The 110,783-nt window shown below is 66.8% G+C and carries 115 protein-coding genes and 2 tRNA genes (1 of these 117 running past the window's edge); 53 read left to right on the forward strand and 64 right to left on the reverse strand.

Annotated elements, in window-relative coordinates; all coding sequences use genetic code 11:
• Positions 1-1,357: molybdopterin oxidoreductase family protein (locus C441_RS10230; RefSeq protein WP_007275014.1), on the reverse strand; the 1,357-nt coding region annotated here is incomplete at its 3' end.
• 95 nt (positions 1,358-1,452) lie between these two features.
• Between C441_RS10230 and C441_RS10235 the strand changes: the two genes are divergently transcribed.
• The gene (locus C441_RS10235; protein ID WP_007275015.1) at positions 1,453-4,302 is read left to right on the forward strand and encodes a cation-translocating P-type ATPase; all 2,850 of its coding nucleotides are present in this window, start codon (positions 1,453-1,455) and stop codon (positions 4,300-4,302) included.
• On the opposite strand, the gene C441_RS10240 is transcribed toward C441_RS10235, so the two are convergent.
• The gene (locus C441_RS10240) at positions 4,277-4,993 is read right to left on the reverse strand and encodes a TVP38/TMEM64 family protein (RefSeq protein ID WP_007275016.1); all 717 of its coding nucleotides are present in this window, start codon (positions 4,991-4,993) and stop codon (positions 4,277-4,279) included. The genes C441_RS10235 and C441_RS10240 overlap by 26 nt on opposite strands.
• A 153-nt stretch (positions 4,994-5,146) precedes the next feature.
• Here C441_RS10240 and C441_RS10245 point away from each other — a divergent pair, with 153 nt between their 5' ends.
• On the forward strand, positions 5,147-5,587 hold the full coding sequence (locus C441_RS10245) for a universal stress protein (protein ID WP_007275017.1): 441 nt from the start codon (positions 5,147-5,149) through the stop codon (positions 5,585-5,587).
• A gap of 88 nt (positions 5,588-5,675) precedes the next feature.
• On the opposite strand, the gene C441_RS10250 is transcribed toward C441_RS10245, so the two are convergent.
• Complete coding sequence (locus tag C441_RS10250; RefSeq protein ID WP_049920542.1) at positions 5,676-6,101, reverse strand: universal stress protein; 426 nt, start codon at positions 6,099-6,101, stop codon at positions 5,676-5,678.
• Between the two features lie 168 nt (positions 6,102-6,269).
• Between C441_RS10250 and C441_RS10255 the strand changes: the two genes are divergently transcribed.
• From C441_RS10255 to C441_RS10275, 5 genes are all read left to right on the forward strand, one after another.
• On the forward strand, positions 6,270-6,740 hold the full coding sequence (locus tag C441_RS10255) for an HTH domain-containing protein (protein WP_007275019.1): 471 nt from the start codon (positions 6,270-6,272) through the stop codon (positions 6,738-6,740).
• Positions 6,741-6,906: 166 nt separating this feature from the next.
• A complete protein-coding gene (locus C441_RS10260) occupies positions 6,907-7,893 on the forward strand; it encodes a class I SAM-dependent methyltransferase (RefSeq protein ID WP_007275020.1) in 987 nt (328 codons plus the stop codon).
• A 92-nt stretch (positions 7,894-7,985) separates the two neighbouring features.
• Positions 7,986-8,058 (forward strand) — tRNA-Thr (locus C441_RS10265).
• 254 nt (positions 8,059-8,312) lie between these two features.
• Entirely contained in the window at positions 8,313-8,675 is a 363-nt protein-coding gene (locus C441_RS10270) for a hypothetical protein (RefSeq protein ID WP_007275021.1), read from the forward strand.
• Entirely contained in the window at positions 8,672-10,285 is a 1,614-nt protein-coding gene (locus C441_RS10275; protein ID WP_007275022.1) for a DUF7845 domain-containing protein, read from the forward strand. The genes C441_RS10270 and C441_RS10275 overlap by 4 nt, the downstream gene beginning before the upstream one ends.
• Before the next feature lie 396 nt (positions 10,286-10,681).
• Here C441_RS10275 and C441_RS10280 read toward each other — a convergent pair whose 3' ends face one another.
• Both C441_RS10280 and C441_RS10285 read right to left on the reverse strand, forming a co-directional pair.
• Positions 10,682-10,999, reverse strand: coding sequence for a hypothetical protein (locus C441_RS10280; RefSeq protein ID WP_152420723.1), 318 nt, complete (start codon positions 10,997-10,999; stop codon positions 10,682-10,684).
• Positions 11,000-11,229: 230 nt separating this feature from the next.
• Positions 11,230-11,790, reverse strand: coding sequence for a hypothetical protein (locus C441_RS10285; RefSeq protein ID WP_007275024.1), 561 nt, complete (start codon positions 11,788-11,790; stop codon positions 11,230-11,232).
• Between the two features lie 427 nt (positions 11,791-12,217).
• Between C441_RS10285 and C441_RS19530 the strand changes: the two genes are divergently transcribed.
• The 3 genes from C441_RS19530 to C441_RS10295 all read left to right on the forward strand — a co-directional run bounded on the left by C441_RS19530 (position 12,218) and on the right by C441_RS10295 (position 13,437).
• Complete coding sequence (locus C441_RS19530; RefSeq protein WP_007275025.1) at positions 12,218-12,622, forward strand: hypothetical protein; 405 nt, start codon at positions 12,218-12,220, stop codon at positions 12,620-12,622.
• Positions 12,623-12,952: 330 nt separating this feature from the next.
• Entirely contained in the window at positions 12,953-13,243 is a 291-nt protein-coding gene (locus C441_RS10290; protein WP_007275026.1) for a hypothetical protein, read from the forward strand.
• On the forward strand, positions 13,240-13,437 hold the full coding sequence (locus C441_RS10295) for a hypothetical protein (RefSeq protein WP_007275027.1): 198 nt from the start codon (positions 13,240-13,242) through the stop codon (positions 13,435-13,437). Before C441_RS10290 ends, C441_RS10295 begins: the two co-directional genes overlap by 4 nt.
• Here C441_RS10295 and C441_RS10300 read toward each other — a convergent pair.
• Positions 13,434-14,690, reverse strand: coding sequence for a site-specific integrase (locus tag C441_RS10300; RefSeq protein WP_007275028.1), 1,257 nt, complete (start codon positions 14,688-14,690; stop codon positions 13,434-13,436). The two genes, C441_RS10295 and C441_RS10300, sit on opposite strands and share 4 nt — an antisense overlap.
• A 321-nt stretch (positions 14,691-15,011) precedes the next feature.
• Between C441_RS10300 and C441_RS20690 the strand changes: the two genes are divergently transcribed.
• Positions 15,012-15,386 (forward strand): cyclophilin-like fold protein, encoded by a 375-nt coding sequence (locus C441_RS20690; RefSeq protein ID WP_007275029.1) that lies wholly within the window; start codon positions 15,012-15,014, stop codon positions 15,384-15,386.
• Here the strand turns inward: C441_RS20690 and C441_RS10305 are convergent.
• Both C441_RS10305 and C441_RS10310 read right to left on the reverse strand, forming a co-directional pair.
• The gene (locus C441_RS10305) at positions 15,316-17,493 is read right to left on the reverse strand and encodes an amino acid permease (protein WP_007275030.1); all 2,178 of its coding nucleotides are present in this window, start codon (positions 17,491-17,493) and stop codon (positions 15,316-15,318) included. The genes C441_RS20690 and C441_RS10305 overlap by 71 nt on opposite strands.
• Positions 17,490-17,912: an NAD-binding protein gene (locus C441_RS10310; protein ID WP_007275031.1), complete on the reverse strand. Its 423-nt coding sequence runs from the start codon at positions 17,910-17,912 to the stop codon at positions 17,490-17,492. The genes C441_RS10305 and C441_RS10310 overlap by 4 nt, the downstream gene beginning before the upstream one ends.
• A gap of 243 nt (positions 17,913-18,155) precedes the next feature.
• Between C441_RS10310 and C441_RS10315 the strand changes: the two genes are divergently transcribed.
• Positions 18,156-18,635, forward strand: a complete 480-nt coding sequence (locus tag C441_RS10315; RefSeq protein WP_007275032.1) for an Lrp/AsnC family transcriptional regulator — start codon at positions 18,156-18,158, stop codon at positions 18,633-18,635.
• A 59-nt stretch (positions 18,636-18,694) separates the two neighbouring features.
• Here the strand turns inward: C441_RS10315 and C441_RS10320 are convergent, their stop codons facing one another.
• From C441_RS10320 to C441_RS10330, 3 genes are all read right to left on the reverse strand, one after another.
• On the reverse strand, positions 18,695-19,132 hold the full coding sequence (locus C441_RS10320; RefSeq protein ID WP_007275033.1) for a Rieske (2Fe-2S) protein: 438 nt from the start codon (positions 19,130-19,132) through the stop codon (positions 18,695-18,697).
• 318 nt (positions 19,133-19,450) lie between these two features.
• The gene (locus C441_RS10325; protein WP_007275034.1) at positions 19,451-19,660 is read right to left on the reverse strand and encodes a DUF7542 family protein; all 210 of its coding nucleotides are present in this window, start codon (positions 19,658-19,660) and stop codon (positions 19,451-19,453) included.
• Positions 19,661-19,748: 88 nt separating this feature from the next.
• On the reverse strand, positions 19,749-20,324 hold the full coding sequence (locus tag C441_RS10330; protein ID WP_049920543.1) for a DoxX family protein: 576 nt from the start codon (positions 20,322-20,324) through the stop codon (positions 19,749-19,751).
• 116 nt (positions 20,325-20,440) lie between these two features.
• Between C441_RS10330 and dph5 the strand changes: the two genes are divergently transcribed.
• Positions 20,441-21,250 (forward strand): diphthine synthase, encoded by an 810-nt coding sequence (gene dph5 / locus C441_RS10335; RefSeq protein ID WP_007275036.1) that lies wholly within the window; start codon positions 20,441-20,443, stop codon positions 21,248-21,250.
• A gap of 20 nt (positions 21,251-21,270) precedes the next feature.
• On the opposite strand, the gene artA is transcribed toward dph5, so the two are convergent.
• Both artA and C441_RS10345 read right to left on the reverse strand, forming a co-directional pair.
• Entirely contained in the window at positions 21,271-22,182 is a 912-nt protein-coding gene (gene artA, locus C441_RS10340; protein ID WP_007275037.1) for an archaeosortase A, read from the reverse strand.
• Between the two features lie 153 nt (positions 22,183-22,335).
• Positions 22,336-23,115 (reverse strand): VOC family protein, encoded by a 780-nt coding sequence (locus tag C441_RS10345; RefSeq protein WP_004064251.1) that lies wholly within the window; start codon positions 23,113-23,115, stop codon positions 22,336-22,338.
• 135 nt (positions 23,116-23,250) lie between these two features.
• Between C441_RS10345 and C441_RS10350 the strand changes: the two genes are divergently transcribed.
• Positions 23,251-24,693, forward strand: coding sequence for an MATE family efflux transporter (locus tag C441_RS10350; RefSeq protein WP_007275038.1), 1,443 nt, complete (start codon positions 23,251-23,253; stop codon positions 24,691-24,693).
• Between the two features lie 7 nt (positions 24,694-24,700).
• On the opposite strand, the gene C441_RS10355 is transcribed toward C441_RS10350, so the two are convergent.
• Both C441_RS10355 and C441_RS10360 read right to left on the reverse strand, forming a co-directional pair.
• Positions 24,701-25,177 (reverse strand): TIGR04206 family protein, encoded by a 477-nt coding sequence (locus C441_RS10355; RefSeq protein WP_007275039.1) that lies wholly within the window; start codon positions 25,175-25,177, stop codon positions 24,701-24,703.
• Positions 25,174-26,283, reverse strand: coding sequence for an OBG GTPase family GTP-binding protein (locus tag C441_RS10360; RefSeq protein ID WP_004971103.1), 1,110 nt, complete (start codon positions 26,281-26,283; stop codon positions 25,174-25,176). Before C441_RS10360 ends, C441_RS10355 begins: the two co-directional genes overlap by 4 nt.
• A gap of 156 nt (positions 26,284-26,439) precedes the next feature.
• On the opposite strand from C441_RS10360, the gene C441_RS10365 reads away from it, so the two are divergent.
• From C441_RS10365 to C441_RS10390, 6 genes are all read left to right on the forward strand, one after another.
• A complete protein-coding gene (locus tag C441_RS10365; RefSeq protein WP_007275040.1) occupies positions 26,440-26,643 on the forward strand; it encodes a VNG_1110C family protein in 204 nt (67 codons plus the stop codon).
• 45 nt (positions 26,644-26,688) lie between these two features.
• Positions 26,689-27,054, forward strand: coding sequence for a DUF7541 family protein (locus C441_RS10370; RefSeq protein WP_007275041.1), 366 nt, complete (start codon positions 26,689-26,691; stop codon positions 27,052-27,054).
• Positions 27,055-27,154: 100 nt separating this feature from the next.
• The gene (locus tag C441_RS10375; RefSeq protein WP_007275042.1) at positions 27,155-27,514 is read left to right on the forward strand and encodes a DUF6684 family protein; all 360 of its coding nucleotides are present in this window, start codon (positions 27,155-27,157) and stop codon (positions 27,512-27,514) included.
• 98 nt (positions 27,515-27,612) lie between these two features.
• Positions 27,613-29,376 (forward strand): cbb3-type cytochrome c oxidase subunit I, encoded by a 1,764-nt coding sequence (locus C441_RS10380; RefSeq protein ID WP_007275043.1) that lies wholly within the window; start codon positions 27,613-27,615, stop codon positions 29,374-29,376.
• Positions 29,377-29,790: 414 nt separating this feature from the next.
• Positions 29,791-30,045 carry a DUF7520 family protein gene (locus tag C441_RS10385; protein ID WP_007275044.1) on the forward strand — a complete coding sequence of 85 codons (255 nt, stop codon included), beginning with the start codon at positions 29,791-29,793 and terminating at the stop codon, positions 30,043-30,045.
• A 54-nt stretch (positions 30,046-30,099) separates the two neighbouring features.
• Complete coding sequence (locus tag C441_RS10390) at positions 30,100-30,504, forward strand: universal stress protein (protein WP_007275045.1); 405 nt, start codon at positions 30,100-30,102, stop codon at positions 30,502-30,504.
• Here the strand turns inward: C441_RS10390 and C441_RS10395 are convergent.
• From C441_RS10395 to C441_RS10420, 6 genes are all read right to left on the reverse strand, one after another.
• Positions 30,501-31,181, reverse strand: coding sequence for a thioredoxin family protein (locus C441_RS10395; RefSeq protein ID WP_007275046.1), 681 nt, complete (start codon positions 31,179-31,181; stop codon positions 30,501-30,503). The genes C441_RS10390 and C441_RS10395 overlap by 4 nt on opposite strands.
• 2 nt (positions 31,182-31,183) lie before the next feature.
• Positions 31,184-31,927, reverse strand: coding sequence for an ABC transporter ATP-binding protein (locus tag C441_RS10400; protein ID WP_007275047.1), 744 nt, complete (start codon positions 31,925-31,927; stop codon positions 31,184-31,186).
• Entirely contained in the window at positions 31,924-32,682 is a 759-nt protein-coding gene (locus C441_RS10405) for an ABC transporter ATP-binding protein (protein ID WP_007275048.1), read from the reverse strand. Before C441_RS10405 ends, C441_RS10400 begins: the two co-directional genes overlap by 4 nt.
• Positions 32,679-33,860: a branched-chain amino acid ABC transporter permease gene (locus C441_RS10410; protein WP_007275049.1), complete on the reverse strand. Its 1,182-nt coding sequence runs from the start codon at positions 33,858-33,860 to the stop codon at positions 32,679-32,681. The genes C441_RS10405 and C441_RS10410 overlap by 4 nt, the downstream gene beginning before the upstream one ends.
• Entirely contained in the window at positions 33,857-34,825 is a 969-nt protein-coding gene (locus tag C441_RS10415) for a branched-chain amino acid ABC transporter permease (protein WP_049918225.1), read from the reverse strand. The genes C441_RS10410 and C441_RS10415 overlap by 4 nt, the downstream gene beginning before the upstream one ends.
• A 122-nt stretch (positions 34,826-34,947) precedes the next feature.
• Positions 34,948-36,291, reverse strand: coding sequence for a substrate-binding protein (locus tag C441_RS10420; protein WP_007275050.1), 1,344 nt, complete (start codon positions 36,289-36,291; stop codon positions 34,948-34,950).
• A 564-nt stretch (positions 36,292-36,855) separates the two neighbouring features.
• Here C441_RS10420 and C441_RS10425 point away from each other — a divergent pair.
• Positions 36,856-37,464 carry a hypothetical protein gene (locus tag C441_RS10425; RefSeq protein WP_007275051.1) on the forward strand — a complete coding sequence of 203 codons (609 nt, stop codon included), beginning with the start codon at positions 36,856-36,858 and terminating at the stop codon, positions 37,462-37,464.
• Positions 37,465-37,547: 83 nt separating this feature from the next.
• Here C441_RS10425 and C441_RS10430 read toward each other — a convergent pair whose 3' ends face one another.
• Positions 37,548-39,170, reverse strand: a complete 1,623-nt coding sequence (locus C441_RS10430) for a long-chain-fatty-acid--CoA ligase (protein ID WP_007275052.1) — start codon at positions 39,168-39,170, stop codon at positions 37,548-37,550.
• Between the two features lie 176 nt (positions 39,171-39,346).
• Here C441_RS10430 and C441_RS10435 point away from each other — a divergent pair, with 176 nt between their 5' ends.
• Positions 39,347-39,592 carry a hypothetical protein gene (locus tag C441_RS10435; RefSeq protein WP_004971120.1) on the forward strand — a complete coding sequence of 82 codons (246 nt, stop codon included), beginning with the start codon at positions 39,347-39,349 and terminating at the stop codon, positions 39,590-39,592.
• Positions 39,593-39,621: 29 nt separating this feature from the next.
• Here C441_RS10435 and acs read toward each other — a convergent pair whose 3' ends face one another.
• A complete protein-coding gene (gene acs / locus C441_RS10440) occupies positions 39,622-41,610 on the reverse strand; it encodes an acetate--CoA ligase (protein ID WP_007275053.1) in 1,989 nt (662 codons plus the stop codon).
• A gap of 186 nt (positions 41,611-41,796) precedes the next feature.
• The gene (locus C441_RS10445) at positions 41,797-43,497 is read right to left on the reverse strand and encodes a methylmalonyl-CoA mutase family protein (RefSeq protein WP_007275054.1); all 1,701 of its coding nucleotides are present in this window, start codon (positions 43,495-43,497) and stop codon (positions 41,797-41,799) included.
• Between the two features lie 228 nt (positions 43,498-43,725).
• Here C441_RS10445 and C441_RS10450 point away from each other — a divergent pair, with 228 nt between their 5' ends.
• Genes C441_RS10450 through C441_RS10460 form a run of 3 tightly spaced genes read left to right on the forward strand, consistent with a single transcriptional unit; the run spans position 43,726 to position 47,343 of the window.
• Positions 43,726-45,651 (forward strand): NosD domain-containing protein, encoded by a 1,926-nt coding sequence (locus tag C441_RS10450; protein WP_007275055.1) that lies wholly within the window; start codon positions 43,726-43,728, stop codon positions 45,649-45,651.
• Positions 45,644-46,525, forward strand: coding sequence for an ABC transporter ATP-binding protein (locus C441_RS10455; protein ID WP_007275056.1), 882 nt, complete (start codon positions 45,644-45,646; stop codon positions 46,523-46,525). The genes C441_RS10450 and C441_RS10455 overlap by 8 nt, the downstream gene beginning before the upstream one ends.
• On the forward strand, positions 46,522-47,343 hold the full coding sequence (locus C441_RS10460; RefSeq protein ID WP_007275057.1) for an ABC transporter permease: 822 nt from the start codon (positions 46,522-46,524) through the stop codon (positions 47,341-47,343). Before C441_RS10455 ends, C441_RS10460 begins: the two co-directional genes overlap by 4 nt.
• 37 nt (positions 47,344-47,380) lie before the next feature.
• On the opposite strand, the gene C441_RS10465 is transcribed toward C441_RS10460, so the two are convergent.
• Positions 47,381-48,025 carry an FAD-dependent oxidoreductase gene (locus C441_RS10465; protein WP_007275058.1) on the reverse strand — a complete coding sequence of 215 codons (645 nt, stop codon included), beginning with the start codon at positions 48,023-48,025 and terminating at the stop codon, positions 47,381-47,383.
• Positions 48,026-48,331: 306 nt separating this feature from the next.
• On the opposite strand from C441_RS10465, the gene C441_RS10470 reads away from it, so the two are divergent.
• Positions 48,332-50,092: a 2-oxoacid:acceptor oxidoreductase subunit alpha gene (locus C441_RS10470; RefSeq protein ID WP_004044050.1), complete on the forward strand. Its 1,761-nt coding sequence runs from the start codon at positions 48,332-48,334 to the stop codon at positions 50,090-50,092.
• Complete coding sequence (locus C441_RS10475; RefSeq protein WP_007275059.1) at positions 50,089-50,952, forward strand: 2-oxoacid:ferredoxin oxidoreductase subunit beta; 864 nt, start codon at positions 50,089-50,091, stop codon at positions 50,950-50,952. The genes C441_RS10470 and C441_RS10475 overlap by 4 nt, the downstream gene beginning before the upstream one ends.
• 33 nt (positions 50,953-50,985) lie before the next feature.
• On the opposite strand, the gene C441_RS10480 is transcribed toward C441_RS10475, so the two are convergent.
• Positions 50,986-51,696: a DUF6517 family protein gene (locus C441_RS10480; RefSeq protein ID WP_007275060.1), complete on the reverse strand. Its 711-nt coding sequence runs from the start codon at positions 51,694-51,696 to the stop codon at positions 50,986-50,988.
• A 158-nt stretch (positions 51,697-51,854) separates the two neighbouring features.
• Complete coding sequence (locus tag C441_RS10485; protein ID WP_049920544.1) at positions 51,855-52,052, reverse strand: hypothetical protein; 198 nt, start codon at positions 52,050-52,052, stop codon at positions 51,855-51,857.
• A gap of 226 nt (positions 52,053-52,278) precedes the next feature.
• On the opposite strand from C441_RS10485, the gene C441_RS10490 reads away from it, so the two are divergent.
• Both C441_RS10490 and C441_RS10495 read left to right on the forward strand, forming a co-directional pair.
• Positions 52,279-53,061 carry an aldo/keto reductase gene (locus tag C441_RS10490; RefSeq protein WP_007275062.1) on the forward strand — a complete coding sequence of 261 codons (783 nt, stop codon included), beginning with the start codon at positions 52,279-52,281 and terminating at the stop codon, positions 53,059-53,061.
• Positions 53,062-53,148: 87 nt separating this feature from the next.
• Complete coding sequence (locus C441_RS10495) at positions 53,149-53,340, forward strand: DUF7333 family protein (RefSeq protein WP_007275063.1); 192 nt, start codon at positions 53,149-53,151, stop codon at positions 53,338-53,340.
• A gap of 38 nt (positions 53,341-53,378) precedes the next feature.
• On the opposite strand, the gene C441_RS10500 is transcribed toward C441_RS10495, so the two are convergent.
• The 3 genes from C441_RS10500 to C441_RS10510 all read right to left on the reverse strand — a co-directional run bounded on the left by C441_RS10500 (position 53,379) and on the right by C441_RS10510 (position 56,577).
• Positions 53,379-54,518, reverse strand: coding sequence for a DUF373 family protein (locus C441_RS10500; RefSeq protein WP_004971132.1), 1,140 nt, complete (start codon positions 54,516-54,518; stop codon positions 53,379-53,381).
• 43 nt (positions 54,519-54,561) lie between these two features.
• Positions 54,562-55,563: a signal peptide peptidase SppA gene (sppA, locus tag C441_RS10505; RefSeq protein ID WP_007275064.1), complete on the reverse strand. Its 1,002-nt coding sequence runs from the start codon at positions 55,561-55,563 to the stop codon at positions 54,562-54,564.
• A 90-nt stretch (positions 55,564-55,653) separates the two neighbouring features.
• Positions 55,654-56,577 carry a coiled-coil protein gene (locus tag C441_RS10510; protein ID WP_004064289.1) on the reverse strand — a complete coding sequence of 308 codons (924 nt, stop codon included), beginning with the start codon at positions 56,575-56,577 and terminating at the stop codon, positions 55,654-55,656.
• Between the two features lie 299 nt (positions 56,578-56,876).
• Between C441_RS10510 and C441_RS10515 the strand changes: the two genes are divergently transcribed.
• Positions 56,877-57,302: a DUF371 domain-containing protein gene (locus C441_RS10515; protein ID WP_007275065.1), complete on the forward strand. Its 426-nt coding sequence runs from the start codon at positions 56,877-56,879 to the stop codon at positions 57,300-57,302.
• 72 nt (positions 57,303-57,374) lie between these two features.
• Positions 57,375-58,181, forward strand: coding sequence for an endonuclease III domain-containing protein (locus tag C441_RS10520; RefSeq protein WP_007275066.1), 807 nt, complete (start codon positions 57,375-57,377; stop codon positions 58,179-58,181).
• On the opposite strand, the gene C441_RS10525 is transcribed toward C441_RS10520, so the two are convergent.
• The 4 genes from C441_RS10525 to C441_RS10540 all read right to left on the reverse strand — a co-directional run bounded on the left by C441_RS10525 (position 58,182) and on the right by C441_RS10540 (position 61,574).
• Complete coding sequence (locus C441_RS10525) at positions 58,182-58,613, reverse strand: DUF7332 family protein (RefSeq protein ID WP_007275067.1); 432 nt, start codon at positions 58,611-58,613, stop codon at positions 58,182-58,184.
• Between the two features lie 109 nt (positions 58,614-58,722).
• Positions 58,723-59,106 (reverse strand): methylglyoxal synthase, encoded by a 384-nt coding sequence (locus C441_RS10530; RefSeq protein WP_004971138.1) that lies wholly within the window; start codon positions 59,104-59,106, stop codon positions 58,723-58,725.
• Between the two features lie 63 nt (positions 59,107-59,169).
• The gene (locus C441_RS10535; protein ID WP_007275068.1) at positions 59,170-59,580 is read right to left on the reverse strand and encodes a type IV pilin N-terminal domain-containing protein; all 411 of its coding nucleotides are present in this window, start codon (positions 59,578-59,580) and stop codon (positions 59,170-59,172) included.
• A gap of 71 nt (positions 59,581-59,651) precedes the next feature.
• Positions 59,652-61,574: a beta-CASP ribonuclease aCPSF1 gene (locus C441_RS10540; RefSeq protein WP_004971141.1), complete on the reverse strand. Its 1,923-nt coding sequence runs from the start codon at positions 61,572-61,574 to the stop codon at positions 59,652-59,654.
• 248 nt (positions 61,575-61,822) lie between these two features.
• Between C441_RS10540 and C441_RS10545 the strand changes: the two genes are divergently transcribed.
• Positions 61,823-62,302, forward strand: a complete 480-nt coding sequence (locus C441_RS10545; RefSeq protein ID WP_004971142.1) for a hypothetical protein — start codon at positions 61,823-61,825, stop codon at positions 62,300-62,302.
• A gap of 39 nt (positions 62,303-62,341) precedes the next feature.
• Here the strand turns inward: C441_RS10545 and C441_RS10550 are convergent, their stop codons facing one another.
• Positions 62,342-62,833: an HTH domain-containing protein gene (locus C441_RS10550; protein ID WP_049920545.1), complete on the reverse strand. Its 492-nt coding sequence runs from the start codon at positions 62,831-62,833 to the stop codon at positions 62,342-62,344.
• Between the two features lie 163 nt (positions 62,834-62,996).
• On the opposite strand from C441_RS10550, the gene proS reads away from it, so the two are divergent.
• The 3 genes from proS to C441_RS10565 all read left to right on the forward strand — a co-directional run bounded on the left by proS (position 62,997) and on the right by C441_RS10565 (position 70,248).
• Positions 62,997-64,463 carry a proline--tRNA ligase gene (gene proS / locus C441_RS10555; protein WP_007275070.1) on the forward strand — a complete coding sequence of 489 codons (1,467 nt, stop codon included), beginning with the start codon at positions 62,997-62,999 and terminating at the stop codon, positions 64,461-64,463.
• Positions 64,464-64,623: 160 nt separating this feature from the next.
• Positions 64,624-69,159 (forward strand): glutamate synthase large subunit, encoded by a 4,536-nt coding sequence (gene gltB / locus C441_RS10560; protein WP_007275071.1) that lies wholly within the window; start codon positions 64,624-64,626, stop codon positions 69,157-69,159.
• Between the two features lie 99 nt (positions 69,160-69,258).
• Positions 69,259-70,248, forward strand: a complete 990-nt coding sequence (locus C441_RS10565; protein ID WP_007275072.1) for an NAD-dependent epimerase/dehydratase family protein — start codon at positions 69,259-69,261, stop codon at positions 70,246-70,248.
• A gap of 46 nt (positions 70,249-70,294) precedes the next feature.
• On the opposite strand, the gene C441_RS10570 is transcribed toward C441_RS10565, so the two are convergent.
• Positions 70,295-70,987, reverse strand: coding sequence for an HD domain-containing protein (locus tag C441_RS10570; RefSeq protein ID WP_007275073.1), 693 nt, complete (start codon positions 70,985-70,987; stop codon positions 70,295-70,297).
• Positions 70,988-71,181: 194 nt separating this feature from the next.
• On the opposite strand from C441_RS10570, the gene C441_RS10575 reads away from it, so the two are divergent.
• A complete protein-coding gene (locus C441_RS10575) occupies positions 71,182-71,901 on the forward strand; it encodes an alanyl-tRNA editing protein (protein ID WP_007275074.1) in 720 nt (239 codons plus the stop codon).
• A 46-nt stretch (positions 71,902-71,947) separates the two neighbouring features.
• Here the strand turns inward: C441_RS10575 and C441_RS10580 are convergent, their stop codons facing one another.
• From C441_RS10580 to C441_RS10615, 8 genes are all read right to left on the reverse strand, one after another.
• The gene (locus tag C441_RS10580) at positions 71,948-72,706 is read right to left on the reverse strand and encodes an FkbM family methyltransferase (protein WP_007275075.1); all 759 of its coding nucleotides are present in this window, start codon (positions 72,704-72,706) and stop codon (positions 71,948-71,950) included.
• A gap of 217 nt (positions 72,707-72,923) precedes the next feature.
• Positions 72,924-73,027 (reverse strand) — tRNA-Gln (locus C441_RS10585).
• A gap of 75 nt (positions 73,028-73,102) precedes the next feature.
• Positions 73,103-73,555 (reverse strand): metal-dependent transcriptional regulator, encoded by a 453-nt coding sequence (locus tag C441_RS10590; protein ID WP_007275076.1) that lies wholly within the window; start codon positions 73,553-73,555, stop codon positions 73,103-73,105.
• Positions 73,556-73,559: 4 nt separating this feature from the next.
• A complete protein-coding gene (locus C441_RS10595; RefSeq protein ID WP_007275077.1) occupies positions 73,560-74,051 on the reverse strand; it encodes a hypothetical protein in 492 nt (163 codons plus the stop codon).
• A gap of 167 nt (positions 74,052-74,218) precedes the next feature.
• On the reverse strand, positions 74,219-75,427 hold the full coding sequence (gene sufD, locus C441_RS10600; protein WP_007275078.1) for a Fe-S cluster assembly protein SufD: 1,209 nt from the start codon (positions 75,425-75,427) through the stop codon (positions 74,219-74,221).
• 3 nt (positions 75,428-75,430) lie between these two features.
• Positions 75,431-76,861, reverse strand: a complete 1,431-nt coding sequence (gene sufB / locus C441_RS10605; protein WP_007275079.1) for a Fe-S cluster assembly protein SufB — start codon at positions 76,859-76,861, stop codon at positions 75,431-75,433.
• Positions 76,862-76,873: 12 nt separating this feature from the next.
• The gene (locus tag C441_RS10610) at positions 76,874-77,779 is read right to left on the reverse strand and encodes an ABC transporter ATP-binding protein (RefSeq protein ID WP_007275080.1); all 906 of its coding nucleotides are present in this window, start codon (positions 77,777-77,779) and stop codon (positions 76,874-76,876) included.
• Positions 77,780-77,997: 218 nt separating this feature from the next.
• Complete coding sequence (locus C441_RS10615) at positions 77,998-80,700, reverse strand: DNA-directed DNA polymerase (protein WP_007275081.1); 2,703 nt, start codon at positions 80,698-80,700, stop codon at positions 77,998-78,000.
• Positions 80,701-80,805: 105 nt separating this feature from the next.
• On the opposite strand from C441_RS10615, the gene C441_RS10620 reads away from it, so the two are divergent.
• The 3 genes from C441_RS10620 to C441_RS10630 are packed head-to-tail and all read left to right on the forward strand — an operon-like array spanning position 80,806 to position 82,092.
• A complete protein-coding gene (locus tag C441_RS10620) occupies positions 80,806-80,991 on the forward strand; it encodes a DUF7331 family protein (protein WP_004971156.1) in 186 nt (61 codons plus the stop codon).
• A 48-nt stretch (positions 80,992-81,039) separates the two neighbouring features.
• Positions 81,040-81,636, forward strand: coding sequence for a DUF7322 domain-containing protein (locus C441_RS10625; protein ID WP_007275082.1), 597 nt, complete (start codon positions 81,040-81,042; stop codon positions 81,634-81,636).
• A 27-nt stretch (positions 81,637-81,663) separates the two neighbouring features.
• Positions 81,664-82,092, forward strand: coding sequence for a DUF7346 family protein (locus tag C441_RS10630; protein ID WP_007275083.1), 429 nt, complete (start codon positions 81,664-81,666; stop codon positions 82,090-82,092).
• Between the two features lie 24 nt (positions 82,093-82,116).
• Here C441_RS10630 and rad50 read toward each other — a convergent pair whose 3' ends face one another.
• From rad50 to C441_RS10650, 4 genes are read right to left on the reverse strand one after another with little or no spacing between them, the layout of a single operon-like run.
• Entirely contained in the window at positions 82,117-84,798 is a 2,682-nt protein-coding gene (gene rad50, locus C441_RS10635) for a DNA double-strand break repair ATPase Rad50 (protein WP_007275084.1), read from the reverse strand.
• Complete coding sequence (gene mre11 / locus C441_RS10640) at positions 84,795-86,105, reverse strand: DNA double-strand break repair protein Mre11 (RefSeq protein ID WP_049920546.1); 1,311 nt, start codon at positions 86,103-86,105, stop codon at positions 84,795-84,797. The genes rad50 and mre11 overlap by 4 nt, the downstream gene beginning before the upstream one ends.
• On the reverse strand, positions 86,102-86,509 hold the full coding sequence (locus C441_RS19915) for a hypothetical protein (protein WP_049920547.1): 408 nt from the start codon (positions 86,507-86,509) through the stop codon (positions 86,102-86,104). Before C441_RS19915 ends, mre11 begins: the two co-directional genes overlap by 4 nt.
• Positions 86,510-86,535: 26 nt before the next feature.
• Entirely contained in the window at positions 86,536-86,805 is a 270-nt protein-coding gene (locus tag C441_RS10650; RefSeq protein WP_004044086.1) for a helix-turn-helix domain-containing protein, read from the reverse strand.
• A gap of 171 nt (positions 86,806-86,976) precedes the next feature.
• Between C441_RS10650 and pan1 the strand changes: the two genes are divergently transcribed.
• Entirely contained in the window at positions 86,977-88,194 is a 1,218-nt protein-coding gene (pan1, locus tag C441_RS10655) for a proteasome-activating nucleotidase Pan1 (protein ID WP_004971162.1), read from the forward strand.
• A gap of 87 nt (positions 88,195-88,281) precedes the next feature.
• On the opposite strand, the gene C441_RS20525 is transcribed toward pan1, so the two are convergent.
• Complete coding sequence (locus C441_RS20525) at positions 88,282-88,416, reverse strand: hypothetical protein (protein WP_275039889.1); 135 nt, start codon at positions 88,414-88,416, stop codon at positions 88,282-88,284.
• Positions 88,417-88,509: 93 nt separating this feature from the next.
• Positions 88,510-89,247, reverse strand: a complete 738-nt coding sequence (locus C441_RS10660; RefSeq protein ID WP_007275087.1) for a DUF998 domain-containing protein — start codon at positions 89,245-89,247, stop codon at positions 88,510-88,512.
• 144 nt (positions 89,248-89,391) lie between these two features.
• Between C441_RS10660 and nth the strand changes: the two genes are divergently transcribed.
• Positions 89,392-90,075 carry an endonuclease III gene (gene nth / locus C441_RS10665; RefSeq protein WP_007275088.1) on the forward strand — a complete coding sequence of 228 codons (684 nt, stop codon included), beginning with the start codon at positions 89,392-89,394 and terminating at the stop codon, positions 90,073-90,075.
• Positions 90,076-90,079: 4 nt separating this feature from the next.
• Here nth and C441_RS10670 read toward each other — a convergent pair whose 3' ends face one another.
• Positions 90,080-90,562, reverse strand: coding sequence for a DUF7321 family protein (locus tag C441_RS10670; protein ID WP_004971168.1), 483 nt, complete (start codon positions 90,560-90,562; stop codon positions 90,080-90,082).
• Positions 90,563-90,805: 243 nt separating this feature from the next.
• On the opposite strand from C441_RS10670, the gene C441_RS10675 reads away from it, so the two are divergent.
• The 8 genes from C441_RS10675 to C441_RS10710 all read left to right on the forward strand — a co-directional run bounded on the left by C441_RS10675 (position 90,806) and on the right by C441_RS10710 (position 95,608).
• Positions 90,806-91,636 carry a DUF7319 domain-containing protein gene (locus tag C441_RS10675; RefSeq protein WP_007275089.1) on the forward strand — a complete coding sequence of 277 codons (831 nt, stop codon included), beginning with the start codon at positions 90,806-90,808 and terminating at the stop codon, positions 91,634-91,636.
• Positions 91,637-91,721: 85 nt separating this feature from the next.
• On the forward strand, positions 91,722-92,360 hold the full coding sequence (locus C441_RS10680; RefSeq protein ID WP_007275090.1) for a halocyanin domain-containing protein: 639 nt from the start codon (positions 91,722-91,724) through the stop codon (positions 92,358-92,360).
• Positions 92,360-92,749 (forward strand): DUF7318 family protein, encoded by a 390-nt coding sequence (locus tag C441_RS10685; protein ID WP_007275091.1) that lies wholly within the window; start codon positions 92,360-92,362, stop codon positions 92,747-92,749. The genes C441_RS10680 and C441_RS10685 overlap by 1 nt, the downstream gene beginning before the upstream one ends.
• Positions 92,750-92,752: 3 nt before the next feature.
• Positions 92,753-93,547, forward strand: a complete 795-nt coding sequence (locus tag C441_RS10690; RefSeq protein ID WP_004044094.1) for a cytochrome b — start codon at positions 92,753-92,755, stop codon at positions 93,545-93,547.
• A 10-nt stretch (positions 93,548-93,557) separates the two neighbouring features.
• Positions 93,558-94,322, forward strand: coding sequence for a cytochrome bc complex cytochrome b subunit (locus C441_RS10695; RefSeq protein WP_004971172.1), 765 nt, complete (start codon positions 93,558-93,560; stop codon positions 94,320-94,322).
• 39 nt (positions 94,323-94,361) lie between these two features.
• Positions 94,362-94,751 carry a DUF7315 family membrane protein gene (locus C441_RS10700; protein WP_007275092.1) on the forward strand — a complete coding sequence of 130 codons (390 nt, stop codon included), beginning with the start codon at positions 94,362-94,364 and terminating at the stop codon, positions 94,749-94,751.
• Positions 94,744-95,025, forward strand: coding sequence for a DUF7314 family protein (locus C441_RS10705; RefSeq protein WP_004971174.1), 282 nt, complete (start codon positions 94,744-94,746; stop codon positions 95,023-95,025). The genes C441_RS10700 and C441_RS10705 overlap by 8 nt, the downstream gene beginning before the upstream one ends.
• Positions 95,026-95,164: 139 nt before the next feature.
• Entirely contained in the window at positions 95,165-95,608 is a 444-nt protein-coding gene (locus C441_RS10710) for a DUF7313 family protein (protein WP_007275093.1), read from the forward strand.
• A 111-nt stretch (positions 95,609-95,719) separates the two neighbouring features.
• Here C441_RS10710 and C441_RS10715 read toward each other — a convergent pair whose 3' ends face one another.
• Positions 95,720-96,445: an NAD(+)/NADH kinase gene (locus tag C441_RS10715; RefSeq protein WP_007275094.1), complete on the reverse strand. Its 726-nt coding sequence runs from the start codon at positions 96,443-96,445 to the stop codon at positions 95,720-95,722.
• 124 nt (positions 96,446-96,569) lie between these two features.
• Positions 96,570-97,877: a M28 family peptidase gene (locus C441_RS10720; protein ID WP_007275095.1), complete on the reverse strand. Its 1,308-nt coding sequence runs from the start codon at positions 97,875-97,877 to the stop codon at positions 96,570-96,572.
• Positions 97,878-98,078: 201 nt separating this feature from the next.
• Here C441_RS10720 and C441_RS10725 point away from each other — a divergent pair, with 201 nt between their 5' ends.
• Positions 98,079-99,245, forward strand: coding sequence for a thiolase domain-containing protein (locus C441_RS10725; protein WP_007275096.1), 1,167 nt, complete (start codon positions 98,079-98,081; stop codon positions 99,243-99,245).
• On the forward strand, positions 99,242-99,622 hold the full coding sequence (locus tag C441_RS10730) for a Zn-ribbon domain-containing OB-fold protein (RefSeq protein WP_007275097.1): 381 nt from the start codon (positions 99,242-99,244) through the stop codon (positions 99,620-99,622). Before C441_RS10725 ends, C441_RS10730 begins: the two co-directional genes overlap by 4 nt.
• A gap of 14 nt (positions 99,623-99,636) precedes the next feature.
• On the opposite strand, the gene C441_RS19920 is transcribed toward C441_RS10730, so the two are convergent.
• The 7 genes from C441_RS19920 to C441_RS10760 all read right to left on the reverse strand — a co-directional run bounded on the left by C441_RS19920 (position 99,637) and on the right by C441_RS10760 (position 105,290).
• Positions 99,637-99,780, reverse strand: a complete 144-nt coding sequence (locus tag C441_RS19920; RefSeq protein ID WP_007275098.1) for a hypothetical protein — start codon at positions 99,778-99,780, stop codon at positions 99,637-99,639.
• A gap of 39 nt (positions 99,781-99,819) precedes the next feature.
• Positions 99,820-100,746, reverse strand: coding sequence for an alpha/beta fold hydrolase (locus C441_RS10735; protein WP_007275099.1), 927 nt, complete (start codon positions 100,744-100,746; stop codon positions 99,820-99,822).
• A gap of 92 nt (positions 100,747-100,838) precedes the next feature.
• Positions 100,839-101,951 (reverse strand): methylmalonyl Co-A mutase-associated GTPase MeaB, encoded by a 1,113-nt coding sequence (meaB, locus tag C441_RS10740; protein WP_007275100.1) that lies wholly within the window; start codon positions 101,949-101,951, stop codon positions 100,839-100,841.
• A 2-nt stretch (positions 101,952-101,953) separates the two neighbouring features.
• On the reverse strand, positions 101,954-102,373 hold the full coding sequence (locus tag C441_RS10745) for a cobalamin B12-binding domain-containing protein (protein ID WP_007275101.1): 420 nt from the start codon (positions 102,371-102,373) through the stop codon (positions 101,954-101,956).
• 57 nt (positions 102,374-102,430) lie between these two features.
• Positions 102,431-104,257 carry a S9 family peptidase gene (locus C441_RS10750; protein WP_007275102.1) on the reverse strand — a complete coding sequence of 609 codons (1,827 nt, stop codon included), beginning with the start codon at positions 104,255-104,257 and terminating at the stop codon, positions 102,431-102,433.
• Positions 104,258-104,296: 39 nt separating this feature from the next.
• Positions 104,297-105,019: a hypothetical protein gene (locus C441_RS10755; protein ID WP_007275103.1), complete on the reverse strand. Its 723-nt coding sequence runs from the start codon at positions 105,017-105,019 to the stop codon at positions 104,297-104,299.
• A 13-nt stretch (positions 105,020-105,032) separates the two neighbouring features.
• A complete protein-coding gene (locus C441_RS10760; protein ID WP_004971185.1) occupies positions 105,033-105,290 on the reverse strand; it encodes an MTH865 family protein in 258 nt (85 codons plus the stop codon).
• A 151-nt stretch (positions 105,291-105,441) separates the two neighbouring features.
• Between C441_RS10760 and C441_RS10765 the strand changes: the two genes are divergently transcribed.
• Complete coding sequence (locus C441_RS10765; protein ID WP_007275104.1) at positions 105,442-106,488, forward strand: M42 family metallopeptidase; 1,047 nt, start codon at positions 105,442-105,444, stop codon at positions 106,486-106,488.
• Between the two features lie 156 nt (positions 106,489-106,644).
• A complete protein-coding gene (locus C441_RS10770; RefSeq protein ID WP_007275105.1) occupies positions 106,645-107,268 on the forward strand; it encodes a halocyanin domain-containing protein in 624 nt (207 codons plus the stop codon).
• 96 nt (positions 107,269-107,364) lie between these two features.
• Here the strand turns inward: C441_RS10770 and C441_RS10775 are convergent, their stop codons facing one another.
• From C441_RS10775 to C441_RS10790, 4 genes are all read right to left on the reverse strand, one after another.
• Positions 107,365-108,423, reverse strand: a complete 1,059-nt coding sequence (locus C441_RS10775; RefSeq protein ID WP_007275106.1) for a glycosyltransferase family 4 protein — start codon at positions 108,421-108,423, stop codon at positions 107,365-107,367.
• Between the two features lie 103 nt (positions 108,424-108,526).
• Positions 108,527-109,168 carry a DUF420 domain-containing protein gene (locus tag C441_RS10780; protein ID WP_007275107.1) on the reverse strand — a complete coding sequence of 214 codons (642 nt, stop codon included), beginning with the start codon at positions 109,166-109,168 and terminating at the stop codon, positions 108,527-108,529.
• 92 nt (positions 109,169-109,260) lie between these two features.
• Positions 109,261-110,307: an NAD(P)-dependent glycerol-1-phosphate dehydrogenase gene (locus C441_RS10785; protein ID WP_007275108.1), complete on the reverse strand. Its 1,047-nt coding sequence runs from the start codon at positions 110,305-110,307 to the stop codon at positions 109,261-109,263.
• A gap of 133 nt (positions 110,308-110,440) precedes the next feature.
• Positions 110,441-110,783 carry the 3' portion of a LysE family translocator gene (locus tag C441_RS10790; protein ID WP_007275109.1) on the reverse strand. 305 nt of this gene lie beyond the right edge of the window, so the window shows 343 of its 648 coding nt (coding positions 306-648); the start codon falls outside the window, past its right edge; its stop codon occupies positions 110,441-110,443.

A 110,783-nucleotide genomic window follows, 5' to 3' on the forward strand; every position in this document is an offset into this window, starting at 1 on the left:
TGACCTGCCGGTCGGTGTTCGTCACCGTCCCCGACTTCTCGGCCCAGACGCTCCCGGGAAGCACCACGTCCGCGAACTCGACCGTCTCGGTCGGGAACACGTCGTGGACGACGCAGAAGTCGAGCGCCTCGAACGCCTCGCGGACGCGGTTCGCGTTCGGCTCGGTCACGGCGGGGTTCTCGCCGAAGACGTAGGCCGCCCGCACCTCGTCGCCGAAGCGGTGGGTCGCTTCGACCTCCGTGAGCCCCGGCAGGGCGGGCGGTTCGAACCCCCACACGTCGGCGACGGCGGCGCGGGCGTCGTCATCGGTGACGGGGCGATACCCCGGCAGGACGTTCGGGAGCGCGCCCACGTCGCCCGCGCCCTGCACGTTGTTCTGCCCGCGGAGCGGGTTGACGCCGGTGCCCGCCTCGCCGACGTTGCCGGTCAGCAGTGGGAGGTTGATGAGCGCCTGCACGTTGTCGGTGCCGCAGTGGTGCTGGCTCATCCCCATCCCGGTGAAGACGGCCGCGCGGCCGGCCTCGCCGTAGGCTCTCGCGGCGGCCCTGAGGTCCGCCGGGTCGACGCCCGCTCGCTCGGCCTCCGCGTCGATATCGAGCGCGGAGAGGGACTCGCAGAGCGCCTCGAACCCCGTGGTGCGCTCGGCGACGAACGCCTCGTCGACCAGCCCCTCCTCGACGACGACGGCGGCCATCGCGTTGAGAAGTGGGATGTCGAACCCCGGCTTCACCGGGAGGTGGATGTCCGCCGCCTTCGTCGTCTGGTTCTCGCGGGGGTCGACGTGAATCATCGTCGTCCCCGACTTGAGCGCCGGAAGCAGGTACGACCGGAAGATGACCGGGTGCTGTTCGGCGGGGTTCGCGCCGGTCACGAGGAACACGTCGGCCTCGCCGAGGTCCGAAAGCGAGTTCGTCATCGCCCCCGCGCCGAAGCGGTCGCCCATCGCCGCCACCGTCGAGGCGTGACAGAGCCGCGCGCAGTTGTCGATGTTGTTCGTCCCGAGCGCCCGCGCCGTCTTCTGAAGCAGGTAGTTCTCCTCGTTCGTGCAGTTCGACGACGCGAAGAAGAACGCCGAGTCCGGGCCGTGGTCTGCGACGACGCGGGAGAACTCGCGTTCGATGCGGTCGAACGCCTCGTCCCACGTCGCCTCGACGAGCCGGCCGTTCACTCGCACCAGCGGGGTGGTCAGGCGCTCGTCGTGGTCGACCACGTCCCACGCCGCGGCCCCCTTCGGACAGAGTTCGCCCCGCCTGTTGACCGGGCCGTTCCACCCCGCGGCGCTCCCGCGGTCGGCGTCGTAGCGGATGCCACAGCCGACGCCGCAGTACGGACAGACGCTCTCGCTCGATGTCGCCACCCGTTTAGACACGCTGACACACCACACACATGGTCGAACGTGCGACCCGAACGGTATTCATCGTACCGCCGACTGCGGCGGGGTGAAAATCGCCGGTGGACATACGTCGGCTCGTGTCGTTCAGTCGAACCGTGCACGAGCAGGCAACCGCGCATCGGGAGGCCGAGGGAGCGAGCGGACGCGAGGGCGTCCCGTGGCACGCGCTCGACGGCGAGGCGGCGCTGGAGCGACTCGGGTCGAGCCGCGACGGACTCGACGGCGACGACGCGGCCCGCCGACTCGACGAGGAGGGTCCGAACGAACTCGCCGACGAGGAGGGCGTCTCGCCGCTTTCGCTCCTCGTCTCGCAGTTCACCGGGCCGCTCATCCTCCTGCTTTTCGTCGCCGCGGGCCTCTCGCTCGCCGTCGGCCTCCTGCCCGGCCGCGAACCGGGGTACACCGACGCGGCGCTCATCCTGCTCATCCTCTTCGGAAACGGCCTGTTCGGCTTCGTACAGGACTACCGCGCCGAGCAGGCGCTCGCGGCGCTTCGGGAGATGGCGACGCCGGAGGCGACGGTCCGACGCGGCGGCTCGATTCGGGCGGTCCCCGCGACCGAAGTCGTCCCGGGCGACGTGGTCGTCCTCGAAGCGGGCGACGCCGTCCCCGCCGACGCCCGCATCCTCACCGCGGCCGACTGCCGCGCCGACGAGTCGACGCTGACCGGCGAGAGCGTCCCGGTCGACAAGGCGGCCGAGGCGGTCGACGCCGACGCGGCGCTGGCCGACCGGAGAAGCGTCCTCCACGCCGGGACCACGGTCGTCAGAGGCCGCGCGGAGGCCGTCGTCGTCGCCACCGCGATGGACACCGAACTCGGGGCCATCGCCGACCAGCTCGGGCAAGCCCGCCAGCGCGAGACGCCGTTCGAAATCGAGGTCGACCGCCTCGGCCGCCGCATCGGCGTCGGCATCGTCGCGCTCATCCTGCTCATCGCGGCGGTCCAGCTGTTCCTCACCGCCACCGACCCGGTGGTCGTCCTCCTCGTCGCCGTCACGCTCGCCGTCGCGGCCGTCCCCGAGGGCCTCCCGGCTGTCGTCACCCTCACCCTCGCGCTGGGGTCGCGGACGCTCATGGAGCGCAACGCGCTCGTCCGCAACCTCGCGGTCGTCGAGAGTCTCGGTGCGGTCGACTACATCGTCACCGACAAGACGGGGACGCTGACCGAAAACCGCATGACCGTCACCCGCGCGTGGCTCCCGAACGACCGGACGGTCGAACTGGGCGGCGGGTCGGCGCCGGCCGTCACCGCGTCTGCGTCCGAAAACGGCGGCGCGTCGGCCGCGGCCGACTCGGAAGCCGCGACCGCCACGAAACCGGACCCCGACCCGGACTCGGACCCGGCGCTCGCGGCGCTCCTGTCCTGCGGTGCCCGCTGTAACGACACCAAAGAACTCGACGGCGGCGACCACCGCGGCGACCCCACCGAAGTCGCGCTCGTGAGCGCCGCCGCCGACGCGGGCCTCGACGGCTCGCGCGACCCCAACGACAGGCTCCGCGAGGTCCCGTTCACCTCCGAGCGAAAGCGGATGTCGGTCGTCGTGGACGAGTTCGACGCGCCCGGCGACGGCCCCGTCGCGCTCGTGAAGGGCGCGCCCGAGGAAATCGTCGCGCGGTGCGACCGCGTCCTCGTCGACGGGGGAATCGAACCACTCACCGACGAGCGCCGCGAGCGTGTCGAAGCGACCGTGACCGCCTTCGCCGACGACGCGCTCCGCGTGCTCGGGTTCGCCTACGCGCCCGGCGCAGACCTCGACGCCGACGACGAGACGCTCGAATCGGGACTCGTCTTCCTCGGGCTCCAGGGCATGACCGACCCGGCGCGCGAGGGCGTCGCCGAGGCGGTCGCCGACTGCCTCGACGCCGGCGTGCGGGTGACGATGGCGACCGGCGACACCCCGCGGACGGCCCGCGCCATCGCCCGCGAGGTCGGCATCGACGCCGACTCGGTCGTCACGGGGACCGAGGTTGCCGCGATGGACAACGAGGAACTCGGCCGGGTCGTCGAGGAGACCAACGTGTTCGCCCGCGTCGCGCCGGAGCACAAGGTCCGCATCCTCCGGGCGCTTCAGGACGCGGGCTACACGGTGGCGATGACCGGCGACGGCGTCAACGACGCGCCGGCGCTCGGCAACGCCGACGTGGGCATCGCCATGGGCGACCGCGGGACGCAGGTCGCACAGGGCGCGTCGGACGTGGTGTTGCGGGACGACAACTTCGTCACCATCCGCGACGCCATCGCGGAGGGCCGCGGCATCTTCGACAACATCCGCAAGTTCGTCAACTACCTGCTGTCGGCGAACGCCGGCGAGGTGCTCGTCGTCTTCCTCGGGACGCTCCTCGGGGCGGCGCTGTTCCCTGGGACGTTCGCGTCCGAGTCGGCGCTCGTCATCACGCCCGTCGCGCTCCTGTGGCTCAATCTCGTCACCGACGGCTTCCCCGCGCTCGCGCTCGGCGCGGACCCCAAGTCGGACGACGTGATGCACAGGCCGCCGCGGCCGCGCGACGAGGGCGTCCTCGACCGCCGGACCATGGCCTCGATTCTCGGCATCGGCGTCGCGCTCACCGCGACCGGGCTGGGCGTGTTCTTCTACGCGCTCGACCGCTCCAGCGACCTCGTCGTCGCCCAGACGGTGCTGTTCACGTTCCTCGTCACCGCCGAGTTGGTCCGCACGCAGTCGGTGCGGCTCCGCTACCGACTGTCGCCGCTTTCGAACCCGTGGCTCCTCGGCGCGGTCGGGCTGTCGCTCGCGCTCCACCTCGTCCTCCTGTACACGCCGGTCGCCGACCTCTTCGGCGTCGTCCCGCTCGGCCTCACGGAGTGGGGCTGGGTCGCGGGCGCGTTCGTCCCGTTCCTCGCGGCGAACCTGTGTCTGGTGTGGCTCAACGACCGGCTGTTCGCTCCGTGAGCGACCCGAGCGCGCCCATGAGTCGGTCGCGGTAGAGGTAGCCGAGGACCGAGGCGGCGAGCAACGCGCCCACGAACACCGCGGTGAGTTCGGCGTTGCCGTCGGCGGCGGCCGCGCCCGCGAGGTTCACGAGCAGGAAGCCGGGGAGCCGACCCACCGCCGCGACGAGAACTATCCTGCGGACCGGGATGTCGGTGAGACCGGCGGCGAAGCAGACGGCGTCGTCGGGGAGGCCGGGAACGAGAAAGACGAGAAAGAGGACGGCCAGCCCGTGGGTCTCCATCGCGTCGTCGAACACGGAGAGCGCGTCGGGCGTGACGACCCGCTCGACGTACGGGCGGCCCAACGCGCGAGCGAGGCCGACCGCGAGCGCCGTCCCGAGGACGATACCGACCATGCTGTAGACCGTCCCCCAGAGCGCGCCGAACAGGTAGCCGCTGGCGAACCCGAGCGCCTGCCCGGGGATGGGCGCGACGATGACCTGCGCGATTTGCACGCCGACAAAGGCGAGGGGCGCGAGCGCTCCGAACCCGAGGAGCCACGCCCGAAGCGCCGTCGGGTCGGCGAGAAACGGGAATCGGTCGACGAGCGTCGTTCCGACGAGCGCGACGACGGCCACGACGACGACGGCGAGCGCGAGCGTCCGCCACCGGTCGCGCCGCGATTCGAACAGTTCGGGGACGGATAACACGGGTGGCTACTCGCACGCCGCGGGGAAAAGCCCGGCGCGACCCGCGACCCCGCCGGGACGCCGACGACACCAGCGGAACCGACAGAATCGACGGCGACACCCGCCGCTTCCGCGAGAGCGCTTTTGTGCCAAGAAACCGTATAGATAATCGTTATGGAAACGATTCTCGTCGCCGTCGACGGCTCCCCGCTGTCGAAGCGCGCGTTCGAACAGGCCCTCGCGCACGCCGACTCGACGGTCGTCGCCCTGCACGTCATCAACCCGACCGACCCCGGCTACAGCGCCCCGTTCGACGCGGACATCAGCACGGAACCCCTCCACGGCTCCGAGGAGTGGTACGAGCGAGCACAGGAGCTCGCGGACGGCATCTTCGAGGAACTCGCGGCGCTGGCCGACGGGAGCGAGGTGGCACTCAGGACCGAGACGCTCCGCGGCGACCCCGCGCGGACCATCGTCGACTTCGCGCGCCGAGAGGGCGTCGACGCGGTCTACCTCGGTGGTCACGGCCGCGCCGGCGAGACGGACCTGCTTTTCGGGAGCGTCGCCGAGTTGGTCGCCGGGCGCGCGCCGATGAGCGTGATGGTCGTCCGCTGACGGCCGCCGCTCGCGGCCCGGTCGGTCGCTCCGCAGTCGTCCGGTCGGTCGCTCCGCAGTCGTCCGGTCGGCCGCCGTTCCTGCCGACTCACTCGTCGTCAGCCGGCGGCACGCACAGCACCGGGACGTCCGAGAGCCTGACGACTCGCTCTGCGACGCTTCCAAGCAGGTATCGCTCCAGCCCGCTCGTCCCGTGGGTCCCCATCACCACGAGGTCGATGTCGCGCTCTTCGCCGTAGTCGATGATGGTCTCGTGCGGCAGGCCGACGCGAATCTCCGTCTCGACGGGCACGTCGCGGTCGGCGGCACGCGCGGCGATGTCGCCGACCGCCGCCTCCCCGCGCGTCTGCGAATCGTCGTCGTCGACGGGCGCATCCGCGTGGCCGGTTCGAACGTCGACGACGTAGAGGACGTGCAGGGAGGCCCCGTAGGTCGCCGCGAGGTCGACCGCGTACTCGGCCGCGCGGGTCGCGTGGGCGCTACCGTCGGTGGGGACGAGGATGTGGTCGAACATGTCGTCACAGACGCGCGCCGAGCGAATAAAACCGAACCCGGCCTGCCGCGTCGCCCGTCCCCACACAGTCGCGTCGCGCTCGCTCGCGTTCCCGATTCCCGGCCGTCGGGAAGGATACGCTCGCCTTATGCCCGAATCGGGCGTACTCTCTATCGGGTGGTGAGGAGCATGCAAACCGACGGTGAACGGAGGGTAGAACTGTGGATTCGGCCGATTCGAGACGGCTTCGGTGAGGAACACCAAGCGCTGATCGTCCGACTCGAACGACTCACCGACGGGGGGTTCGTCGACGACGTGTGCGTCCGGACCTGGGGGCGGAACGTGGACGTGGAGTCCGACCTCGCACCGACGAAGCGAGACGCCGTCGTCCGCGAGCGACTCGCCGAGTGCCGCCACTGGGCGCGAACGGAAGGGGTCGCGCTCCCGACGCTCGACGAGCGGGCGACGGTCGGCTCCGGTCGAATGGGCCCCGAACACGATGCAGTCGTCCTCCCGCGGACGCTGGGCATCGTCTTCCGAGGCGACGAAATCGAGGCCGTCTTCCCCCACGAACGAGCCGATGGGGCTCGGACGTTCGCCGACTGGGTCGAGACCGCGGAGTCGTTCCTCGGCATCGACCACGAACACGTCGAGGTGTGATTCGAGTCCGAATCGCCGCCCCGAACACACGGCGAATCGGGGAAAACTGGATTTTTCGAACGTCGAACGCCGCGAGCGGCGCGCCCGCCCGAGAGGCGACACGCCGCGTCCGCGGAGCCCTGCGGCGAAGCGTCACCCTTACTCGGGACCGCGCAGTGGTGGAGATATGAACGTCCCCTGCGTCCGCGTGCCCCGCGAGTCGGGCGAGGCGGCGCGCCGACGCCTCGCCGACGCCGGCCTGCTCGACCACGACCACGAGATTACCGTCGCCGAGGGGACGCTCTACATCCCCGTCGTCGACGCCGACGCCGTCCCCGACGACTTGGCGGTCGTCGACTACGAACCGCCCGCCCGCGACACGCAGACCACGCCCGCCGACCTGCTCGGCTTCGAACCCTCCTACGAGCGCCTCGGCGACATCGTCATCCTCGACGAGGACGACCCCGACCGCGCCCGCGACATCGCCGACGCCATCGTCGCCTCCGACCTCAAGGCCGAGACGGTCGTCAACCGCGCCTCGAAGGTCAAAGGCGAACTCCGCGTCCGCGACTGGGACGTGCTCGTCGGCGAGTCGACCGAGACGGTCCACCGCGAGTACGGCCACGAGTTCCGCCTCGACATCGACACCGTCTACTTCTCGCCGCGGCTGGCGACCGAGCGCCACCGCGTCGTCGAGGAGATTCGCGAGGGCGAGCACGTCTTCGATATGTTCGCCGGGGTCGGTCCGTTCGCGGTCCCCGCCGCCGCCGCGGGCGCGGAGGTCGTCGCCTGCGACCTCAACGAGGCGGCCGTCGCGTACCTCCGCGAGAACGCCGCGCGGAACGACGTGGCCGACCGACTCACCGCGATTCACGGCGACGTGCGCGAGGTCGCCGCCGACTACGAGGGCTGGGCCGACCGCCTCATCATGAACCTCCCGCACAGCGCCGGCGACTTCCTCGACACCGCCGTCCGCCTCGCGAGCGACGACTGCGTGATTCACCTCTACGACATCCAACACGAGGACGACCCGTTCGGGCCGGGGCTGGCCGCCGTCCGCGCCGCCGCCGAACCGACCTACGAGGTCGCGGTCGTGAACGAACACGTCGTCCGGTCGTACGCCCCCCACGAGTACAACGTCTGTCTCGACGTTCGCCTGACGAAGCGGGCGTGAGGGGGCTGGTGCCGACCGACAGACACCGGGTTGATTCGCAAGTCTTAATTACGTAACCGGGGTACGAAAGAATGCGTTCGAAAGCCCACCGCGCCGGTGTAGCTCAGCTGGCAGAGCGATTCCTTCGTAAGGAATAGGCCGAGGGTTCAAATCCCTCCACCGGCTCTTCTCTTGCTGTCCACATCCCCACTATAAGAACCGAGAGCCACCCGTAGCGGTGGCCGTCTCGCGGGGGTGGTCCGCGTGAACTCTGGAGCTACGCCGAACTCCAGAGAGACGCCCGAGACCGGCGTCTGTCCCGTCTGCGGTCTCGAACTCCGAGAGTCAGAGATCCCGACCGGCTACCGGGATCCCGTCTGTCTCGCGTGCTGGGGAGAGATAGAGAACCGTCTCCACGTCTTCTGGAACGGAGGTAGCCAATGAGCGGAGAGACGCCCGTCGGCACTCTCCCCGGTCGCCCGCTCCGTCTCGGCGAACTCGACCGTCTCGAAGCCCATCAGAAGATAGACGCTGCCGCGCCCCTTGGAGGGTGGAGTCCCCGCCCTTCGTGGGATGCCGAGACCGTCGCCACGAAGATCCTACTCGCGTTCCCGAACGGCGGGCTCTACGTTCTCGCCCTGGAGCCCGACGGATCCGCGTGGCGGTCGGTCGGGTCGGTGAACCGCGTGGCGAGTTCGCCCGAAGAGTTCTTCGACCGGATTCACGAGCTGGCCGACTCCGCGCCGGTTCCGGACGTTCCCGATGGCTACCACGAGTTTGAAACGGAGGTGGAGATCTCGTGAAGGCCACCCGAACCGGGCCACACGAGTACGCCGCGAACTACCTCTACAACGAGAAGGGTCTCGCCCCCTTCTTCGCGTGCGACTCCCGCGTGAAGGACGGTGGCGGGTCCGTCGTCGGAGAGTTCCGAGACGACGGAGAGCGGTACGTAGCCCGTCTCTCCTACAAAGACTCGAACCTTGTACACCCCGGCGGGGCGACACCCGCCGGAACCGAGTTCCGTATCGAAACGATTCGAGAGTACGAGCTGAAGGTAGCCCGCCACCCCGAAGAGGATCCCGTCGGCGAACAGGACTTCTATTCCCTTCTCTCCCCGCGCTGGCCCGGCATGAAGGGTGAGAAGAACAACGGGGAGGTGAAAGAGATCCCAGTTCCCGAGGAGTTCGGCGAAGGTGTGAACGTGCGAATCCAGGGGAGTAATATCGAGTTCGAGCGCTACGAGCGCCTACTCCGACTCGCGTTTGACGCCGTAGGCGTGCACGCGGGCTACTTCTCGGAACTCCACCCCTCCAGTAACATCCAAGACGCGGAGCGCTACGTACGGGTCCACACGGACGAGAGTGGCCCCGTGCACAGTCGTACCGGTCCTATCACGTCTCTCGGCCACTTACTCGAACACGACCGACAGGGACGCCGAAAACTCGACCAGAGAGACGACGATCTCCACGGACGGAACCGCCCCGGCTTCTACCACACCGCTACGCTGGATTCCCGACGGATCCGTGAAGCGTGGCCGCACCACGAACTCCCGAAGGAGGTGAAGCACTACTACGCGAAGGAGTGGAAGAGACCGAAGAGCCACCCCCTCGCACACCCGAAGGTCGGAGCTTCCTATCAGGTCTCCTATTGGGATGAAACCCTCTACGTCTCCGACTTAGACCGTCTGAACGAAGAGCTCGAAGAGACGGTTCGCTCGGTGCTAATGGAAGCCGGAATAGATATCGCCCCCCTCCGGGGGAACGGTCCCTACGTTCCGGACGCCTACTGGGAACCGACCGTAGAAGAGAACGTAGAGAGAGTGACGGAGCTGGATCTCACTCAGATTCGCCACGAACAGGAAAGCGTCGTCATTCGATACTTGGCCGACGGTGGATTCTCCCCCGTCGAATGGGAGAGCCTTCAGACGCTCGTGGCCGACGGTGGGGTAGTCTCCCCTCAGGATATCGCCGAAGAGCACGGCCGCCACGTCGATTCCGTACGCCGTGCGCTACGCCGGATAGATGAACTCGTGGAGCGCGAGTACGGAAAGGTCGGGCTTCGCTCCGACTACATCGCCGAACTCGTTCACGACGCCGTAGTGGACGCTCAGGAGAAGGTCCGAACTGCCATGTCTACCGGCGCGAAGGCGGTAGAGGCAGCGAAGCGCGGTCTCGGTGAGACGATGGCCCGGTGGGTCGCCTGGTGTGAGCGCTACGGCGTAGATATCTCGAACCGCCTGAACGCCCTGGAGATCGACCTCGGCGAGCTCGACCCGCACCGAGATCCCGACCCGTCGTATCTCGTACGTCTCGGTCTCCAGGTGTGGACGGACGCCGGTCAGGATCCCGCGCGGTATCGCTCCGCGCGGATCCGCTACAACGGACGTGTAGTCCCGGCGTTCAAACTGCTTTAGGCGGGCCACGGTGAGTGGCAACACTATCGAACACCTCCTTTTACCGGCATAATTTTCCTCGTCTTCGACGAGAGAGCGGCCTACCCCGGCGCGCGAGCGGTGGCCTTCGGCAGTAGCCTCGGCCACCGCCTGAGGGGAACCGACTCCTACCGTCGCGGTTCCCCTTAGGGGTGTGGCTAAGGCCACATCATCAAAACACACCGCACCCTCGCGGCGCACTGCGCCGCGCGCGAAAAAATTCGGCCCCCACCCCCTGCCGGGACATTGGGCTTCGTCGCCCGCGCCGGGTGCTCGGTTCGAGCGAACCGCCCGCCGATTCTTAATCGGAGTCTTAACTAACACTCCGACGGCGGGATTGGAGAATTGTTAGTTAAGGTTCGCCCACGGGTGAGAGAACTACGCTTCTCTCCCCCGCACGGCCTCGTAGAGAGCGAACGCGATGACGAAGGTAATCGGCGTTCCGAGGAGGATACCGAGGCGCGGATCGAATCCGAGGTTCCCCGGTGCGTTCGCCGCTCCCGTGAGGAGTTCGTACGCCTTCGTCACCGTGGAGATCGCGCCCATGATACCGCCGGTAAACGAACTCCCTGGCTGCCGGTCTCCCTCTATGTCTTTCAGATCCTCGCCGGTCTCGCGCACGTCCTTGTGTAAGCCGGGCTCCGCGTGCACGCCCGCTTGGTCTCCAACACCGAACGCGCCGAACGCGACGAACATGGTACTAACACACACCAGCAGCAGCGCCATTTCCTTCGCTCGGGTCACGAAACCACCCCCCCGTGCATGAACCGGAGTCGCGCCGAGACCCTACACGTACGTCGTATATAATAGTACGCCGTCAATATCATTAATACTGGTTTGAACGCTGCTATTGCTCGAAATCGGGAAGAAGAGACGAAAGTTCCCGAGTTGTGTATTAGCGCGGAAAATCGAAGGTGGTTCATCCTCTACTGGATGCCGCCACCGCCGTGGAAGCCCCCACCGAGGCTACCGATTAGGTAGCTGATCATGATGGCTGCCGCGCCGATGATGAAGGCGACTTTCGAGAGGTTCACGACACTAACCGCCGTGTCGTTCAGTCCGTCACTCGCGTTGGCGAGCTGCGGATCTTCCGGTGCGGGCATGGCCGCCTGCGTCTCGGAGTACACGAGGAGACCGACCGAGAGCATGATAAGCCCAGTCATGAGACCGAGCACTTCCATGCCTGCCGCGAGATCCACGGAGTGAGAACCCACTTCGAGGGTCGGAGCGTTCGAGTTACGCGCCCGTCGGTGGTACTCGAAGAGCGCGTAGTCCTTCACGTAGCGTGCCACGCCACCGAGACCGTCGTCGGCAGCGTGCCGACGGAGATCCCACGCGAACTGCTTCCCGAAAAGGAAGCCGAGCATGGAGCGTTCTCGGACGTGGCCGCCCGCGAGTTCGATACGTTCTTTCGTTTCTTGGAGCGCACCTGGTCGGAACCCCGCGAGAGATTCCGTCGAACGCTCCATGTGTACGTTCGTCGCCATGGCGACGTTATCAGAGAAGCGACGTATTAGAGTAAAGCCACCTAACTGGCTCCCTTTTATTTAACTGTTCACGGGAAATAGAGCGTTCCTAATACCGAAACCAGTCATCCTCAATAAAACTATCGGTGAATCAACATTTTTGGAGTCGGTCGGCTAATATCATATCTACCGTGAGTGTGGGTTTTCTCTGACACCCACCCTTCTGGAACGTCAGTATATAAGCAACCGACGGTTTCGGGGGCTCAGCGTTGGTTTCTCGCAGTAGAATCCCACGCTCATTTGAGAACGTAGCACACCCACGCACAAATCTTACTGAAAGTAGCGAATCACTTATCTAGAATCCCGAAGATGTAGCTGATAGCACGGAGCGCCTTCGGAAGAAGGACCGGCGGTGAAGACGCCGATCCCGTGCTACCAGAGGTAGCAAATGTCCGATTCGACCACTGGGGATATAGCCCCTACGGAAAGGCGAACCGCCTTCGAGACGGTGGCCCGGCGAGAGTTCTACGCCGAGCTCGAAGCGAACGCGAGTGAGATCTACGATGCGAGTGTAGATCTCGGAGACGCGCTTCTCGCGGGAGAACCAATCTCTCTGGATCTAATCCAGAAACTGCGGGAAGCTCTATTTCATGCGAGCGTAGAGCTCGAAGAGAACTTCGCGCCCTTAGCCGGTCACTCGAAAGCACCACTTCACGTCGAACTCTACCACGGCCTTCATTCGGAGGGTAGAGCGTCTGAGTGGCGGGAACTCGAACCGCGCGAGAGTCGGCGCGCACGTGCCCTACTCTCTCGAACTGCCGAAGAACTCGAAGAAATGGAGGCTAATAGATAGCCGTCATGCGATTTCGAGCACGAGAATCCGGCGGTAATATTCAGGCGCTAATACCTACTGGCTGGATTCGATAAAAGTGTTCCCGCGAAGGTATTTCCGCCATAGAAGCAACCTACGAGACATGAACTGACGGCTCAAGGATGAAGAGAATCGCTCGGGGTGCTGAAAACACCCCGAACAGAACGCGACTCCACGTGTGGAAGGAATCGCCTTGTGGCGTTCCTTTCTTCGATAGCCGGGATAATAACTCTCCCGGTGAGCGACCGCTGTATTCGGCGCGTGGGGTCGGGGGAAGCCCGCTGCCCGGAAGATCGGGATTGACACTCCCCGATGAAAACGACCCACGAAACCGAACACGCACCGACCGAGATCGTCCCGCCATGGAAGCGCGCGGACGTGCTCGAAGAGCTCCACGTCGAACGCGGCTGGCCTGCCCGTGATATCGCCCGCCGGTTCGACGTAGAGACCCGTAAGGTAGCGCGCGAACTGGAGCGCCGCGAGATCTACACGGAGACGGCCCGCCCGCCGATGCGGGGTATCGCCGGGAAGGTCTGGAGGGAATCCCTCCAGAACGCCGAGATTCGCGCGCTGGCCGACTCCGGCCATGGGAGGGACCGATGACCCTCGGAACCTCCGAACCGACGGGACGCGAGTACGTACGCCACCACAAGGACGACCTCGTGAAGATTCTCCGTCACGGGAGTAATCCGGAGATCCGGGCGTACGCCTACGCGATTCTGCTTCGCTACGGAACCGAACGCGATATCGAAGAGATACGCCGCGAGTTCGAGACGGTAATCGGGGGAGAGCGCTAATGCTCTCCGTCGAACTCTACGAGAGCCTGCCGGAACTGTTCGGCGTCGTCGGCGAGATCGGGACGGTCTTCGAGAACTGTGAGGAGATCCTGAGCCTGTTGGACTTCATCCACGAGACCGGGGTCGTCTCGGATGAGTCGCATAACCGACTTTCGGAGGGAGAGCTCTCGGTCTCGAATAGTCTGCGCCGCTCCGGGATCCACCGCTTGGTGACACCACACGCAGAACTCTTCTTCGCGGGGAGTCTCGCGCCCGCATCGGGGACATTCGAGCGGCGCGATAGGGTCCGGTTCCTCTTCGCTCACGTCGAGACCGTGAGCACGGGCGAGCTCGGTATCGGAGGCGTCACTGAAAACCGAGACGTACCGAGCGGCCACGCGACTCCCTCGCTTCCATCCGTGGTGCGCTTCGAGCGTAGCCTGATTCACGCCCCGGCTCGCCAGGTAGCTGGCGGAGCTCTTCCGGAAGTTCGTGAGCGTCACGGGCTTCTCTACGTCCGCGTTCTTCGCGGCGCGACGGAGGATCTTGGTGAAGCCGTTGTAGCTGAGTTCGTCTCCCTCGTGGAGTTTGCTCCAGAGGGGAGCGGTAGCGTTCTTCCGGTCGGGGTGATTCTGAAGCCACTGCTTGAGGTACGGCGGGCTCGTGAAGAGCGTAACCGTCCGCTGGCCGGTCTTCCCCTGGACGGTAATCTGAAGCCCGTGGCGGTGGTCCGTCACGTCGCCTACTTGGAGCGCCTGAAGTTCTCCGCTCCGAGCGCCGGAGTCCCACGCGACGGCGATGAGCGCCGCGTCTCGGCTGTTGTGTGTCGTCTCGATCATGGGGAGTACGTCGTCTTCCCAGTGGAGCATATTCGCGGGCTTCGGAGCGGGGTCGTAGTTCTTCGAGGTTCCGCTCGGAACCCATCCAACCGATTCGGGGATCTCGTCTCCTTCGGTCGTACGGCGAGCACACACGCGAAGAGCGATTCGGTAGTCTCGGTTCGTCTCTTCGTTCTCGTAGGTGCGGTTAATCCATCGGACGATCTCCTTAGCTGCTTCTTCGGTTTGGAGAGCGTCCGCGAGACCGCCTACTTCTTCGCCGATGCGTGTGCAGTGGCGGAGAAGCTTCTCGTGGCGGTGGTTGCTGTACGTAGAACTGAGAAGGTACATCTCGTCGGAGAAGGCGATAAGTACGTCTCGGTCTTCGTCGGTGAGTTCCTCGGAGTCGCGGATTCGAGCACGGAGAGCCTCCAGCGCGTTCGATTTGTCACGCATGAGGCTACCAGTGTGCCACCTACTAATGTAGTTAGGGATGTGGACAGTCAGTATATCTCCCTCCACCGGCTCTTTCTGTCGAACGAAGTGAGACGAAGAGCCCTGCGTGGAGGGATTTGAAGCAGGGAGCAAATCGAAGATTTGCGACCGAGGTTCACAATCCCCTCCACCGGCTTACTTTTTCAGCGAACTAACTCGTCGAGCATCTCGTGTACCTCGCGCTACGTCCGTTTGGTTCGGATTACAAACTGGGGTCACTTCGACTCGGGCGCTCCGACGCCGTCGCTCGGGAATACAAGGAGCACCCTCGGGAGTTACCCGATGAGTGGCTGTACGGCTCGGCCGCACCGTCATAGCGGTTCCGACGACGGCGTCGACCCCGAGGTCGGCGACATCACCTACTACGCGCCGTGGGGGAACCTCGCGATATTCTATCGGGAGTTCGGCTACGCGTCCGGACTCGTCAAACTCGGGCACATCGAGGTTCGGGAACCGAACGACTCGAAGACCTGGACGGAGAGACCACCGTCAGCATCGAACTCGCGGATGGGCCACCGTCCTGACGCCGGTCTCTCCGACCGAACCCGACGCCGCGGCCCCGCCGACCCAAACGCCGTGGCGTCGGCTAGAACGTCAGCCGTTCGAGCAGTCGCTGTGCGAATCCCGGTCGGCGCGAGTCGTGCGGATAGACCGTAATCGTCGTACACCGCGGACTCGGGGCGGTCGGTCGGCCGGCGAAGCGGACGTTCCGAAGCCCGCGGTCGGGGGCGCGACGGACCACCACGTCGGGGCGGGCCGGTCGCCCGCCGTCCGTTCTGAGCGGCGTGGTACGAACCGGGACCGAAAGCAACGCCGAGAGTTCGGTCTGATACTCGCCGACCGTCCGTTCGTGCTGTTCGGTCATCTCCGGGTTCGGCGGGTGTTGGAGCAACAGTTCACTCGCGTTGGCGGCGGCGACGGCCGCCGCGACGCTGACCGCCCGCGGTGGGTACGGCCCGCCGTCCCCGGAGAGAACCACCCGTTCCGGGCTGTCGTAGCCGAGGTTATCGACCAAGAGCACGTCGCAGGGCGCGTGGCGAACGACCCAGTCGATAGGGTCGCCGAACAGCCGCGAGCGGAGCCGAAGCGGCTCGTGTTCGGCCACGACGGCGTCGACCCCGCGGCCGCGCGCGAAGTTGACCACCGCGTGTTTCGTGTCGTGGCTCACGATTTCGTCGGCCTCGACGGCGACGTCCAGTTCCGCCGCGAGCGCCTCGATTCGCGCCTCGTACGAGCGGTCCGCGGGCGACTGCGCCGTGACGGCTTCGGTGAGCGGGACCTGGTCGGGCACCTCCTCGAAGCGGACGACGACGACGCGGCCGTCGTCGGGGCGAACGAGATCCGCGGCGACGGCGACGAGCGACCGCTCGCGCCTGTCGTCGAGGTCCTTCGTGAGCGCGACGAGCACCTCGCGGGGAGGCTCGTCCATCGCCGATTCCGTTCGGCTGAGGGCGCTCTGTCCGACTTGTCGGCGAACGGCGTCCGTGACGACGCCCTCGCGGCTCACCCGCGGCCGGGCGTAGAGCACGTACCAGACGACGCTCCCGAGCGTGATGGCGACGGCCCCGAGCAGGGCGGTCGAGCCCATCTGCGTCAACAGGAGCGCCGCGGTGACGGCGCCGAACGCCTGGAGCCACGGGTACAGCGGCGAGGTGAACTCGGGGTCGTACTCCGCGTTCCCCTCGCGGAAGGCGACGACGGCCACGTTGATGAGGCCGAACACCAGAATCTGGAATGCGCTGGCGAGTTTCGCGATATCGAGAATCGGGACGAACGCGATGAGCACCAACAGCACGGCACCGGTGAGCGTAATCGAGGCGACGGGCGTTCCGAACCGCTCGCTCACCGCCGAAAAGGACGGCGGCGCGAGCTTGTCCCGGCTCATGGCGAAGGGGTACCGCGACGAGGAGAGCACGCCCGCGTTGGCCGTCGAGACGAGCGCGAGGATGGCCGCGAGGATGACCACGACCACGCCGAACTGGCCCAGCGTCGCCTCGGCGGCGACCGCCATCGGCGTGAGCGACCCGGCGACGCTCCCGGGGTCGGTGACGCCGACTAGCACCGCCACGATGGCGACGTACAGGACCGTCGTGAACGCGAGCGAGCCGAGGATACCCAGCGGGATGTTCCGGCCCGGATTCTCGACCTCCTCGGCGACGCTCGCGACTTTCGTCACGCCGGCGTAGGAGACGAACACGAGGCCGGTCGCGGCGAGGAGACCGCCGAGACCGGCGTCGAAGAAGCCGGCGTAGTTTGCCTGCTGGACGCTGGGTGCGCTCCCCGCGGCGAACCAGCCGAGGGCGGCCAGCATGACGACGACGATGCCGACCTGCAGGCGCCCCGTCTGCTTCGCGCCGACGACGTTGACGAGTATCAGCACCGCCGCGACACCCAGCGCGACCGGCCGAAGCGGGAGGTCGAACAGGAGAAGCAGATACGGGACGCCGCCGACCAGCGCGAGCGCGCCCTTGAACGACAGGGAAAACCACGTGCCGACGCCGGCGACGGTCCCGAGCAACGGACCCATCCCCCGCTCGATGTAGATGTACGTCCCGCCGGCTTTCGGCATGGCGGTCGCCATCTCGGACTTCGACAGCGCGGCCGGCACGACGAGCAGGCCCGCGAGGGCGTAGGCGACTATCACCGCCGGGCCGGCGACTTCGAGCGCCAGCGCGGGCAGGATGAAGATGCCACTGCCAATCATCGCACCGATGCTTATCGCGAAGACGGACGGCAGACCGAGGTCGCGTTCCAACTCCTTCATACGGCCCCCGCGAGCGTGCCCGAGAGGACGGACGTCGCACAGACCGGCTTGTGGCCGGCGTCGGCGAACATCTCGAAGCGGTCCGGCGTGTTGACCAACACGACGACGCGTTCGACGTCGAAGCGGGCCCGGACGAGTTGGGCGATAAGCAGGTTGCGGCTGTCGGACGCCGTGGCGACGACCACCGTCGACGCGGCCGCGACGCCGGCCGCCTCCAGCGTCCGGACGTCCGCCGGGTCGCCTCGCACGCCGTCGATTTCTGACCGCTCGTGGAATTCGTCGATCACGTAGACGGCGCGACCGGCCGCCTGGAGATGTCGGGCGATGGCAGAGCCGAGGTGTCTGCCGCCCAAGACGTAGTAGATACTCTGTTTACAGTCCGTGAGCCGCTCGTCTACGACGGATGGATTCGACGTCATGTGTGTGCTGATTGTGGAGTCGGCGTTCGTCCGACCGTGTGTATCAGCTCCTCGGTGACGGAAGGCCTTAAACTAGCGCACTATTTTGACGGGTCGTCAAATAAACAGCCTATAACGATTAATCTGTCATTTCAGTTCGGGTGCCTCGTCGCCGTCGTCGATGACGGCGATAACGGCGACGACCGCACAGAGCGCGGGTATGGAACAGACTGATAATCACGCCGAGTCCAGAGTAGGTCACGTATGAAAGACGGTGAGTTAGACTCGACAGACAAGCGCATCCTCTACTATCTCCAGCAGGACGCCCGGGGAACGTCGTCCAGCGACATCGCGGAGAAACTCGGCCTCTCGTCGAGCACCGTCAGAACGCGGCTCAACAGACTCGAAGACACCGGCATCGTTCGCGGCTATCACGTCGACATCGACTACGACCTCGCGGGCTACCCGCTGTACACGAAGATAATCTGTACCGCGCCCGTGCCCGAGCGCTCCGCGTTGGCGAACCGGGCGCGCGACGTCCACGGCGTGACCGCGGTTCGAGAGATAATGACCGGCGAGCGGAACGTGTACGTGAACGCCATCGGCAAGGACCACGACGACCTCAATCGCATCAGCGAGGAACTCGACCGAGTCGGACTGGTCATCGTCGACGAACAGCTCATCCGCGACGAGTTCGTCTGCCCGTATCACGGGTTCCTCGACGAGGACGGCGCTGACCAGTAGGCGACCAGTATACCGCCGGTGGCGACGACGCGGCGGCGACCGGGCCGCCGCAGGGGCGCTCAAAACCCGATGTGCGACGTCGAACTCGGGATATCGTCGTCGTCATCGTCCTCGTCGTCCTCGCGCGCCGCGCCCGCGGAGAGATAGGTGTACTCGTCGTCGGTCAGGAAGACGCCGCCGTCGGTGACCGTGATGTCCACGTCCGGCAGGCTGGTGCCCGCCGCCTCGCCGTTTTCGCACGCGCCGGAACAGGCGTCGAACATCGACCCGTGTTTCGGACAGATAATCTCGCCGTCGCGCATCGCCGCGCCGGTCCCCCGGTCGAACCGCTGGTTCTCGTGGGTGCAGGTGTTCGGCCACGCTTCGATACCCGGCTCGTCGTCGCACCGAACGAGAATGAGCTCCTCCGGCCGCGAATACGCGTCCTCCGCGGTGAACAGATACGACCCGTTTTCGGGGACCTCGTCCACGGCCGCGACTCGGGTTCCGTCGACCATCGGACACAGTTACCGACCGAGCGGAAAAGTAGCTACCGGCGACGCCGCGGCTGGCCCCGCGTCGAGGAGCGAACCCCGAGCCGAGGCCGCCGATTACGCCGAGGTAAACCGATTCCACACCGCGCGACAGTCGCTACAGAGGAACCCAGTGAACTCGTCTATCGCGTGCCTTCGGACCGTCGTGTCTCGTCCGCACCGTTCACACCACATACCCACTCGTTCGGGAGACTGTCGTATTGTTATGAAGCTCATAGTCGCTGACTCGACGCTCGACGCGACTCGGAGCGACAGCCCGACCCGAACCGGCGGGCGGCCGGTTCAGCGGTTCTCGTCGAGGTCCACGCCGCAGACGCCCGCCTCGTCGCCCATCTGCTCTACGCCGGACGGGAACCGTCCGAGCTCCCAGACGGGGTCGTGGCCGGTCTCGGCACGGTGGTCTTCGATTCGGAGGCGCGCGTCCGCGAGCTTCGAAAAGCGCTCTTCGAGTCCGCACGTCGGACAGGAAACCGTCGCACGAGGAGTCGACATCAGTCGAACCGAACACGGCAGTCGAGATAGTTCCGTCGGGTCCGTCCGCCGAGGACGAGTAAAAAAAGCGGTCGCTGGCGCGCGGTGGTCAGCCCATGACGAGGCCCATCCACCGGTTGCGCCGCACGAACTCCATGTTTTCGAGGTAGGCGTCGACACCGAGGATACGGCCCGCGCCGAACGCGCCGAGGCCGAACAACAGTACCGCGTAGACGATGTGGTCGTCGACGACCCAGCCGTGGGCCAGCGGCAGTCCGGCGAGGATCCCGCCTTCGAGCGCCGCCGCCCAGTAGAACAGCATCATAATCGCGCCCCAGAAGGCGCTGAATCGGACGAACGCGCCGAGGATAATCGCCAGCCCGGCCAGCGTCAGACCCCACATGTTCAGCATGTCGATGAGGGGACTGCCGGCCATCGAGCCCCACAGGCCCATCAGGGGGTTCCCCTCGGGGATTCCGTTGGCGAGAAAACCCGCCGCGGTCCAGTTGTTCGAGGGGTCCGCATCCAGGTAGGTTACGAGCTTCGTGACGCCGCCTTGGAACAGCGTCCACCCCATCACCACTCTGAGCAGGAACAGCGAGTAGCCGACCCAGCGCTCCGAGTAGTCGAACCGCACCGGCCGCCCGAACAGTTCCGTCTCTAGTGTACGGCTATCGGTTGACATACGGAGGTAATATTTTCCGTCAAACTACAATAGTGTGTTGGGTAATCTCACGCAATGGGGTCGGCCGTCTCACCGGAGGTCACGCCGCTTATCACCGCCCGCGACAGAACACGGGCATGCTCACGTTCATCGGACTCGGCCTGTACGACGAGCGCTCCGTCACCGTCGAGGGGCGCGAGGCGCTCGCGGACGCCGACTGCGCGTTCGCGGAGTTCTACACGAGTCACCTCGTCGGCGCGACCGTCGAGGAACTCGAAGCCTACCACGACATCGACATCGAGGTCCGCGACCGCGCCGGCGTCGAACAGGACCCCGGGCCGATACTCGACGCCGCGGAAGACGAACACGTCGCGTTTCTCACCGCCGGCGACACGATGATTTCGACCACCCACGTCGACCTCCGCCTCCGCGCGGAAGACCGCGGCATCGAGACGCGACTCGTTCACGGCGTGACCGCCCAGTCCGCCGCCAGCGGCCTGACCGGACTCCAGAACTACCGCTTCGGAAAGGCCGTCACGCTCCCGTTTCCGTACGTCCACGGCGGCGACCCGGTGCCGAAAAGCGTCGTCGACTCGCTCGAAGCGAACCGCGACCTCGGACTGCACACGCTCGTCTACCTCGACATCAAGGTCGACTGGGAGGGCCGCCGCGGCGTCGAGGTCGACGGCGACCAGTACATGACCGCCGACTACGCGGCGGAGTTGTTCGCCGAACACTGGGGCGGCGACGCCCTCGGCGTGGCCGTCTGCCGGGCGGGGAGTCCGGACCCCGTCGTCGCCGCCGACCGCCTCTCGGCGCTCGCCGAGCGCGACTTCGGCGACCCGCTCCACATGCTCGTCATCCCCGGCGAGATCCACCACGTCGAGGCCGACGCGCTCTCGGCGCTCGGCGGCGCGCCCGAGGAACTGTTCGACGACGAAAACTGAACGCGACTCCGACGGCGGTCTCAGTCGAGCCCTAACTCGCTTCTGAGGTCGTACTCGTCGCCGGTCACCATGTAGAGCACGTCCTCGATGACGGTGAGGAGCTCCGGCACCTCGTGGACGACGAGGTAGGTGATTCCCACGAGCGCGACGACCGCGAGCCCTTGGCTGATGATGCGGTCGGAGATGAAAAACGACACCATGTACGGGTCGGACGACCCGAAGAGGAACAGAATCTCGTCGACGAACAGGTGGAAGTACTGGTTGCCGACCGAGATGGCGATGAACGTCGTCCGAAGCAGGTTCAGCGCGTAGATGATGGGGACGGCGATGGCGAGCCCGCGGAGCTTCCGGCGCATCGGGGCGTCGACGGCGGCGATGAGGCCGGCGAAGATGGCGATGCTCCCGAGGCCGGTGCAGGCGAGGACGACCGAGATTTCGATTCGGTGGGAGCCCTGCATCCAGAGGAACGTGTTCAGGTACCCCTGGTCACCGACAATCATCTGCGGCGCGTAGCCGAGCGACTCGATGAGAAAGCGCGTCTGCGCCGCGACGGTCTCCATGAGGACGCCGCGAGGCGCGGGAACGGTCGCCCCGAGGAGCGTAAACGCGGGAATCGTCTCGAACGGGAGATAGACCACGCCCATGGCGGCGACGGCGCGCGAGAGGACGAACAGCGTGTCGCGGCCGTTGTAGAGGAGCCAGCCGGCGTACAGCGACGCCGGGACGGCCGCGATGGTCAATAGGCCCTCGATGTAGCTCTTGTGGACGAGCGTGAAGTGCGGGATGAGCTGGAGCCAGAAGAGCGCGAACAACACCCACGCGGCAGTCATCACCCGTCGCCCGAGCTCGCGGTCCCGCCCGTGTGCGACCGCGCCGGCGACGAAGGTTCCGATGGCCACCCACGCGAGGGCGTCGGAGAGGAGACCGGGCATACGTATTGGATGTGGTGGACCGATTAAATCCCTTGTCGTTCCGTACGCCGACTTCCGGTGCGTGCCGGCGGCCTGAACTCGCGGCACCGCGGCTGTGGGGTCAGTCGACGGCGATAAGAAACCGAGACGTCGGGGCGTCGGAACCGAGGCCGGCTATTCCGGCGACTCGAAGTCGGCCGGGATGACCTCGATTTCGTGACCGTCGGGGTCTTTCGTGAACGCGAACATGTCGTCGCAGGACTCGGGGTCGCGGTAGTCTTCGGCCTCGCGCTCCATGAGCGTCTCCCAGTAGTCGTGGAGGTCGTCGGCGCTGACGGCGAGGTGGCCCCACGCGTCGCCCATCTCGTAGCTCCGGCCGTCGTAGTTGTAGGTGAGTTCGACGGCCATCGCCTCTTCGGCCGCGCCCTCGGGCTTCATGAAGTAGTTCGCGAACGTGTCGGACTCCCAGCGGCCGGTGTGCTCGTAGCCGAACTTGCGAGTCCAGAAGCCGAGCGCCTCGTCGGCGTCCTCGACGCGAATCATGGTGTGGTCGAGGCTCCACTTCGCGCCGTGGTCGCGCTTGACGATTTCGACCTCGTGGCCGTCGGGGTCCTTGACGAACGCGTAGCGGCCGCCGCAGGACTCGGGGTCGCGGTAGTCCTCGACGCCCTCGTCCATGAGCTGTTGGTAGGAGGATTCGAGTTCGTCCTCGGGGACGCGGACCGCGATGTGGCCCCACGCGTCGCCCATCTCGTAGGTGTTGTCGCCGTGGTTGTAGGTGAGTTCGAGGACCGCGCCCTCCTCGTGGAGGTCCTCGGGACCGAGGTAGACGTTGGTGAACGTGTCGGCCTCCCAGCGACCCTTCTCCTCGTAGCCGAGGTGGGTCGTGTACCAGTCGAGCGACTCCTCGAGGTCTTCGACGCGAATCATCACGTGGTCGAGGGTTCCGGACATACCCGAGTGATGTGTCGCGCCGGCGAAAAACGTACCGAACGCGGAACCGACCGTCGATGGTTATCACGCGCCGTCTACCGGTGTTTTCGGTCCGTTGCGTGGTGCATAAGTACTCCCCGAAGGTACGATTCAGCAGTGTTTCCGGTCCCCAACCCCGTCCGCCTCCTCATCCTCGGTATCGGGCTGGCGCTCGCCCGGCTCGGTCTCCTCGACCGCGAGCGCGCCGTCCGCATCGCCGACCTCTCGTGGCCCCGCGTCGTCACCGGCATCGCCCGGATGTCGAAAAACGCCGTCGACGTGGCGATGGTGGGTCTCGCCTCCGGGACCGTCGCAATCACCGGCGTCGGGTTCGCCGGGCCGTACTGGGGACTCGCCTTCGCGCTCGGCGGCGGCATCGCGGGCGGGACCATCGCGCTCGTCTCACAGCGCTTCGGCGCGGACGCGATGGACGAACTGGGGCTCGCGGTCCGGTCGAGCGCGCTCTTGACCGTCGTCGCCACGCTCCCGGTCACGGCCGTCTTCTGGCTGTTCCCCACCGAACTCATCTCCGTGCTGAGTAGCGACCAAGGCGCAATCGAACTCGGGGCGGCCTACCTCCGAATCGTCGGGCTCGGCGTCCCGTTCGCCGGGCTGAACCTCATCGGGAGTCGCGTCCTCGTCGGCACCGACGACGCGTACACCGCGATGATTCTCCGCGCGACCGGGGCGGTCATCAACATCGTCCTCAACGCGGTGCTCATCTTCGGGCTCGACCTCGGCGTCGAGGGCGCGGCGCTCGGGACCGTCCTCTCGAACGTCGTCGTCACCGGCGCGTTCGCGGTCGGCCTCGCGCGGGGGTCGCTCCCCGGCGTCGGCGCGTTCCCCGTCACCATCGACCCCTTCGGGTCGTTCGTCGACCCCGGGACGCTCGTCGACCTCGTTAAAATCGGCCTGCCCGTGATGGGTCGCGGGCTCGTCTGGACGGTCGCGGAGTTCCCGATGCTCGCCATCCTCGACAGCTTCGGCCCCGACGTGGTCGCGGCGTTCGTCATCGCCCGCCGAATCTGGGGGCTGATGAACACCCCCGGCTGGGGCTTCGGGCTGGCGTCGTCGAGCCTCGTCGGGCAGGCGCTCGGCAAGGACGACGAGCGAACCGCCGAGGCCTACGGCAACGAGGTCATTCGGTTCGCCGTCGCCACGTACATCGTCTCGGCGGCGCTCGTGGCGATATTCGCCCGCCCAATCGTCCTCGGGTTCGTCGATAACCCGGCGGACCCGGCGGTCCCTATCGCCGTCAACCTCGTCTACGTCGCCTGTCTCGCCGTCATCTTACAGGGCGTCTCCGGCGGCTCCGCGGGGCCGCTCGACGCCAGCGGCGACACGCGTTGGACGTTCGGAAGCCAGTTCGTCGGGATGTTCCTCGGGTCGATTCCGCTCACCTACATCGGCTCCGTCACCTCGCTCGGCCTCACCGGGCTCTACCTGGCGTTCCTCGCCGAGACGACCATCCCGGCGGTGCTGAACTACTACCGCTTCAAGACCGGGACGTGGAAGGCGGTGAGTCGGAACTACCGGCCGAAGGCGGCCGCGGACGACTGAGCCGGAGTCACCGGGCGTCGCGCTCGCCCGCGCGTGACCAATACAGGAACCCCGCCACGGCCCACAAGAGGACGGTCCCGACCGGCCACGCGGTTCGACCGGGTTGGACCGAAAAGCCGCGGGCGACCTCCAACTGGGTCACGCCGGCGAGGAGGAGTCCGGCCGCGGTGAGTCGAACGTCCTCGCGGCCGAACAGGACGCCCGAGAGCGCGCTTCCGAGCGCGACGAGGTAACAGGCGACGCCGACCGGCCAGACGAGGATGTAGTCCGGCAGTCCCATGGTAAAGCGCAGGAAGAAGTCGGTGATGGTCGTCACGCTCCCGGTCGCGGGACCGACGAGTCCCCACGGGAACAGGAGCGTGGCGCTCCCGGCGGTGAACGTCTGGACGGACCACGGAACGAGAGCGAGGACGGAGACGAGGAGTAGGTTGCGGCGGCGCGCGGACGACCGCGGAGCCGACCGGGCCGCCGGGTCGGTCGTCACCGCTGGGCGATGATGCGGAGCACGTCCTCGTCGGCGAGGACGTGGTCGCGACCGACCTGCTGGTCGTCGTGTTTCGCGCTCGGGCCGGAGACGCGGGCGAACCGGAACCGCTCGTCGAGCTTGGCACCGAGTTCGTGGATGGCGTCGTCGATGGTGTCGCCCTCGCGGAGGACGAGCGGCTCGTCGTAGTCGACGCCGCGGCCGGGTTTGTCCATGTAGATGCGGATGAGCCCGAGGGCGTCCCAAATCTCCTCTTTGAGCGCGTCGAGGCCCTTCTCGGCCTCGGCGCTGATGAACGTCACCTCGTCGGGGTCGAGACCGACCTCGCGGAGGTTCTCTTCGACCGTCGGGAGGTAGTCCTTGTCGATGAGGTCGGCCTTGTTGACGGCGACGATAGACGGCAGGTACACCCGGTTTTTCATGATGCCGTCGACGAGTTCGTCGATGGTCGTCTCGCCGCGGAGCGTCACCTCGGCGTTGACGAAGCCGTGCTCGCGGAGGATGCCCTTGATGGTCTCCTCTTCGAGGTCGACGCTGTCGCTTTTGGTCACGTTGATGCCGCCTTTGCCCTTCTTGTTGATAGAGAGGTTCGGCGGCGACGTGTCGAGCCGAATCTTGTTGTTGTAGAGCTCCCGTTGCAGTCGCTCGTAGCGCTCTATCTCGAACACCGAGAGCATGAACACGACGAGGTCGGCGGTGCGGACGACAGAAAGGACCTCCTTGCCGCCGCCGCGACCGCCCGCGGCCCCTTCGATGAGGCCGGGCACGTCGAGTATCTGGATGTTCGCGCCCTTGTACTTCAGCATCCCCGGGTTGACGTTGAGCGTCGTGAACTCGTACTCGCCCGTCTCGCTGTCGGCGTTGGTGAGCGCGTTGATGAGCGTCGATTTGCCGACGCTCGGGAAGCCGACGAGCGCGACCGTGGCGTCGCCGGTCTTCTCGACGGCGTACCCTTGGCCGCCGCCGGCCGAACTCTGGTTTTCGAGTTTCTCTTTCAGTTCCGCGAGTTTCGCCTTCAGCCGGCCGATGTGCGCCTCGGTCGACTTGTTGTACGGCGTGTTAGATATCTCCTCGCGGATATCTTCGATCTCCTCCTCCAGTCCCATCGTCAACAGTTCCGCCGCGTCCGTCGAAAAACCCTTTCCTTCCGCGCGGCGGGTCAGCCGCACCGACGCGTCGGATATCGTGGTCGTCTCGCGTGCGCGAAGAGACGAGTTTCGGCACGGTTATACACGACCCCTTCGACCGCCCGATGAACACCGATGCCCGACCCCCGAACGCTCCGCGACAGCACGCAAATCGTGCTCCCCTGCGACCTCTTGGAGAGCGTGCGCGACGACCTCGAATCGGAGTTCGTCGTCTCGGTCCACCGAGCGAACGGCGAGACGTGCCGGATCATCGGCAGTCCGGTCGAGATTCGCGCGGTCAGCGACTTCCTCGCCCGACAGGGCATCTCCCTCCGCTAGTCGCGGTTCCGAAGGGCTTGTTACCACACAGTCCAACGGACGCGTATGGACGAAGCGCCGGGACTCTCCGACCAGTACCGCACGGCCAGTCCGTGGCCCGTGTTCATCGCGCTCGGAATCCCCATCTCCGAGTTGGGCCTGTTGTTCGACCTGTTTCCCCTCGCCGTCGGCGGACTGCTCCTGTTCGGCGGGAGCGTCGTCGGCATCCTCAAGGAGTCCGGATACGTCACCTCGACGATTCGCGCAGTCACCGCGCTTGCGGTCATCTTCCTCGCGTTCGGTGCGGGGCTCGCGTTCACCGACATCGCCCTCGTGACCCGGGGCTACGCGGTCATCGCCGCCGCGATTCTGCTGGCGGTCGGCGGCGTCGTCTTCGAACTGTTCGTCCGCGAACAGCGACAGACGTTCTGACCGCCGCGGACGCCGCTGACGACCCCGCGGCCGCTCCCACTCGCCCCGACCGGACGAGAAACCAACAATCTATTTGAACGGCGTCCCCGACTGTCCCGATATGGCAACCAAGACGTTCGACAAGGACACCATCCTCGACCTCACGGTCAACATGGTCCCGCTGGCCATCATCCTGTTTTTCGTGGTGGCGTTCACCTTTGTCAATCCGTTTGGGTTCGAATCGCTCACTTCGGGGCTCCAGTACACGCTCCTCATCGCGCCGTTCGTGCTCCTCGCGGCGCTCACCTACCTCTCGGGGAAGGCCATCGCGGGCTCCGAGAAGGAAGGCACCGTCTACGCGCCCGGACAGGCGACGGTCCCCGGCGCGAAGCCGCTTCACGAAGAAGAAGGCGAGGAGGCGGCCGAACTCGAAGAATCGCCGGATGACGACGCCGTCGAGGCCGCGGACGAGACGGCTTAAAGCACCTCGAATCGCAGGGCGGTCCCGAATCTTTCATTACCCTGCACTACTCAGGCACTTCCATGGAGGTTAACGGACAGTTAGCACTGACGGTGCTCATGGGGGTCTTCCTCATCGCCGTCGCCGCGTGGCTCGCGCGGGTCGAAGACTGGCGGTCGTACACCCCGCTCGCGGGCGGAGGCACGGTCGGTGGTACCGCAGAGCAGTACGTCTCGGAGGAGAAACCATCCGGGGTCATCCGTTGGTTGACGACGGTCGACCACAAGGACATCGGGATGCTCTACGGCGCGTACGCGCTCATCGCGTTCGCCGTGGGGGGTCTCATGGTCGTCCTGATGCGGATTGAACTGGCGGACCCGTCGATGACGCTTATCTCGAACACGTTCTACAACTCGTTGCTCACAAGCCACGGGATTACGATGCTGTTCCTGTTCGGGACGCCCATCATCGCCGCGTTCTCGAACTACTTTATCCCGCTTCTCATCGGCGCGGACGACATGGCGTTCCCGCGTATCAACGCCATCGCGTTCTGGCTCCTGCCGCCGGCGGCGCTCCTCATCTGGGCCGGGTTCTTCCCCATCCCGGACGTCATCCCGGCGCAGACGGCTTGGACGATGTACACGCCGCTTTCGGCCGGTGTCGGGTCCGGCAACCAGGTGAACGCCGGCGTCGACCTGATGCTCCTCGGCCTGCACCTCTCGGGTGTCTCGGCCACGATGGGCGCGATCAACTTCATCGCGACCATCTTCACGGAGCGTGACGAGAAGGTGTCGTGGGCGAACCTCGACATCTTCTCGTGGACGATTCTGACCCAGTCCGGACTCATCCTCTTCGCGTTCCCGCTTCTCGGGAGCGCCATCGCGATGCTGCTTCTCGACCGGAACTTCGGCACGATGTTCTTCTCGGTCGACGGCGGCGCGATTCTGTGGCAACACCTGTTTTGGTTCTTCGGCCACCCCGAAGTGTACATCCTCGTGTTGCCCCCGATGGGTATCGTGAGCCTCGTGCTCCCGCGCTTCGCGGGCCGGCGGCTCTTCGGGTTCAAGTTCGTCGTCTACTCCACGCTCGCCATCGGCGTCCTCTCGTTCGGCGTCTGGGCGCACCACATGTTCGCGACGGGTATCGACCCACGGCTCCGCGCCTCGTTCATGGCCGTCTCGCTGGCCATCGCGATACCGAGCGCGGTCAAGACGTTCAACTGGATCACGACGATGTGGAACGGGAAGATTCGCCTCACGACGCCGATGCTGTTCTGTATCGGCTTCGTCTCGAACTTCATCATCGGCGGCGTGACGGGCGTCTTCCTCGCGTCGATTCCGGTGGACCTCGTGCTCCACGACACCTACTACGTCGTCGGGCACTTCCACTACATCGTTATGGGTGCCATCGCCTTCGCCGGCTTCGCCGGGCTCTACTACTGGTTCCCCATCTACACCGGACGGATGTACCAGGTCACGCTCGGTAAGTGGCACTTCTGGCTCTCGATGGTCGGGACGAACCTGACGTTCTTCGCGATGATTCTGCTCGGCTACGGCGGCATGCCGCGTCGCTACGCGACCTACCTGCCGCAGTTCGCGACGCTCCACCAGGTCGCCACGGTCGGCGCGCTCATCCTGCTCGTCGGCCAGATAATCTTCGTCTGGAACTTCGCCCAGTCGTGGCTCGAAGGCCGCGAGGTCGAAGACGGCGACCCGTGGGACCTCGCCGACGACGATCTCACCACCGCCGAGTGGACCTGGTTCGAGCGCAAACTGGAGACGGCCGTCACCGACGGCGGCGAAGACGAGACCGAACTCGCCACCGACGGCGGGCAGGCGGTCGACGACGCGGACGCGGACGCGGACTCCGCTGACGACGCGTAACCGACGCCGCTCGCTCGCGGTGCGGTCGCGATTCATTTTTCGGACGCTGGTCTTCGAGAGCGAACGCGCCCGACGCCGGTGACTGTCCGTCCGCGCCGCCGGCGTCGCGTGGCGCGTGTCGTGGTGTCCGCTCGTCAGCGCCGCCGCTCACGAGTAACGGAGGTCACGGCGAATCGAAGCGGCCGCTGTCAGTGGTGGCGACGCCGAAAAACGGGAGCGCTCAGACGACGAGGAGGATGCCCGTCGCGAACATCAGTATCGCGATGGCCCCGAGCACGAGTCCGAGGATATCGGTATCCGACATACTCGAAGCTTGGTGCGTGCGGTCAAAGGTGCATCGGTACGCGGACGCCGACTCCCCGAGCGACGAGGCGAACGGAAACTCCTAACAGCGTCCGCATCCGACCGCAAACCGTGAGTTCGAACGTCGGCGGTCACCGCTTCGTCCTCGGACTGTACGCCGCCCTCGTCGCCGTCGGTGGGGCCGCGGGCTACCTCACGGGCACCTTCGTCTCAGAGCTCAGCGCGCCCCGGTTCCTCTTTTTGGTGCCGTTCCCGCCGACGCCCCTCGGCTTTGCGGCCTACGGCGCGCTGACTATCGCGCTCGTCCTCGGCGTCCCGCTCGGGCTCGTCGTCTACGTCTCGGCGGGACTCGACGACGACGCCTGATTCAGCATCATCGTTCAGCACAAATACTAAGACCGGTGACCGGGACGTGGTAGTATGTACCACGTGGTAATCGGTATCGATGACGACACGGAGCACGCGCTCGCGTGCGTCGAAGAGGTCGCGAAACTCCCCGGCGAACCCGGCGAAAAGGAGGTGACGCTCATTCACAGCTTCACCGACAACCCGACCGGGGCGTCGGCGACGCAGATTCAGTCGGTGCGGGAGGCGTCCGAGTTCCTCGAAGACCGCGGTGTCGAGTACGACGTCAACGAGTCGTCGGGCGACCCCGCGGAGGTCATCCTCGAATTCGCCGAAGAGGAGGACGCGGACCTCATCGTCACCGCCGGGCGGAAGCGCTCGCCCGCGGGCAAGGCGCTGTTCGGAAGCGTCACGCAGACGGTGATTCTGAACTCTGACCGGCCCGTCATGGTGACGGGCTCGACGAAGCGGAAACGTTAGTACACCCGGTCGACGACGGCCGCGACCTCGTCGGGGGTCTGACGGCCGGACGCTCGTTCTCGCAGTTCGCCGTCACGGACACACAGGAGCGTCGGCGCCGCGTCGACCTCGAATCGCCGACAGAACTCGTCGGCCGCTTCGCCGTCGACGCCCGCGGTCGCGACTCCGTCGGGAACGCGGTCGAGGATGGCGTCGAGGTCCGCTTTCATCGCGTCGCAAGGGTCACAGAAGCGCCGCCACACGAGGACGACGGCGTCCGGGTTCGCGGCGAGGTACGACTCGAAGGAGTCGTCGTCGAGTTCGTCGAGCGCGCTCGGCACCGGCGACGACGAGGTCATCTCGACGAGCAGACCCGCCATGACGAAAAGCAGGTCACGCTCGACCGGCACGTCGAGGAACGACTTCGCCGCGAGATAGGCGACCACGTCGGCTCTGGTGACGTCGAACTCGTCGAGTCGCGCCTCGACGTTCTCGGGCGCGACGCCGAAGAGGTCCGAGACGGTCTGGTGGAACTCTTCGGTAGAGACCGCGCCGTAGATGTCGTGGTAGACGGCGAGCGTCTTCTCGAAGTCCTCCGTGGTCGAGAGCGTCCCGTCGGGCGCTTCGTCGACCGCGCCGGCTTCGATGAGCGTTTCGAGCGCCGTCTCGGGGTCGGCGTCGATGTCGGTTGCGGCCATCGTCAGACCCCCAGATACCGCTCGCGCGTCTCGTCGTCCTCGCGGAGCTCCTCGGCGCTCCCGTCGAAGACGATGCCCCCCTGGTCGATGACGTACGCGCGGTCGGCGAGCTTGATGGCCGCCGCGGCGTTCTGCTCGACGAGGAGGATGGTCGTGCCCGCCTCGCTGATGCGTTCGACCGCGTCCTCCACGTCCTCGATAATCTTCGGCGCGAGCCCCTCGTAGGGCTCGTCGAGGAGGAGCAGGTCCGTGTTCTGCTTCAGGGCGCGCGCGATGGCGAGCATCTGCTGTTCGCCGCCGGAGAGCGTCCCCGCGCGCTGGTCTCGCCGCTCGTCGAGACGGGGGAACTGGTTGTAGACCTCCTCGGTCGACATCCCCTTGTGGCCGAACGACAGCGACCGACCCCACGTGTTCGACTTGTTGTTGACGACCTCCGCGAGGTGGAGGTTCTCGGCGACAGAGAGGTTCGGGAAGATGCGCCGCTCCTCGGGCACCAGCGAGATGCCCCGGACCGACACGTCTTCGGCGGGGACGCCGGTGATGTCGTCGTCCTTGAACCGGATGTTGCCCTTCCGCACGTCGGGCGGCGTCGCGCCGGCGATACACCGGAGCGTGGTGGTCTTGCCCGCGCCGTTGCGGCCGAGGAGCGCGCATATCTCGCCTTCCTCGACGCTCATCGAGAGGTTCCGAATGATGTGGCTCTCGCCGTAGTAGGCGTCGATGGCGTCGATTTCGAGGAGGCTCACAGCTCGACACCTCCGAGGTACGCCTCTTGGACGGCTTCGTTGCCCCGAATCTCGTCGGGGGTGCCCTCGGCGATGATGCCGCCGCGGCTGAGGACGACGATGCGGTCAGAGATGCTGAAGACGATTTCCATGTCGTGTTCGACGAGGACGAACGTGAGCCCGAGGTCGCGTTTGACCTGCTCGATGAGTTCGACCGTCGACTTCGTCTCCTCGGGAGACATGCCGGCGGTCGGTTCGTCCATGAGAAGCAGGTCGGGGTCGCTCGCGAGCGCGATGCCGATTTCGAGGCGGCGCTTGTCGCCGTACGGGAGGTCGGTGGCGACGGTATTCGCGCGGTCCAACAGGCCGACCGAGTCCAGCGTGTCGCGGGCGACGTCGTGGACGTCGGTGAGGCTGTCGCGGTGTTTCAGGAACTCGAAGCCGAACGCGCCGCGTTCGGATGCGAGCGCCGCGATTTCCGCGTTCTCCCGGACGGTCAGGTCGGGGAAGATGGAGGCGGTCTGGAACGACTTCGAGACGCCGCGTTGGACCACCTCGTGCGGTTCGAGGCCGACGATTGACTCGCCTTTGAACCTGATGTCGCCGCTGGTCGGGTCGAGCCGTCGCGTGATGAGGTTGATGAGCGTGGACTTCCCCGCGCCGTTCGGCCCGATGATGGAGACGCGTTCGTCCTCCTCGACGGTGAGATTCACGTCGTCGGTGGCGACGAGGCCGCCGAACTCCTTGACGAGGTTCTCGGTTTCGAGGAGCGTCATCGACCGTCACCCCCGTTTCCGGAGCGCGAGCGGAGTCGCTTCGCCGCCTCCGAACCGAGGTCGACCGCGAGTTCGCGGAGGCGGGTCAGGATGCCCCACAGGCCGTCGGGGACGACCCAGACGACCACGACGAAGACGAGGCCCAAGAGGAGGTGCCAGTAGAACCCGAAGTCCCTGATGAGCACGATATCCGTGAAGGGAATCGTCAGGGCCTGGATAGTGCTGACGATGTTCTCGATGTAGAGGTACAGCCCCACGCCGAGAACCGGCCCGAACATCGAGCCCGCGCCGCCGAGCACCGTCATGACGACGATGTCGCCGGACTCCGTCCAGAACAGCGACTGGAGCGGGACGTACGCCCCGTGGATGGTAAAGAGGCTCCCGGCGACGCCCGCGAACGCCCCCGAGATGATGAACGCCATGAGCTTGTAGCGCCAGACGTTGAGGCCGACGAACTCGGCGCGCTGTTCGTTCTCGCGGATGGCGCGGAACACCATCCCGTACGGCGAGTTGAGGATGCGGTAGGCGGCCGCGACCGCGCCGACGAAGAAGACGCCGACGAAGGCGTACAGCCACGTCCCGAGGAGCATCCCGCCGACAGAGGGCACGTCCGCTTCGAGGTGGATGACGCCGAGGAAACTGCCGACATCGACGCCGGTCAGGCCGTTTTCGCCGTTGGTCAGGAACGCCAGCGGCGACGCGGCCATGTAGTAGAACATCTGGGCGAACGCCAGCGTCAGGATGGAGAAGTAGATGCCGCCGCGGCGAAGCGACAGGAAGCCGAGCACCCACGCGAGTAACACGGCGAAAAGCGTCCCCGAGACGACCATCACGATTGGGTCGCCGCTGACGTTCTTGGCGACGATACCCGCGGCGTACGCCGCGCCGCCCCAGAAGGCGGCGTGGCCGAACGAGAGCAGTCCGGTGTAGCCGAGAAGCAGGTCGAAGCCGATGGCGAAGATGCCCCAGATGAGGATGAGCGTCGCGAGGCTCTGGTAGCCCTGTAGAATCCCCGAGACGACGGGCGCGCGGGCGAAGAGGTACGGGAACACCGCGACGAGGACGGCCGTGATACCGACGACCGTCCCCTCGCGGCCGCGGAGCTTCTCCCAGCGGCCGAAGAGCGAGCCGCCGACGAGCGCGTCCTTCGCGCTCGGGTTGGCGTCTTTTTCGCTCATGGCACAACCTCCTCGTCCCCGAGCAGACCCTGCGGCCGCGCCAGGAGGACGATGGCCGCGATGGCGTACAGGCCGACCTGCGACCACGCGGGCGCGAAGGCGACGAGCGCGGCGGTCGTGAGGCCGAAGACGATGCCGCCGACGACCGCGCCGGCGATGCTTCCGACCCCGCCGATGACGACGGTCAGGAACGCCGGGACGAGGATGTTCGTCCCGATGGTCGGGTTGACGACGTTCAGCGGGCCGCCGACGACGCCCGCCACCCCGGCGAGCGCCGCGCCGATACCGAAGACGACGATGTACGGCCGCGTGATTTTGATGCCGAGGAGTCGGACCATCTCGGCGTCGCGGGTGCCGGCGCGGACGACGAGACCGAAGTCGGTGTACTCGACGAGCAGGTACACGAGCGCCACGAGGACGGCCGTGATGCCGATGACCCAGAGCCGCCACTGCGGGAAGTTACCGACGATGGGCAGTGCAATCGGCCCCGAGACTGGAATGCCGGCGAACGAGCCGACAGAGAGGATTCGCTCGGGCTGTTCGAACGGCAGGCTGTTGCTCCCGAACAGGACGCGGAACAGCTCCTGGACGACGATTGCGAGGCCGAACGTGACGAGAATCTGGTCGGTGTCGGGGCGGTCGTAGAACGCCCGCGCGAGGTACCGCTCCATCAGCAGGCCGACGCCGAAGACGAAAAGCGGCACGAAAAGCAGGGCGGCGAAAAAGCCGATGTCGAGCCCGAAGCTCGAAAAGCCCCACTCCGCCAGCTTCCCGTTCGAAAGCGGCACGTTCAGCGCGACGAACAGCCCCGCGTAGGTGCCGACGAGATACAGCGCGCCGTGCGCGAAGTTGACGAACTTGAGCGTGCCGAGGATGATTGAGAGACCGACCGCCAAGAGGACGTAGATGGCCCCCTGCTGTAGTCCGTTGAGCAGGATGACGAGCACGTCCGACAGGAGGCTCATCGACCACCACCCCTCCACCGGCTATTCGAGGAGTGAACTACCATGGGTATGCTAATCTTACTCATTTACGTGTGCGTGGTTGTCTGCGATTAACTTTCATTAAGATAACGGTGGGAGAGTGGCTACTCGTAGGACCCGAGTTCGCACTCGGCGGCCGGGCCGGCGTCGCACGCGTAGCCGAGGTCGTCGCGGCTGGTGACGTTGACGATGTTGAAGTACGTCCCCTCGCTCTGCTCGGAGGCGGAAAGGCCCTGGACGACCGGCACGTCGCGCTGTGCTTGGTGGTCACAGCCGCGCATCGTCTCCGCGCCCATGCCGATGTTGTCGTACTCGTAGTCTTCGAGCTGTCTGATGACCTCCGGCGGGTAGAACGTCCCCGCGCGCTCGACGGCGGCGGCGTACTGGAGCGTCTGGGCGTACGCCAACTGGGCGGGACCCGAGGGCGTCCGGTCGTACTCGTCGCTGAACGCCTGCGTGAACTCCTGCGACGGCGTGTTGTCTATCTGAGAGTCCCACGCGACGGTGCCGTAGATGCCCTCTATCGCGCCGCCCGCCGCCTCCGCCATCGGGCGGTTGTACAGCGGGACGATGATCTCCATCTCCTCGTCGATACCGGCGTCGATGGCCTGTTGCATGGAGTTCGCGCCGTCGAGCCCGTAGTGGTTCAAGATGAGGACGTCCGCGTCCGAGTTCTGTGCGCCCGAGAGGTACGTCGAGTAGTCGGACGTGCCCAGCGGGGTCGCAACGGAGTCCACCTGCTCCCAGCCGGCGACGTCCGTCATGAACTGCTCCATCGACGCCTGCTGGGTCTGACCCCAGCTGTAGTCGGCGTAGAGCTGGTAGAACTTCAGGTCCTCGCCGTAGGCGTCGCGGACGACCGGCGCGAGCGCCTGTCCCGTCATGTAGGCGTTGAACATCTCCCGGAAGGAGTAGCGGACGCAGTCCGACCCGGTGGTGTCGTTCGAGTGCGTCAGACAGCACATGAACATGACCTTCTCGTTTTGACACAGCCCCTGGACCGCGATGGCGACCGCGGAGGACGACCCGCCCGAAATCATGATGGCGTCGTCGCGCTGAATCATCCCCGAGGCGGACTGCCGCGCCTGGTCCGCGTCCGTGGCCGTGTCGCCGTCCACGTGGTCGATGGTGTAGCCGAGGACGCCGTCGCCGGAGAGGTCGTCGAACTGCGAGTCGACCCAGCCGCCGCCCTCGTTGAGGTGCTTCACCGCGAGCTGATAGGCTCGAAGCTCGTCTTCGCCCTCCGAGGCGTACGGTCCCGACTGCGGGACGTTGAATCCGAACGTGGCCGTGTCGCCCTCGATTGGGAAGTTGCCCAGCGCCGGATACTCGTCACCGCCGTCGCCGCCACCGCCGTCGCCGCCGCCGCCATCGCCACCGTCGCCGCCGTCGTCACCGCCGCCACCGTCGCCGTCACCACCACCAGTACACCCCGCCAGCCCTGCCAAGCCAGCGGTTCCAACAGCACCAGTCGCCTTCAACACGTCTCGTCGATTGAGCGGCTTGCTATCCCGTGCCATAAACACATCGGCGGATACATCGTTAATAATAGTTATGTATTGATTCCCTAATATCCGTATAATCAATCATTATAGAATAGTGTCGTATACGGTACAATATAAGGGGTACATCGAACGGCGACCGCCGACCGACACCCGCAGTGGCCCCTCCGCGTCGCGGGACGTGCCACCGTCGCAAAATACGGGCCGGTGTCGGACTAGCTCGCCGCAGTCGTCCGAGCGGTACGACCGTCGAGAGCGACGAGTCCACCGTGCAGTCCGTCTCGTCTCGAAACACGTCGCACCAGTCTCACCGCGTCAGCGACCGCGCGAGCGGGCCGAACGGCCGGCGGACAACTATCAGAATACTAGATATATATCCCCGGATACCGCCGTTTCAACGCGCTTTCAGCGCGTCGGCTGACCAGTTAATCTCGTGCCGTCGTGAATGTCGGATTTATAACTAACCCGGCAAAGCGCAAATAACGCGTCAGCCACGCCCGTGGCACCACTATGACAAACGACACGAACGACGGATTCAGACCGACGAGACGCTCCGTGCTCCGACTCGGCGCGATGTCGGCGCTCGGCATCGGTATCGGCATCCCCGCGGTTTCCGGCTCCGTAGCCGCGACCATGTGTCCCAAGACGCCCGGCTACTGGGCGAACAACCCGGACTACAGCAGTCCCACCGACAACTGGGCGGTCCTCGGCCCGGATGGCGACACAAACTACACCCTCCGGGGCGTCACCATGACCCACGACGAGTGGCGCGAGTTCCTCGTCGCGCCCACGAAGGGCGACAAGGCGAACATCATGGGGAAACACTACCTCGCCATCGTCCTCAACCTCCGGAACAGACCGGGGGACGACCCGGGCTGTACGAGCGACGGCGCGACCATTCAGTACGGCGACTACGCGGGCTACACCATCGAGGAAGTCAAAGACATGGCCGGCGCGTGGCTCGGTAACTCCGCGTGGTCGAACGGCGGCAAGCAGACGAGTTGGTACGTCAGCGTCGGCGGCGACATGGTCGACGGCGAACCGCTCAAAGACGCCCTCGACGCGTTCAACAACAACCCCGGGTCGCTCGGCCTCGACTGCCCCTGCAACGACCGCTGAACCGCGTCCTCCTCGAAACGAGAGGCCGCGGCCGCGGTTAAGCGCCCGCTATCCGCCGAAACGCGAGCTTAACGCGGTCGTTCCTATCCTTCCCCGACCATCCGCCCTTCGTCTTCCCACTCGCGCTCGCGCAGTTCGTACTTCTGAATCTTCCCGGTCGCGGTCTTCGGGAGTTCGGCGACGAACTCGACTTCCTTCGGCACCTTGTACGTCGCGATGCGCTCCCGACAGAACGCGATGAGCGCCTCGGCGGTGACGCCCGGCGCGTCGGGGTCGCCGCTCGTCGGCACGACGAACGCCTTCGGCGACTCGCCCCACTCGTCGGAGGGTACGGGGATGACCGCCACGTCGGCGACCGCGTCGTGGTCGAACAGCGTGTCCTCCAGTTCGATGCTGGAGATGTTCTCGCCGCCGGAGATGATGATGTCCTTCTTGCGGTCCTGGATGCTGATGAAGCCGTTCTCGTCGACGACCGCGAGGTCGCCCATGTGGTAGTAGCCCTCCAGCCGCGCCGAGAAGGCCTCTTCCGTCTCCTCGGGTTTGTTCCAGTACTTCTCCATCACCTGATTGCCCGCGACGACGATTTCGCCGACGGACTGGTCGTCTCTCGGCACGTCGTCGCCGTCCTCGTCGACGACGCGGACGTCGGTGCCGAGGTAGCCGATGCCCTGTTTCTTCTTCACGCCGAAGCGGTCGTCGCCGTCCGTCAGGTAGCGCCCGGCCTCCGAGGTCGTGATGAGCGGGCCGGTCTCGGTGGCCCCGTAGACGTGCATGAGCCGCCAGCCGAACTCGTCTTCGACGGTCCGAATCGTCGCCTCCGGCGGGGCCGCGCCCGCGGTCGCCGCCCGGACGGGACTCGCGCCCGTCGTCTCGATGCCCCCCTCCTCGCGGTAGTGTTTCATCAGGATGTTCAGCACCGTCGGCGCGGCGCAGAGATACGACACGTCCTCGTCGCGGATGGCGTCCAACACGGCCTCCGCCTCCACCCCGCGGGTGCAGACGTGCTTCGCGCCGTGGCCGGTAATCGCGTAGATGTGGCCCCAGCCGTTGACGTGGAACATCGGGAGCGTCCAGAGGTAGACGTCGTCGTCGGCGATGTCCTGGTGCATCGAGATGAGATAGGCGTGAATCGTCTCGGCGCGGTGGGTACGGCAGACGCCCTTCGGGTCGCCGGTCGTCCCCGACGTGTAGTTGATGGTAACGATGTCGTCTTCGTCCATCTCGGGGCGCTCGTAGTCGGTCGACTCCGCGACCAACTCGTCGAAGTCGAGCCACTCGCCGTCGGTCGATTCTGCGGCCTTCTCCGGGTCGTTCGTGATGAAAATCTCGGTCGGAATCTCGTCGCGGACCTCGTCTATCTTCTCGGCGAAGGCGTAGTCGGCGTAGACGGCCGTCACGTCCGCGTCGTTCAGCATGTACTCGAAGTCGGCCGGGACGAGCCGGTAGTTCAGCGGCATGTGGACGGCCCCCAACTGCATCGACCCGTAGGCGGCTTCGAGGTGGTAGTGCGTGTTGGGGTCGAGCACCGCGACCCGGTCGCCCTTCTCGACGCCGCGGGACTGGAGCGCCGCCGAGAAGCCGTCGGCGCGCTCCCCGAGTTCGTCGTACGTAAAGCGCTCGCCGGTCGTGGCCACGACCGCCTCCTCGTCCCCGTAGTACCGCCGCGCGCGGTCGAGGAACTCCGTCACCAGGAGTGGTTTCTTCATACGCGGTATCCTTCACTAACGTTCAAAATAAATGTGCGGGCCGGTCTCGGTCGAGCCGAGATTGAGAATAATTGCCACACGGGGGCACAATAGCCCACGACTCGCGCCGCGAGATACTATATTACTACACAAACTATGCAGGAAAATACCTTGGTCGTGGGGTTCGTAGCGCGCGTATGGCGCTTTCAGACTACACCGGACGCTCGCCGACGGGCCGGGACGAGACCATCGTCCGCGTCGTTCCCCATCGGCTGTGGCGGCCGGGCGACGAGCGAATCGAACCGTGTACCTACAGCGGCGAGCAGATTCGGCTCTCCGAGAAGCATCTCCTCGCCGTGGTCGAACGCGACGGCGTCCGCGAGCGGCGCTACTTCCGCGACGAGCAGTCGCTGTCGGCGTGGATGAAAGAGAATCCGCGATAGGAGCGGTCCGACGGCGGCGGAAGCGGTGGTTACTCGCCTTCGACCTGCCGCTGAATCGACTCGACGACTTCGGGGTTCCGAAGCGTCGTCGTGTCGCCGAGCTCCTCGCCGTTCGCTATCTCTTCGAGGAGCCGACGCATAATCTTGCCAGACCGCGTCTTCGGCAGTTCGGGCGTGAACACGACCATCTCGGGGCGAGCGATGGGACCGATGGCGTCCTCGACGCCCTCGATGATGCGCGCCCGCATCTCGTCGTCTTCGTCCTGTCCCTCCTCGGTGATGACGTAGGCGTAGACGGCCTCGCCTTTCACCTCGTGGTTGCCGCCGACGACAGCGGCCTCGGCGACGCCCTCGACGCCGACGATGGCCGACTCTATCTCCATCGTCCCGAGGCGGTGGCCCGAGACGTTGATGACGTCGTCGACGCGCCCGAGGATGGTGATGTAGTCGTCGCCGTCGATCTTCGCGCCGTCTTCGGGGAAGTAGACCCAGTCGTCGGGGTCGTCGCTGTCCACGTCGGAGTACTCCTGCCAGTACTCCTGGATGAAGCGCTCGTCGTTCTTGTAGAGCGTCCGGAGCATCCCCGGCCACGGCCTGTTCACGGTGAGATAGCCCGCCCGACCGGCGTCGACCTGCTTCCCGCTCGTGTCGACGATTTGGGCGTCGATGCCCGGGAGCGGCGGCCCGGCGGAGCCGGGTTTCATCTTCTTGACGCCCGGCAGGGTCGTTATCATCATCCCGCCGGTCTCGGTCTGCCACCACGTGTCCACGACCGGACAGTCCTCGTTACCGATGTGCTTGTAGTACCACTTCCACGCGCGCGGGTTGATGGGCTCGCCGACCGTCCCGAGTAGACGGAGGCTCGACAGGTCGTGCTGTTCGGGGAATCGGCTTCCCCACTTCATGAACGCGCGAATCGCCGTCGGCGCGGTGTAGAAGATGTCGACCGCGTACTTCTCGATGATGTCCCACAGGCGGTCGCGGTTGGGGAAGTCGGGCGTCCCCTCGTACATCACCGTCGTCGTCCCGAGCGCCATCGGGCCGTAGACGATGTACGAGTGACCCGTAATCCAGCCGATGTCGGCCGAACACCAGTAGGTGTCTTCCTTCTCGATGTCGAGGACGGCGTGAGAGGTCCACGCGGCGTACGCGAGGTAGCCGCCGGTGGTGTGTTTGACGCCTTTCGGCTGGCCCGTCGTCCCCGAGGTGTACATCAGGAACAGCATGTCCTCGGCGTCGCGCTCGACCGGGTCGATGCGCTCGCCGGCGTGCTCGTCGAGGAGGTCGTCCCAGTCGTGCTGGTTACCCTTGAGGTCGTGACCGAAGCCGTCGTCGCCGAGGCGGTCGACGACGACCGCCGCGTCGACGCCGTGGTCGACGCCGTCGAGGCCTTCGTTGGCCTTGTCGAGGTGGTCGAGCGGGTCGCCGCGGCGGTAGTAGCCGTCGCAAGTGACGAGGAATCGGGAGTCAGCGGAGTTCATCCGGGTCGCCAGCGCGTCGGCGGAGAAGCCGCCGAAGACGACCGAGTGCGGCGCGCCGATGCGGGCGCAGGCCAGCATGGCGATGGGGAGCTCCGGAATCATCGGCATGTAGAGCGTCACCACGTCGTCTTCCTCGACGCCGAGGTCGCGCAGGGCCGCCGCGAACTCGTTGACCTCGCGGTAGAGGTCCTGATAGGTGTAGGTCCGCGTCTCGCCGTGTTCACCCTCCCACTTGATGGCGACGCGGTTCTTGTCGCCGTTTTCGACGTGGCGGTCAACGCAGTTGTACGAGACGTTGAGCTTGCCGCCCGTGAACCACTTGTAAAACGGTGGATTCGAGTCGTCCAGCACCTCGTCGTACTCTTCGTCCCAGTCGAGCATCTCGGCGGCCCGCTCCCAGCAGTCGGGCCAGTTCTCCTCGAACTCGTCGTAAACGGCCGGGTCGGAGACGTTCGCTTGCGCGACGAACTCCTCGGAGGGTTCGAACTCCTCTTGCTCGACCAGCCGTGCCTCCAGTTCGGTGTCTCCGTCTGCCATAGTACGTGTTACCTACACCAATCCTCCATGATAAATCTATGTAGTCACACAGTCCGGACGGACGAGACCGCCCCGGGCGGTCGCCGGGCTGTCGGTCGGTTACGAACCCCCATCGACGCGCGTATTCATCAGCGAAAAGTCATGTCATCCCCAGTGCTTCGGGGGGCTCGTCGCGGCGACGACCCCTCACATCACGCCGATGCTCTCGCGGTAGGTACCGTACTCCTCGGCGAACACGTCCATGATTTCGCCCATCGTGACGTACTCCTTGACGGCGTCGACGAGCACCGGCATGACGTTGTCGCCGTCGCGGACCGTCTCGCGGAGGTCGGAGAGCGCGGCTTCGACCGCCGCGTCGTCGCGGTCGTCCTTGACCGATTCGAGCCGCGCGAGCTGTCGGTCCTGCACCTCGTCTTCGACGTGGAGCAGGTCGGGGCGGGTGTCCCCCTCGGTGTCGTACTTGTTGACGCCGACGACGACCTCCTCGCCGTCTTCGACCCGCGACTGGTACTCGTAGGACGCCTCGCCAATCTCGCGGTGGTAGTAGCCCTCGTCGATGCCGGCGAGGACGCCGTCGCGGACCGAGCCGTCGCCCATCTCTCGAATCTCCTCGATGTAGGCCATCGCCTCGGCCTCGATTTCGTCGGTCAGCGTCTCCACGAAGAAGCTCCCGCCGAGGGGGTCGATGACGTCGGCCGCGCCCGACTCCTCGGCGATTATCTGCTGAGTACGGAGCGCGACGGTGACGGCCTCCTCCGAGGGGAGCGCCAGCGCCTCGTCGAAGCTGTTGGTGTGAAGCGACTGCGTGCCGCCGAGGACGCCCGCGAGCGCCTGAATCGTCACGCGGACGATGTTGTTGAGCGGCTGTTGGGCCGTCAGCGACTGCCCCGCGGTCTGGGTGTGGAACTTCAACTGCGTCGAGCGCTCGTCCCCGGCGTCGTACCACTCCGACATCACGTCGTGGTAGATGCGGCGGGCGGCGCGGAACTTCGCCACCTCCTCGAAGATGGAGTTGTGGGAGTTGAAGAAAAACGACAGTTGCGGGGCGAATTCGTCCACGTCGAGGCCGCGGTCCACCGCGTCTTCGACGTAGGCGAAGCCGTCGGCGAGGGTGAAGGCGAGCTCCTGTACTGCCGTCGACCCGGCCTCGCGGATGTGGTAGCCCGACACCGAGATGGGCCGGATGCGCGGGGTCTCCTCGGCGGCGAACTCGACGGTGTCGGTGACGAGTTTGAGCGACGGCTCCGGCGGGATGACCCACTCCTTCTGCGCGATGAACTCCTTGAGCATGTCGTTCTGGAAGGTGCCGCCGATTCGGTCGCGGGGGACGCCGCGGTTGTCCGCGAGCGCGACGTACATGGCGAAGACGACCGGCGCGGAGGGGTTGATGGTAAAGGAGGTCGTCACCTCGCCGATGTCGATGCCGTCGAACAGCACCTCCATGTCGCGGAGGGTGTCGACCGCGACGCCCTCCTTTCCGACCTCGCCGTCCGAAAGCGGGTCGTCGGAGTCCTTGCCCATGAGCGAGGGCATATCGAACGCCGTCGAGAGGCCGGTCTGGCCGTTCTCGATGAGGTAGTGGAAGCGCTCGTTGGTCTCCGTGGCCGTGCCGAAGCCGGCGAACTGCCGCATGGTCCACGTCCGCCCGCGGAACATCGTGGGATACACCCCGCGCGTGTACGGGGACTCGCCGGGGAAGCCGAGGTCCGACTCGTAGTCGAGGTCGGCCACGTCGGCGGGGGTGTAGAGGTCGCCTACCTCGTGGTTGGAGACGGTGGCGAACCGGTCTTTGCGCTCGCCGCCCTTCTCCACGAACGGGTCGCGGGTCTCCGACTCCCACTCGTCGCGCGCCTCGCGGATAGACGCCAAATCGTCCTCGTCGTACATGTCCCTCAATCCGTATGGATGATGATTAAGGATTCGGGTCGACGAGGACGGTGGGCCCGCGGTCGGTTCGCCACCGGCCACGAGACTTCGACGGGCAGACCATCGCGCATATCATCCCCGGCTCACCTAGCCCTCGCTATGTACGACCGCGCGACAGCCACGGCGCGTCTCGACGCGGCGGCTCAGCCCGCCGCAGGCCCCGAACCCGTCGGAGCCGAGCGCTGACCGATGGCGCTTCTCACGCCCGAGACGACCCGCTGGGTCGCCGCCGCGACGGCGCTCGTGTTCGTCCTCGCCAGCGTCTCCTTCGTCGTCCCCGCGTCCGGGTCCGTCTCGCCGGTCCCCTTCGACGACACGGTCAAGACCGGCGGCACGTCGGTCGACGTTCGCACGGCCGAGGTCGAGGGGTTCGAGGTGCCGCTCGCACAGGTCCACTTCTCGCGGTACCGCTACATCATCGGCTACTACGACGTTCGCACGGCCGCCGCCGACGTGTCCACGCCCGAGAGCGCCCGCCAGTTCGGCGACCCGCTCGCGGTCTTCGTCACCGACTACGCGACCGTCTCGCCCGACCTCGACGGCGACGGCTACCTCCGGACCGAACACAACCGCACCCCCGGCTGGGCGAGGGCGTCCGAGGCGTCGTTCGTCGTCGACTCCGGCGCGCGAGTCCCGTCCGGCCCCATCGCCGTCCCGTTTTCCGACGCCGACGCGGCCCGCTCGTTCGCGGACGCCCACGGCGGCGACGTCGTCGACTGGGCGACGCTCCGCGACCGCGCCGGCGACCCGCTTTCGTCCCGGCTCGCCGCCTTCGAGTCGTCGGTCGCGGCCCACCACGAGTGGGCGAACCGGACCGCCGCCGCGAGCGACGCGCTGTTCGACAGGCCCGTCTCGACCGTCGTCGGCGAGGACGCGCCGACCGTCGGAGCCGCCGTCGAATCGGCCCCCGCGAACACGACGGTCTACGTCCCCGCAGGCACTTACTCGGTCGACGCGGTCGAGCTGAACCGCTCGGTGACGCTCCGCGGTGCCGGGAGCGACACGCGACTCGTCGGCGACGGAAACGGGAGCGTCGTCCACCTCCGCGCCGACCGGAGCGCGGTCGGTGACCTCTCGGTCTCCGGCGTCGGCGAGGTGGGGACGCGACGGGTCCGCGCCGAAAACGAGTCCGTCGACTGGGACACCCGCGTCGAACTCGCCTACGGCCGCGGCGACGCCGGCGTCGTCCTCGACGGCGCGAACGGGTCGGCGGTCCGCGGCGTGAAAATCGACACGCCCGCGAGCGGCGTCATCGCCCGCGAGAGCGCCGACAGCGTCGTCGACGGCGTGACCGTCCGCGGGGCCGACGAGCCCGCCGACGGCTTCATGGGCGTCGTCCTCATCGGCTCGCGGTCGGTCGTGCAGGACTCGACGTTCATCGACGGCCGCGACGGCGTCTACACCCACCGCGCCGACGGGAGCGTCGTCCGCGACAACCGCATGGAAGACGGCCGCTACGGCGTCCACCAGATGTACACCTCCGACGCGCTCGTCGCCGACAACGTCGTCCGCGGGGACCGCATCGGCGTCGTCCTCATGACCCGGCCCGTCGGCAACCTCGTGGTCGGAAACGACGTGCGCGAGTCGGACTTCGGCTTCATGCCCGCCGGGAGCGACACCTACGTCGCGGACAACGTGTTCGCCGACAACGACTACGGCATGGACGTGAGCGGCGACCGACAGGTGTACGTCCGAAACGTCGTCGCCGGAAACGGGGTCGGCGTCCGCGGGAGTTCGACGTTCCCGACGAACGTCGTCGTCCGGAACGACATCGTCGACAACGGCGTGCGCGTCGAGTCGTCGCTCGGCCCGATGCGGACGTGGACCGCCGGCGGCGAGGGCAACTACTGGGGCGACCTCCCGCTCGAAGACGCCGACGACGACGGGGTCTACGACCGGGCGTACCAGCCCTCCGGGGCGGTCGACGCCGAACTCGGCCGCGAACCCGGCGCGCTCGCGCTCTCGGAGTCGCCCGCGATGCGCGCGCTCCGCCGCGCCCGCGACGCGGTGTCCGGCCTCCGCGGGTCCGGCGTGGTCGACGCCGCGCCCCGGACCGAGCCGGTCCAACCGGAGACGCTCGCCAGCCTGAACGCGACGGAGGAGACCGATGACTGACCACGAACCGACGGAGCCAGCGACTGACGAATCCATCACGATGCCGAACCGCGAACCCGCGACGACCGCCGAGACGGCTTCCGACGAATCGACGGGCGAGAACACCGATGCCGACGCCAGCGCGGACCCTCACCCTGAACCAGACCCGAACGCCGAGGGCGACCGGCCGGCCATCGCCGCGGCCGACCTCAGCCACGCCTTCGGCGACGTGGACGTCCTCGACGGCGTCTCACTGTCGGTCGCGTCCGGCGAAATCGTCGCGCTCGTCGGCCCCAACGGGTCGGGGAAGTCCACCCTTCTGCGGTTTCTCGCGCGCGTTCGCGCGCCCGACGAGGGAACCGTCACGGTGGCCTCGACAGATGCCGGCGGACGCGCCCGCGTGGGCTATCTCCCGCAACAGCCCGGCTTCCGCGCCGGCTTCTCCGCGGCCGACGCGCTCGAATTCTACGCGCAGTTCGTCGACGAAGACGTGAACGTGGCCGAGGTGTTGGAGCGCGTCGGCCTCGCGGACGCCGCGGACCGCCGGGTGGGCGCGCTCTCCGGCGGGATGACGCGCCTGCTCGGTCTCGGGCGGGCGCTCGTCGGCGACCCGGCCGTGGTCGTCCTCGACGAGCCGGCGAGCGGCCTCGACCCCGGCATGGTCGAGCGGCTGTTCGACATCGTCTCCGCCCTCGCCGACGCGGGCGTCGCGGTCGTCCTCTCGTCGCACAACCTCGGTCCCGTCGAGCGGACCGCAGACCGCGTGGTCGTCCTCGACGGCGGGCGGTTCGTCGCCGACGACGACCCGCGGGCGGTGGTCGAATCCGTCGGCGCGGCGGACCTCCAGACCGCCTTCGGCGACCTCGTGGCGACCGAGGGGGTGACGGGCAGATGAGCGGCGGCGACCTCGACGGCGTCGGTGACCTGTTCGCCATCGCGGCGCGCGAGCTTCGGACGGTCGTCAGAACGCCGGCGGTCGTCGCGCTCTCGGTCGTCTTCGGGCTGACCGTCGTCGCGGTCGCGGCCGCGGGGTCCGGCGCGCGCGGCGGCTACGTCCCACTGGTGCTCGACTTGCTCCCGTTCGTGGAGGCGCTCGTCCCGCTTCTCGCCGTCGCGCTCTGTTACCGCGCGGTGCTCTCGGACCGCGAGTCGGGCGAACTCGACGTGCTCCGCACCTTCGACGTGTCCCGGTCGGCCTACGTCGGCGGCGTCTACCTCGGCCGCGGACTCGCGCTCGTGTTCGTCGTCTTCGGGTCGCTCCTCGCCGCGGGGGCGACCGTCCCGGTGCTCTCGCCGCCGGACCCGACGTTCCTCGCGCTGAACGAGGCCGCCGACTCGCCGGTCGCGTTCCTCCGCTTTGCCGTCCTCGCGGTGCTTTTCGCCCTCGCGGTCGCGGCCGTCGCGCTCGCCGTCTCGGCCGCCGCGCGGACCGCCCGGCAGGCGATTGCGCTCGCCGTCGGCCTGGTCGTCGCCTTCGTCGTCGGCATCGACGCCGCCGCCATCGCCGGGCTGGCCTCGGGAACCCTCGGTATCGACGCGGTGCCGCTCGCGCTCGCGGCGAGTCCGAACGGGGCGTTCCGGTCGCTCGTCCTCGGCGTCGCCGTCGAGACCGGCGGGGCGGGGTCGCCGACCGCGGCGCTCGCGGGGCTCGTCGGCTGGGTGGTCGTCGCGCTCGCGGTCGCGGTGCTGACGGCGTGGCGACCGGTAGAATAGTGTTCCGGGCGGCGCAGGCGGCGCGCGCGCGAAGCGGTTACCCGAAGTTCTCGACTTTCGCCGCGTCGGCGTCGCCGCCGGCGGCCTCGACGGCGTCGGTCGCGCGCGAGACGAAGTCGGCGAAGCCGTAGACGAACACCTGTTCGCCGTCGTCGCCGGTAAGCGCGTCGGCGACGGCGTCTGCGAGGTCGGCGTCCTCACCGGTGACGACGACGCTCGCGCCGTCGTCGCGGAGCGCGGAGAGCCGGTCTTCGTGCGCGGGTGCGTCGTCGAGATAGACCACGGCGGCCTCGTTGCCGTCGGCGACCGCGGCCTCGGCGATGCCGACCGCGGGGCCGACGCCGGGACCGCCCGCGAGGACGACCACGCGCGACTCGCCGTCGTAGTAGCTCCGACCGAACGGCCCGGAGACCTCGACGTCGTCGCCGGCGGCGAGCGAGTCGAGGTGCTGGCTGAACGGGCCGGCCTCCTCGGGATCGATGCCGACGGTCACCTCGAACGTGTCGCCGACGCCGGGCGACGAGAGCGTGTAGAACCGCGCGTACGACTCGCCGTCGACCTCGGCGGAGAGCTTGACGAACTGGCCCGGTTCGGCCTCGAAGCCGTCGGGCGTCTCGAACTCGATGGCGACCGTGCCGGGGCCGACGTCGCGGGCCGCGGCGACGGTGACGATTGCGTCCATGCGACCGGGTTGGTCGCAGGCTCACAAGGGCCTTGCCTTCCCGGACGCGCGCGCCGGAGACCGGACGCGAATCGTGCGAGTCTCTCGCACGGTGTAAACCGGAAATAATTGTCACGAGAGGTCGAAATACACCATGATTGGACGTACGTTCAGTAAAATGCCGTCTACACACCGTTTGGATAGACAACCTCAATTCAATAGCGATATATGAATTTGTTCGTGCGATTTCTATCGATTATCAGTACCGACGTTTAACACCAATTTTCAGAAGGCTTTTGACCCGGCTATGGGTAGATTTCACCCAGCATGCCTGCGGACTTCAACTGGGCCATCGGCGGCGAGGCTGGCGATGGCATCGACTCCACGGGGAAGATTTTCGCTCAGGCACTCTCCCGGGCTGGACGCCACGTGTTCACCTCTAAGGACTTCGCTTCGCGAATCCGGGGCGGATACACCGCGTACAAGGTTCGGACTGCCATCGACCCCGTGCAGAGCGTCGTCGACAGACTCGACGTGCTCATCGCGCTCACACAACGAACAATCGACGAGAACCTCGACGAACTACACGAGGGCTCCGTCATCATCTACGACGGCGACCGCTCCACCATGGCGGACGTCGAAATCCCCGAGGGAATGGTCGGGCTGGACATCCCCCTCAAGGCGCTCGCCGAGGAGGCGGGCGGCGCAATCATGCGCAACGTCGTCGCGCTCGGCGCGGCGTGCGCCGTCGCGGACTTCCCCATTGAGAACCTCGACAGCGCGCTCCAGAAGCGCTTCGGCGGGAAGGGCGAGGCCATCGTCGAGAACAACAAGAAGGCGGCTCGCGCGGGCCTCGAATACGTCCACGACGAGTACGACCACGAGTTCGACTACGACCTCGAAACGACCGACGAGGACTACGTGCTCATCAACGGCGACCAGGCCATCGGCATGGGCGCCATCGCCGCCGGCTGTCGCTTCTACGCCGGCTACCCCATCACGCCCGCGACCGACGTGATGGAGTACCTCACCGGCCGCATCGAACGCTACGGCGGCCACGTCGTGCAGGCGGAAGACGAGCTCGCGGCCATCAACCTCGCGCTCGGTGCGGCGCGCGCCGGCGCGCGGTCGATGACCGCCACGTCCGGGCCGGGTATCGACCTGATGACCGAGACGTTCGGTCTCGTCGCCACCTCCGAGACGCCGCTCGTCATCGTCGACGTGATGCGCTCGGGTCCCTCGACGGGGATGCCGACCAAGCAGGAACAGGGCGACCTCAACATGATGCTGTACGGCGGCCACGGCGAGATTCCGCGGTTCGTCGTCGCGCCGACGAGCATCGACGAGTGCTTCTGGAAGACCGTCGAGGCGTTCAACTTCGCCGAGAAGTACCAGGTTCCGGTGTACGTCGCCGCCGACCTCGCGATGGCGGTCACGGAACAGACGTTCTCCCCCGAGACGTTCGACATGGACGAAGTCGAAATCGACCGCGGCAAGGTCGTCGACGACGACTCCATCGACGAGTGGCTCGACGAGGAAGGTCGCTTCCAGCCGCACGCGCTCACCGACGACGGCGTCAGCCCGCGCGCGTTCCCCGGCACGGAACAGGGCGCGCACATGTCGACGGGTCTCGAACACGACGAGCTCGGTCGACGGACCGAAGACCGGTCGATGCGCGTCGAGCAGGTCGACAAGCGCGACCGGAAGGTCGAGACCGCAAAGCAGACCGAGGACTTCTCGCCGCGCGAGTTCGGCGACGCCGACTCGGACACGCTCATCCTCTCGTGGGGCTCCAACGAGGGCGCGCTCGTCGAGGCGCTCGACTTCCTCGAAGAGGACGGCATCGACGTTCGGTTCCTGTCGGTTCCGTACATGTTCCCGCGGCCGGACCTCACCGAGGAAATCGAGGCGGCGGACGAGGTCATCGTCGTCGAGTGTAACGCGACGGGGCAGTTCGCCAACGTCGTCGAGCACGACACATTGACCCGTGTCAAGCGCATCAACAAGTACGACGGCGTCCGCTTCAAGGCGGACGAACTCGCAGACGAAATCAAAGCCACCCTCGACGCAGAGGAGGTCTCAGCATGAGCTCAAACGTCCGCTTCACCGACTTCAAGTCAGACAAACAACCGACCTGGTGTCCCGGCTGTGGGGACTTCGGGACGATGAACGGCATCATGAAAGCCCTCGCCAACTCCGGCACCGACCCCGACAACACGTTCATGGTCGCCGGTATCGGCTGTTCCGGGAAAATCGGGACGTACATGCACTCGTACGCCATCCACGGCGTCCACGGGCGCTCGCTCCCGGTCGCCGCCGGCGTCAAGCTGGCGAACCCCGACCTGACCGTCGTCGCCGCCGGCGGCGACGGTGACGGCTACTCCATCGGCGCGGGCCACTTCATCCACGCCGTCCGCCGCAACGTGGACATGGCCTACACCGTCATGGACAACCGCATCTACGGCCTCACCAAGGGACAGGCCTCGCCGACCTCGCGCGAGGACTTCGAGACCTCGACGACGCCCGAAGGGCCCCAACAGCCCCCGGTCAACCCGCTCGCGCTGTCGCTCGCGGCCGGCGGCACGTTCATCGCGCAGTCGTTCGCGACGGACCACAAGCGTCACGCGGAAATCGTCCAGGAGGCCATCGAACACGACGGCTTCGGCTTCGTGAACGTGTTCAGTCCGTGTGTCACGTTCAACGACGTTGACACCTACGACTACTTCCGCGACAACCTCGTGGACCTCGCGGACACCGACCACGACCCGACCGACTACGACGCGGCCAAAGAGAAGATTCTCGACTCGTCGAAGGAGTACGAGGGTATCATCTACAAGGACGAAAGCTCCGTCTCCTACGAGGAGAAGTTCGGCGTCGACAAGGACATGTCGGACATCCCGTCGGGCGCGCCCGACGACGCGATGGACCTCGTCCGCGAGTTCTACTAACGCCGAACTCGCCGACGACGCCGCGCCGACCGCTCACCGAACTTCGACCGTTCTTTCGACCGTTCCCGGATGCTCGACAGCGCCCGCGAGCGCCGCGACCGCGTCGGTCTCGTCCACGTCGGCCCCGTGGACCGCGAGGACGACCACCACGTCCCCGTCGTGTTCGACCGTCGCGAGGTGGAGTCGCACCTCGGCCGACCCGCCCTCGTAGGCGACCATCTCGCCGTCGACGGCGGTCTCGCCGGCCTCGACCTCGACCGTCCCCGCGTAGGTGACGAGTTCCGTCTCCGACCCGAGCATCGTGACGTTCCGCGCGCCGACCTCGCGGACGCCGTTGACCTCGGGGACGTTTCCGAGCGCCTGCGCGTCGGCCAGCACGTCGAGACCGGCCGCGACGAGTTCGCGGTTGCCGAGGTTCGAAAGCGGGTTGACCGACTGCCCGGCGACCTCGGCGTTCGGCGACGAGACGACCGCGAGGGCCGTGATATCGTCGTCGTCGGTCGTCTTCGAGTAGCCGGACACCCAGACCTCCGCGCCGACGGAGCGAGAGGCGGGCCCGACGCCCACGTCGTACGAAAGCGGGACGACCGTGCTGTTGCCGTGGACGTAGCCGTGCGCCTCGTAGGCCGACGCGGGAATCGTCGCGGGCTGGGCCGCGAACGTGGTCGAATCGCCGAGCCCACCGAGGCAACCGGCGAGGGCGACGACGAGTGCGAGCGCGAGGGCTGTGCGTAGTTGAGGCATGCGACCTAGAGGCGCGCAGAGAGCATGACAGTCTCGCCGCCGCGAAAAAGAGCCGAGCGACCGGCCGAGTCGGTCCGAGTGGGACCAAGCGGGGCCGGGCGACCGAGGTGACCGAACCGCCGTCGAGTCTCCCGGCGGGTCCCCCGGCGACTCGCTCGTTACTCCACCGTCTCGATGCGGAGCTGGTAGCGCGTCCCGCAGTCGAGACACCGCGCGTCGTCGGACTCGATGAGCTCCGTCACCAACACCTCGCCGAACTCGCAGTTCGGACACTCGTAGACGAGCGAGTCACCCGCGATGCGGTGTGCGAACGCGTTCGTGTTCTCTTCTGTCAACGGCTCTGATGCGGACGACATTCCTGACCACCGTACAGATATGCTACCACGTGACACATAAACTATCCGCCGCCGAGCGTCGGTTGGCGTCGAATGACGAACGTCCGAGCCTCCGTGTGACATACACTCAGGCCGTGAAAGCCGGAAATTCGTCCGCCCTTTCGGAACGCCTTTTCAACTCGCGGCCCACTGCTCACCCATGACGGAGAACCCCGCCTCAGTAGACGACACACCGCGAGCGAACGGGATGCCGATGCTCGGCCTCGGAACGTGGCAGAACACGGACGCCGACGAGTGTCGCAACGCGGTGCAGACGGCGCTGGAGATGGGCTACCGCCACATCGACACCGCCCAAGCGTACGGGAACGAGTCCGAGGTCGGCGCGGGCATCGCCGCCGCCGACGTCGACCGCGACGACGTGTTCCTCGCGACGAAGGTGTGGATCGACGAGCTGTCCTACGACGACGTCATCGAGAGCACCGAAGTGAGCCTCGAAAAGCTCGGCGTCGACTACGTCGACCTCCTGTACGTCCACTGGCCGTCCCGCGAGTACGATGCCGAAGAGACGCTCGCGGCCTTCGACGAACTCGTCGACCGGGGGCTGACCGAGCGCGTCGGCATCTCCAACTTCGAACCCGAACAGGTCCGTGAGGCCGTCGAACTGTCCGAATCTGGAATCTTCGCCAACCAAATCGAGATGCACCCGCTTCTCCAACAGGAGGAACTCCGCGAGGTCTGCGCCGAAGAGGACATCGAAATCGTCGCGTACTCCCCGCTGGCCCGCGGAGCGGTGTTCGACGTCGACGTGCTGTCCGATATCGCCGAGAAGCACGACGCGAGCGAGGCGCAGGTGTCCTTGGCGTGGCTCCGCGAGAAGGGCGTCACCGCGATTCCGAAGGCGACGAGCGAGGGCCACATCCGCGACAACTGGGAGTCGCTCGCGCTCGAACTCGACGACGAGGACGTGGCCGCCATCGACGCCATCGACGTCGAAGACCGCCGCGTCGACCCCGGCTTCGCGCCCTGGTAAGCGGCCGAGCCCACGGTTTCCGGTTCGACGCTCGATTCGCAGTTCGGAGCCGCAACGGATTTGTCGAACGAGTCCCGACAGAATTTCATGGAGTTCGACCTCCCCAAGACAGTCGCGTTGCTCGTCGCGCTCGTCGTCGTCGGAACCGCGGCCCTCGTCGGAATGGACGCGATGGCCACCAGTACGGTCCTGATGATGGTGACCCCCGCGATGCTCGTCTTCGGGGCCGTCTGTCTCGCCATCGGCGTCAAACACGGCGAGTACCGGGCGTCGAACTAACGACGCGGAACGAAGCGAAAACGCGGAACGGACGCCGCTCAGCTCTCGTTTTCTCGCGGCGCGTCGACCACGTCGTCCAGCGTCTCGTCGGAGACGCTCGCCGAGATGCGGACGCCCACGACGCTCACGACGACGCCGGCGACGATGAAAATCACCAGCCGCTGGACCGGCGTGAGCGCGAGTCGCCCGAGCAGTTCGAGGTTCGCTAGCTCGCCCTGTCGTTCGAGGAGGAAGCCGGCGAAGCCGCGGACGACGAGGCCGATGGCGACGACGCCGAACGGGAGGTTCATGTACGACGTGGAGACGCGCTCGCTCCCGATGAGTTCGTCCAAGAGGCGACCCGCGCTCGCGGTCAACGCGGCGAGCGCCAGCCACGGGACGCTGTGGTAGACGAACAGGAGCGACGGGACGAGCACCTCCTCGCTCCCGCCGCCGACGCCGGGCGACCGAATGGCGAGCGCGCCGAGGAACAGCCCGACGATGGCCAGTCCCGCGGCGACCGCGTAGGTGACGACCGACACCTGCCCCGAGTAGAGGGCGTCACGAACCTGGTCCGGAGCGTCCGAGAGGAACTCGTCGATGGCCAGCCCCTTGTAGAGGAGTACCGCACCCATCAGGGCGGCGAGGCCGGCCAGCGCGACCGCGGGGGTGAACTGGACGAGAAGCAACGGGACGAGCAGTAGCCCGACGCCGAGCGGGACGAGTATCGTCGAGCGAAGCTCCTCGTCGCCGAGGAACTGCTTGAGCAGGTAGTACGTCGACTCGATGTCGTGGGCCTGTCGGACGACCACGCGGTCGACCGCGTCGACCCGGAGCCTGCTCTCGACGACGGGGACGAGCCGCTCGTCTTCCGCGCTGTCGATGACGACGACCGCGGACTCGACGTCGTACCGCTCGACGAGGTCGTCGAGCTGTCGCGCGACGGCGCGGTCGGCCCCGACGGCGCTGTCGCTCGTCCCCGAGACGACCGCGATTTCGGCGTCCTCGCGCTCGTCTCTGAGTTCGCGCGTCGTCCGCAACGCCGCGAGAAGGCAGTTGACGCTCGAATCCTCGGGGTCCGCGAGCCCCACGTCCGTAACGAGCGACCTGACCGCTTCCCAGCCGACGACGGGCGTCGAGAGCCCGGTCTTTCGGCCGATGTCGTTCGCCCGGTCGACACAGAGGACGAGCGTTGTCACGTGGCAGACGAACGCGGGCGCGGGCTAAAAAGCCTCCCAGTCGTCAGAACCGAAGCGAGAAGCCGTCGTCCGCTTCGACCGACGAGGCGAGGCCCGCGCCGAAGGCGTACGCCGCCCCCTCGACGCCGCCGCGGAGCCTGTCGGTGAGTCCGACTTCGGGGGTGAACTCCCGGACCGAGACTTCGTCGCGGCCGAGGAGTTCGGCGAGTCGGTCCTCCACGTCGTCGCGGGTGCCCAGCGAGTCGACCAGCCCGAGTTCGCGGGCCTCCTCGCCGAGGTAGACGCGGGCTTCCGTGTCGCGGACGACCTCCGGGTCCATGTCGCGACCCTCGGCCACGCGCTCGACGAAGTCGTCGTAGTAGTCGTCGATGAGACCCTGCAGGTACTCGCGTTCGTCGTCGGTCGGCTCCTTGAGTGCCATCCCCGCGTCCTTGTACTTGCCCGCGGCGAACCGCTCGTAGGAGAGGCCGAGTTTGTCGGCCAACTCCGAGGCGTTGACCGACGAGCCGATGACGCCGATGGAGCCGACGACGCTCACGTCGTGGGACCACAGCTCGTCACAGCCGCTGGCAATCCAGTAGCCGCCCGAGGCGCAGGTGTCGGTGGCGTAGGCGACCGTCGGCCCGTCGAAGTCGGCGACGGCCCGACGGATGTCGTCGCTCGGCAGTACCTCCCCGCCGGGCGTGTTCAGTTTGACGAGGAGCGCGTCGACGTTCTCGTCGTCGGCCGCGGCGTCAACCTGTTCGACGATGTCGTCGGCGGGCGTGCCGCCGCCGCGGCCCGGAACCGGGCCACCGCCGCCGTCGCGGGAAATCGGCCCTTCGACGGCGACTTGGGCCACGTCGTAGTCGGGGAACGCCGAGGCGGCGAGCCTGCCGCCGACGCGGAGCGCGGCGACGACCGTCCCGATGACCAAGAGGAGCCCCGCGAGGTCGGCGAGCGTGTCGGGGACGCTGTAGAACAGGACCCAGCCGACCGCCGCCGCGACGACGGCGAGGACGACCACGATAGCCAGCCGGGCGACGCGCGTGAAGCTGTCGGTCACGGTGAATCACTCATGGCTGTCGCTCGGGCTTCGAACGGGATAAAAATGACACGTCGCAAGCGCGACGTAGAGAGAGAAAGTGACCGAAGTCTAGAGCAGACCGGACTTCTGGAGCTTCATCAGGTCCTCGGTCTCGAGGGTCTCGCCTTCCTTGAACTTCTGGTAGATCTCCTCGGCCTCGGCCTTGGCGGCCTCGCGCTCCTCGGCGCGGGAGTCCTTGCGCTGGCGCTCTTCTTTCTTGTCCAGCTCGCGGAGGCGCTTCTGGACGCGGACGAAGTCCTCGTGGTGACGGTCGGCCGCTTCCTGGGCTTCGACGAAGAGCTCGTGCATCTCGTCGGCCTTGTCGCGGATGTCGTCGGCCTCGCGGTAGGCCTCGATCATCTGGTTGTGGTGTTCCTGGGCGTCGTCGGCCAGCTCGGTCACCTTCTGGTGGTGCTGGGACGCCTCGGAGCGGACCTCTTCTGCCTCTTCGATGAGTTCTTCGAGGTCACCGCTCTCTTCGACCTTGTCCTTTTTCTGGCGAAGTTCTTCGCGCTTGTTCTCGATCTTCTCGATGAGCTCGCGCTCGTCTTCTGTCGAGAGGACTTCGGTCTGCTGGCGGAACTCGAGTTGCTCGATCTCCTCTTTGAGCTCGTCGATGTCCTTGCCGTCGTCGAGCTCGAGGTCGCTTTTCATCTCGTCGACCTCGTCGAACAGCTCGTTGGCCTTCGCGTTGAGCTCGTTGCGGCTCTGCTTGTGTTCCTGCACCTGCGAGTTCATCTCGTCGCGCTTCTCGCGGTGCTTCTGGGCTTCGTCGACCTTCTCGCGAGTCTTCGCGTTGAGGTCGTCGCGCTTGGACGCGCGCTCAGAAGCCATCTGGTTTAGTTCATTGCGGCGGTCACGGAGTTGACCGGCGAGTTTGATGAGTTCGCCTTTCGAGCCGCTCTCGAGCTTTTCGTCTGGGAGATCGATGTTTCGTGCCTCGTCGAGTTCCTGCACGTCGAACTCGCTAAGTACTTCCTGCTTCGTTACCATGCGTAATCAATCCTCGATACCATCACCACTCCGTGCGTGGCGGCTGCTCGTGGGAGTGCGACCGACCGTGGATAAGAATTCCCGATCATTCTGCGTGCGATGCCGCCGGAACGCCGGAGGCGCTCAGGTACATACACATACAGGCGACCAGTTAATAAATACTTCGGTGAAAATTCGGGTGAAAACAGTTACCACACCGCTCGTATCGACCGTATTCACCATGTTAGATGGTGTCATAGCCGTATATAAATGGGATGTGAATCGTGGGGGCTAAACCGAGTCGGGTCGGATGCCACGCCATGAGAGAAGTCATTCGCGCACGCGGCCACGAACACGTGCGCGCCGAACACGCGAGCACCTTCGAGGTGACGACGGACGACTGGCTCACCCCCGCGGGCGACTGCATCATCGGCGTCGAAGCCGACCGCACGCCCGACGACTTCGACCCGGCGTTCGTCGAGGCCTGCCAGTCCGGCGACGCGACTATCGACGTGCACGTCCGCGTGGACGCGGGCGACGACGCCCATGAACAGACCGTCCGCGCACGCGGGCACCCGGACCTCACGTTCGAGGGCGACCGCAGTATCGTCTTCCGCACGAGCGACTACGTGGACGACCGAACCGGCGCGGTCGACGCGGCCCACGCCGCGGCCGGTTTCGACCGCGACCTCGTCTCGGCGCTCGCCGACGGCGCGGAACTGACTGTCACCATCGACGTCGAATAGTCCCGCGGCGACGGACCGACGCGAGCCGATTGACGACGTGGGCTTTTCACCGCGCGGTCGTAACCTCCGGACATGCCCGACGAACCCGCAGAGAACATCAGCGGCGGCGCGAGCGGCGGCAGCCGAGAGACGGCGTTCGACCCCGCCGACCCCGAGACCGCGACGCGCGCCGAGGTCGTCGTCGACCGACTCGGCGAACGCTACTGGCGGAAGGCCTACGGCGGGCAGGGCGGCTTCGAGTGTCTCGTCCGAACCATCCTGAGCCAGAACACGAGCGACAAGGCGAGCCAGCCGGCCCACGACGAACTCATGGCGCAGTACGGCGGCGGCGACCTCGCCGAGTCGCTGGCGGCGGCCGACCGCGAGGGCATCGTCGACGCCATCCGCTCCGGCGGGCTCTACAACCAGAAGTCGAATCTCATCCAAGGCGTCGCGGAGGAGGTGCTGGCCGACTTCGGGAGCGAGGCCGACTTCGACCGCTACGTCCGCGAGGAAGACCCCGCGACGGTCCGCGACCGCCTCTTGGAGATGAAGGGCGTCGGCCCCAAGACCGCCGACTGCGTCCTCCTCTTCGCGGGCGGCCGCGGCGGCGTCTTCCCCGTCGATACGCACGTCCACCGCATCGCTCGGCGAATCGGACTCGCGCCCGCCGACGCCGACCACGAGGGCGTTCGGGCGGCGCTCGAACGCGATATCCCCGACGAGAAATGCGGCTTCGGTCACACCGCGATGATTCAGTTCGGCCGCGAGTTCTGCAAGGCACGGACGCCCGCGTGTCTCGACGGGCCCGGGGCGTGCCCGATGGCCGACGTGTGCGAGATGGTCGGCGTCGACCCGGCGGCGCAGTCCGTCACCGACCCCGCGGCCGCGGACGACTGACTAACAGGACTTCGTTTCGAGCCCGCTCACCGGCGAGCCGTCGTCCTCGTAGCTCGATTCGACGCCCGAGTCCGCGAACATCGGGAGATTCATCGAGTAGTCGTAGACGACGCTGAACCGCGAGAAGGGGTTCGAGAGGAACGCCGCGGCGGGGCCGACGCCGTCGAACGCGACGCCCGCCCGGAGTTGGACGATGGAGTCGTTACCGATGGAGCCGCTGGCTTCCATCCCGAACCCGCCCTCGCCGCCGAGATTCTCGAACACGGAGAGGAAGACCACGAGGTCGATACCCGCGCCCTCGCCGCCGATGTCGAACTGGTGGCCTTCGCCGGGGAAACACGGCGAAGTCGCGGCGGTCGCGGCGACGACCGGGGCGGTCGCGACAGTGAGAATCACGGCGAGCGTCAGGGACGCGCGAGTCGCGGCGTGCATACCGTCGCCTCCGGCGCGCTGATAATTAAGGATACGCCGCGATTCTCAGGCGTGATACCGTATCTCGAAGCGAAGCGATGGACGCGCGCGTCGCGGCCCGGTCCCGGTGTTACTCCTCGCCGTCGAGCTGTCTGATGAGTTCGTCGAGGACGGCGTCCGCGCTGGCGAGGTTGGTCGCCAGCGGCGTCTGGTGGACGTCGCAGATGCGGAGCAGGGCGCTGATGTCCGGCTCGTGCGGCTGGGCGGTCAGCGGGTCGCGGAGGAAGATGACGCCGTCGCAGGTCTCGCTGGCGATCTCCGCGCCGATTTGCATGTCGCCGCCGAGCGGCCCGGACTGCTTGCGCTCGATGTCGAGGCCCGTGGCGTCGATGAGTCGCTGGCCGGTCGTACCCGTCGCCATGAGTTCGAAGCGTTCGAGGTCGGCCTGCCGCTCCTCGGCGAAGGAGATGAGGTCCGGCTTCTTCTCGTCGTGCGCAATAAGTGCGAGACGCATGGCAACCACTCGTTCGAGAGTCCTGATTAATGTTCGCCAATCGAAGTTCGCTCCTGGGGCTGACTACGCGCTAAACCGACCGACGAGTTCGCGTCCGTCGCCACCCACGTAGACGAGTTCGACGGGGTCGCCGCTCGCGACGTCGAACGAAATCGAATCGCCCCGTTCGACGGGTCCGTCTGCTCCCGACAGCGACGCCCACGACTGTTCGGTGTCACCGGCGACCACAAGCATCTCACCTGCCGAAAACGAGTCGCCGCCGGCGTGTGCTATCGTCGCCGTTCCGTCGCTGACGCCGAACTGAAATGACACAGACGGGGTGGGACTCACCTGTTCGCCCGTGCTGAGTACGAAGGTTCCCAACATCCCCGCGAGTACCACCGCTCCGACGATGACGAAGATAACTCCGACGAGGACGATAGCGATGATAACGGGGACGCCTTTCTCCTCGGGTTTGCGATTGAAACTGGTCATCGAGGTTCTATCGACTCGCTAGAACTCATACTAGACTGACAGGGTGGGTGCCGAACGGGAACCGCAGTCGGTTACTTGAAGCGGAACGTTTCGAGGTTTTTCGGCGCGAACGTCCGCATGTTGTAGTCGTGGTAGAGCGCCGACGAGAGGTCCTGCACGGAGCGCTCGTCACCGTGGACGCACAGCACCTTCTCCGGGCGCGGGTTCATCGTCTTGACGAAGTTTTCGAGGCCCTGCCGGTCGGCGTGACCGGAGAAGCCGTCGACCGTCTCGACGTCCATCTTGAGCTTCAGCGTGTCCGACCGGCCCATGCCGTCGCGGCCGTTGACCGGAATCTCGTCCCAGCCGTTCTGGATGCGGCGGCCGAGCGTCCCCTGCGCCTGGTAGCCGACGAAGACCAGCCGGGACTTCGGATCGGGGCCGACGTGGCGGAGCCACGACATGATGGGGCCGCCGGTGACCATCCCGGAGGTCGAGAGGATGATGGCCTGCTCGCCGTCGGCGACGTCCTGGCGCTCCTCTTCGCCGCCGTCGATGTGGTTGAACTCCTCGGCGAGGAACGGGTTTTCGTCCTCGTGGAAGATGCGGTCGCGGAGGTCGTCGCGGAGGTACTCGGGGTAGGTCGTGTGGATGGCCGTCGCCTCCCAAATCATCCCGTCGAGGTGGACGGGCATCTCCGGAATCTTGCCCGAGCGCATCGCCTCTTCGAGGACGAGCATAATCTCCTGCGAGCGACCGACGGCGAACGCTGGGATGACGACCTTGCCGCCGCGGTCGTACGTCTCGTTTATGACCTCGATGAGCCGCTTTTCGGAGTCCTGCTGGTCGGTCTGGTAGTCGTTGCGGCCACCGTAGGTCGATTCGAGGACGAGCGTCTCCACGCGCGGGAAGTCGTTGACCGCGCCGTTGAACAGGCGGGTGTCCTCGTAGTGGATGTCGCCGGAGAACGCGACGTTGTAGAGGCCGTCGCCGATGTGGAAGTGCGAGACGGCGGAGCCGAGGATGTGACCCGCGTTGTGGAAGGTGAGCTTCACGTCGGGCGCGATGTCGGTCACGTCGCCGTACTCCAGCGGGATGGTGTGCTTGATGGCCTCGCGGACCATCTCGGACTCGTACGGCGGGGTGCGGCCTTCCTTCGAGGCGACGTCGAGGTAGTCGAGCGTGAGCAGGCCCATGAGGTCGCGGGTCGGCTCGGTCGTGTAGATGGGGCCGTCGTAGCCGTACTTGAACAGAAGCGGGATGAGCGCCGAGTGGTCGAGGTGAGCGTGGGTGAGGACGACCGCGTCGAGCGAGTTCGCGCCCGACCCGAGCGCCTCGGGGACCTGCAGATACGGCACGTCGTCGGAGCCGGGCTTGTCGCCGCAGTCGACGAGGATGCGGGTCTCGGGCGTCGAGACGATAAAGGAGGCGCGGCCGACCTCGCGGCAACAACCGAGGGTCGTGATGCGGACCCACTCGTCGTCCGAGAGCTGTTCGCGGTGAATCTGTCGGCCGGTGCGTTCGAGGATGCGACGGCGGTCCTCGCGTTCCTGCTTGAGGAAGTTGCGGACGTTCGAGACCGTCGAGGACTCGATGGGCGGGGTGCGGACGACTTCGGGCGTCCAGCCGACTTTCTGCGTGATTTCGCGGAGCGTCGAGCCGTGACGGCCGATGACCATGCCCGGTTTCTCGGCCTCGATGACGACTTCGCCGGTGTCGATGTGGAAGTCGAGGTCGGTGACGCCGGCGTCCTCGGGGATGACGCTCAGAATCTTTGGCTCGGCCTCTCGGGGGTCGGACAGCACGTCCGGGTCCGGCCGAACCGTGATTCGCTTTCGGAGCTTACTCGCGAGTTTTCGGATGAGGTCGCCGTTCTGAGCGAACTTCTTCGGGTCGCGCGTGTAGACGACGAGTTCGGGACCCTCGTACTTGACGTCGGAAACCGAGATGTCGCGGGGGAGTTCGTTCGTAATCTCTGCCTTCAGATTCTCGAGTTGTTTATCTACGGAGCTCATAGTTACGAGCGACCCGTCCGGTCCTGCGCCGGCAGGTCTCGGGAACCCCTACCTCAGGAGCGTCGACGCGAGCCGGTCCACGTGTACGAGTGCCAGTCTCGGCCGACTGCGGAGAGAGCATAGTGAACTGAATACGGTTGTATCTCGACTGCGGGAAGAGGCAGGGAAAACCCGCTTACCCGACAGTACCATGTCGCCAGTATAAAACCCTTCGCAAAGCCGAAGCGTCTCGGGGTCGTTCGACGACTATGGACCTCACACCGGCGGCCGTCTCGGCGGAACACGACTGGGTTCGAGAGCGCGCCGACGTGGTCGTCCCGCTCATCAACGAGACGCGGCGGCGACTGGGCGAGCAGTTCGACACCCGCGTCGGCGAAGTCGACGACGCGGCCTACCGCGAGGCGGTCGACGCGGTGTTCGCCGACGGCGAGGTCGGCGTCAACGTCGCGGCCTACGTCCGCATCCTCAAGCAGTTAGACGTGCAGGACGACTATCCGGGGTTCGTCGTCGACGAGGTGCTCGGCCGCGAACTCGCGGCGACCATCGCCGGCGGCGAGCCGCTCCGACTCCTCGCGCAGGCCACGTTCCACTTCGCGGACGTGGCCGTCCACACCGACGGTCCCGCCGGGCGCGACGACCTCGACGCCGCGCTCGCCGCCGGCTTTCAGACGCGCCTGCCGGGCTGGTCGTGGCGCGAGGGAGACTCACCGTTCGACAGCCGGCGCTGACGGTGAAACAGTATCACGGAAAAACGAGGTTCGGACCGCTTACCACTCGATTCGAACGGGTTCCGACGACCGCTCGCGTTCGGTTGCCGAATCGAGGTCGCGGAGCCGTTCGCGGAACGCGCCGACGCACTCCTCGCACGCGGTCACGTGCGCGAGCACGCCGTCTTCGTACTCGGCCATGACCGCTCGCGGGACCCGCCGCGTCAGTCGCTCCGGGCCCATCCGACCGACGCCGCGCACGCCCAGGTCGCCTAACCCCGTCAGCCGTTCGCCGCGCGTCGCCGCCCACCGCGCGTACGACGCGAGCCGGTCGCGGGCGCGACGCTCGCGCGGGCTCAACTCCCCGCTGAAGTCTACGAACCGGTCCCACGTCTCGACCGTGTACTCCGAGACGAGGCCGCGCTCGACGGTTTCGTCCAGTCGCTCGATGACCGGTGTGAACTCCGCGCGCCGCCCGCTCGGAACCCACAGTTCGATTCGGACCTCCTCCTCACGGGGAGTCGGCCGCGTTCTACCCACAATTGTGTCCATTGTTAGCACGCCAACCACCACGTTCTGGTAGGACAGCCGGCGATATGTATCTATGCGTCCGCCGGAACCGCCGACCGTCGCCGGCGAGAGACGGTCCGCGGGGCGGGGCGACGCGCCGGCACCTTCGGGGCGTTTAAGGGTTCGCTACGGCTACCGATGGGCAATGAGCGACGAGCAGGAACTCGGTATCACCGAGTCGAAGCAGTACAACACCGGCGAGTGGTACGCCGAGGTCGTCCAGAAGGCGGGCCTCGCGAACTACGGCCCGGAGGGCATGAGCGGCTTCATCGTGACTCGCCCGCGCGGCTACGCGCTGTGGGAGTCCATCCAGAACTACCTCGACGGCGAGTTCAAGAAGACGGGCGTCCAGAACGCGTACTTCCCGCTGTTTATCCCCGAGAGCTACCTCGAACGCGAGAAGGACATCGTCGAGGGGTTCGACCCCGAAGTCGCGTGGGTCACCCACGGCGGCCACGAGGAACTCGAAGAGCGCCTCGCTGTCCGCCCGACCTCTGAGTCTATCATCGCGCCCTACATGGCCCGGTGGGTCCGCAGTCACCGCGACCTCCCGCTTCGCGTGAACCAGTGGGCCTCCGTCGTGCGCTGGGAGGCCACCGAGACGAAGCCGTTCTTCCGCACCAAGGAGTTCCTCTGGCAGGAGGGTCACACGGCCCACGAGACCCGCGACGGCGCGTGGGACGAGACGATGACTCGCCTCTCGCAGTACCAGTCGCTCTACGAGGACGTGCTCGCAATCCCCGTGCTCCGCGGCGCGAAGCCGGAACACGACAAGTTCCCCGGCGCGGACACGACGACGACCGTCGAGGCGCTCATGCCCGACGGCAAGTCCGTGCAGGCCGGCACCTCCCACTACCTCGGAACCTCCTTCGCCGAGGCGTTCGACCTCACCTACACGACCGAAGACGAGGACGAAGAGCCCGCCCACACGACCTCGTGGGGACTCTCGTGGCGTTCGCTCGGTGCGCTCATCATGACGCACTCGGACGACCAGGGACTCGTCCTGCCTCCGACCATCGCGCCCGAGCAGGTCGTCATCGTCCCCATCTGGCAGGCCGACACGCAGGAGAAGGTCCTCGAGTACGCCGAGGACATCGCCGACGAGCTCGAAGACGCCGGCGTCCGCGTCGAACTCGACGCCCGCGACGAGCGCAACCCCGGGTTCAAGTTCAACGAGTGGGAGCTCAAGGGCGTCCCCGTCCGCTTCGAAATCGGCCCGAACGAGGTCGACGACGACGTCGTCACCGCCGTCCACCGACCCGACGGCGAGTCGGTCGAACTCGACCGCGAGAACATCGCCGAGGCCGTCCAAGAGCAGTTCGACGAGGTGTACGCGAAGCTCTACGCCGCCGCCGAGGAGAACCTCGAAGAGAACGTCCGCGAGGCGTCCGCCCGCAACGAGATTCTCGGCACCATCGGCCAGCACGGCGGCTACGTGAAAGCGCCGTGGTGCGGCGACGAGGACTGCGAGGACGAGATTAAAGACCAGATCGCCGCCGAAATCGTCATGGTTCCCCTGAACGACGAGGACGCGGAGATTCACGACGGCGAGGACTGCGCGGTCTGCGGCGACGACGCCGAGGAGACCGCGTACTTCGCGAAGTCCTACTGAAACGACTCCCGCCGAGTTCCACACGGTTGTTCATATTTTTCGTCGTCCGTCGAATCACCATTAGTCGACATACTATGTCTGCATACATCCTTATATGACATTGTAACACCCTTATGGTTTCAGGAAAAGTTGCTTATGGTGGTAGCCGCATCATTGGCGTATGACCAAGCCACACATAGACGCACCCTCCGCTCAGGGCGGGTTAGCCGACCCGACCGACGAGCGGTCGAACTGCGGCGTTGGGGCCGTCGTAGACCTCGAAAACGGCGCCTCGCACCGAGTCGTTGCAGACAGCCTCGAACTCCTGGAGAACCTCGAGCACCGCGGCACCACGGGCGCTGAGGAAAACACCGGGGACGGGGCGGGTATCCTGTTCCAACGACCCGACGAGTTCTTCGACTCCGTTCTCGAATCCGAGCTTCCGGACCTCTACGCGGCCGGTTCGGTGTTCATGCCGACCGACGACGAAGTCCGCGAGCGCGTTTCGGCGGTTGTCGAGGAGTCGCTGGCCGACCGCGGACTGTCCGTGTTCGACTGGCGCGACGTGCCGACCGACAACGCAGAGCTCGGCGCGACCGCGCTCGAATCGGAGCCCGACGTCTGGCAACTGTTCGTCGAGCCGGCCGACGAGATGACCGAAGACGAGTTCGACCGCGCGCTGTACCTCGGGCGTCGAGCCGCCGAGAAGGCGGTCGACGACCTCGCCATCGAGGGCGCGGGACGATTCTACGTCTGCTCGCTCGACCGGAAGACCATCGTCTACAAGGGACTGCTCACGGCCGAACAGCTCCCGAACTACTACCCCGACCTCGGCGACGAGCGGATGACGACCGAACTCGCGCTCGTTCACGCGCGGTTCTCCACTAACACGCTCGGCGCGTGGCACCTCGCCCATCCGTACCGTCAGGTCATCCACAACGGCGAGATAAACACCATCCGCGGCAACGTCAACTGGATGCGCGCCCGCGAGACGGACCTCCAGCACGAGGCCTTCGGCGACGACATCGAGACGCTCATGCCCATCACGAAGGCCGACCAGTCCGACACCGCGAGCGTGGACAACGTGGTCGAACTGCTCCTCAAGAGCGACCGCGAACTCCCGCACGTCCTGCGGATGCTCATCCCCGAGGCGTACCGCAACGACGACGCGATGGACAAAGCGCGCCGCGACTGGTACGACTTCCACGCCTCGCTGGTCGAGCCGTGGGACGGCCCCGCGCTCGTCGCCGCGACCGACGGCGACCGCATCGCCGCCGTCCTCGACCGCAACGGCCTTCGTCCGTGCCGCTACGAGGTGACGACCGACGGCCGCCTCATCGTCGCCAGCGAGGTCGGCGCGCTCGACACCGACCCCGCGGAGCTCGAATCCCGCGGTCGGCTCCAGCCCGGCGAGATTTTCATGGCCGACCCCAAGGAGGGTCGCGTCATCCCCGACGCCGAGGTGTTCGACTCCCTCACCGACGAGAAGTACGGCGAGTGGGTCGACGAACAACAGCGCCACCTCGACGACATCGCCGGCGAGGTGGACTCCACCTCGCGCGGACAGGTCGAGTCGCTCCGCGCGACGCAGGCCGCGTTCGGCTACACGCACGACCAGCTCAACCACATGATAGAGCCGATGGCCCGCGACGGCAAGGACCCCGTCGGCTCGATGGGCGACGACACGCCGCTTTCGGTGCTGTCTGACCTCAACCGCCCGCTTTTCACCTACTTCAAACAGCTGTTCGCGCAGGTGTCGAACCCGCCTATCGACTACATCCGCGAGAAGCTCGTGACGAGTCTGGAGTCGCGTCTCGGCTTCCAGCGGAATCTGCTCGACGAGTCGGCCGACCACGCGCGCCAGCTCGTCCTCGACTCGCCGGTCCTCACGGACGCCGAGACGGCGGCCATCAAGGACCTCGACGACGACATGCGGAGCGCCGTCGTCGACACCACCTACGAGAAGGGCGGCGACATCCGGGAGGCCATCGAGGCCGTCCGCGAGGAGGCCAAGGAGGTCATCGAAGACGGCGCGGACATCGTCGTCCTCTCCGACCGCGCGGTCGGCCCCGACCGCGTCGCCATCCCGAGCCTGCTCGCGACGGGCGCGGTCCACCACAGCCTCGTCCGCAACGGCCTGCGGAACCACGCCGGCCTCGTCGTCGAGTCCGGCGACCCCCGCGAGGTCCACCACCTCGCCACGCTCGTCGGCTACGGCGCGGGCGCGGTGAACCCCTACCTCGCCTACCAGACCATCGAGGACATCGTCGCCGGCCCCGACGGGGCCGACGAGGGCGAGGCCATCGACGCGTACGTCCACGCGCTCGAAGACGGCCTGCTCAAGACGATGGCGAAGATGGGCATCTCGACGGTCGAGAGCTACCGCGGCGCGCAGATTTTCGAAGCCGTCGGCCTCGACTCCGACTTCGTCGCCGAGTACTTCGAGGGCACCGAAATCCGCACCGAGGGTATCGGCCTCGACGTCATCGAGGGGGACCTGTTGACCCGCCACGCCGCCGCCTTCGGCGCGGATCCGAAGCTCGAACGGCAGGGCGAGTACGAGAACCGCTCGGCCGGCATCCACCACGGCTGGAACCCCCAGACCGTCGGCACGCTCCAGCAGTCCGTCCGCACCGGCGACTACGAGAAGTACCAGGAGTTCGCCGAACTGGTCAACGACCAGTCGAAACAGCTGAAGGCGCTCCGCGGCCTGCTCGAATTCGACTCCGACCGCGAGCCCGTGGACATCGACGAGGTCGAGTCCGTCGAGGACATCGTCAAGCGCTTCTCGACGGCCGCGATGTCGCTGGGCAGTCTCTCGCCGGAGGCCCACGAGAACAACTCCATCGCGATGAACCGCATCGGCGGCAAGTCCAACTCCGGCGAGGGCGGCGAGCCGCCGGAGCGCTTCGGCACCGAAAAGGAGTGTAACGTCAAGCAGGTCGCCTCCGGCCGATTCGGCGTCACCTCGCAGTACCTCTCGTCGGCCGACGAGATTCAGATTAAGATGGCCCAGGGGTCGAAGCCCGGCGAGGGCGGCCACCTCCCCGGCAAGAAGGTAAACGAGATGATCGCCCACGTCCGCTATGCGACGCCGGGCGTCGGCCTCATCTCGCCGCCGCCGCTCCACGACATCTACTCCATCGAGGACCTCAAACAGCTCATCTTCGACCTGAAGTCGGCCAACCCCGACGCCGACATCAACGTCAAGCTCGTCTCCGAGGCCGGCATCGGCACCATCGCCGCCGGCGTCTCGAAGGCGAAAGCCGACGTGGTCCACATTTCGGGCTACGACGGCGGCACCGGCGCGTCGCCGAAGACTTCCATCAAGAACGCGGGGCTCCCGTGGGAACTCGGCCTCGCCGAGGCCAACCAGATGCTCCGCGCGACGGGGCTTCGCTCCCGCATCCGCGTCTCCGTCGACGGCGGCATGAAGACCGGCCGCGACGTGGCCGTCGCCGCCCTCCTCGGCGGCGAGGAGTACGTCTTCGGGACCGCGTCGCTCGTCACCTCCGGCTGTGTCATGGCCCGTCAGTGTCACGAGAACACCTGCCCGGTCGGCGTCGCCACGCAGGACGAGAACCTGCGTCGCCGCTTCCCCGGCGAGCCCGACCACGTCATCAACTACATGACGTTCATCGCACAGGAGCTCCGCGAGATCATGGCCGACCTCGGCTTCACCTCGCTCGACGAGATGATCGGCCGTCCGTCGCTCCTCCGGCAGGTCGAGACGAACCACGAGAAGGCGAAGCACCTCGACCTCTCGTCGGTACTGGCCGAACCCAAGACGGGCGCGCGCCGCAAGACCGAAGACCAGGTCCACGCGGACATCGAAACCCACGTCGACCACAAGCTCATCGACGAGGCCGCCGAGGCCATCGAGAACCGCGAGCCGGTCGTCATTCGCCGCGACCTCTCGAACGTCGACCGCGCGGTCGGCGCGATGCTCTCGAACCGCATCTCCAACGCCCACGGCGGCGAGGGCCTGCCGGACGACACCATCCGCTGTGAGTTCGACGGCATCGCCGGCCAGACGTTCGGCGGCTTCCTCGCTCGCGGCGTCACGATGCGTCTCACCGGGGCCGCGAACGACTACGTCGGCAAGGGCCTTTCGGGCGGCCGCGTCATCGTCGACACGCCCGCCGAGGCCAACTACGAGGCCGCCGAAAACATCCTCATCGGCAACGTCGCCCTCTACGGCGCGACGCAGGGCGAGTGCTACGTCAACGGCCTCGCCGGCGAGCGCTTCGGCGTCCGCAACTCCGGCGTGAAGGCGGTCGTCGAAGGCGTCGGCGACCACGGCTGTGAGTACATGACCGGCGGCGTCGTCGCCGTCCTCGGCGAGACGGGCCGCAACTTCGCCGCGGGCATGTCCGGCGGCGTGGCCTACGTCTACGACCCCGACGACGAGTTCGCCGCGAAGGCGAACACCGAGATGGTGACGCTCGAAGACCACCTCGACGACAAGGACGAGGCGATGCTCACCCGACTCGTCGAGAACCACCTCACGTACACCGACTCCGACCGCGCGGCCGAACTGCTCGACGACTGGCAGTCGGTCCTCGGCGACTTCGTGAAGGTGATGCCCGACGCGTACGCCGAGGTCATCGCCGAAGACGGCCGCGAGGACGTTCGGAACGAACTCCCCGCCAAGGCGGGCGCAATCGTCGACGCCGGAGCCGACAGGGTCGGCGCGGCGACGACCAGCGACGACTGAAACGGAGACCGTCCGTCTCGAACCGCGACCGGCGAGCGGGTCCCGGCACCCGCAACCGATTCTCTCACGTTTTTCACCGCGCGCGCCTTCGACCGAGACATGGACAACGCACTCGTCATCGGCGGCACCCGGTTCATCGGTCGCCACCTCGTCTCGGAACTCCTCGATAACGGCTACGCGGTGACCATCTTCAACCGCGGGAACCACGACAACCCCTTCGAGGACGACCCGCGCGTCCAGCACGTGCAGGGCGACCGAACGGACGACGAGGCGCTCCGAACCGCGAAGTTGACCGTCGAACCCGACGCGGTGTTCGACTGCGTGGCGTACAAGCCCGCCGAGGTCGCTTCGGCGGTCGATATCTTCGCCGACGTGGACGCCTACGTCTACATCTCCAGCGGCGCGGCCTACGGAAGCGAGGTCATCCCGAAGCGCGAAAACGAGACCGCGCTCTGCGACTGCACCGACGAGCAGGCGGCGGACGACTCGGGCGCGAGCTACGGCCCGCGAAAGGCCGAGGGCGACCGGGTCGTCTTCGAGGCGGCCTCGCGGGACATCAACGCGATGTCCGTCCGCCCGTGTATCGTCTACGGTCCCGAAGACTACACCGAGCGCCTCGACTACTGGATCGACCGCGTGCTGAACTACGACCGCGTCGTCGTCCCCGGCGACGGGACGAACGTCTGGCACCGCGCCTACGTCGAGGACGTGGCGAGCGCGATGCGCGTCGTCGCCGAGGAGGGCGAGGCCGGCGAGGCCTACAACGTCGGCGACAGACGGCTCGTGACGCTCGAAGAGATGGTCGAAGTCATCGCCGACGCCGCGGGCACCGACGTCGAGGTCGTCCACGCGGGCGAGCGCGAACTCGCCGCGGCCGACCTCTCGATGGACGACTTCATCCTCTACCGCGACTACCCGCACGTCCTCTCGACGGACAAACTCGCCAGCCTCGGCTGGGGGTCCACTCCCGTCGAGGAGGCGATGCGCCGGTCGGTCGCCGACCACCGCGAGAGCGACCGCGACGGCTCCGAACACGACCCCGGCCGCGACGCCGAACAGCGCGTGCTCTCGATTCTCGACACGCTCTGAGGCGGGGTGATTCGCTCGAAAAACCGAGGCGGCGGTCGCGACGAACTCAGCCGCTGAACTGGCCGTCGTGGTCCATCTCGGGGACCTCGTCTTCGAGCCACTCGCGGAACCACTTGACGCGTTTGAGCCGCTGGTGGGCGAAGCTCTGGGCCGTGTCGGTTTCGAGTCGCGCGGAGGCGTCGCGGCCGCGTTCGAAGACGCGCTCGACCATCTCGGCGGCGTCCATGTGGGTCCGGGCCTCGTAGCCCATCCGCAGGAGCATCAGCGCGGTGCCGTTCGCGCCGATTTTGTCGAGGATGTCGGCCTCGATGAGACAGCGCGTCTCCAGCGACACGTCCGTCAGCGACCCCTGATACGAGTGGTCGGAGACGACCTGGCACACCTGGTCGACGAACGACTCGGGGTAGTCGCCGTGGCTACTGAGGAACTCGCGGGCGACGCGAGCGCCCTCCTCGGCGTGGACGTCCTGGTCGGCTTCGAGTTTCGAGATATCGTGAAAGAGGGCGGCCACGCGAACGACGTTCACGTCCGCGCCCTCGCGGTCGGCGATGCGCGTCGCGAGGTCGACGACGTTGAGGATGTGGTTGAACCGGTACTCCGCGGAGTGCCACGGGTACCAGCGCATCCGCCCGCCGTCGTCTTCGTTTTCGACGCTCGCAGAGAGATAATCCGAGACGAAGCGCTTCATGTCTTCGAACTCCGCGTCGGAGACGGCCGACTCTTTGATTTCAACGCCCACGGCAGAACCTCCGTCGGTGTTGGCACGTGCGTATTCTCATTACACAGAATGAGGGTCGTTCCACTCTTAGGCGTTACGACACCCTGAGTCGCGGGAACCGTGCTCTCGGGCGAACAGACCGGGTCTCGTGGCCGGTGGTGTGAACCCGTGCCACATCGGAGAGAGTTAACTCGCCCAGCCGCATCGTATCCGCCGTGACCGACGCACGATACCTCGACGACGCGGCGACAGACGAGTTCGAGGCGACCGTCGAGACGGTCCGCGGGAGCGACCGCGTCGTCCTCGACCGAACCTACTTCTATCCGACCGGCGGCGGCCAACCACACGACACGGGGACGCTCTCGACCGGCGGCGAGCGCTGGGACGTGACCGACGTCCGGAAACGCGACCGAATCGAACACGTCGTCGCGGGCGACGCGCCCGAACCGGGAACGACCGTCACCGGGCGGGTCGACGCGGCGCGGCGGCGCGCGCACAGTCGCTACCACACGGCTCAGCACCTCCTCTCTGCGGTCCTCCTCGACGAGTTCGACGCCGAGACGACGGGCAACCAACTGTACGCCGACCGCGCGCGCCTCGACTGCGCCTACGACCGCTTCGACGACGACGACCTCCGGACTATCGAGACGCGACTGAACGACCTCGTCGCGTCCGACCTCCCCGTCCGGTGGTACAGCCTCGACCGCGAGGAGGCCGAGGCGACGCTCGACCCCGAGCGGACCCGCCTGCACCTGCTTCCGGACTCGATTCGCGAGGTCCGAATCGTCGAAATCGGCGACGCCGAGGACCCCTTCGACCGGACCGCCTGCGCGGGGACGCACGTCGCATCGACGGGCGACATCGGCGCGGTCTCCGTCACCGGACGGACGACCCAAGGCTCGGCGCACGAGTGCGTGAACTTCGCCCTCGAATAGCCGGTCGCCGGTCGAATCGACTCCTCGACCGCGACCTCGACCGCGACTACGCGGACCGGGACGCTTCTGCCCGCGCCCGCGGCTCGCACACCCAGCCCTCGCGGACCGGGACCAGCTCGTAGCCCGCCTCCCGGAGCAACGCTTTCGCCGCCGCCTCGTCGTGGCTCCCGCGGGCGTCGTGCAGTTCGAAATACACCGTCGGCCGGTGCTCACCGAGGACCGCTTCCGCCCCTCGGAGCACGTTCAGCCCGAACCCTTCGACGTCGACTTTCAGGTGGTCCGGCGGCGGGACCGTCCCAGAATCGACGAGCGAGTCGAGCCGCCGCATCGACACCGACGCCGTGTCGACGACCCGCGCCGCCCACGCGCTCGCGTGGTCCCGCGAGAACGACCCCAGTTCGTCGTAGCTCGACAGGTGGAACGCCCGCGATTCGTCGGCTTCACCGAGGCCGCAGTCGAGCAGGTCCACCCGGTCGTCGAAGTCGTTGACCTCGACGTTCGCCCGCAACTGGTCGACGACCCCGGGATGCGGCTCGACGGCGACCACCCGCGCCGAGGGCTCGCTGGCCGCGACCGCGAGGGTGTAGGTGCCCGTGTTCGCGCCCACGTCGACGACCACGTCGCCGTCGTCGAGACCGAGCAACAGCGCCTGTAAGAGCACGTCGTTGCCGTGGCGGTTGTACAGTTCGTAGCTCCTGAAACTCGTCCGCCCGACGTGTTTCTTCGTGGCGACGAGCCGTCGCTCGTAGTTCGCCCGGACGAGCGCGTAGTGGAGGGAGTACGCGAGGTGGCGAGCGGCCGACACCGGGTGCAGGAGAGACACGTTAGTGTATTGTCATTGTGTGCCGATAAAAATCGCTCGGCGGCGAAGCGCCACGCTCTTCGCGGTAGGTCGTCGGAGAAGTGTCGAGTAGTCCCGGGCGGATTCGAACCACGAAGACTCGAATCCTCTCGTCTTCTGGGTGTCGAATCGCCTTCCGTGACAAATTCGTGGCTCACCGTTCGGTTCGCCACAGAATTAGTAGTCCCGGGCGGATTCGAACCGCCGTCAGCGGCTGTCTTCTCGGCACGCATTGAACCGTACCAATCCAAAGGCCGCTATGATTGGCCACTACACCACGGGACTTCGGTGATGTCGTCCACTCGTCGGTTGTCCGCTGGTAAATGAAAACGCTTCGGTTCCGGTCGGTCGCGTCGGCGACTAATCGGCGGCTTCCGTCTCCGTCTCGGGTTCCGCGCCGCACACGTCGAGATACTCGCAGGCGTCGGTCTCGGGGTCGAAACAGTCGGGACAGTCGGAGTTGCGGTCGATGATGGTGTCGAGTCGCTCCGCGATCATCCCGTCGATGACGGGTTCGAGCTCGCGGGCCTCCGCGCGGAACTCCTCGACGTCGAGGACGTTCGAGAGGAAGCGCTCGATGATGCAGTAGGTCTGGAGCGCGTCGCGGGCGCGGACGATGCCGTCGTCCGTGAGCGTGACGCCCTTGTACTTCTCGTGTTCGGCGAGGCCACGGGATTCGAGCTTGCCGATCATCTCGTTCGCACTCGCCGGACTCACCTCCATCATGTCCGCGAGCGCGCCGGTGGCCGCCGGGCCGTTGTCCATCTCCTGCAGCAGGTAAATCGCCTTGACGTATTGGTCTGCCGTGTTCATCGTTTCACTCGCGGTCTTCCATGATTCGCGTCACTTCTTCTACGCCCTCGGCCTCCTCGTCGCGAATCGCCGACAGCGTCGCGACGAGTTCCTCGCGGTCGATAGAGAACTGTGCCTCGCTCGCCTCGATGGCCTCGATGACGTCGTCGTAGAACTTGTAGGCGGTCTCCTCGTTACAGAGCTGGTCGTACAGCACGCCGTCGAAGTCCTCGGGCTTCGTCTGGCCGTACTGGGCCTCGACCAGCGCCTCAATCTCCTCGAAGGGGACGCTGTCGACCTCCAACCGGTCGACGACGGCTTCGAGGCGTTCGCGGTGGTCCGCGGACTCCTCGGCGGCGTGCGAAAGCAGGGCCCGAATCTCCTCGTCGAGCGCGTCTTCGTCGAGTTCCTCGTGGTGGTGGTAGGCGCGCGCCTCCACGACCTCTTCGAGGACGATACCGATCTGGAGGAGTCGTGCGAGCTGGTGGTCCGAGCTGACCTGATACCCGACGCTCACGGACTCGTCCCCCTCACCGTTCGAAGACACGGTCCCGCGACGTACATACACACCTCTCCGAGAGTAACCGACTTAAGCGGTTCCCTCGCGGGTCGGCGAGGCGGGAAGAATCGGTCGGCGAAACGGCGAAAAAACGGTCGGCGAAGCCGCGCCGCGGAGCGGTCGGACTACCGCAGGCGGGCCGCGATGAGTTCCTCGAGATCGTCGCGGAACTCGTCGACGGCAATCTCTTCGAGGACGGGGACGAAAAAGCCCTCCACGAGCATGTTACGGGCCTGTTCTTCGGGGATGGACCGAGAGACCATGTAGAAGAGGTCCTCGGTGTCGACCTGCCCGACGGAGGCGGCGTGCGACGCCTCGGTGTCGTGGTTGTTGATGATGAGCTTCGGCGACGCGTCGGCCTCGGACTGGTCCGAGAGCATCAGCGTGTTCTCGCGCTGGTAGGAGTTCGTGCTCCACGCGTCGCGGCCGACGTCCTGGACGCCCTCGTACACCGAGCGCGCCTCGTCGTCGAGGACGCCGCGGGTCACGAGGTCGGCCGTCGTGTTCTCGGCTTTGTGCCAGACGCGGGCGTTCACGTCGAGGTGCTGGTCGTCGTGACCGAAGAACGCGCCGACGATTTTCGTCTCCGACGCCTCGCCGTTGAGTTCGGTCTCGACGTCGCTCCGGGTGAGCCGCGAGCCGAGGTTCCCCTCGATCCAGTTGACCGTCGAGTAGGTGTCGGCGTCGGCGCGCTTGAGCGAGTACGTGTACGTCTCTTCGTCGAGGTTCTGCAGGGAGCCGTACTGGACGTACGAGTTCTCGCCCGCGTCGATTTCGACGAGGTTCGAGAAGTACCGCGCGTCGTCGACGCTGTCGCCGGACTCGATGGCTTCGAGGATGGTGACCGACGAGGACTTCTCGGTGACGACGAGCGTGTGGCTGAACAGCGACCGAGAGTTCATCTCGGCGCGAATCTTCACGTCCTCGGCGTCGACGCCCTCGGGGACGTAGATGAACGTGCCCGTGGTGAAAAGCGCCGCCGAGAGAGCCGTGAGGTAGTTCGTCTCGGGGTTGACGACCGAGCCGAAGCGCTCCTCGATGAGGTCGCCGTACTCGTCGAGCGCCTCCGTGAAGGGGAGGACCACGACGCCCTCGGGCGACTCGCGGGTCGTCTCGTCGGCCTGGTTCAGCGGGTCGACGAGCGACTCGAAGTCGAGCGCTTCGAGGTTCGTCCAGCGGCGACCGGGCGTCTGGATGACGTCCGGCAGTTCGAGCTCGTCGAGTGCTTCGAGGGCTTCGAGTCGGGCCTCGAGGAGCCACTCCGGCTCGTCCCGTGCGTCCGAAATCTCTCGTACCGTCTCTGCGGACAGGTTCGCGGGAAGTTGCGCACTCATTGGTTATCCGAGGCTACCCTCCATCTCGAGTTCGACGAGTCGGTTGAGTTCGACCGCGTACTCGATGGGCAGTTCCTCCGTGATGGGTTCGATGAACCCGGAGACGATCATCTGCTTCGCGTCGTCGTCGTCGAGGCCGCGCGACTGGAGGTAGAAGATGTCCTCGTCGCCGATCTTGCCGACGGTCGCCTCGTGGGCGACGTCGACCTGCGACTCGTTGATCTCCATGTACGGCATCGTGTCCGAGGTGGACTCGTTGTCGAACATGAGCGCGTCACACTCGACCGCGGTCGAGGAGTTCTTCGCGCCGTTGGCGATGTGGACGAGACCGCGGTAGTTCGTGCGGCCGCCGTCCTTCGAGATGGACTTCGACTCGATGGTCGACTTCGTCTCGGGGGCGTTGTGGTACACCTTCGCGCCGGTGTCGATGTTCTGGCCCTCGCCCGCGAAGGCGATGGTGATGTGGTTGTCGGAGGCGCCGCGGCCCTTCAGAATCGACGCCGGGTACAGCATGGTGGCCTTCGAGCCCATCGAGCCCGAAATCCACTCCATGCGGCCGCCCTTCTCGACGATGGCGCGCTTGGTGTTGAGGTTGTAGGTGTTCTTCGACCAGTTCTGCACGGTCGAATACTGGACGTGGGCGTCCTCGCCGACGAACACTTCGACGCCGCCGGAGTGGAGGTTGAACGCGGAGTACTTGGGAGCCGAACAGCCCTCGATGTAGTGGACTTCGGAGCCCTTCTCCGCGACGATGAGCGTGTGCTCGAACTGGCCCATGCCCTCGGAGTTCATGCGGAAGTACGCCTGCACCGGCATCTCGACCGTCACGTCCTCGGGGACGTAGACGAACGAGCCGCCGGACCAGATAGCGCCGTGAAGCGCCGCGAACTTGTTGTCGCTCGGGGGGACGCACTTCGTCATGAAGTACTCCTTGACGATGTCTTCGTGCTCCTGGACCGCCTGGTCCATGTTCATGAAGACGACGCCTTTCTCCTCCCAGCGCTCCTGCATGTTCTGGTAGACGACTTCGGACTCGTACTGGGCGCCGACGCCCGAGAGGGCGTTCTTCTCGGCTTCCGGGATGCCCAGCTTGTCGAAGGTGTCCTTGATGTCGTCCGGCAGGTCGCGCCAGTCGTCGACGCCGCCGCGGACTTCCACGTCGGGTCGGATGTACGGGACGATTTCGTCCACGTTGACCTCGGAGAGGTCAGGCTGGCCGGGCCAGTCGGTCGGCATCGGCATCTTCTGGTACTGCTTGAGCGCGCGAAGGCGGCGCTCGAGCATCCATTCGGGCTCGTCTTTGTCCTCCGAGATGACGCGGATGGTCTCTTCGGTGAGACCCTTCTCGGCCACGAACGCGGCCTTCTGCTCCTTCTTGAACTCGAAGCGAGCTTCCGTGTCTGTCTCTTTGAGGTGGTCTTGGTCGGAACTCATGATGTTGGGGGATTACGCGGCTTCGTACACTTCCTCACGGACCCAGTCGTAGCCCTTGTCTTCGAGTTCGGACGCGAGCGAGGCGTCGCCGCTCTTGACGACCTTGCCGTCCAGCATGATGTGGACGTGGTCCGGCTCGACGTATTCGAGGATACGCTGGTAGTGAGTGATCTGGAGGATACCCGTGCCCTGCTCGTCGCGCAGTGCGTTGATACCCTTCGAGACGTCCTGCAGGCGGTCGATGTCGAGACCGGAGTCGATCTCGTCGAGCACCGCAATCGAGGGCTCGAGAATCGCGGCCTGAAGGACCTCGTTTTGTTTCTTCTCGCCGCCGGAGAAGCCGGCGTTGAGGTAGCGTTGCATGAACTTCTCGTCCATGTCGAGGAGGTCCATCTTCTCCTTGAGGAGCTTCTGGAACTCGGCGACGCCGACTTCGCCGTCGTCGACGTTACCCTCCATCGGGGAGGTGTCGTAGCCGGCTTCCGCTTCTTCTTCCTCGTCGTCCTCGCCGAAGAGGAGCTCCTCGCGCTCGTCGATTTTCGCGTTGAGCGCGGTGCGGAGGAAGTTCGTCATGGTGACGCCCTCGATTTCCGCGGGGTACTGGAAGCCGAGGAAGATACCGAGCGCGGCGCGCTCGTTCGGCTCCAGTTCCAGAAGGTTCCACGTGCGGGCGTCGTCCGGGATTTCGACGTCGCCGAAGTCGTCGTCCTCCAGGTGAAGGAGGATTTCTCCGTCGGTTACTTCGTAGGCGGGGTGTCCGGCGATGATTTTAGAAGTCGTAGACTTGCCGGAGCCGTTGGGACCCATCAGCGCGTGGATCTCACCGGATTTGACTTCCAGGTCGACACCTCGCAGAATCTGCTCACCGTCTTCCTCCGCGACTCGTGCGTGGAGGTTCTTGATCTCGAGAGTTGCCATCGTTGGTTCGTTGCCTCGTACTCGAAGGGTAGGGAGTATCGCCCATAATGCTTGCGCATTCACCCCCGCCACCTTTTGCAGAAAGAAAATTTGTTTTCAAATCCGCAAAGAATCGGAGCGATTCGCGACACGCGTCCGGGTTTCGGACAGCCGAACACCGTTACGGTCCCGCCGACTATGTAACCAGATGTGGTTTCGTGAGTCCCCGTTGCGAACGCTCACATGAAACTGCCGAGGCCGGTCTGTTCCTGCCCGCTTTTCACCTCGTCCCACGACATCCCGAGCGCCTCGATGACGCGGGAGATGGGCCCTTCGAGCGTCTTTGTGAGCATCGTCTCCCAGTCGACTTCGAACTCCTCGGGAATCTGGTCCGCGTACTCGAAGCAGATGACGTCGGGGTCGCGCTTGAACTCCCGGTAGAGGTCGTCGACCTGCGGGTCGAACTCGCCGGCCTCCATCTCGCGGAACCACGACGGGTGGACCTTCTTGAGGTAGACCCGCTTCGGCTTCGACCCCCGACCGAAGTTCGTCCCGAGGAAGGCGTTGGCGTACTGCGCCCCGCGGACGTGTGCGGTCGGCGTCTCGTACGCCGAGAGGCGCTTGCCGATGCCGCCGGGGATGCCGGCCTGTTCGAGCGGCAGGTTCCCCGACTCGAAGTCGGTGATGATGTCGTGGAGGTAGTCTTTGATGACTTCCGTCTCCTCGCCGTGGACGATCATGTCGATGACGTCCTTCTGGACCTCTTTGGTTATCTGCGCGATGTCCGACCGTTTGTACTCGAAGCCCGTGATATCGATGTCGTCGACGTCCTTGCCCTCCTTCCAGACGATGTGGCCCGCGTAGCGCTTCTTTTTCCCCGCCTGGAAGAACCGCCGGTAGAGCTTCTCGAACTCGATTTGGAAGCGGTGTTCGTCCGCGCCCAACTCGTCGCGCGCGAAGTCGTCGTAGGCGGCGTTGATGTGCTCCTCGATGTCGAACGACTGCTCGATGGCTTCTTCTTTCGACACGTCGGGGCCGAGTTCGAGCATGACGCTGTCGGTGTCGCCGTAGGCCACGTCGTAGCCGATTTGGTTCGCGGCCTGTTCCGTGAACTCGATGACCTTCCGCCCGGTCGCCGTCACCGCCGCGCCCATCTCCTTGTCGTAGAGTCGGAAGCGGTCCCAGCCCAGCACGCCGTACAGCGAGTTCATGATGACCTTCACCGCGGCCTGCTGGCGGTCGAACTGCTCGTACTCCGACGAGCCGGGGTCGTGGGAGTTCCGTAGCGACTTCTTCTCCTCCCGCTCGGTGAGGAGTTCGTCGACCATCTCCCGAATCATGCCGTCAGGCTCCTGTTGGAAGTGCGTCCCGTTGGGCGCGCGGAACATCTCCCCGTCGTAGCGCTCGGGGTCGACCTTCGTCTCCGGCGACGCGTTGATGGTCACCATGCACATCGGATACAGCGACTTCAGGTCGAGCACCGTGACGTTCTCCTTGACGCCGGTGATGGGGTCGAACACGGCCCCGCCCTCGTAGTCCTCCGACTCCTGTTTCCCCTTCGAGGGGAGCGCGAACTCGCCGTGGACCTTGTGGAGCACGTAGATGTCGACGGTGTCGCCGGGCGTCGGCGCGTCTTCGAGCTTACAGCCGACGAACGTCCGCACCTCGTCCCAGAAGGCGATGATGTCCTGTTTCCGGTCGATTTCGACGCACAGCTCCACGTCGCGGAGGTTGTATTCGAGCAGGCGCTCGGGGTCTTCCTCCCAGAGGTCGCCGATGTCGCCCGAGTAGCGCTCCTTGCCCGCGTCGAGTTCGAGTTCGCCGACCGCGTCGAGGCGGTAGGATTCGAGTTCGGTGAACTGAGTGCGCTTGTAGGCGTACAGCAGGTCGAAGACGACGCGTCCCTTGATGTCCGGGCCGCCCCAGCCGCCGCGCCAGACCTCGCCGAGCCGCGACATGCGGTTGTAGTCGAGGTTCAGGTCGGTCGTCGGGTCGACTTCCTCCAACCGGTCGAGGAAGTACGGCGCGTCGAAATCCTCGAAGTTCCACCCGGTGAGGATGTCAGGGTCGGTCTCCTCGATGTACGCGAGGAAGGCGTCGAGCATCTCGGCCTCCGCGTCGAACGTCCGGACCTCCACGTCCGCGTCCTCGCCGAGAAAGTCGTAGTTCGGCAACGCGTCGGGGCGCTTGCCGAGGCCGTCTTCGGCGACGGCGTGCCAGACGACGTACTCGTCGCGGTGGGAGTCGTGGCTGGTCAGACAGATAATCGGCTCTTCGCCCTCCTCGGGGAAGCCGTTCCGGTCGTTGACCTCGATGTCGAAGGTGTTCACCCGGAGGTTCGCGTCGACCTCCGCGGGCGCGACCTCCTGGTGGGGAATCTGAATCGTCCCGTCGCCGTCGTCGAGGCGGCGCGCGGGGACGCAGACGCCGCTTTTGATGTCCTTGTCGATAAGCAGGCGGTTCGGAAAGAGGATGTCCGCCTCGTAGTGGTCGAACTCGTCGCGAATCTGGCCGACGTCGCGGGGGGTGCGGCCGAAAATCTTCGTCAGTTCCTCGCCGCGAATACTCTCGAACCCGTCCTCGGTGCCGGTGATTACGTCCTTGTCGAGCGCGTCGTCGTCGAGGCTGTCAGTGGGCGCGTAGAAGTACGGTCGGAACCCGAGCACGCGGACGTGCTCGGTCTCGTCGTCCGCCGTCCGACCGAAGATGTGAATCACCGGGTACTCGTCGCGGCCCGCGCCCTCGATGGTGTAGTCGACCTGCGTGACGGCCAGTTCGACCGTCCCGTCCGGGTCGGGAAACCGCACCTCGTCCGTGTCGATGACGTCGGAGACGTGCTGGCCGGCGTCGCCGGCGACGATGGCGGCCTCCTCGTCAGGCCGCGCGTCGCCCGCGCCGTCGGCGTCGTTCCCCCCGAAGTCGGTCAGACCCGTCTGCGTCATGGCAGTCGCTTCGGCGGCGCGGCTAAAAACCCCGGCGTTTCCGCGAACCGCACCCCGAATCACGGAAAGACATTTACCCATGTATGACATTCCTTGTCACACGATATGACCGACCACGCAACTCCGGAGCGGTGGGATGGCACGATCGACGGCGACGGACCGACTGGTCCGACGGGAGCCGAGACGGTCGAATCCTACGATATCGACGGTGGCGTGGTGTTCTACGACGCGGAGAACCCACTCGCGTGGGTCGAGGCCTCGCGCTCGATGCGCCTCGACGACTGCGCCTGACTCGGCCGAAACGGACACTTTTTCTCGGCACGGCGTCTCGACGCGAGCGTGACGGACGACGAGCGACGCGAGGGAACAGCCGCCGACGCGGCCGACGGGGACGACGACGCGGAGCGTCCGTCGGCGGACATGGCCTCGAAAATCGACCCGGAAAAACGGTGGGGCGACCCCGAGGCCCGCTGGGACCCGGAAACCCGCTGGGGGAACCCCGAAAAGGACCTCCCGACGATTCCCCGCGTCCGCATCCCCGGCGAAGACGCCGGCGACGGCGACGACTCCAACGGCGAGGGCGACGATGCGCCGGAGTTCTCCCCCGACGTGAACCCCGAAGTCGCCCGACTGTTCTGGGCGAGCGTGGTGCTCGCCAACGTCGGCCTCGCGGGACTCACGGTGGGACCGATGCTCGTCTACTTCCGCGGCGACACGCTCCTCGGCGGCGGCCTGTTCCTGTTCGGCGCGGTCGTGCTCGTCCGCGTCTACTCCATCTACCGGGAGTTCAAGCGAGGCGAGTGGCGAGACGACGAGGGTGACGACGGCGATGAAAGCGACGACAGCGACGGAGATGACGCGGACGACGGCGGACCGACCGAAGACGCAGGCAACGCGGACGGCCCCGCCGCGGACGCTCCCGAGCGCAACCGCTAACAGTCACTGCGCCCTTCATCGGCACATATGCGAACCGTGCGCGGGCCGGACGGCCGGACGTACCTCCTCGTCAAGCAGTCGAGCGACGCCAGCCGCGTCCGCGACCCGGAGACCGGCGAGGAGCGACACCTACCGAACGACGACCTCGAAGCCGTGAGCGGCGAGTCCCCGCTCGAAACCGCCGCGCGCGCCGTCCCCGAACCCGCCCGGCGAATCCTCGTCGCGGTCCCGACCGAGCGCGGTCTGGGCCTGCTCGTCGACCTCGTCGACCGCGGGCCGCTCCCCGTGGTCGACCTCCTCGGTGCCTACGACCTCTGCGAGAGCGACCTCCACGGCCTCTTGACCGAGTTCCGGGCCGCCGACCTCGTCGCCGAGGCCACGGTCTACGGGGAGCGCGGCTACGAGGCGACCGACGCCGCGAAAGAAGGAATCGAGCTCCTGCGGGCGAGCGAATAAGCGCCGAGGAAGGGGCGACCGCCCTCAGTCGTCCGCGAGCGCGCCCTCGATGGTCGGCGCGTCGGTCCGCTCGACCGTCGAGCGGTTCGTCGTCGGGTTCTTCTCCACGCGGACGAGGTCGTCGGCCGCGCCGACCAGCTTGTCGTCGTGGCTGACGATGAGAATCTGCTTGACGCCGCGGCTCTGCATGTCCTCGACGAGGTCGACCAGCCGCGAGACGTGGCCGTCGTCGAGGAAGACCGTCGGCTCGTCGAGGATGAGCGGCGGAAGCGGCGCCGCGCCGTCGATTCCCTCGGCGAGGAGCCGGTAGATGGCACACCGGAGGCTGAGGTTGAACAGGGCGCGCTCGCCGCCAGAGAGCTGTTCGGGTTCGAGCGCGGTGCCGTCCTTCTGGAACACCGTCAGCCCGTACTCGCCGTCGAGCCGGATTCGCGAGTAGGCGTCGTTGGCGTAGACGAGGTCGAACGTCTCGTTGAGCATCCGTTCGAGCACCTCGACGTTGCGCTGGCGAAGCTCCGCCCGGAGGTCGCCGTAGGTCGATTCGAGCGTCGAGACCTCCTCGTGGACCGATTCGAGGGCGTCCACGCGCTCGGCGAGGTGTTCGCGGCGCTCTCGGAGGGCGTCCAACTGTTCGAGTTCGGCCTCGACGCCGCCGACGCGGCTCTGGAGTTCGTCGCGGTCGTCGCGCAACTCGGGAAGCACCTCGTCTTCGACCCGTTCGAGGTACGCCGCGGCCTTCTGCTTGCGCTGTCTCGCCCCCTCGACCGCCTCCTCGTCGACCGTCTCTCGGAGTTCGTCGCGGCGCTCGCGGCGCTCTCGGAGGTGTTCGCGGCGCTCGCGGTTCACCTCGGCGAGCGTCTCGCGCTTCTCGCGGAGCCGGTCCCGCGCGTCGATTTTCTCGGCCCGCGCGTCGACCACCGACTCGACGCGATCGAGTCGGTCGCGCCGGTCGCCGAGGGCGTCGAGGTCGGATTCGAGCGATGCGACCGTCTCTGCGACTTCCTCGGCCCGCTCGGCCTGCGTCGTCGCCGCCTCGCGTTTCTCTTCGGCTTCGGCTTCGAGTTCCGCGGCCGCCTCGCGCTTCTCCGCGGCGGCCTCGCGGCGGCTCTCGACGGTCTCCTCGCGGTCGGCGATGCGTTCGTCCACGAGGTCGAGTCTGTCGCGCTGGGAACTCGCGCGGGTCTCGACTTCGACCAGCGCCTCGGCCGCCTCGACGGCCGCCGAGCGCGACTCGACCGCCGATTCGAGCGATTCGCGGTCGGCCTCCAGCGACTCGACCGCGGCCTCGCGCTCGCTGATGGCGTCGACGTGGGGCGACCCCTCGACCGGCTGTCCGCACTCGGGGCACTTGCCCGCGTCGCGGAGGCGCTCGGCCTCGGCGAGCCGCTCGCGCGCGTTCTTCAGTTCGGTCTCCGTCTCCGCGAGCGACTCGCGGGCGTCGGACCGCGCCTCCCGTCGTTCTTCGAGGAGGTCGGCGGCCTCGCCGAGTTCGACGGGTGCGTCTTCGAACCGCGCTTCGGCGTCGTCGAGCGACGACCGAAGCTCGGCGCGCGTCTCGCGGAACGATTCGAGCTCTCGCTCGGCCTCGGCGGCGGTCTCCGCGTCGGCGTCGGCGGCCTCGCGTTTCTCCGCGGCGCGCGATTCGAGGTCGTCGGCGCGCTCGGCGAGCCGCTCGGCCTGCGTCTCGAACGCCTGCGCCCGCGTCCGCGCCTCCGAGAGGTCGTCGCGGAGTTCCGCCTCGCGCTCCGACAGCGCCTCGCGCGCGTCGGCTATCGCCTCGTCGCTCGCGTCGTCGAGGTCGGCCCGAGCGAGGGCGTCGTCGATGTCCGATTCGAGTTCGTCGGCGGCGGCGTCGAGTTCGCGGATTCGCTCCGAGAGGTCGTCTCGCTTCGTCTCGTCCGCGGAGATCTTCGCGGTCAGGTCCTCGATTGTCGCCTCGATTTCGTCGAGTCGATCCCGCTTTTCGGCGTGTTCGTCGAGCGTCGCCTCGGCGGCGTCGAGCGCCGACTTCGCCTTGTCGCGCTGGTCCTCGTAGTTCGAAATATCCTCGTCGAGGGAGTCGAGTTCGGATTCGAGCGCGTTGAGCGTCGCGTGGAGGTCCGCGTCCTCCTTGGCCTCGATTTGCGACTCGACGTCTTCGAGGACGCTCCGCTTTTTCGTCAGCACGTCTTCGACCCCGAGCCGGGCGTTGCCGGCGCGCTCGCGGTACGTTTCGAGCTTCCCGAGCTGGAGGAGGTCGTCTATCATGTCCTGCCGCTGGCTCGGCGTCGCGTTGATGAGCTTGTTGACCTCGCCCTGCTGGACGTACGCGCAGTTCACGAACGCCTCGGCGTCCATCCGCAGGAGCGACGCGACGTGCCGGCGAACGTCGCGCGCGCCTTCGACGGTCCCCTCGGGACCTTCGAGGACGCACTTCGCGGTGGTCGCGCGGTCGCCGGAGACGCGAATCCGGCGGTCGATGCGGTACTCGCCGCCGTCGTGGACGAATTCGAGCGCGATTTCGGCGTCGTCCGCGCCCGTCGTCACCACGTCTTCGAGCGGCCCCGCGAGCGCCTTCGAGCCGTAGAGCGCGAAGAAACACGCTTCGAGGAGCGACGACTTGCCACTACCGTTGACGCCGTGGATGACCGTGACGCCGTCTCTGAGGTCGAGTTCGGCGTCCTCGTAGGGCTTGAAGTTCCGGATGGCGATGCGGGTGAACCTCACGCGAAATCACCCAGCGAACTGTCGCGACTCGCCGCCGGGTCCGCGGGGGCCTCCGAGTCGGTGTCGGCGGTCGTCTCCGGGTCGGTCTCGGTCGTCTCCGGGTCGGTCTCGGTCGCGTCTTCGGCGGCTTCAACGTCTTCAACGGTTTCGGAATTCTCGCCTTCGTCCTCACCTTCGGTCTCGCGCTCGGCGGCGACGAAGGCGTCGGGGTCGTCCGAGAGGAGCGATTCGACGCGCTCGCGCACCTCGTCGCGGACGTTCGAGTCGGCGACCTTGCTCGCGCGGACCGTCTCGTCCACGTCGAGGGCGGCGCTCGACAGGCCCATCTCGCGGACCCGCTCGCGCACCGCGTCGTCGGGGTCGGCGAAGGTCACGTCGGTCGCCAGGTCGGCGTCGTCGTCGATGTCGCGTTTGTCGTTGACGCGGGCGACGAGCGCGCCCTCCTCGACGGCGAACGACTCGACCGCCGCGGGCGTGACGGCGTCGCCCTCGCCCCGCAGTTCCACGATGACGACCGCGTCTTCGACGTCGAACTCGCGGACGCGCTGGCGGACGCGCTCGATGCCCTCGTCGCCGGCGAGGTCGACCTCGACGAAGGCGAACGGGCGCGTTTCGAGGGTGCGACGGCGGATGTCGACCGCGTCGGGCGCGAACTCGACGAGGTTGTAGCCGCGCGGGTCGCGCTCGGTCGCGCTCGCGCGCTCGGTCGACCCGCAATAGGTCACCCACGTCCCGTCGAGGTCGGCGGTGTCGGGGACGTGGTTGTCGCCGAGGAGGACCGCGTCGAAGTCGACGTTCGACTCGGCGAGGACGGTTTCCGTCTCCCAGTCGGCGTGCGCGAACGGCGTAAACAGACCGTGGGCGACGAGCACCGCGCGCTCGGCGTCGTGGGGTTCGAACTGGTAGTCGAGTTCGTCGCGTCGGGAGCGCGGGACGTGGTCGAGCCCGTAGAAGGCCACGTCGCCGACGACGTGGGGGTCGCGTCCGAGCCTCGTCGCCAGTCCGAGGCGCTCGAAGAGGTCGAGCCACTGGCCCCCGCGGGTCGACTCGTGGTTGCCGACGATGGCGAGGAAGGGAATCCCGGCGTCGTCGAGGCGGCGGAGCGCGGCGAGCGTCCCGAGGAGGTCGGGGAGTTCGGGACGGCGGTCGTGGTAGAGGTCGCCCGCGTGGACGACCGCGTCGACGTCGCCGTCGAGCGCGTCCGCGACGACCCGCTCGAAGGCGTCGAGGAAGTCCTGTCGGCGCTCCGGCGAGTGGTACTGCTGATACCCGATGTGGGTGTCGCCGGTGTGTATCACCCGTGTCATCTATCACCCGGTTCGCCACCGCCGCTGAAAACGGTTGTGCGACCGGAGCGGAAGTGGTCGGCGTCCCGCGGTCGCCGCTCGGCGGCGCGAGACGTCCGGTTCGACTCGTCGGTGGCGTCCGCGAGCGCGATGCGGAGTCGGTCGAGGTCCGCGATGAGCGCCCGCCCACGACGCGCGCAGTCGTGGTGTCCGCGTCGAGCGGCCTCACCGACCGCTCGGCGGAGCGTCAGTTCGCCGCCGTCGGAGAGAAAGCGGGCGGCAGAAGAAAGCGACTGGAAGGCGTCACGCGCGTCGGCGACGACCTCGGCGGGCGGGCGCGACTCGGGTCGGTCGTCGATATCGGCGTCGGCGTCGGCGAGCGCGGAGAGCGCGCGGCCGACGTCGTCGGGAGCGGGCGAAGACATGTGCCGTCGTGGCCGCGCGTTCGGATTTAAATGTTGAGCGTGTAGAGCCGCTTGCGCGCGTCGGAGAACGAAAACCGGGAGTCGACCGCGCCCTCGTCTTCCAGCCGAGAGAGCGCGTAGCGGACTGTGCGCGGGGGCAGAAGCGATTCCTCGGCGATCTGGCTCTGGGTGAGCGTGTCCTCGTAGTCGAGAATCTTCGCGACCAACTTCGCGCTCGGGGGCATGTCCCGAACCGACGCCCAGCGGTCGTCTGCGTCGGGTTCGGACTCGCGTTCGACTGCTTCCGTAGTACTCATCGTACGAGACACCAAGCGATGCTATTAGATAATATTTGCTATCCATGAATATTACTGGGGGGAATTTATGTGACGCGCGTCAGACTCGTCATCCGGGCGGCAGACGCGCCCTAGGCGGCGAATCCCTCACACACCCGAAGCCTCTTATGAACCTGCACCCTATGCCGGATGATGACCGATACTGTGGACGACGTCGATCTCCCCTACGATAAGGACTCGGCGTCGCAGCAGGAGAAGATCACCGCCCTTCAAGAGCGGCTCGAAGTTCTCGAAACGCAAAACGAGGAGATGCGCGACAAGCTCCTCGACACGAACGCCGAGAACAACAAGTATCAACAGAAGCTCGAGCGCCTTACCCACGAGAACAAGAAGCTCAAGCAGTCGCCGCTCTTCGTTGCGACGGTTCAGGAAATCACCGACGAGGGGGTCATCATCAAGCAGCACGGTAACAACCAAGAGGCCCTCACCGAAGTGACAGACGAGATGCGCGAGGAGCTCGAACCCGACGCGCGCGTCGCCGTGAACAACTCTCTCTCCATCGTCAAGCGACTCGACAAGGAGACGGACGTCCGGGCGCGCGTGATGCAGGTCGAACACAGCCCCGACGTGACCTACGAGGACATCGGCGGACTCGAAGAGCAGATGCAGGAGGTCCGCGAGACGGTCGAGATGCCGCTCGACCGCCCCGAGATGTTCGAGAAGGTCGGCATCGACCCGCCGTCGGGCGTGCTCCTCTACGGCCCGCCGGGCACCGGGAAGACGATGCTCGCCAAGGCCGTCGCCAACCAGACGAACGCCTCGTTCATCAAGATGGCCGGCTCCGAGCTGGTGCACAAGTTCATCGGCGAGGGCGCGAAGCTCGTCCGCGACCTGTTCGAGGTCGCCCGCGAGAACGAGCCCGCCGTCATCTTCATCGACGAGATCGACGCCATCGCATCGAAGCGGACGGACTCGAAGACCTCCGGCGACGCCGAGGTCCAGCGCACGATGATGCAACTCCTCGCCGAGATGGACGGCTTCGACGAGCGCGGCAACATCCGCATCATCGCGGCGACCAACCGCTTCGACATGCTCGACCCCGCGATTCTCCGCCCCGGCCGGTTCGACCGCCTCATCGAGGTGCCCAAGCCGAACGAGGACGGCCGCGAGATAATCTTCCAGATTCACACCCGGAAGATGAACGTCTCCGACGACGTGGACTTCGTCGAACTCGCCGAGATGGCCGACAACGCCTCCGGTGCCGACATCAAGGCCGTCTGTACGGAAGCCGGGATGTTCGCCATCCGCGACGACCGCACGGAGATATACATGCAGGACTTCCTCGACGCCTGGGAGAAGATTCAGCAGGAAGCCTCGGACGAGACGGAAGTCTCCCGCGCGTTCGCGTAACCGACGCGAGTCGCGTTTCGTTCCGCCCGAGTTCGGGTTTCGACTCCGTTCGAATTCACTTTTCGCGCGACGCCGACCGCAGAGTGGCTACGCGGCGAACGCGACGTACGGCAGGACAAAGAGTGCGAGGAACATCGCGGCGAGGATGAGGCCATACCCACCGAGCGTCGCGGCCGCGGTCAGCCACGATTCGCGTCGGCCGGGGAGTTCGAACGCGGACATACTCGGTCGGTCGCGGTCGTGAATCATAAATCGTCGGAATTTCCGCGACCGAGTCGGGCGCGTCACCGGGCGGAGTCGGTCGAGTCGGACGCATCACCGGGCGGGGCCGGTCGAGTCGGTCGCCTCGGCGGGTGCCGCCGCCGCGGACCCCATCAGGTAGCCGCCGAACCCGATGAACCACAGGAGCACCGGGTACGCGACGTATCGCTCGATGCCGCCCGCACCGAGGAACGCGAGCGGGTGCGGGACGCCGAGCAGACCGAACGCGAAGATGCTCGCCAAGAGCGCGAGGACGAAGCCGCCGACCACGACCGAGAGATACCGGAACGGCGTCTCGATGACCCGCGCGGCGACGACCGCCGAGAGGCCGCCGGCGAAGAACGTCAAGAGGGCGAACAGCCCGTGCATCGGGGCTTCGCTCCCGTCGAAGACGCCCACGCCGAGGACGCCCGCGCCGAGGGCGACGACCGCGGCGGTGACGACGCGGTCACCGAACGCCCGGTGGACGAAGTAGCTCGCACCGAGGACCAACAGCCCCGAAAGCACCATCGTCGCGTTGAAAATCGTCGCCGACGGCTGGAGGATGACGCTGTTGGGCGGCCTCGTCGCGCCGAGGTCGCTTATCTCCTGTACGCCCGCGTTGTAGCCGGGATAGAACGTCTCGGCGGTGATAATTCCCATGAGCGCGAGCAGGCCGAACGCGAACAGTAACGCGCCGGCGACGAACCGCTCGCGGTGGGTACTGTGGGCGCTCGGCGTCTCCGCGATTCGGTCGGACCGAGTCTCGGTCGACGGACTGCCGTCCGGTCGGGCGTCGGTGGTTGCTGTCATCGTTCTCACACCGCCCGCCTAGACGTCTGACACGCCGATAACACCGACCGCTGGCTCTTAAACCGCGAGAATCCGGAGGGTCGAGAACCCGAAGTCGTCGCCCCAACCCGAACGACTGAAACCGACCGGGTCGCACCCACAGATATGGGCACGCCACTCGAAAGCCGCGAGGCGCAGGCCGAGGAGGTCCTCGACCGACTGTACGAGGAGTACCCCGACACCACCATCTCGCTTTCCTACTCGAACCGCCTCGAACTGCTCATCGCCGTCATGCTCTCCGCGCAGTGTACCGACGAGCGCGTCAACAAGGTCACCGCGGAGCTGTTCGAGAAGTACGACGACGCCGCGGAGTACGCCGCCGCCGACCAAGAGGAGCTGGCCGACGACATCAGCTCCATCACCTACTACAACAACAAGGCGAAGTACATCCGCTCCGCGTGCGCGGACATCATCGAAAAGCACGACGGCGAGGTCCCGGACACCATGTCCGCGCTGACCGACCTCGCCGGCGTCGGCCGGAAGACCGCGAACGTCGTCCTCCAGCACGGCCACGACATCGTGGAGGGCATCGTCGTCGACACCCACGTCCAGCGGCTCTCGCGCCGGCTCGGGCTGACCGAAGAGGAGTACCCCGAGCGAATCGAAGAGGACCTGATGCCGGTCGTCCCCGAGCGCGACTGGCAACAGTTCACCCACCTGTTTATCAGCCACGGGCGGGCCGTCTGCGACGCGCGCAACCCCGACTGCGACGCGTGCGTGCTCGAAGGCGTCTGTCCCTCCTCGAAGCGCGACCACGACGTCGACCTCGCCAGCGGCGAGGCGTGGTGAGGGTTCAGCCCAACACGTAGCCGCTCAGGTAGCGGTAGATACCGAGCAACCACGCGAGAATCCAGAAGACGACGTAGCCGAAGACGCCGACGCGGAGGCGGCCGCGCCACGCGCCCATGTTCTCGTGGAGGTCGTCGAGCGACACGGTCTGGTCCGGGTCGCGGTAGAGGTTCGCCCGCCACTTGGCCTGAAAGATGCGAACGATACCCGTGAGCGCGAAGACGAGCATCGCGTACGCCTGCAGGCCGAGAATCGCGTGCAGGGCGCTGAGGCCGTTGAGTTGCTGAAAGAGCCGCGGGAGCATCCACGTGACGACCGGGACCGTGTTCAACACGAGGCCGGGGAAGATGATTTTGAGGTGGTAGACGAGCACGTCCCACGACACCGTCTCGGCGTCGATCATTATCCACGCGCCGTAGATGTAAAACGGAAAACTGGCCGTGACGGTGATCGCGGCGAGCGTGGCGAGCGTCGTCTCGTCTGCCATCGCACGGCGTTCGGACCCGGGCGGCCTAAAGGGTCCGATGCGCGGCGTTCCGTTCGAGCGCTAGACCACGGAGCGGGGGTCGAACGCCGGCCGCGACGCCCCGGATTCGAGATTTGAACCACGACTTTCGAGCACCGAACCAACTGGGCCCACGTTTCGGGGCGTCGCACGACGGGCCGCACGCGACGAGCGCGCGGTTCGGGGTCGGAACACGTTTACCGGCGTGGACCCTACTCCGGGCCGATGTCAGACTCGTCTTCCGCCCCGGCCGACGATGGCACGTCGCCGGACGCGGACGCCGACGCCGCGATGTCCGACGCGGAGCTCGCGGCCCTCCGCGAGGAGGTCGAAGCCAAGTACGACTTCGAGAACTTCGGCCCGGCCGACATGGCGAAGATGACGCCCGAGGAGTGGGACGCCGCGTTCGACCCCGACTCGTGGATCGTCGGCGAGGAGCTACTCGACCGGGTCGAACAGGAGCTCCGCTACCGCGTCGCGATTCGGGAGGTGTTCGCCGTCCTCGAACGCGTGACCGAAGACGGCGAGCCCCGGGTTCTCGCGTACTCCGACGAGGGCTACGCCGTCGTCTACCCCGACGGGAGCGTCGAGGGCGAAGGAACCGTCCTCCGCGACGTGAAACCGACCGTCGCGCTCTGTTCGATGGAGGACTTCGAGGTGAACGACGCGCCCGAGACCGTCAGGCTCCCCGAACCCGAGGAGGTCGCACAGGGGACCGGCGACTTCGGCAATCGGATGCTCCAAATCGTCGCGTTCGGCCAGTTGCTCGGCGGGGTCGCGCTCATCGGGGCGTGGCTCGTTCTCCCCGACCTCGACTCGATTATCGCGCCGCTCGCCGGGCTGGGTTTTCTCGTCATCGGCTTTTTCCTCTTTGTCGTCGTGGCCAACGCCCGGCTCTCGGACCGCTTCCGCGCCGAAGAGTACCGGGACAGACTCCGCGTCATGGGCCTCGAAGGCGGGTCGCGCCCCGAGTTCGTGCCCGAGTTCGACGGGGACGAAACCGCCGCACCGTTGATCGAGGCCCCCGAGGGAGACGCCCACAGTTCTGAGGGCTGAGCCCGACGCGAACCCTCCTCGGAAACACCCTCCGTGACGGCATAGTCGGTGGGTTTAAGCGCATCCCATCCTGACGAACGACCGTATGAAAAGGCGGGAGTTTCTCCGAACGGCTGGCGGTGCGACAGCCGCCGCGACCGCTGCCGCCGGGACCGCTGCTGCGCAGGAAGGCGGCGGTGGAGCGCAGGTTCAACCCGACTTCGGTGGCCACCTCGACGGCGTCGACGGAGGCTACGAAGACCTCCGCGGCCAAAGCGAGGTCACCATCGAGGTCGGCGCGTCCGGCAACGGCGGGAACCTTGCGTTCGCACCGGCTGGCATCTGGATCGACACCGGTACGACCGTGACGTGGGAGTGGACCGGCGAGGGCGGCGGCCACAACGTCGTCTCGAGCGAGGGCGCGTCGCTCGACTCCGGCGCGGCCGTCTCCGAGGCCGGAAGCACCTACGAGTACACCTTCGAGAGCGGTGGTATCACGAAGTACCACTGCGTGCCCCACGAGGCGCTCGGCATGCTCGGCGCGGTCGCTGTCGGCGGCGACGTGGCGACTGTGAGCACCGGCGGCGGCGGCGAGAAGGAACTGCACGAACTCGGCGTCCCGATTCAGGCACACTGGGTCGGTTCGGCGACAATTCTCGGCATCCTCGTCACCGTCATCTACACGTTCTTCATCTTGAAGTACGGCGAGTCCCCGAATACGGGTAACACCGGAGGTGGCGAGTAATGTCCTCGACCGGCAGCACGTACGGCGACATTCACCGATACGAACCGGCGCGCGAGAGCACCGCCGCGGCCATCGCAATCGTCCTCCTGACGATTATCGAGGTCGTGTTCGTGTTCCTCTTTACCTACGGCTTCGTCTCCGGCTGGGGACTGACCGACACGGGGAACATGTTCCTCGGCGGCATCCTCGCCGTCATCTTCGTTGACCTCGCGTTCATCCTCGCGCTGTACCGCAAGGAGTTCCTCCCCGACGTGATGATCGTCAAAAAGCGGCGTCGCAAGTGGGAAGACCTCTACGTCCGCGAGGAGGACGTCGACGGAGTCACCTTCAGCAGCGACGACGCGTGGGAACAGGTCAAGCGCGCGGTGTACCCCTACTACAAGCGATAAACCATGAGTCTCGAACGCAAAGACGACTACGACCACAAGGCCTGGATGAAAAAGAAGGACCTCACCCCGGTCGAGGCCACCTTCCTCACCACGCTCATCTGGCTGGATAAGCGACTCCGCATCGTCGATTATCTGGAACTTCTGGAGACCCTCTACTACCGAGTCAACCTCCAGATGCCGAAGAGCCACACCGAGCAGTACAACCTCGACAACAAGTTCTGGTACTGGTACCCCCTGTACACGCTCGGGTTGTTCTCGACGCTCGCATACGTCGTCGCGGCGATTAGCGGGGCCCTTCTCGGGTTCTACTACTCGCCCGCGACGACCGGCGACCCGACCACGGCCTACAACAGTATCGAGTTCATCATGCGCGATCTGCAGTTCGGCTTCATGCTCCGCTCCGTCCACCGCTGGGCGGCGCAGGTCATGGTCGCGGCCGTGTTCCTGCACATGCTCCGTGTCTACTTCACGGGGTCGTACAAGGAACCCCGTGAGCTGAACTGGCTCCTCGGCATCGTCCTCATCAGCCTGACGATGGTGTTCGGGTACACCGGATACCTCCTGCCGTGGGACCAGCTCGCGTTCTGGGCCGGCCAGATCGGCGTCGAGATGGCGCTGTCGGTCCCGCTCGCCGGCGAGTGGGTCGCACAGCTCCTGTTCGGCGGCTTCTCGCTGGGCCAGTCGACGCTACAGCGCATGTACATCATTCACGTGTTCCTGCTCCCGTTCGTCGTGACGACGCTCATCGCGATCCACATCGGCATCGTGTGGGTGCAGGGCATCGCGGAGCCGCACTGAGGTGACAACTATGAGCGACAACGAACCCGAAAACGAGGAGATTCGATCCGACGGCGCGGGCATCGTGGCCCCGGACGACGAGACGCCGACGTGGAGCGAGCGCAAGGCTCGCAAGACCGGCCTCTCTCGGCTTACTTACGAGTACTTCGAGCGCGCGCGCCGCGAAGACCAGGACCTCCGCACGGAGTCCGACTACGTCGAACGCGACGTGCTCGCGTTCCCCACGTGGCCCCACGAGACCGTCCGCAACCTCTCTATCGCGTCGTTCTTCGTCGGGATGATTCTGTTCCTCTCGGCGACGATGCCGCCGCACATCGGCAACCCCGCGAACCCGTCGACCACGCCGGCGGTCATCCTGCCCGACTGGTATCTCTACTGGTCGTTCGGCCTGCTCAAACTCGGCCCCCTCAACCCGGAGATCGCCATTCTGGGCGATCAGATGCTGATGGCAGACCGGACGTACGGCGTGCTGGCGAACGGCGTCGTCGTCGGCTTCATCGCCATCGTGCCCTTCCTGAACAAGGGCTCGGCCCGACGTCCCGTCGAACAGCCGTTCTGGTCCGCGGTCGGCGTCTTCGGCGTGGTGTTCGCGTTGACCATCTCGCTTCTGGCCATCAAGAACCTCATGCCCATGAACGTCGACCTGCTGTTCGACCTGACGTTCCTGCTCCCGTTCGTCTTCGGGACCATCACCTACGCGGTGCTGAAGACGATGCGCGAGGGGTACATGTACAACCTCAACCGCCGCTACTACCGGCTTCGCCCGCCGAGATAGAGCGGAACCACTACCACCCGTCCCTTCTTAGCGCCACTGATGACAGACAGCGACGCAACCGGTCGAACCGGCGAGAGCGACGGGGCGCGACGCGGACGTCGCGGCCGGCGCGACATCGTCGTCCCCATGCGGCTCTACAAGACGATTACCGTCTTTTCGACGCTCATCGCCGTCGTGAGCGTGGTCCTCGGCTTCGTCTTCCTCGACGCCGCGACGCTCCAAGTGAGCGCCCTCCGCGCGGTCGTCGCCGGCGCGCTCGGCGCGCTCGGCGTCGGCGTCGCAGACGGACTCCTCAGCACGGCGCTGGCGGTGGTCGGACTGAGCATCATCGCCTTCGGCGCGGTCGTCTACACGCTCGGAACTCGATTCCGCGCCCAAGGAATGGGAAAGTCTCAAGAGGACTCCGGCGAAGACTCGAACAATGGCTGACGAATTCATCAAGGGACTGGGTATCCTGACCGGGTCCGGACTCGCGTGGCTGGTGCTCGCGTCGTGGTACCGGACGAGCAGTTTCGAGAGCAGTAAACAGCTCATCGAGCCGCTGTCGTCCGGCGCGACCGAGGGGCTGTTCAACATCATCGGCGTCACCCTGATGGACGTGTTCCTCTGGTTCGCGCTCCTCGGCGCACTCACCTTCTGGGTGCTCATCCCCGCGGGCCACCAGATCATGTCCGCGCTCGAAGAGCGCCGCAACGCGCAGTAAGCCGACCGGGCGCGCGGTCAGTTCTCCTCTCATCTCGATTCGAGTCGCGGAAAAACCCCCCACCATAGCGGCCGCGCTCGGGGCGGCCCGCCGCGTCGGATTGGAAAAACTCTAATGAGTATCGCCCCGACGGTCCTGTATGCACCCACTACAGTTCCTCGTCCCGCTCGACCAGTTGGCGGCGGTCGAACCCATCGTCCCGCACGTGGCGCTCGTGCTCGTGCTTGCGAACTTCGTGACGCGCTTTCTCGCGCACCGGTCGCACGTTCGGCAGGCCGAGGAGGGTGGTGCGGAGGCCATCTCCCGGTACCTCCCGCACTCGTTCACGTCGGGCGGGCTCGTGCTGGCCTCGTTCCTCTATCTGCTCGTCGAGCCGCACGGCGGCATGGTGCTGAGCGTGCTGGTCGTCGGGATGTTCGTCACCGACTTCTTCGAGTTCGAAGCGCGCCAGGTCGAAGCCCGGACGGACAAGCCGCTCGAACGCCCGAACGGGTCGCTCGTCGCCGCGACGCTCGTGCTCCTGTACGCCGCGTTCCAGAGCCTGTTTTTCCTCGTCGTGGACTACTGGAACCTCATCGTCTAAGCACGCGACGCGCTCTTCTCCGCGTCGTCGCGCTCGCATCGCTCGCGAGGAACACGTATTTTCGGCGCGTCGAGCCTCGCCGCTCGGTGGCGAAGTCTCATCGACCCGCACTCACTCGACGAGAAGCGGGACGCTCCCGTCGCGGTCGACGACGACCGACTCGAACGGACGAATCTCCCGGACGACCTCGTCGTCGGCGACGAGCGAGACGCGGGCGTCGTCGCGTTCGACCGACAGTCTAATCGGGGGCTGGAGGACCCACGAGTTCGTCTGCGTCGCGTAGGGCGAGACGGGGACGACGGCGAGTCCGGCGGCCGGACCGACGACCGCCCCGCCCGCGGCGCGCGCGTAGCCGGAACTCCCGAGCGGGGTGGCGACGACGACGCCGTCGGCGCGGAACTCGTCGACGGGCGTCCAGCGCGTCGCCGCGCGCGACTCGTCGGTCGGGTCCGCCGAGAAGGGGACCGCCGTCTCCGCGTGGGCGACGCCGTACTCGGAGATGTGCGCCGGCTCGCTCGTGACGAGCATCGCGTCGAAGAGCGCGCGCGCCGGCGAGTCCTCGCCGACCGAGAGTGTCGGGTGGTCGACGACGCGGCCGCCGCCGGCGACGAACGCGGACAGTCGAGACGCCAGTTCTTCCCGCTGGGGCGACCACGGCGCGGCGCAGTCGACGGGAACGACCGGACACGACCACTCGGAGCCGAGCGCGACCGCCGAGAGCGCCGACTCGCCGACCGCGACGACGGCGTCCGCGTCGGCCGGCACCGATGCGACCGACGCATCGGCCGCTCTGACGGCGGTGGCGACCGAGTCGTCACCGACGATACCGAATCTCATCGTCGTCCACCCGCGGCGAGCCCCCGTAGCATCGTCCCGTGCTACGCCGCCGCGAATAAAAGCCCTCGTGGTTCGGTCCGGCGGTGGAAAGGAGATTCCGCGGACCGTCCGCGTCGCCGACGCCTCAGAACGGCCAGTCGCCGGTGACCTTCATGCCTTCCGCTTGGTCTTCGGCTTCGAGCGCCGCCGCGATGTCCGCGGGGTCGGCGTGGGGAATCTCGCGGTCGGCGTCGGCGAGTTCGACGGTCAGTTCCGTGAGGAGAATCGCCTGCTCGCGGAGCGTCCGCGACTCCAGTTTCTCGATGGTGTCGGCGTGGGTGTGGCCCCAGCCGCGGCCGCGGCCGTCCTTTTCACTGCCGACCATGTACGCCGGGACGCCGCGGGCGACGAACGGCCAGTGGTCGCTGTGGGGGAGCTGTTCGGGGAGCGTCGAGACGTCGTGGTCGAACCGCTCGGCGACGGCGTCGGCGGCGGCTTCGAGTTCGTCGAAGCCGTGGGTCGTGAGCTTGAGCGTCCGCCCGGCGACGACGCCGTCGTTGTTGACGACGGCTTTCACGTCGCTTCGGGCGTCGCCGAGGCGATCGGCTTCGTACGCGGAGCCGACGAGGCCGACCTCCTCCGCGCCGAAGCAGACGAAGCGGACGCGCGTGTCGAGTTCGTCCTCGCGGGCGGCGAGCGCGCGGGCGACCTCGACCACCATCGCGGTGCCCGCGCCGTTGTCCATCGCGCCCTCGGCGATGTCGTGGGCGTCGAGGTGGCTCGTGACGAGCACCTCCTCGTCGGTGTCGGGGCCGAGTTCGGCGTGGACGTTCCCGCTTTCGGCCGCGGGCGTCTCGCAGGTCACGTCGACGGTCACCTCGTCGCCGTCGAACCGACGGCGGAGGCGCGCGCCGACTTCCTTGCTGACGCCGACCGCGGGGATGTCACCGATGGGCGCGTCCGCGGTGCCGACGCTCCCCGTGGGCGGGAGTTGGCCGGGGACGTGGTTGGCGAAGACGAACGCGGCCGCGCCGGCCTCGACGGCGTAGTAGTACTTCTCGCGGCGGTGGATGAAGCGGTCGTAGTGGTCGGGGACCGTCGTGGAGACGACGACGACCTTCCCCGAGAGGTCGCGGTCGAAGTCCTCGGGCAGGCCGTAGCCGAGGTCGACCAGTTCCCCGCTCGCGGTGCCGGCGGGACTTCGCGGGAGCGCGATGCATTCTTGGGTGGTGTCGGCGGCGTAGACGGCGCTGTCGCCGCGCTCCCAGCCCTGAATCTCGAAGGGGTCGATGCGGACGTTCCGCGCGCCGACGCGGTCGAGGGCGTCTCGGGTCGCCTCCATCGCCTCGCGCTCGCCGGGTGAGCCGGTCATCCGGTTGCCGATGTCGACGAGTCGCTCCAAGTGGTTCCAGCCGACCTCGCTGGTGAACGTGTCGCCTATCCAGTCACTCATAGTGGACCGTCTCGCGGGGCCGTGGTAACCGTTGCGATGGGTCGAAACCGGGCGTCGGTCGAGGGCGAAAACCGACCGACTTCGACGGGAACCGCGGCTCGTCGCGTCGCGGCCGCGAGCGCGGGGAAGCGAGTGCCGAACCGCGACGCGGCCCGCGGGCGAGCGGCAGGTTCAAGGACCATCTATCACGTACGTTCATCCATGACCGACGTGCGAATCGCCGGGGTCGGACTGACGAAGTTCGGCAGTCACCCCGAGCGAACCGGCCGCGACCTGTTCGCGGAGGCCGCCCTCGCCGCCCGCGAGGACGCCGGCGTCTCCCGCGACGACTACGAGGAACTCTTCTACGGCAACTTCATGGGCGAACTCGCCGAGAAACAGGGCCATCAGGGGCCGGTCATGGCCGAGGCCGCCGGCCTCGACTGCCCCGCGACCCGCTACGAGCAGGCCTGCGCCTCCGCGGGCGTCGCCTTCCGGCAGGCCGTCGCGACGATTCGGAGCGGCGCGGCCGACGTGGTCCTCGCCGGCGGCATGGAGCGCATGAACAACCTCGGCACCGCCGAGGTGACCCAGTCGCTCGCCATCGCCGCGGACGAGCTGTTCGAGGTCCGCGCGGGCGTCACGTTCCCCGGCGCGTACGCGCTCATGGCCCGCGCGTACTTCGACGCCTTCGGCGGCGACAGCGAGGACCTCGCGCACATCGCGGTGAAGAACCACGCCAACGCGATGCAGAACGACTACGCGCAGTTCCACCGCGAAATCACGGTCGACGACGCGCTCGAAAGCCCCGTCGTCGCCGACCCGCTTTCCCTCTACGACGCCTGCCCCATCACCGACGGCGCGAGCGCGGTCGTCCTCGTCAGCGACGACTACGCCGAGCGCCACGGCCTCGACGCGCCCGTCTCCGTCACCGGGTCGGGACAGGGCGGCGACAAGGCCGCGCTCCAAGACAGGCCACACCTCGCGCGGACGCCCGCCGCGACGAAAGCCGCCGACGCCGCCTACGCCGACGCCGGCATCGGCCCCGACGACGTGGACGTGGCCGAGGTCCACGACTGCTTCACCATCGCCGAGGTGCTCGCGCTCGAATCGCTCGGCCTCTACGACCACGGCGAGGGCGTCGGCGCGGCCGCCCGCGGCGAGACGACCCGCGACGGCGACCTCCCGGTGAACCTCTCGGGCGGCCTCAAGGCGAAAGGCCACCCCGTCGGCGCGACGGGGACCGCCCAAGTCGTCGAGATGACGAAGCTCCTGCGCGGCGACCACGGTAACAGCGACGCCGTCCCGGACGCTCGCGTCGGCGTCACCCACAACGCGGGTGGGACCGTCGCCAGCGCGGTCGTCCACGTCCTGGAGGTGGACCGATGACCGACACCGGCTACGACGAGTGGCTGGCCGCAATCGCGGACGGCGAGGGCTACTACCTCGCGTGTCCCGACGGCCACGGCTCGCTCCCGCCGCGGCGCTCCTGTCCGCACTGCGGCGCGGCCGAGTTGACCGCGGAACCGCTCCCGGAGACCGGCGAGGTGCTCACCTTCACCGAGGTGCACGTCCCCGCGCCGGACTTCGCCGACGAAGCGCCCTACGTGACGGCTATCGCGTCGTTCGGCCCGGTCAAACTCACGGGCGTCGTCCGCGACCTGCCCGCCGACGAGGTCGACCTCGGCGCGACGGTCTCGGTCGACGTGGACGTGAACGCGACGACCGACGAGCAACTGCTCGTGTTCCGGCCCGCGAGCGAGTAGCGCCGCGCGGCCGATTACTCGTCGCTCGCCTCGATGGCCTCCAGCGGCGAGCGCCAGCCGAAGACGTACGAGCCGAGGAGCCACGCCCAGAAGCCGGCCGCGAGGAGCGCGATGGCTCCGTACAGGAACAGCGAGAACAGCGACAGGGAGTCGAGCATCGGTCTAAGGATTGAATTGAAGCCGCGGTCGCGTCGGCGTCAGTCGAGGGCGTTGCGGACGGTGTCCACGAAGGCGTTCGGGAACTCGACGTGCGGGAGCAACATCGCGTCATCGAAGACGACGAGCCGGCAGTCCGCGGCGTCCGCGAGGTCCCGACCCTGCTTCAGCGGCGTGATGTCGCTCTCGCGGCCCCAGACGAGCGTCGTCGGCACGTCGAGGGCCGACAGCGCCTCGGCGAGGTCGATGTCGGTGTTGAGGTAGCCCGAGATGAACGACGCCGGCGCGAAGCGCGCGCCCTCCTGGTGAGCCGTGCGCCACTCGTACTCCTGCCACTCCTCGCCCGCCTTCTCGGGGTCGTAGTAGCCGTGGTCGGCGTTGAAGTAGCGAATCGACGGCCGGGAGGCGACGACGTTGAACAGCGCCTCGCCGACGACCGGCGCGCGGACGAGCTCGCGGAGCCACTCCTTGGGGTCGGGGCCGCCGCGCGACGTGGGACAGACGAGGACGAACCGCGAGACCGACACGTCGTCTCGCTCTGCGGCGGCGACGGCGTAGGCCGCGGTGAGCGACGAGGCGAGGACCGCGGGGTCGTCGTACTCCGCGAGGAAGTCGCCGACGAAGTCCTCGTAGAGCGCGGGCGAGTAGTACAACGCCGGGCGGTCCGACAGGCCGAACCCGGGGAGGTCGGGCGCGACGACGTGGTAGTCCTCGGCGAGGGTCGAAAACACCTCGCGGAACTCGCCGGACGATCCCGCGGCGTTGATACCGTGGAGGAACACGAGCGTCGGGTCGTCCTCGTTTCCGGCCTCGGCGTACGACACGTCCATGCCGCGCCAGCGGTACGTTCCGTGAGACCCGGAGAGCGGCGGTTCGAGAGGGCCCACGCGTTTCGAGAGGGCGGCGTTGGTCGCGGCGGTGAGACCGACGCCGGCGGCGGCCAGTCCGATGGCTCGTCGGAGTTTCATGTCACGTAGATTGCGCGCGGTGGCCTTAATTCGCCCGCCCGTGGCGGGGTGGTGGGCAGGGGCGTCCCGCCCGCACCCGGGTCGTCTCGGCGTCAGTCGTCCCGGTCGTCCAGACACTCCCGGAGCGGTTCGAGCACGTCCTCGGCGACCGCGTAGGGGTCCGTCTCCTTTTCGACGACCGCCTCGGCGAACTCCTCGACCCCGCCGCGTCGGTCGAGTTCGGCTTCGAGGAGCCGGTTCACGTCGCTTCGGAGGAGCTGTCGTATCTCCTCGCCGGCGCGCTTGCGGGCCTTCTCGGCCAACTCGCCGGAGGCGTCGAGGTAGTCGCGGTGGTCGTCCAGCGTCTCGACCAACTCGTCGATTCCCTCGCCGGTCGTGGCGACGGTTTCGAGGACCTGCGGCGTCCAGACGGGCGGGTCGTCGGAGACGTCGTCGGTCTCGGCATCGGCGGTATCGCCCGTGTCTGCGTGCCCGCTATGGCCGTCGTGTCCGTGCCCGGCGTCGTCGAACGCCGCGGCCCCGTGGTGGCCCGTGTCGAGGTTCGCCCGCGGGTCGTCGCGGAGGTGAATCATCTCCTGTAGCTCCGCGACGGTGCGCGACGCGCCCTCCATGTCGGCCTTGTTGACGACGAACACGTCGCCGATTTCGAGGATGCCCGCCTTGAGCATCTGCACGTCGTCGCCGCTCCCGGGCTGGACGAGGACGACGACCGTGTCGGCGGTCTTCACCACGTCCACCTCGTTTTGCCCCGCGCCGACCGTCTCGATGATGATGCGGTCTTTCCCGAAGGCGTCGAGCGCCTTCACGGCGTCCGCGGTGGCGGTCGAGAGGCCGCCGAGTTGCCCGCGGGCGCTCATCGACCGGAAGAACACGTCCATGTCGCCGACGTTCGAGGCCATGCGGATGCGGTCGCCGAGGACGGCCCCGCCGGTGTACGGCGAGGAGGGGTCCACGGCGATGACGCCGACCGTCTCGCCCTGGTCGCGGTAGTGCTTCGCCAACTTGTCGACGAGCGTGGACTTGCCGGCTCCCGGACTGCCCGTGATGCCGACGACGGACGCCCCGCCCGTGTGCGCGTGAAGCTCCGAGACGATGTCCCGATAGCCCGGCGACTGCGACTCGATTTTCGTGATGGCGCGTGCGAGCGCTCGGTGCTCGCCGTCGAGGAGGCGCTCGACGAGGTCGGATTCGACCGCCCGACTCATCGTCACGGTCGCTCGGGCGCGTGTTCCTTCACGAAGTCGATGGTCTCCTGCATCGGCGTGCCGGGACCGAAGATGGCGTCGACGCCCTGTTCGAGGAGAGCGGGTCGGTCCTCTTCGGGGATGATGCCGCCGACGATGACGAGGGTGTCGTCGAGCGCGCCGTACTCTTCGAGACCCGCCATCACCTTCGGGACGAGCGTGTTGTGCGCGCCGGAGAGGATGGAGATGCCCAGCACGTCCACGTCCTCTTGGACCGTCGCCTGGATAATCTCGTCCGGGGCGCGATGCAGTCCGGAGTAGATGACTTCGAATCCCGCGTCGCGGAAGGCGCGAGAGATGACGTGTGCACCGCGGTCGTGGCCGTCCAGTCCCACCTTGGCGATGAGACACCGGATCGTTCGCTGTTCGGAGTCCGCGCTCATAGACGGGGATTCGATGTCCCGCGCTTTGACTCTAACGGAAAATAAGGTAGGTCCGGCTCAGTCGGCGGCGGCGGGCGCGCTCCGGACGTACTCGTCGAGGAAGTCGGCTATCTGGGAGTACGCCTCGATGCGGTTCTCCAGCTTGGAAAAGCCGTGGCCTTCGTCGTCGAAGATGAGTTCGCGGACGTGGGCGTGTTCCCTCGCCTCCTCGACGAGCTGGTGGGCCTCGCTGACCGGCACCCGCGGGTCGTTCTCGCCGTGGAGGACGAAAAGCGGCGCGCGAATCTTCTCGACGTTGTTGATAGGCGAGATGGATTCGAGGAACTCGCGGTCGTCTTCGAGCGAGCCGTACTCGGCCTCGCGGAGTTCGCGTCGCCAGTCGCCGGTGTTTTCGAGGAACGTCACGAAGTTGGCGATGCCGACGATGTCGACGCCGGCGGCCCACAGGTCGGGGTACTCGGTCAGCGCCGCGAGCACCATGAACCCGCCGTACGAGCCGCCCATGGCGACGATTTTCTCCGGGTCGACCGCCGGGTGGTCGTGGAGCCACTCGACGGCGGCCTCGATGTCGGCGACGGAGTCCATCCGCTTTTCGACGTCGTCGAGGTGGCCGTAGGCCTTCCCGTAGCCCGCGGAGCCGCGGACGTTCGGCTCGAAGTAGGCGTAGCCCCGCGAGAGGAAGTACTGCTTGACCGCCGAGAACGACGGCCGGCGCTGGGACTCGGGGCCGCCGTGGATGTCCACGATGACGGGCGTCTCGCCCTCGGGCGACTCCTCGGGGAGCGTGAAGAACGCCGGGATGTCGCGGCCGTCGAACGTCGGATACCGGACGAGTTCGGGCGGGACGAACGTGTCCCGTGGGATGCCCGCGGTCGCCGCGAGCGTCCACCGCTCGGCGTCGCCCGTGGCCAACTCGACCACGTAGACGTTCGCGGTGTCGGCGCTGGCGGTGACGGTGACCGCGGCGCGCTCGCCGTCCGGCGAAAAGGAGACGCCGCCGGCGACGCCGTTCGGCAGGTCGGGCTGGGGGAGCGCGTCGATGCGGTCGGGCGCGGTGAGTTCGCCGAAGGTGAGTTCCGTGTAGCCCTCGACGTTCCGCGAGTAGACGAGCCGGCGCGAGTCGTGGTCGATGCTGATGCCCTCCAGTTCGTGGTCGCCGCCGGCCTCGACGGTCGTGAACGCCCCGGAGTCGAGTTCGTAGCGGACGAGTTCGAGCGTGTCGCTCCCGCGGTCGGTCACCATGTAGACGTTCTCGCCGTCGGGGCCCCACTCGGGGCTCTGGAAGCGAACCGTCCCCTGATGCGGCGTGAGATGGGTCAGCTCGCCGGTGGCGAGGTCGAGCACCGACACGTCCTGGTCGAAGTTCGAGTACGCCTCTTGGACGATGAGCTTCGAGTCGTCGGGCGAGAAGCCGCCGACGGTGAGCCAGCCGTCGCCCTCGTGGACGAGTTCGGCGTCGGTGCCGGTCCCGTTTCGGGCCTGCACGTAGACGTCGAAGACGGCGTTGTCGCGGCGGTTCGAGGTGAACGCGAACCGCTCGCCGTCGTGGCTCCAGCCGCCCCAGCGGTGCTTGGCGTCGGGGTGTTCGGTCAGGTTCTCGATGACGCCGGTGTCGGGTTCGAGTCGGAACAACTGCGCGCGCTCGTTGCCGCCGTTGTCCATGCCGAAGGCGACTTCGGGACGCTCGGGGGACCACGAGGCGAAGGTGACGCGCTCCTCGTAGAACGTCCGCTGTTCGGGCCACGCGCCGGGCGAATCGACCGTCCAGACCTGCGGGACGCCCGTCGTGTCCATGAGGAACGACAGGCGCTCGCCGTCCGCCGAAAAGGACGCGCCGTAGGCGCTCCTGATGTTCAGGTAGCGCTCGATGTCGTACGTTCGCATACCTCGAATTGCCCCGGCGACGAGAAATCGGTTTGGGTGTCAGAAGTCCGAAAGCCGCGCGTCCTCGCGGTCGGTCCACCCGCGCATCTCCGCGTAGGCCGCCGGGTTCGTCGGCACGCCCTCGGTGTTGAGCAGGCGCTCGGGGTACAGTTCGAAGGCGATGCCGATGAGCTGGTACTCCAGTTCTTCGAGGTACGGCCGCGTGTCGGGGTACGGTCCCTCGGTGCCGACCGCCCACGGCTCGACCCAGAAGTACACCGGCTCGCGGAGCCGCGGCGGGTCGGTCGAAGCGAACAGCGCCTCTACCCAGCGGTCGTACTTCCCCGACCCGTCGTCGCGGAAGGCGGCCGACGAGAGGTCGCCGAAGTGGTAGTAGTTCCCGTAGCCCCAGCGCGCGAGCTTGCCGTCGTTGGTGTCGACGTTCTTCAGGTTGCTGTTGAGGTCGGTGCCGGACGCGCCGAACTTCCCGCACTTGCCGAGGTACCGGGGGACGACCTCGTCGCCGTCGAGGGTGTACATCATGTAGACGAGCCCCTCGTAGCGGCCCTCGCGGCGGTCGTAGTCGGCGACGACGCGGCCGCCGGCCTCGCGGAGTTTGCGCTCCATGCGTTCGCCGCGGCGGAGCGTCCGCCGGCCGGAGCGACCGTACGCGATGGTGTCGACGGTCCCGTCGGCGCTCGTCTCGAAAAGTGAAATCGGGTCCGCGGCGTCGACGAAGCGGTCGACGAAGCGGTCCCAGAGCGCGCGTTTGGTCTCGGTCACGCGGCGACCGAACTCAGATGACGCCTTCGGCCTTGAGACCGGCGATGATGTCGTCGACGAGGCTCTCGGCGTCCTCGTACGGGAAGTCCTGATGCTTGCCGAGCTTCGCGGCCAGCTCCATCGCCGTGACCGTCACCTCGTCCGTCTTGAACTTCGTGCCCGGACCGTTCGGGAGCGCGGGGACGAGCGACATCTGGTTCTTCACGGGGAAGTCCGCGTTTTCGAACGCGTCCATGAACTGCTCGCGGAGCTGAGATTCGGTGTCGGACATACGGTGTACCTACGGAGAGAAGTGGAAAAGGGTTCCGGAAAAACAATGACTATATTTAGAGTTCTCACGAGACGGCGCGGCGGGCCGTCGAGTGTCGGCACGGTCGCCCGGGACTGATGGACTTATCTACACCGGCAATTCATGCACTCGCATGGACTTCGACTTCGACCGCCTGAAACAGCTCACCGAGACCAGCGGCGTCCCCGGCTACGAGGACCGAATCCGCGCGCTCGTCCGCGAGGACCTCGAAGCGACGACCGACTCCGTCCGGGTCGACGCGATGGGCAACGTCGTCGGCACCATCGAGGGCGAGGGAGACTACGAGGTCGCCGTCGCCGCCCACATGGACGAAATCGGCTTCATGGTCCGCCACGTCAACGACGAGGGCTTCCTGCAACTCGACGCCCTCGGCGGCTGGGACCCCCGCGTCCTGAAGGCCCAGCGCGTGACCGTCCACGCCGAAGACGAGGACCTCACCGGCGTCATCGGCTCGGTCCCTCCGCACACGCTGACTGAAGAACAGAAGCAGAAGGAGCCGAAAGTCGAGGACGTGTACGTCGACCTCGGCCTGCCCGCCGAGACCGTCGAGGAGACCGTCTCCGTCGGCGACCTCGTGACGATGGAGCAGACGACCGTCCGCATGGGCAACCACGTGACGGGCAAGGCCATCGACGACCGCGTCTGCCTGTTCGCCATGCTGGAGGCCGCCCGGCGGGTCGAGAACCCCGAGGTGACGATTCACTTCGCCGCGACGGTCCAAGAGGAAGTCGGCCTCCGCGGCGCGCAGGCGCTCGGCGTCGACCTCGACCCCGACCTCGCGCTCGGCCTCGACACCACCGTCGCCAACGACGTGCCCGGCTTCGACCCCGCCGACCACGTCACGAAACTCGGCGAGGGCGCGGGCATCAAGCTCAAGGACTCAAGCGCCATCGCCAACCCGAAGGTCCACCGCCGTCTCCGCGCCGTGGCCGAGGACAACGACATCACCTACCAGATGGAACTGCTCCCCGCGGGCGGCACCGACACCGGCGGCTTCCAGAACACCTACGGCGCGAAGCCCGTCGGCGCGATTTCGATGCCGACGCGCTATCTCCACACCGTCACCGAGAGCGTCCACGAGGACGACGTCGTCGCCTACATCGACCTCCTGACGGCGTTCTTGGAGAGCGAGACGGGCGAGTTCGACTACACGCTGTAGGCGGTCTCTGTCGGCGACCTCCCGGCGCAGACGCGAACGACGCCGACGGCGGCGCGAGAGACATCGGGGGAATACCCCCCTATATCGAGGCGCGGCACCCCCGACCGGCGGACGAGAACCAAAGTATTCACTACAGGCCCACACCAAGCGGCGGACATGACCGACGGCAACGTGGATATGTCTCGGCGGGCGTTCCTCGGGGCGGCCGCTGGCGGCGCGGCGGTCGCCGCCACTTCCGGCACGGCCGCGGCGCAGACGGAAGAACCAGATTTCGGCGGCCACATCGACGGTATCGACGGGGGCTACGAAGACCTCCGCGGCCAAAGCGAGGTCACCATCGAAGTGGGCGCGGAAGGTAACGGCGGGAACCTCGCGTTCTCCCCCGCCGGCGTCTGGATAGACGTCGGCACGACCGTGACGTGGGAGTGGACCGGCGAGGGCGGCGGCCACAACGTCGTCGCCAGCGAGGGCGCGTCGCTCGACTCCGGCGCGGCCGTCTCCGAGGCCGGGAGCACTTACGAGTACACCTTCGAGGAGGGCGACGCGGGCATCACGAAGTACCACTGCGTGCCCCACGAGGCGCTCGGCATGCTCGGCGCGGTCGCCGTCGGCGGCGACGTGCCGACCGTCACCACCGGGGGCGGCGGCGGGTCGAACCTCCCGCAGGTCCCCGACAGCGCGAAGTCCCTCGGCGTGGCGACGACGTTCGCGATGGTCGCGACGCTCGGCCTCGCGTACTTCTTCATGAAGTACGGCGGCGACTACGACGTTCAGGACTGACGCGGTCGTCGCGTCTCTCGATTTTCACCAGTTCCGAGCGGCCGCGCTCGCCCGGGTTCGGTCGCCGCCGCGACAGCCGCGGGCGCGGCGGCCGACTCAGAAGAAGCCGTAGTCGTCGCGCTCGGTCTCGTAGACCGACTCGTACTGCTCGATGACCCGCCGGAAGTCGTAGGCCGCGAAGTCGTCGTCGACCGTCTCGTGGTCGAACCGCCGGGCGGCGACGATTTCGTCCGCCAGCTCTTGGGGGCTCGTGACGAGCGACCCGCGCTCGCGCCCCTCGACGAGTTCGTGGGCCGACGACCGCGCCTGATACTCGACGATGGAGACACAGCCGCAGGCGAGCGCCCACAGCAGATTCGTGGCGAAGGGTTCGACCGTCGCGGTCTGCGCGAAGACGTGCGCGCCCTTCATGATGGGCACCGCCTCGTTCGCGGGGAGTTCGCCGAGGAACTCGACGCGGTCGTCGATGCGGAGGTCGCGGGCGGTCTGTTCGGCCGTCGAGCGCTCGGGGCCGTCGCCGATGACGACGGCGGACCAGTCCTTGTCGCGGAGCTCCGCGAGCGCGAGGAGGAAGCTCTCGACGTTCGCGTGCTCGTCGAGGTCGCGGGCGTACACCACGTCCGCGCGCTCCTCGGCGTCGGCGCTCCGGACGAGGTCCATGCTGATCGGTTCGGGGACGAGGTGGGTGGAGTCGACCGCCGCGCCGAGTTCGCGGACCTGCGTGCGGACCATCTCCGAGGGGACCAAGACGGCGTTCGGGGCCTTCGCCGCACGCCGGTAAGCCCGCGAGCCGCCGCGTTCGTCGCGGGTCCACCAGTCGGCGACGACCGGCGTTCGAAGGAACCGCGCCGCGGTCTTGACCGCCGTGACGTGCGACGGCGGGTAGCTCGCGACCTGAATCACGTCGGGGGAGACCTCGCGGAGGGCGAAGGGGACGCGGGAGGCGAAGCCGCCGACGGCGGGCGAGTCCGTCACGCGGTGATAGGTCACCCCGTCCTGTTTGAACTCGACGACCTCGCCGTCCCACCACTTCGCACAGAGCACCGTCACCTCGTGGTCGCGCTCGGCGAGGAGTTCGGCCGTCCGCCGGAGCCGTCTGGTCGCTCCCGTCTCCTCGTGGTGCGTCGTGTACATCGAGACGAGCGCGACTCGCATATTCGCCGCCACTACGCCGCGCAATAAAAATCCACAGTTTTCGAGGGCGCGACGCGGGGACGCCGACGCGCCGCCCGGGAAGGGTTCGCCGGGGCGACGCGCCTCAGAGCCCGACGACGGGCGCGAGGAGCGCGCCCACGGACTCGACGGCGGTGACCGTGTACTCCCAGCTATAGACGTGGTTGAGAAGCAGGTACGTTACGACGCCGAGCGCGAGGGACACGAGCCACGCGCCCGCCGCGATGCGGCCGACCTTCCGGTGGGGCGTCTCGGTCCGCAGTTCGCGCTCGGAGTGGGTGATGCCGAGGATGAGCGCGTAGAGGACGACCGGCACCGAGACGATAGAGAGGATGATGTGAATCGCCAGCATCGCCAGGTACGGGTAGTACGCGAACGCGGGGCCGACGAACTCCTTGGTGCCGCCGCCGCCGATTTTCGCGAGGTACATCACGAGGAAGACGAGGATGAGCCCGAACGACGTGACCATCGCGGCCGCGTGCTTCCGGACCTCGTTGCGGCGAATCCAGCGCCAGCCCGCCGCGATGACGAGGACGTTCACCGTGTTCACGACGGCGATGGCGTCCGAGAGGAGGTTCACCTGTGGGAGCGACAGGTCGGGGAAGACCCTGCCGGGGACGACGCCGAGGAAGGTCCCGATGACGAGGGCGTACCCGACGACCGAGAGGACGGCAGTCGCGGCCGCGGGGTGTTCCTTCAGGGGGTTGTCTGCGCTCGCAGTTGCCATGGCCGGGGGTTGGGAAGACGGCGTATTCCGTCTTCGGGTTCCGGACGGGCTTCGAGGGGCGGACCCCCCCGCTCGCGGAGCGACCGACCGAGTCAGATGACGCCCGTGATGGTCGCGGCCTCGATGGCCGCCTCCTCGCTGACGCCGTTGCCGAGAATGGTGTAGCGGTCGCGTATCTCGTGGGCGGTCGTGAGCGCCTCGATAATCGTCTCGCCGTCGATGCCGAGTTCGTCGGCGGTCGTCGGCGCGCCCATCGTCGAGAGGGCGTCGCGGATGTCGGTCCACTCGCCGCGCGCGCCGCTGTGGAAGTACTCGGTCATGATGGAGCCGACGCCGACCTGGTGGCCGTGGAGGGCGCGGCCGGGCGCGATGCGGTCGAGCTGGTGCGAAAAGAGGTGTTCCGCGCCCGACGCCGGCCGCGAGGAGCCGGCGATGGACATGGCGACGCCCGAGGAGACGAGCGCCTTCGTCACTATCCACGCGGACTCTTCGAGGCCCGGCTTGATGGAGTCGGCGCTCCCGACGAGCATCTCGGCGGTCATCTGCGAGAGCGCGCCCGCGTACTCGGAGTACTCGACGTTCTTCAGGCGGTGGGCCAGCTCCCAGTCTTTGACCGCGGTGTAGTTCGAGATGATGTCGGCACAGCCGGCGGTCGTGAGCTCCCACGGGGCCTCCGCGAGCAGTTCCGTGTCGGCGACGACCGCGAGCGGCGGGTCGGCGGCGACCGAGTGGCGGGTGTCGCCCTCGGGAATCGACGACCGGCCCGAGACGATGCCGTCGTGGCTCGCCGCCGTCGGAACGGAGATGAACCCGCAGTCGAGGCGGTCGGAGGCCATCTTCGCCACGTCGATGGGCTTGCCCCCGCCGAGGGCGATGAGGTAGCCCGCGTCGGCCTCGCGCGCCGCGTCGACGACGCGCTCGACCGACTCGAAGCTCGCGCGGTCCAAGGAGACGGAGGCGATGCCGTCGAACTGGTCGCGGACCCGGTCGCCGGCGATGCGGTCGGGCGACGGGCTCGTGACGAGAAACGGGTCGCCAGAGAGGTACAGCTCGTCGACCGCGGCCGAGAGGTCGTCGAGCACGCCGTGGCCCTGGAGCACGTTCCTCGGTAGCTTAATCCACGTCGATTTATCGAACATACGCGGAAATCGGCCACCACGGTTCATAGTGTTTCTCGTCTCGGAGACGGGGGCGCGCCGAACGCCCGACGGGAATCGCGGGACCCCGAGCCGAGAGAGCGGCCGCGGTTTCGAGCAGTCGCGCGTCCGAGCGTCAGAGCGCGAGCGCCCGCACCGCGTCCCAGACGAAGACGGCGCCGAAGCCGCCGAGGACGACGGCGCTGACGGCGGCGACGGCGGGCGCGAAGGAGTCGACGCGCTGTTCGGCCGCGACGAGCGCCGCGGGGAAGCCGGTCACCCAGAGCGCGATGCCGCCGAAGAAGCCGAGGATGAGCGCCGGACTGCCCGTCTCGACGATGAGCAGGTTCGACAGCGACGCGCCCAGATACGGCGTGTGGGCGAGCACGTCCACGGTGCCGGTCTCCAAGAGGCCGACGCCGATGGTGAGCCAGAACAGAATCTGATACGGGTTCGTCAGCGCGAGCACGAACGCCTTC

The sequence above is a fragment of the Haloferax sulfurifontis ATCC BAA-897 genome, from assembly GCF_000337835.1.
Taxonomy (GTDB): Archaea; Halobacteriota; Halobacteria; order Halobacteriales; family Haloferacaceae; genus Haloferax; species Haloferax denitrificans.

What these genes read in the sequence shown, in the direction of transcription:
- C441_RS10455 (WP_007275056.1), top strand. Translation starts at nt 45,644, where the DNA reads ATGACTGACCACGAACCGACGGAGCCAGCGACTGACGAATCCATCACG.
- C441_RS10760 (WP_004971185.1), bottom strand. Translation starts at nt 105,290, where the DNA reads ATGTCCGACACCGAATCTCAGCTCCGCGAGCAGTTCATGGACGCGTTC.
- C441_RS19530 (WP_007275025.1), top strand. Translation starts at nt 12,218, where the DNA reads ATGTCCGATTCGACCACTGGGGATATAGCCCCTACGGAAAGGCGAACC.
- C441_RS10535 (WP_007275068.1), bottom strand. Translation starts at nt 59,580, where the DNA reads ATGACCAGTTTCAATCGCAAACCCGAGGAGAAAGGCGTCCCCGTTATC.
- C441_RS10675 (WP_007275089.1), top strand. Translation starts at nt 90,806, where the DNA reads ATGTCAGACTCGTCTTCCGCCCCGGCCGACGATGGCACGTCGCCGGAC.
- C441_RS10290 (WP_007275026.1), top strand. Translation starts at nt 12,953, where the DNA reads ATGAAAACGACCCACGAAACCGAACACGCACCGACCGAGATCGTCCCG.
- C441_RS20525 (WP_275039889.1), bottom strand. Translation starts at nt 88,416, where the DNA reads ATGTCCGCGTTCGAACTCCCCGGCCGACGCGAATCGTGGCTGACCGCG.
- C441_RS10395 (WP_007275046.1), bottom strand. Translation starts at nt 31,181, where the DNA reads ATGGCCGCAACCGACATCGACGCCGACCCCGAGACGGCGCTCGAAACG.
- C441_RS10370 (WP_007275041.1), top strand. Translation starts at nt 26,689, where the DNA reads ATGGACGAAGCGCCGGGACTCTCCGACCAGTACCGCACGGCCAGTCCG.
- dph5 (WP_007275036.1), top strand. Translation starts at nt 20,441, where the DNA reads ATGCTCACGTTCATCGGACTCGGCCTGTACGACGAGCGCTCCGTCACC.
- C441_RS10390 (WP_007275045.1), top strand. Translation starts at nt 30,100, where the DNA reads ATGTACCACGTGGTAATCGGTATCGATGACGACACGGAGCACGCGCTC.
- C441_RS10270 (WP_007275021.1), top strand. Translation starts at nt 8,313, where the DNA reads ATGAGCGGAGAGACGCCCGTCGGCACTCTCCCCGGTCGCCCGCTCCGT.
- C441_RS10460 (WP_007275057.1), top strand. Translation starts at nt 46,522, where the DNA reads ATGAGCGGCGGCGACCTCGACGGCGTCGGTGACCTGTTCGCCATCGCG.
- C441_RS10700 (WP_007275092.1), top strand. Translation starts at nt 94,362, where the DNA reads ATGACAGACAGCGACGCAACCGGTCGAACCGGCGAGAGCGACGGGGCG.
- C441_RS10770 (WP_007275105.1), top strand. Translation starts at nt 106,645, where the DNA reads ATGACCGACGGCAACGTGGATATGTCTCGGCGGGCGTTCCTCGGGGCG.
- C441_RS10495 (WP_007275063.1), top strand. Translation starts at nt 53,149, where the DNA reads ATGGAGTTCGACCTCCCCAAGACAGTCGCGTTGCTCGTCGCGCTCGTC.
- C441_RS10785 (WP_007275108.1), bottom strand. Translation starts at nt 110,307, where the DNA reads ATGTTCGATAAATCGACGTGGATTAAGCTACCGAGGAACGTGCTCCAG.
- C441_RS10540 (WP_004971141.1), bottom strand. Translation starts at nt 61,574, where the DNA reads ATGAGCTCCGTAGATAAACAACTCGAGAATCTGAAGGCAGAGATTACG.
- C441_RS10715 (WP_007275094.1), bottom strand. Translation starts at nt 96,445, where the DNA reads ATGAGATTCGGTATCGTCGGTGACGACTCGGTCGCCACCGCCGTCAGA.
- C441_RS10300 (WP_007275028.1), bottom strand. Translation starts at nt 14,690, where the DNA reads ATGCGTGACAAATCGAACGCGCTGGAGGCTCTCCGTGCTCGAATCCGC.
- C441_RS10730 (WP_007275097.1), top strand. Translation starts at nt 99,242, where the DNA reads ATGACCGACACCGGCTACGACGAGTGGCTGGCCGCAATCGCGGACGGC.
- C441_RS10510 (WP_004064289.1), bottom strand. Translation starts at nt 56,577, where the DNA reads ATGGTAACGAAGCAGGAAGTACTTAGCGAGTTCGACGTGCAGGAACTC.
- C441_RS10430 (WP_007275052.1), bottom strand. Translation starts at nt 39,170, where the DNA reads ATGAAGAAACCACTCCTGGTGACGGAGTTCCTCGACCGCGCGCGGCGG.
- C441_RS10365 (WP_007275040.1), top strand. Translation starts at nt 26,440, where the DNA reads ATGCCCGACCCCCGAACGCTCCGCGACAGCACGCAAATCGTGCTCCCC.
- C441_RS10280 (WP_152420723.1), bottom strand. Translation starts at nt 10,999, where the DNA reads ATGTTCGTCGCGTTCGGCGCGTTCGGTGTTGGAGACCAAGCGGGCGTG.
- C441_RS10330 (WP_049920543.1), bottom strand. Translation starts at nt 20,324, where the DNA reads ATGTCAACCGATAGCCGTACACTAGAGACGGAACTGTTCGGGCGGCCG.
- C441_RS10775 (WP_007275106.1), bottom strand. Translation starts at nt 108,423, where the DNA reads ATGCGAGTCGCGCTCGTCTCGATGTACACGACGCACCACGAGGAGACG.
- C441_RS10525 (WP_007275067.1), bottom strand. Translation starts at nt 58,613, where the DNA reads ATGCACGCCGCGACTCGCGCGTCCCTGACGCTCGCCGTGATTCTCACT.
- C441_RS10745 (WP_007275101.1), bottom strand. Translation starts at nt 102,373, where the DNA reads ATGAGCGCGGACTCCGAACAGCGAACGATCCGGTGTCTCATCGCCAAG.
- C441_RS10490 (WP_007275062.1), top strand. Translation starts at nt 52,279, where the DNA reads ATGCCGATGCTCGGCCTCGGAACGTGGCAGAACACGGACGCCGACGAG.
- C441_RS10305 (WP_007275030.1), bottom strand. Translation starts at nt 17,493, where the DNA reads ATGAAGGAGTTGGAACGCGACCTCGGTCTGCCGTCCGTCTTCGCGATA.
- C441_RS19920 (WP_007275098.1), bottom strand. Translation starts at nt 99,780, where the DNA reads ATGCTCGACTCCCTGTCGCTGTTCTCGCTGTTCCTGTACGGAGCCATC.
- C441_RS10690 (WP_004044094.1), top strand. Translation starts at nt 92,753, where the DNA reads ATGAGTCTCGAACGCAAAGACGACTACGACCACAAGGCCTGGATGAAA.
- C441_RS10260 (WP_007275020.1), top strand. Translation starts at nt 6,907, where the DNA reads ATGAACGTCCCCTGCGTCCGCGTGCCCCGCGAGTCGGGCGAGGCGGCG.
- pan1 (WP_004971162.1), top strand. Translation starts at nt 86,977, where the DNA reads ATGACCGATACTGTGGACGACGTCGATCTCCCCTACGATAAGGACTCG.
- C441_RS10630 (WP_007275083.1), top strand. Translation starts at nt 81,664, where the DNA reads ATGCGAACCGTGCGCGGGCCGGACGGCCGGACGTACCTCCTCGTCAAG.
- C441_RS10450 (WP_007275055.1), top strand. Translation starts at nt 43,726, where the DNA reads ATGGCGCTTCTCACGCCCGAGACGACCCGCTGGGTCGCCGCCGCGACG.
- C441_RS10470 (WP_004044050.1), top strand. Translation starts at nt 48,332, where the DNA reads ATGCCTGCGGACTTCAACTGGGCCATCGGCGGCGAGGCTGGCGATGGC.
- C441_RS10415 (WP_049918225.1), bottom strand. Translation starts at nt 34,825, where the DNA reads ATGAGCCTCCTGTCGGACGTGCTCGTCATCCTGCTCAACGGACTACAG.
- C441_RS10750 (WP_007275102.1), bottom strand. Translation starts at nt 104,257, where the DNA reads ATGCGAACGTACGACATCGAGCGCTACCTGAACATCAGGAGCGCCTAC.
- C441_RS10685 (WP_007275091.1), top strand. Translation starts at nt 92,360, where the DNA reads ATGTCCTCGACCGGCAGCACGTACGGCGACATTCACCGATACGAACCG.
- C441_RS10590 (WP_007275076.1), bottom strand. Translation starts at nt 73,555, where the DNA reads ATGAACACGGCAGACCAATACGTCAAGGCGATTTACCTGCTGCAGGAG.
- C441_RS10735 (WP_007275099.1), bottom strand. Translation starts at nt 100,746, where the DNA reads ATGAAACTCCGACGAGCCATCGGACTGGCCGCCGCCGGCGTCGGTCTC.
- C441_RS10295 (WP_007275027.1), top strand. Translation starts at nt 13,240, where the DNA reads ATGACCCTCGGAACCTCCGAACCGACGGGACGCGAGTACGTACGCCAC.
- C441_RS10325 (WP_007275034.1), bottom strand. Translation starts at nt 19,660, where the DNA reads ATGTCGACTCCTCGTGCGACGGTTTCCTGTCCGACGTGCGGACTCGAA.
- C441_RS10765 (WP_007275104.1), top strand. Translation starts at nt 105,442, where the DNA reads ATGGACTTCGACTTCGACCGCCTGAAACAGCTCACCGAGACCAGCGGC.
- C441_RS10375 (WP_007275042.1), top strand. Translation starts at nt 27,155, where the DNA reads ATGGCAACCAAGACGTTCGACAAGGACACCATCCTCGACCTCACGGTC.
- C441_RS10620 (WP_004971156.1), top strand. Translation starts at nt 80,806, where the DNA reads ATGACCGACCACGCAACTCCGGAGCGGTGGGATGGCACGATCGACGGC.
- C441_RS10705 (WP_004971174.1), top strand. Translation starts at nt 94,744, where the DNA reads ATGGCTGACGAATTCATCAAGGGACTGGGTATCCTGACCGGGTCCGGA.
- C441_RS10465 (WP_007275058.1), bottom strand. Translation starts at nt 48,025, where the DNA reads ATGGACGCAATCGTCACCGTCGCCGCGGCCCGCGACGTCGGCCCCGGC.
- C441_RS10445 (WP_007275054.1), bottom strand. Translation starts at nt 43,497, where the DNA reads ATGTACGACGAGGACGATTTGGCGTCTATCCGCGAGGCGCGCGACGAG.
- meaB (WP_007275100.1), bottom strand. Translation starts at nt 101,951, where the DNA reads ATGAGTCGGGCGGTCGAATCCGACCTCGTCGAGCGCCTCCTCGACGGC.
- C441_RS10310 (WP_007275031.1), bottom strand. Translation starts at nt 17,912, where the DNA reads ATGACGTCGAATCCATCCGTCGTAGACGAGCGGCTCACGGACTGTAAA.
- C441_RS10615 (WP_007275081.1), bottom strand. Translation starts at nt 80,700, where the DNA reads ATGACGCAGACGGGTCTGACCGACTTCGGGGGGAACGACGCCGACGGC.
- C441_RS10680 (WP_007275090.1), top strand. Translation starts at nt 91,722, where the DNA reads ATGAAAAGGCGGGAGTTTCTCCGAACGGCTGGCGGTGCGACAGCCGCC.
- proS (WP_007275070.1), top strand. Translation starts at nt 62,997, where the DNA reads ATGAGCGACGAGCAGGAACTCGGTATCACCGAGTCGAAGCAGTACAAC.
- C441_RS10405 (WP_007275048.1), bottom strand. Translation starts at nt 32,682, where the DNA reads ATGACGCTCCTCGAAACCGAGAACCTCGTCAAGGAGTTCGGCGGCCTC.
- C441_RS10285 (WP_007275024.1), bottom strand. Translation starts at nt 11,790, where the DNA reads ATGGCGACGAACGTACACATGGAGCGTTCGACGGAATCTCTCGCGGGG.
- artA (WP_007275037.1), bottom strand. Translation starts at nt 22,182, where the DNA reads ATGCCCGGTCTCCTCTCCGACGCCCTCGCGTGGGTGGCCATCGGAACC.
- sufD (WP_007275078.1), bottom strand. Translation starts at nt 75,427, where the DNA reads ATGAGTGCGCAACTTCCCGCGAACCTGTCCGCAGAGACGGTACGAGAG.
- C441_RS10725 (WP_007275096.1), top strand. Translation starts at nt 98,079, where the DNA reads ATGACCGACGTGCGAATCGCCGGGGTCGGACTGACGAAGTTCGGCAGT.
- C441_RS10360 (WP_004971103.1), bottom strand. Translation starts at nt 26,283, where the DNA reads ATGGGACTGGAGGAGGAGATCGAAGATATCCGCGAGGAGATATCTAAC.
- C441_RS10710 (WP_007275093.1), top strand. Translation starts at nt 95,165, where the DNA reads ATGCACCCACTACAGTTCCTCGTCCCGCTCGACCAGTTGGCGGCGGTC.
- C441_RS10515 (WP_007275065.1), top strand. Translation starts at nt 56,877, where the DNA reads ATGAGAGAAGTCATTCGCGCACGCGGCCACGAACACGTGCGCGCCGAA.
- mre11 (WP_049920546.1), bottom strand. Translation starts at nt 86,105, where the DNA reads ATGACACGGGTGATACACACCGGCGACACCCACATCGGGTATCAGCAG.
- sufB (WP_007275079.1), bottom strand. Translation starts at nt 76,861, where the DNA reads ATGAGTTCCGACCAAGACCACCTCAAAGAGACAGACACGGAAGCTCGC.
- C441_RS10530 (WP_004971138.1), bottom strand. Translation starts at nt 59,106, where the DNA reads ATGCGTCTCGCACTTATTGCGCACGACGAGAAGAAGCCGGACCTCATC.
- C441_RS10480 (WP_007275060.1), bottom strand. Translation starts at nt 51,696, where the DNA reads ATGCCTCAACTACGCACAGCCCTCGCGCTCGCACTCGTCGTCGCCCTC.
- C441_RS10245 (WP_007275017.1), top strand. Translation starts at nt 5,147, where the DNA reads ATGGAAACGATTCTCGTCGCCGTCGACGGCTCCCCGCTGTCGAAGCGC.
- C441_RS10315 (WP_007275032.1), top strand. Translation starts at nt 18,156, where the DNA reads ATGAAAGACGGTGAGTTAGACTCGACAGACAAGCGCATCCTCTACTAT.
- C441_RS10485 (WP_049920544.1), bottom strand. Translation starts at nt 52,052, where the DNA reads ATGTCGTCCGCATCAGAGCCGTTGACAGAAGAGAACACGAACGCGTTC.
- C441_RS10780 (WP_007275107.1), bottom strand. Translation starts at nt 109,168, where the DNA reads ATGGCAACTGCGAGCGCAGACAACCCCCTGAAGGAACACCCCGCGGCC.
- C441_RS10695 (WP_004971172.1), top strand. Translation starts at nt 93,558, where the DNA reads ATGAGCGACAACGAACCCGAAAACGAGGAGATTCGATCCGACGGCGCG.
- C441_RS10250 (WP_049920542.1), bottom strand. Translation starts at nt 6,101, where the DNA reads ATGTTCGACCACATCCTCGTCCCCACCGACGGTAGCGCCCACGCGACC.
- C441_RS10345 (WP_004064251.1), bottom strand. Translation starts at nt 23,115, where the DNA reads ATGTCCGGAACCCTCGACCACGTGATGATTCGCGTCGAAGACCTCGAG.
- acs (WP_007275053.1), bottom strand. Translation starts at nt 41,610, where the DNA reads ATGGCAGACGGAGACACCGAACTGGAGGCACGGCTGGTCGAGCAAGAG.
- C441_RS19915 (WP_049920547.1), bottom strand. Translation starts at nt 86,509, where the DNA reads ATGTCTTCGCCCGCTCCCGACGACGTCGGCCGCGCGCTCTCCGCGCTC.
- C441_RS10410 (WP_007275049.1), bottom strand. Translation starts at nt 33,860, where the DNA reads ATGAGCGAAAAAGACGCCAACCCGAGCGCGAAGGACGCGCTCGTCGGC.
- nth (WP_007275088.1), top strand. Translation starts at nt 89,392, where the DNA reads ATGGGCACGCCACTCGAAAGCCGCGAGGCGCAGGCCGAGGAGGTCCTC.
- gltB (WP_007275071.1), top strand. Translation starts at nt 64,624, where the DNA reads ATGACCAAGCCACACATAGACGCACCCTCCGCTCAGGGCGGGTTAGCC.
- C441_RS10320 (WP_007275033.1), bottom strand. Translation starts at nt 19,132, where the DNA reads ATGGTCGACGGAACCCGAGTCGCGGCCGTGGACGAGGTCCCCGAAAAC.
- C441_RS10425 (WP_007275051.1), top strand. Translation starts at nt 36,856, where the DNA reads ATGACAAACGACACGAACGACGGATTCAGACCGACGAGACGCTCCGTG.
- C441_RS10720 (WP_007275095.1), bottom strand. Translation starts at nt 97,877, where the DNA reads ATGAGTGACTGGATAGGCGACACGTTCACCAGCGAGGTCGGCTGGAAC.
- C441_RS10670 (WP_004971168.1), bottom strand. Translation starts at nt 90,562, where the DNA reads ATGGCAGACGAGACGACGCTCGCCACGCTCGCCGCGATCACCGTCACG.
- C441_RS10565 (WP_007275072.1), top strand. Translation starts at nt 69,259, where the DNA reads ATGGACAACGCACTCGTCATCGGCGGCACCCGGTTCATCGGTCGCCAC.
- C441_RS10545 (WP_004971142.1), top strand. Translation starts at nt 61,823, where the DNA reads ATGGACCTCACACCGGCGGCCGTCTCGGCGGAACACGACTGGGTTCGA.
- C441_RS10475 (WP_007275059.1), top strand. Translation starts at nt 50,089, where the DNA reads ATGAGCTCAAACGTCCGCTTCACCGACTTCAAGTCAGACAAACAACCG.
- C441_RS10650 (WP_004044086.1), bottom strand. Translation starts at nt 86,805, where the DNA reads ATGAGTACTACGGAAGCAGTCGAACGCGAGTCCGAACCCGACGCAGAC.
- C441_RS10520 (WP_007275066.1), top strand. Translation starts at nt 57,375, where the DNA reads ATGCCCGACGAACCCGCAGAGAACATCAGCGGCGGCGCGAGCGGCGGC.
- C441_RS20690 (WP_007275029.1), top strand. Translation starts at nt 15,012, where the DNA reads ATGAGTGGCTGTACGGCTCGGCCGCACCGTCATAGCGGTTCCGACGAC.
- C441_RS10550 (WP_049920545.1), bottom strand. Translation starts at nt 62,833, where the DNA reads ATGGACACAATTGTGGGTAGAACGCGGCCGACTCCCCGTGAGGAGGAG.
- C441_RS10255 (WP_007275019.1), top strand. Translation starts at nt 6,270, where the DNA reads ATGCAAACCGACGGTGAACGGAGGGTAGAACTGTGGATTCGGCCGATT.
- C441_RS10380 (WP_007275043.1), top strand. Translation starts at nt 27,613, where the DNA reads ATGGGGGTCTTCCTCATCGCCGTCGCCGCGTGGCTCGCGCGGGTCGAA.
- C441_RS10435 (WP_004971120.1), top strand. Translation starts at nt 39,347, where the DNA reads ATGGCGCTTTCAGACTACACCGGACGCTCGCCGACGGGCCGGGACGAG.
- C441_RS10660 (WP_007275087.1), bottom strand. Translation starts at nt 89,247, where the DNA reads ATGACAGCAACCACCGACGCCCGACCGGACGGCAGTCCGTCGACCGAG.
- C441_RS10610 (WP_007275080.1), bottom strand. Translation starts at nt 77,779, where the DNA reads ATGGCAACTCTCGAGATCAAGAACCTCCACGCACGAGTCGCGGAGGAA.